Source organism: Sorangium sp. KYC3313, from assembly GCF_052075895.1.
Lineage (GTDB): Bacteria > Myxococcota_A > Polyangia > Polyangiales > Polyangiaceae > Sorangium > Sorangium cellulosum_B.
In genome coordinates, this window is sequence record NZ_CP197255.1 from 8,136,493 (window position 1) to 8,251,835 (window position 115,343).

The 115,343-nt window shown below is 69.8% G+C and carries 82 protein-coding genes and 1 pseudogene (2 of these 83 only partly in view); 49 read left to right on the top strand and 34 right to left on the bottom strand.

Annotation, left to right across the window (positions count from 1 at the left end; all coding sequences use genetic code 11):
* Nucleotides 1-1,232, bottom strand: partial view of a flavin-containing monooxygenase gene (locus ACSRUE_RS31350; protein ID WP_441286796.1) — the 5' portion only. Its footprint begins 283 nt before the window's first position; the window shows 1,232 of its 1,515 coding nt (coding positions 1-1,232); the start codon lies at nucleotides 1,230-1,232; the stop codon falls past the left edge of the window.
* A gap of 198 nt (nucleotides 1,233-1,430) precedes the next feature.
* Nucleotides 1,431-3,749 carry a nitric-oxide reductase large subunit gene (locus ACSRUE_RS31355; RefSeq protein WP_441286797.1) on the bottom strand — a complete coding sequence of 773 codons (2,319 nt, stop codon included), beginning with the start codon at nucleotides 3,747-3,749 and terminating at the stop codon, nucleotides 1,431-1,433.
* A gap of 206 nt (nucleotides 3,750-3,955) precedes the next feature.
* Between ACSRUE_RS31355 and norR the strand changes: the two genes are divergently transcribed.
* The 3 genes from norR to ACSRUE_RS31370 all read left to right on the top strand — a co-directional run bounded on the left by norR (nucleotide 3,956) and on the right by ACSRUE_RS31370 (nucleotide 7,529).
* Nucleotides 3,956-5,506, top strand: a complete 1,551-nt coding sequence (norR, locus tag ACSRUE_RS31360; protein ID WP_441286798.1) for a nitric oxide reductase transcriptional regulator NorR — start codon at nucleotides 3,956-3,958, stop codon at nucleotides 5,504-5,506.
* 108 nt (nucleotides 5,507-5,614) lie between these two features.
* On the top strand, nucleotides 5,615-6,025 hold the full coding sequence (locus ACSRUE_RS31365; RefSeq protein ID WP_437553290.1) for a VOC family protein: 411 nt from the start codon (nucleotides 5,615-5,617) through the stop codon (nucleotides 6,023-6,025).
* 184 nt (nucleotides 6,026-6,209) lie between these two features.
* Entirely contained in the window at nucleotides 6,210-7,529 is a 1,320-nt protein-coding gene (locus tag ACSRUE_RS31370; RefSeq protein ID WP_441293151.1) for a PQQ-dependent sugar dehydrogenase, read from the top strand.
* A gap of 38 nt (nucleotides 7,530-7,567) precedes the next feature.
* Here ACSRUE_RS31370 and ACSRUE_RS31375 read toward each other — a convergent pair whose 3' ends face one another.
* The 5 genes from ACSRUE_RS31375 to ACSRUE_RS31395 form a co-directional block, all read right to left on the bottom strand.
* Nucleotides 7,568-8,920: an extracellular catalytic domain type 1 short-chain-length polyhydroxyalkanoate depolymerase gene (locus ACSRUE_RS31375; RefSeq protein WP_441286799.1), complete on the bottom strand. Its 1,353-nt coding sequence runs from the start codon at nucleotides 8,918-8,920 to the stop codon at nucleotides 7,568-7,570.
* Nucleotides 8,921-9,147: 227 nt separating this feature from the next.
* Entirely contained in the window at nucleotides 9,148-10,206 is a 1,059-nt protein-coding gene (locus ACSRUE_RS31380; RefSeq protein ID WP_441286800.1) for an alpha/beta hydrolase family esterase, read from the bottom strand.
* Nucleotides 10,207-10,243: 37 nt separating this feature from the next.
* The gene (locus tag ACSRUE_RS31385) at nucleotides 10,244-10,600 is read right to left on the bottom strand and encodes a hypothetical protein (RefSeq protein ID WP_441286801.1); all 357 of its coding nucleotides are present in this window, start codon (nucleotides 10,598-10,600) and stop codon (nucleotides 10,244-10,246) included.
* A 156-nt stretch (nucleotides 10,601-10,756) separates the two neighbouring features.
* Nucleotides 10,757-11,812, bottom strand: coding sequence for a glycoside hydrolase family protein (locus ACSRUE_RS31390; RefSeq protein WP_441286802.1), 1,056 nt, complete (start codon nucleotides 11,810-11,812; stop codon nucleotides 10,757-10,759).
* A 23-nt stretch (nucleotides 11,813-11,835) separates the two neighbouring features.
* Nucleotides 11,836-13,164, bottom strand: a complete 1,329-nt coding sequence (locus tag ACSRUE_RS31395; RefSeq protein WP_441286803.1) for a DUF2403 domain-containing lipoprotein — start codon at nucleotides 13,162-13,164, stop codon at nucleotides 11,836-11,838.
* An 851-nt stretch (nucleotides 13,165-14,015) separates the two neighbouring features.
* On the opposite strand from ACSRUE_RS31395, the gene ACSRUE_RS31400 reads away from it, so the two are divergent.
* Nucleotides 14,016-14,522, top strand: a complete 507-nt coding sequence (locus ACSRUE_RS31400) for a hypothetical protein (RefSeq protein ID WP_441286804.1) — start codon at nucleotides 14,016-14,018, stop codon at nucleotides 14,520-14,522.
* A gap of 202 nt (nucleotides 14,523-14,724) precedes the next feature.
* Entirely contained in the window at nucleotides 14,725-16,134 is a 1,410-nt protein-coding gene (gene nhaA, locus ACSRUE_RS31405) for a Na+/H+ antiporter NhaA (protein ID WP_441286805.1), read from the top strand.
* A 58-nt stretch (nucleotides 16,135-16,192) separates the two neighbouring features.
* Here the strand turns inward: nhaA and ACSRUE_RS31410 are convergent, their stop codons facing one another.
* Nucleotides 16,193-18,382, bottom strand: a complete 2,190-nt coding sequence (locus ACSRUE_RS31410) for a bifunctional alpha,alpha-trehalose-phosphate synthase (UDP-forming)/trehalose-phosphatase (protein ID WP_441286806.1) — start codon at nucleotides 18,380-18,382, stop codon at nucleotides 16,193-16,195.
* A 476-nt stretch (nucleotides 18,383-18,858) separates the two neighbouring features.
* Here ACSRUE_RS31410 and ACSRUE_RS31415 point away from each other — a divergent pair, with 476 nt between their 5' ends.
* Entirely contained in the window at nucleotides 18,859-19,317 is a 459-nt protein-coding gene (locus tag ACSRUE_RS31415) for a hypothetical protein (protein ID WP_441286807.1), read from the top strand.
* A gap of 18 nt (nucleotides 19,318-19,335) precedes the next feature.
* Here ACSRUE_RS31415 and ACSRUE_RS31420 read toward each other — a convergent pair whose 3' ends face one another.
* Nucleotides 19,336-20,619: a monooxygenase gene (locus tag ACSRUE_RS31420; RefSeq protein ID WP_441286808.1), complete on the bottom strand. Its 1,284-nt coding sequence runs from the start codon at nucleotides 20,617-20,619 to the stop codon at nucleotides 19,336-19,338.
* A 248-nt stretch (nucleotides 20,620-20,867) separates the two neighbouring features.
* On the opposite strand from ACSRUE_RS31420, the gene ACSRUE_RS31425 reads away from it, so the two are divergent.
* The 10 genes from ACSRUE_RS31425 to ACSRUE_RS31470 all read left to right on the top strand — a co-directional run bounded on the left by ACSRUE_RS31425 (nucleotide 20,868) and on the right by ACSRUE_RS31470 (nucleotide 34,706).
* Nucleotides 20,868-22,478 carry a CotH kinase family protein gene (locus tag ACSRUE_RS31425; protein ID WP_441286809.1) on the top strand — a complete coding sequence of 537 codons (1,611 nt, stop codon included), beginning with the start codon at nucleotides 20,868-20,870 and terminating at the stop codon, nucleotides 22,476-22,478.
* 85 nt (nucleotides 22,479-22,563) lie between these two features.
* Complete coding sequence (locus ACSRUE_RS31430; protein WP_441286810.1) at nucleotides 22,564-24,522, top strand: TrkH family potassium uptake protein; 1,959 nt, start codon at nucleotides 22,564-22,566, stop codon at nucleotides 24,520-24,522.
* 117 nt (nucleotides 24,523-24,639) lie between these two features.
* Nucleotides 24,640-25,323 (top strand): potassium channel family protein, encoded by a 684-nt coding sequence (locus ACSRUE_RS31435; RefSeq protein WP_441286811.1) that lies wholly within the window; start codon nucleotides 24,640-24,642, stop codon nucleotides 25,321-25,323.
* Between the two features lie 136 nt (nucleotides 25,324-25,459).
* The gene (locus ACSRUE_RS31440) at nucleotides 25,460-28,189 is read left to right on the top strand and encodes a TonB-dependent receptor domain-containing protein (RefSeq protein ID WP_441286812.1); all 2,730 of its coding nucleotides are present in this window, start codon (nucleotides 25,460-25,462) and stop codon (nucleotides 28,187-28,189) included.
* Nucleotides 28,189-29,523: a hypothetical protein gene (locus ACSRUE_RS31445; protein ID WP_441286813.1), complete on the top strand. Its 1,335-nt coding sequence runs from the start codon at nucleotides 28,189-28,191 to the stop codon at nucleotides 29,521-29,523. The genes ACSRUE_RS31440 and ACSRUE_RS31445 overlap by 1 nt, the downstream gene beginning before the upstream one ends.
* Before the next feature lie 2 nt (nucleotides 29,524-29,525).
* A complete protein-coding gene (locus ACSRUE_RS31450) occupies nucleotides 29,526-30,614 on the top strand; it encodes a hypothetical protein (protein WP_437746697.1) in 1,089 nt (362 codons plus the stop codon).
* A 7-nt stretch (nucleotides 30,615-30,621) separates the two neighbouring features.
* The gene (locus tag ACSRUE_RS31455) at nucleotides 30,622-31,344 is read left to right on the top strand and encodes a hypothetical protein (protein ID WP_441286814.1); all 723 of its coding nucleotides are present in this window, start codon (nucleotides 30,622-30,624) and stop codon (nucleotides 31,342-31,344) included.
* A 116-nt stretch (nucleotides 31,345-31,460) separates the two neighbouring features.
* Nucleotides 31,461-32,321: an SDR family NAD(P)-dependent oxidoreductase gene (locus ACSRUE_RS31460; protein WP_441286815.1), complete on the top strand. Its 861-nt coding sequence runs from the start codon at nucleotides 31,461-31,463 to the stop codon at nucleotides 32,319-32,321.
* A gap of 267 nt (nucleotides 32,322-32,588) precedes the next feature.
* The gene (locus tag ACSRUE_RS31465; RefSeq protein WP_441286816.1) at nucleotides 32,589-33,017 is read left to right on the top strand and encodes a hypothetical protein; all 429 of its coding nucleotides are present in this window, start codon (nucleotides 32,589-32,591) and stop codon (nucleotides 33,015-33,017) included.
* A gap of 354 nt (nucleotides 33,018-33,371) precedes the next feature.
* Nucleotides 33,372-34,706 (top strand): hypothetical protein, encoded by a 1,335-nt coding sequence (locus tag ACSRUE_RS31470; protein WP_441286817.1) that lies wholly within the window; start codon nucleotides 33,372-33,374, stop codon nucleotides 34,704-34,706.
* Between the two features lie 28 nt (nucleotides 34,707-34,734).
* On the opposite strand, the gene ACSRUE_RS31475 is transcribed toward ACSRUE_RS31470, so the two are convergent.
* Nucleotides 34,735-35,658 (bottom strand): LysR family transcriptional regulator, encoded by a 924-nt coding sequence (locus ACSRUE_RS31475; RefSeq protein ID WP_441286818.1) that lies wholly within the window; start codon nucleotides 35,656-35,658, stop codon nucleotides 34,735-34,737.
* A gap of 104 nt (nucleotides 35,659-35,762) precedes the next feature.
* On the opposite strand from ACSRUE_RS31475, the gene ACSRUE_RS31480 reads away from it, so the two are divergent.
* The gene (locus ACSRUE_RS31480) at nucleotides 35,763-36,785 is read left to right on the top strand and encodes a zinc-dependent alcohol dehydrogenase family protein (RefSeq protein ID WP_441286819.1); all 1,023 of its coding nucleotides are present in this window, start codon (nucleotides 35,763-35,765) and stop codon (nucleotides 36,783-36,785) included.
* A 280-nt stretch (nucleotides 36,786-37,065) separates the two neighbouring features.
* Nucleotides 37,066-37,266 (top strand): hypothetical protein, encoded by a 201-nt coding sequence (locus ACSRUE_RS31485; RefSeq protein ID WP_441286820.1) that lies wholly within the window; start codon nucleotides 37,066-37,068, stop codon nucleotides 37,264-37,266.
* Nucleotides 37,267-37,304: 38 nt separating this feature from the next.
* On the opposite strand, the gene ACSRUE_RS31490 is transcribed toward ACSRUE_RS31485, so the two are convergent.
* Genes ACSRUE_RS31490 through ACSRUE_RS31505 form a run of 4 tightly spaced genes read right to left on the bottom strand, consistent with a single transcriptional unit; the run spans nucleotide 37,305 to nucleotide 44,494 of the window.
* Nucleotides 37,305-37,679, bottom strand: coding sequence for a YbjN domain-containing protein (locus tag ACSRUE_RS31490; RefSeq protein WP_441286821.1), 375 nt, complete (start codon nucleotides 37,677-37,679; stop codon nucleotides 37,305-37,307).
* Entirely contained in the window at nucleotides 37,669-41,157 is a 3,489-nt protein-coding gene (locus ACSRUE_RS31495) for a helicase-related protein (RefSeq protein ID WP_441286822.1), read from the bottom strand. Before ACSRUE_RS31495 ends, ACSRUE_RS31490 begins: the two co-directional genes overlap by 11 nt.
* Nucleotides 41,154-43,187 (bottom strand): hypothetical protein, encoded by a 2,034-nt coding sequence (locus tag ACSRUE_RS31500; RefSeq protein WP_441286823.1) that lies wholly within the window; start codon nucleotides 43,185-43,187, stop codon nucleotides 41,154-41,156. The genes ACSRUE_RS31495 and ACSRUE_RS31500 overlap by 4 nt, the downstream gene beginning before the upstream one ends.
* 2 nt (nucleotides 43,188-43,189) lie before the next feature.
* Nucleotides 43,190-44,494: a hypothetical protein gene (locus ACSRUE_RS31505; RefSeq protein WP_441286824.1), complete on the bottom strand. Its 1,305-nt coding sequence runs from the start codon at nucleotides 44,492-44,494 to the stop codon at nucleotides 43,190-43,192.
* 297 nt (nucleotides 44,495-44,791) lie between these two features.
* On the opposite strand from ACSRUE_RS31505, the gene ACSRUE_RS31510 reads away from it, so the two are divergent.
* From ACSRUE_RS31510 to ACSRUE_RS31565, 12 genes are all read left to right on the top strand, one after another.
* On the top strand, nucleotides 44,792-45,520 hold the full coding sequence (locus ACSRUE_RS31510) for a hypothetical protein (RefSeq protein ID WP_441286825.1): 729 nt from the start codon (nucleotides 44,792-44,794) through the stop codon (nucleotides 45,518-45,520).
* Nucleotides 45,521-45,531: 11 nt separating this feature from the next.
* Nucleotides 45,532-49,953: a protein kinase domain-containing protein gene (locus ACSRUE_RS31515; protein WP_441286826.1), complete on the top strand. Its 4,422-nt coding sequence runs from the start codon at nucleotides 45,532-45,534 to the stop codon at nucleotides 49,951-49,953.
* A gap of 13 nt (nucleotides 49,954-49,966) precedes the next feature.
* On the top strand, nucleotides 49,967-53,668 hold the full coding sequence (gene pglX, locus ACSRUE_RS31520) for a BREX-2 system adenine-specific DNA-methyltransferase PglX (protein WP_441286827.1): 3,702 nt from the start codon (nucleotides 49,967-49,969) through the stop codon (nucleotides 53,666-53,668).
* On the top strand, nucleotides 53,661-54,329 hold the full coding sequence (locus ACSRUE_RS31525; RefSeq protein WP_441286828.1) for a hypothetical protein: 669 nt from the start codon (nucleotides 53,661-53,663) through the stop codon (nucleotides 54,327-54,329). The genes pglX (ACSRUE_RS31520) and ACSRUE_RS31525 overlap by 8 nt, the downstream gene beginning before the upstream one ends.
* Nucleotides 54,326-55,354: a hypothetical protein gene (locus ACSRUE_RS31530; protein ID WP_441286829.1), complete on the top strand. Its 1,029-nt coding sequence runs from the start codon at nucleotides 54,326-54,328 to the stop codon at nucleotides 55,352-55,354. Before ACSRUE_RS31525 ends, ACSRUE_RS31530 begins: the two co-directional genes overlap by 4 nt.
* A gap of 166 nt (nucleotides 55,355-55,520) precedes the next feature.
* On the top strand, nucleotides 55,521-59,027 hold the full coding sequence (pglX, locus tag ACSRUE_RS31535) for a BREX-2 system adenine-specific DNA-methyltransferase PglX (RefSeq protein ID WP_441286830.1): 3,507 nt from the start codon (nucleotides 55,521-55,523) through the stop codon (nucleotides 59,025-59,027).
* A complete protein-coding gene (locus ACSRUE_RS31540) occupies nucleotides 59,024-60,076 on the top strand; it encodes an AAA family ATPase (RefSeq protein ID WP_441286831.1) in 1,053 nt (350 codons plus the stop codon). The genes pglX (ACSRUE_RS31535) and ACSRUE_RS31540 overlap by 4 nt, the downstream gene beginning before the upstream one ends.
* Nucleotides 60,073-60,666 carry a hypothetical protein gene (locus ACSRUE_RS31545; RefSeq protein WP_441286832.1) on the top strand — a complete coding sequence of 198 codons (594 nt, stop codon included), beginning with the start codon at nucleotides 60,073-60,075 and terminating at the stop codon, nucleotides 60,664-60,666. The genes ACSRUE_RS31540 and ACSRUE_RS31545 overlap by 4 nt, the downstream gene beginning before the upstream one ends.
* Entirely contained in the window at nucleotides 60,663-64,367 is a 3,705-nt protein-coding gene (locus ACSRUE_RS31550; protein WP_441286833.1) for a hypothetical protein, read from the top strand. Before ACSRUE_RS31545 ends, ACSRUE_RS31550 begins: the two co-directional genes overlap by 4 nt.
* Nucleotides 64,364-67,156 (top strand): BREX-2 system phosphatase PglZ, encoded by a 2,793-nt coding sequence (pglZ, locus tag ACSRUE_RS31555; protein WP_441286834.1) that lies wholly within the window; start codon nucleotides 64,364-64,366, stop codon nucleotides 67,154-67,156. The genes ACSRUE_RS31550 and pglZ overlap by 4 nt, the downstream gene beginning before the upstream one ends.
* Nucleotides 67,153-68,511, top strand: a complete 1,359-nt coding sequence (gene brxD / locus ACSRUE_RS31560) for a BREX system ATP-binding protein BrxD (RefSeq protein WP_441286835.1) — start codon at nucleotides 67,153-67,155, stop codon at nucleotides 68,509-68,511. Before pglZ ends, brxD begins: the two co-directional genes overlap by 4 nt.
* On the top strand, nucleotides 68,508-70,655 hold the full coding sequence (locus ACSRUE_RS31565; RefSeq protein WP_441286836.1) for a DEAD/DEAH box helicase: 2,148 nt from the start codon (nucleotides 68,508-68,510) through the stop codon (nucleotides 70,653-70,655). The genes brxD and ACSRUE_RS31565 overlap by 4 nt, the downstream gene beginning before the upstream one ends.
* Nucleotides 70,656-71,918: 1,263 nt before the next feature.
* Here ACSRUE_RS31565 and ACSRUE_RS31570 read toward each other — a convergent pair.
* The 7 genes from ACSRUE_RS31570 to ACSRUE_RS31600 form a co-directional block, all read right to left on the bottom strand.
* Nucleotides 71,919-72,551 (bottom strand): FMN-binding negative transcriptional regulator, encoded by a 633-nt coding sequence (locus ACSRUE_RS31570; protein ID WP_437944268.1) that lies wholly within the window; start codon nucleotides 72,549-72,551, stop codon nucleotides 71,919-71,921.
* Between the two features lie 62 nt (nucleotides 72,552-72,613).
* A complete protein-coding gene (locus tag ACSRUE_RS31575) occupies nucleotides 72,614-73,864 on the bottom strand; it encodes a GNAT family N-acetyltransferase (protein ID WP_437767964.1) in 1,251 nt (416 codons plus the stop codon).
* A gap of 3 nt (nucleotides 73,865-73,867) precedes the next feature.
* Nucleotides 73,868-74,821 (bottom strand): hypothetical protein, encoded by a 954-nt coding sequence (locus ACSRUE_RS31580; RefSeq protein ID WP_441286837.1) that lies wholly within the window; start codon nucleotides 74,819-74,821, stop codon nucleotides 73,868-73,870.
* Nucleotides 74,791-75,891 (bottom strand): DUF3419 family protein, encoded by a 1,101-nt coding sequence (locus ACSRUE_RS31585; RefSeq protein ID WP_441286838.1) that lies wholly within the window; start codon nucleotides 75,889-75,891, stop codon nucleotides 74,791-74,793. Before ACSRUE_RS31585 ends, ACSRUE_RS31580 begins: the two co-directional genes overlap by 31 nt.
* Nucleotides 75,888-76,622, bottom strand: a complete 735-nt coding sequence (locus ACSRUE_RS31590; RefSeq protein ID WP_437767967.1) for an iron-containing redox enzyme family protein — start codon at nucleotides 76,620-76,622, stop codon at nucleotides 75,888-75,890. Before ACSRUE_RS31590 ends, ACSRUE_RS31585 begins: the two co-directional genes overlap by 4 nt.
* A 74-nt stretch (nucleotides 76,623-76,696) precedes the next feature.
* Nucleotides 76,697-77,635: an aspartyl/asparaginyl beta-hydroxylase domain-containing protein gene (locus ACSRUE_RS31595; RefSeq protein ID WP_441286839.1), complete on the bottom strand. Its 939-nt coding sequence runs from the start codon at nucleotides 77,633-77,635 to the stop codon at nucleotides 76,697-76,699.
* 21 nt (nucleotides 77,636-77,656) lie between these two features.
* A complete protein-coding gene (locus ACSRUE_RS31600) occupies nucleotides 77,657-78,508 on the bottom strand; it encodes an FkbM family methyltransferase (protein WP_441286840.1) in 852 nt (283 codons plus the stop codon).
* 317 nt (nucleotides 78,509-78,825) lie between these two features.
* Here ACSRUE_RS31600 and ACSRUE_RS31605 point away from each other — a divergent pair, with 317 nt between their 5' ends.
* Nucleotides 78,826-80,643, top strand: coding sequence for a DHHA1 domain-containing protein (locus tag ACSRUE_RS31605; RefSeq protein WP_441286841.1), 1,818 nt, complete (start codon nucleotides 78,826-78,828; stop codon nucleotides 80,641-80,643).
* 208 nt (nucleotides 80,644-80,851) lie between these two features.
* Nucleotides 80,852-81,160, top strand: a complete 309-nt coding sequence (locus ACSRUE_RS31610) for a hypothetical protein (RefSeq protein WP_441286842.1) — start codon at nucleotides 80,852-80,854, stop codon at nucleotides 81,158-81,160.
* 647 nt (nucleotides 81,161-81,807) lie between these two features.
* Here ACSRUE_RS31610 and ACSRUE_RS31615 read toward each other — a convergent pair.
* The 3 genes from ACSRUE_RS31615 to ACSRUE_RS31625 form a co-directional block, all read right to left on the bottom strand.
* Entirely contained in the window at nucleotides 81,808-83,622 is a 1,815-nt protein-coding gene (locus ACSRUE_RS31615; protein ID WP_441286843.1) for a hypothetical protein, read from the bottom strand.
* A gap of 99 nt (nucleotides 83,623-83,721) precedes the next feature.
* A complete protein-coding gene (locus ACSRUE_RS31620; RefSeq protein WP_437767978.1) occupies nucleotides 83,722-83,859 on the bottom strand; it encodes a hypothetical protein in 138 nt (45 codons plus the stop codon).
* Between the two features lie 23 nt (nucleotides 83,860-83,882).
* Nucleotides 83,883-84,137, bottom strand: a complete 255-nt coding sequence (locus ACSRUE_RS31625; protein ID WP_441286844.1) for a hypothetical protein — start codon at nucleotides 84,135-84,137, stop codon at nucleotides 83,883-83,885.
* A 430-nt stretch (nucleotides 84,138-84,567) separates the two neighbouring features.
* Between ACSRUE_RS31625 and ACSRUE_RS31630 the strand changes: the two genes are divergently transcribed.
* On the top strand, nucleotides 84,568-85,839 hold the full coding sequence (locus ACSRUE_RS31630; RefSeq protein WP_441286845.1) for an AAA family ATPase: 1,272 nt from the start codon (nucleotides 84,568-84,570) through the stop codon (nucleotides 85,837-85,839).
* On the top strand, nucleotides 85,836-86,510 hold the full coding sequence (locus ACSRUE_RS31635; protein WP_437767980.1) for a hypothetical protein: 675 nt from the start codon (nucleotides 85,836-85,838) through the stop codon (nucleotides 86,508-86,510). Before ACSRUE_RS31630 ends, ACSRUE_RS31635 begins: the two co-directional genes overlap by 4 nt.
* Before the next feature lie 19 nt (nucleotides 86,511-86,529).
* Here the strand turns inward: ACSRUE_RS31635 and ACSRUE_RS31640 are convergent, their stop codons facing one another.
* A complete protein-coding gene (locus tag ACSRUE_RS31640; protein ID WP_441293203.1) occupies nucleotides 86,530-86,958 on the bottom strand; it encodes a hypothetical protein in 429 nt (142 codons plus the stop codon).
* Nucleotides 86,959-87,069: 111 nt separating this feature from the next.
* On the opposite strand from ACSRUE_RS31640, the gene ACSRUE_RS31645 reads away from it, so the two are divergent.
* Entirely contained in the window at nucleotides 87,070-87,273 is a 204-nt protein-coding gene (locus tag ACSRUE_RS31645) for a phospholipase D-like domain-containing protein (RefSeq protein ID WP_441293152.1), read from the top strand.
* Between the two features lie 262 nt (nucleotides 87,274-87,535).
* Here the strand turns inward: ACSRUE_RS31645 and ACSRUE_RS31650 are convergent, their stop codons facing one another.
* The 3 genes from ACSRUE_RS31650 to ACSRUE_RS31660 form a co-directional block, all read right to left on the bottom strand.
* Nucleotides 87,536-88,393 (bottom strand): hypothetical protein, encoded by an 858-nt coding sequence (locus tag ACSRUE_RS31650; protein WP_441286846.1) that lies wholly within the window; start codon nucleotides 88,391-88,393, stop codon nucleotides 87,536-87,538.
* 383 nt (nucleotides 88,394-88,776) lie between these two features.
* Nucleotides 88,777-89,499 carry a hypothetical protein gene (locus ACSRUE_RS31655; RefSeq protein ID WP_441286847.1) on the bottom strand — a complete coding sequence of 241 codons (723 nt, stop codon included), beginning with the start codon at nucleotides 89,497-89,499 and terminating at the stop codon, nucleotides 88,777-88,779.
* A 281-nt stretch (nucleotides 89,500-89,780) separates the two neighbouring features.
* Nucleotides 89,781-91,928 (bottom strand): hypothetical protein, encoded by a 2,148-nt coding sequence (locus ACSRUE_RS31660; RefSeq protein ID WP_441286848.1) that lies wholly within the window; start codon nucleotides 91,926-91,928, stop codon nucleotides 89,781-89,783.
* A 244-nt stretch (nucleotides 91,929-92,172) separates the two neighbouring features.
* Here ACSRUE_RS31660 and ACSRUE_RS31665 point away from each other — a divergent pair, with 244 nt between their 5' ends.
* Genes ACSRUE_RS31665 through hxsC form a run of 4 tightly spaced genes read left to right on the top strand, consistent with a single transcriptional unit; the run spans nucleotide 92,173 to nucleotide 95,655 of the window.
* On the top strand, nucleotides 92,173-92,688 hold the full coding sequence (locus tag ACSRUE_RS31665) for a hypothetical protein (protein WP_441286849.1): 516 nt from the start codon (nucleotides 92,173-92,175) through the stop codon (nucleotides 92,686-92,688).
* 4 nt (nucleotides 92,689-92,692) lie between these two features.
* On the top strand, nucleotides 92,693-93,043 hold the full coding sequence (gene hxsD / locus ACSRUE_RS31670) for a His-Xaa-Ser system protein HxsD (RefSeq protein ID WP_441286850.1): 351 nt from the start codon (nucleotides 92,693-92,695) through the stop codon (nucleotides 93,041-93,043).
* Between the two features lies 1 nt (nucleotide 93,044).
* Entirely contained in the window at nucleotides 93,045-94,496 is a 1,452-nt protein-coding gene (gene hxsB / locus ACSRUE_RS31675; protein ID WP_441286851.1) for a His-Xaa-Ser system radical SAM maturase HxsB, read from the top strand.
* Nucleotides 94,497-94,500: 4 nt separating this feature from the next.
* Complete coding sequence (hxsC, locus tag ACSRUE_RS31680) at nucleotides 94,501-95,655, top strand: His-Xaa-Ser system radical SAM maturase HxsC (protein ID WP_441286852.1); 1,155 nt, start codon at nucleotides 94,501-94,503, stop codon at nucleotides 95,653-95,655.
* A gap of 162 nt (nucleotides 95,656-95,817) precedes the next feature.
* Here hxsC and ACSRUE_RS31685 read toward each other — a convergent pair whose 3' ends face one another.
* Nucleotides 95,818-96,015, bottom strand: coding sequence for a hypothetical protein (locus ACSRUE_RS31685; protein ID WP_441286853.1), 198 nt, complete (start codon nucleotides 96,013-96,015; stop codon nucleotides 95,818-95,820).
* A 351-nt stretch (nucleotides 96,016-96,366) separates the two neighbouring features.
* Between ACSRUE_RS31685 and ACSRUE_RS31690 the strand changes: the two genes are divergently transcribed.
* The gene (locus tag ACSRUE_RS31690; protein WP_441286854.1) at nucleotides 96,367-97,260 is read left to right on the top strand and encodes a hypothetical protein; all 894 of its coding nucleotides are present in this window, start codon (nucleotides 96,367-96,369) and stop codon (nucleotides 97,258-97,260) included.
* A 22-nt stretch (nucleotides 97,261-97,282) separates the two neighbouring features.
* On the opposite strand, the gene ACSRUE_RS31695 is transcribed toward ACSRUE_RS31690, so the two are convergent.
* Together ACSRUE_RS31695 and ACSRUE_RS31700 are read right to left on the bottom strand one after the other, a co-directional pair.
* Complete coding sequence (locus ACSRUE_RS31695; protein WP_441286855.1) at nucleotides 97,283-100,651, bottom strand: protein kinase domain-containing protein; 3,369 nt, start codon at nucleotides 100,649-100,651, stop codon at nucleotides 97,283-97,285.
* Between the two features lie 8 nt (nucleotides 100,652-100,659).
* Entirely contained in the window at nucleotides 100,660-102,093 is a 1,434-nt protein-coding gene (locus tag ACSRUE_RS31700) for a sigma 54-interacting transcriptional regulator (protein ID WP_441286856.1), read from the bottom strand.
* 280 nt (nucleotides 102,094-102,373) lie between these two features.
* On the opposite strand from ACSRUE_RS31700, the gene ACSRUE_RS31705 reads away from it, so the two are divergent.
* The 3 genes from ACSRUE_RS31705 (at nucleotide 102,374) to ACSRUE_RS31715 (ending at nucleotide 106,879) form a co-directional block, all read left to right on the top strand.
* Entirely contained in the window at nucleotides 102,374-104,281 is a 1,908-nt protein-coding gene (locus ACSRUE_RS31705) for a M6 family metalloprotease domain-containing protein (RefSeq protein WP_441286857.1), read from the top strand.
* 431 nt (nucleotides 104,282-104,712) lie between these two features.
* Complete coding sequence (locus tag ACSRUE_RS31710) at nucleotides 104,713-106,125, top strand: AAA family ATPase (RefSeq protein ID WP_441286858.1); 1,413 nt, start codon at nucleotides 104,713-104,715, stop codon at nucleotides 106,123-106,125.
* Nucleotides 106,094-106,879: an HNH endonuclease gene (locus ACSRUE_RS31715; RefSeq protein WP_441286859.1), complete on the top strand. Its 786-nt coding sequence runs from the start codon at nucleotides 106,094-106,096 to the stop codon at nucleotides 106,877-106,879. The genes ACSRUE_RS31710 and ACSRUE_RS31715 overlap by 32 nt, the downstream gene beginning before the upstream one ends.
* Nucleotides 106,880-106,969: 90 nt before the next feature.
* Here the strand turns inward: ACSRUE_RS31715 and ACSRUE_RS31720 are convergent, their stop codons facing one another.
* The gene (locus tag ACSRUE_RS31720) at nucleotides 106,970-107,518 is read right to left on the bottom strand and encodes a hypothetical protein (RefSeq protein WP_441286860.1); all 549 of its coding nucleotides are present in this window, start codon (nucleotides 107,516-107,518) and stop codon (nucleotides 106,970-106,972) included.
* Nucleotides 107,519-107,778: 260 nt separating this feature from the next.
* Here ACSRUE_RS31720 and ACSRUE_RS31725 point away from each other — a divergent pair, with 260 nt between their 5' ends.
* The 6 genes and pseudogenes from ACSRUE_RS31725 (at nucleotide 107,779) to ACSRUE_RS31750 (ending at nucleotide 113,362) form a co-directional block, all read left to right on the top strand.
* Complete coding sequence (locus ACSRUE_RS31725; protein ID WP_441286861.1) at nucleotides 107,779-108,366, top strand: LysE family translocator; 588 nt, start codon at nucleotides 107,779-107,781, stop codon at nucleotides 108,364-108,366.
* A gap of 3 nt (nucleotides 108,367-108,369) precedes the next feature.
* Nucleotides 108,370-109,809, top strand: a complete 1,440-nt coding sequence (locus ACSRUE_RS31730) for a PLP-dependent aminotransferase family protein (RefSeq protein WP_441286862.1) — start codon at nucleotides 108,370-108,372, stop codon at nucleotides 109,807-109,809.
* A gap of 150 nt (nucleotides 109,810-109,959) precedes the next feature.
* Entirely contained in the window at nucleotides 109,960-111,219 is a 1,260-nt protein-coding gene (locus tag ACSRUE_RS31735; protein ID WP_441286863.1) for a Kelch repeat-containing protein, read from the top strand.
* A gap of 206 nt (nucleotides 111,220-111,425) precedes the next feature.
* Nucleotides 111,426-111,500, top strand: a pseudogene (locus tag ACSRUE_RS31740) (hypothetical protein); the annotation flags it as partial.
* Nucleotides 111,501-111,508: 8 nt separating this feature from the next.
* A complete protein-coding gene (locus tag ACSRUE_RS31745) occupies nucleotides 111,509-111,646 on the top strand; it encodes a hypothetical protein (protein ID WP_437767988.1) in 138 nt (45 codons plus the stop codon).
* 231 nt (nucleotides 111,647-111,877) lie between these two features.
* Nucleotides 111,878-113,362 carry a glycosyl hydrolase family 8 gene (locus ACSRUE_RS31750; protein WP_441286864.1) on the top strand — a complete coding sequence of 495 codons (1,485 nt, stop codon included), beginning with the start codon at nucleotides 111,878-111,880 and terminating at the stop codon, nucleotides 113,360-113,362.
* 286 nt (nucleotides 113,363-113,648) lie between these two features.
* Here the strand turns inward: ACSRUE_RS31750 and ACSRUE_RS31755 are convergent, their stop codons facing one another.
* Both ACSRUE_RS31755 and ACSRUE_RS31760 read right to left on the bottom strand, forming a co-directional pair.
* On the bottom strand, nucleotides 113,649-114,761 hold the full coding sequence (locus ACSRUE_RS31755) for a hypothetical protein (protein ID WP_441286865.1): 1,113 nt from the start codon (nucleotides 114,759-114,761) through the stop codon (nucleotides 113,649-113,651).
* A 268-nt stretch (nucleotides 114,762-115,029) separates the two neighbouring features.
* Nucleotides 115,030-115,343, bottom strand: the 3' end of a protein-coding gene (locus ACSRUE_RS31760; RefSeq protein ID WP_441286866.1) for a sigma 54-interacting transcriptional regulator. Its footprint extends 4,411 nt past the window's final position; only the last 314 of its 4,725 coding nucleotides appear in the window; the start codon falls outside the window, past its right edge; its stop codon occupies nucleotides 115,030-115,032.

Consider the following 115,343-nt stretch of genomic DNA (forward strand, 5'->3'; position numbering starts at 1 on the left):
ATGTAGTTGAGCAGCCGACAGACGTACGTCGAGGCCAGCTCGGCGCGGAGCGTCCACGAGGCGTTCGTGTAACCGAGGCAGAACGCGAAGTTCGGGACGCCGCCCAGCATCAACCCCTTGTAGATGAACGACCGGCCGGGATCGAGGACGTCACCGTCGACGGAGATGCGGATGCCGCCGCAAAACAGGAGCTCCAGGCCCGTCGCCGTCACGAGGATGTCCGCCTGGAGCTCCTTGCCCGACTCGAGCAGGACGCCGTTCTTCGTGAAGGTCCGGATGCTGTCGGTGACCACCGAGGCGCGCCCCTCCCTCACCGCACGGAAGAGATCGGCGTCCGGCACGAGGCAGAGGCGCTGATCCCATGGATCGTAGCGCGGGTTGAAGTGTGTATCGATGTCGAAGTCGGCGGGCAGATGCCGGGCGACGCCTTTGCGGAGCATCCGCCTGGCCAGCCGCGGCGCGCGCTGGCAGATCTGGTAGATGAGCAGGCTGAGCGCGACGTTCTTCCAGCGGGCGACGCGGTGGGCGATCCGCTCCGGCAGGTGCTCGCGGATCGCGTTCGCTATCGGGTCCTCCGAAGGCAGCGAGGCGATGTAGCTCGGTGAGCGCTGGAGCATCGTCACATGCGCTGCGTCGGCGGCCATCGCGGGCACAAGCGTCACGGCCGTGGCGCCGCTGCCAATGACGACGACGCGCTTGCCCCGGTAGTCGAGATCCTCCGGCCACCGCTGGGGGTGCACGAGCTGTCCCTGGAAGTCGTCGCGGCCAGGGAAGCTCGGCGTATACCCGCTCTCGTAGCGGTAGTAGCCGCTGCAGATATACAGGAAGCTGCAGGAGGTGCGGACGCGCTCCTCGCCTGGACCGACGTCCACCTCGACGGTCCAGCGCGCCTGCTCCGAGGACCACGACGCGGCTCGAACCCGGTGATTGAACCGGATGTGCCGGTCGATGCCGAGCTCCCGGGCCGTGTCGCGCACGTAGTCGCGGATCGACGGCCCGTCCGCGATCGCCTTGGCCTCCTTCCAGGGGCGGAAGGAATAGCCGAGCGTGAACATGTCCGAGTCCGAGCGGACGCCAGGGTAGCGGAACAGGTCCCAGGTACCGCCGATCGCGCTGCGCCCCTCGAGGATCGCGTACCGCTTGCCGGGGCAGCGCGTCTGGAGGTGGTAGGCGGCCCCGATGCCGGAGAGGCCGGCGCCTATGATCAGGACGTCGAAGTGTTCGGTGGACATGCTGGGTTCCCGGGGGCGAGCGCCGCGGCGCTCCAGGACCCGAGCATAGCGTGGCGGATCACGGCTGAGCTCGGCGCCACGCGCACATTTCGGGGCGCCGCGCGGCGCGACAGGGAGGAGGCGCGCCAGCCGGGGCGCCGCGCGGCGCGACAGGGAGGAGGCGCGCCAGCGGACTGCCGTGCGCTGGCGCGCGGGGGATCAGGCCGCAGGCGCGCCGCTCGCCGCCGGCGCGGGCATCCCTGCCGCCTCACCTTCGAGCGCGGGCTTCGCCGAGGCAGCGCCCGCCGGCCGGCGGGTGAAGAGCCCCGCGACGAACCCCACGAAGGCCAGGACGCCGACGATGAACAGGGTGTCTCCGACGAGCCGCATCCAGCGCAGCGCCTCGAGGACCGGCTGCTGCAGGAACTCCGCGCTCCGCGCGTACCACAGCCCGCGCTCGACGCTGGCCCACGCCTGCGCCAGCCCGATCGGCAGCAGGCTCAGGAGGATCATGAGGCCGAGGCCGCCGTTCATCCCCCAGAACGCCACCCGGAGCCGCGCCTCGTTCCACACCGCGTCGGGGCGCAGGCGGCGGAGCATCACCAGCACGAGGCCGAGCGACAGGAGCCCGTAGACGCCGAAGAGGGCGGCGTGCGCGTGCACGGGGGTCGTGTTGAGGCCCTGCATGTAATAGAGGGCGATCGGCGGGTTGATGAGGAAGCCGAACACCCCCGCGCCCACGAAGTTCCAGAACGCGACGGCGACGAAGAACTGGATGGGCCAGCGATAGGCCTGCATCCACCCGCTCCGGTGCTGCATCTGCCAGGTCTCGTGCGCCTCCATCCCCACGAGGACGAGCGGAACGACCTCCAGCGCGCTGAAGCTCGCGCCGACCGCCATCACCGAGACCGGCGTGCCGCTGAAGTAGAGGTGGTGGAACGTGCCGGGGATGCCCGAGATGAGGAAGATGCAGGTGGACAGGATCGCGGCCCGCGCCGCGCTGTCGGGCCGCACGAGCCCGAACCGGGTGAACAGGAACGCGATGGCCGCGGTGGCGAACACCTCCATGAACCCCTCGACCCACAGGTGGACGACCCACCAGCGCCAGTACTCCATGACCGACAGGTGCGTCTTCGCGCCGTAGAACAGCCCCACGCCGTAGAACATCCCGATCGCCACCGTCGCGCCGGTGAAGAGCAGCACGATGTGCCGGCTCATGTCGCGCCGCGAGAGCGCGGGCCAGAGCGCGCGCAGCATCAGGAAGAGCCAGAGCACGAGCCCGCCGAAGAGCGCTATCTGGAAGGCGCGGCCGAGGTCGACGTACTCGTACCCCTGGTGCCCGAACCAGAACGAGTGCTCGAGCGCGAAGAGCTGCTTCACCGCCAGCCACTCTCCGGCGAGCGAGCCGAAGACCACGAAAACGAGCGCCCCGAAGAGGACGTTCACGCCGAGCCGCTGCCCCCTCGGCTCGCGCCCGCCCACCGCCGGCGCGAGGAACAGCCCCGCCGCGAGGAACGCGGTCGCGATCCAGAAGACGCCGAGCTGGACGTGCCAGGTGCGCGTCACCGCGTACGGCAGGTAGTCCGCGACCGGCAGGCCGAAGACCTCGTGTCCTTCCACCGTGTAGTGCGCGGTCAGGGCCCCGAGCGCGACCTGGAGCACGAGAAGCGCGACCACGACGAGGCAGTACTTCCCGACGGCCCGCATCGACGGGGTGAGCACCCACCCCGAGAGCGGGTCGCGCTCCGGCGCAGCGACGGGCGGCTCCTCGGCGCGGCGGAACGCGTGGTACCAGACGAGCGCGCCGATCCCGGCGAGCAGCAGCACGACGCTCACGATCGACCAGACCACGTTGGCGGCCGTGGGGACGTTTCCGACGAGCGGCTCATGGGGCCAGTTGTTGGTGTAGCTGGCGCCGGTGCCAGGGCGCTCCGCGGCCGCGGCCCACGAGGTCCAGAAGAAGAACGCCGTCAGCTTGTCGCGCCGCCCGGCGTCGGGGACAGCGCCCGTGTGCAGCGCGTAGCTCTCGCGCAGGTCGGTGAGGCTCGGCTCGTCGCCGAAGAGCGCGCGGTAGTGCGCCGCGGTCTGCTCGATCGCCAGCGCGCGATCCTCGGAGACCGTGAGCGCGCCGGTCGCGGCGTCGTAGCCGTTGTGGCGCATCGTCTTCTGGAGCCGCGCCTTGAGCGCGGCCTGCGCCTCGTCCGGGAGCGCCGCGAACGCCGCGCCGTGCTCTCGCTGGCTCCAGAGCGCGAGCTGCGCCTCGGCCTCGCGATGGAGCCAGTCGGCCGACCAGTCCGGCGCCTGGTAGGCGCCGTGCCCCCAGACGCTGCCGACCTGCTGTCCGCCGATGCTCTGATAGACCAGCTGCCCGTCCAGGATGTCGTCCTTCGTGAGCAGCACCCGGCCGGACGGCGTCTCGACCCGCTCCGGGATCGGCGGGGCCTTGCGGTACACCTCCCGCCCCATGAAGCCGAGTATCAAGAAGCCAGCGGTGATGACGGCGGCGAGCGCCAGCCAGAGTCGTCGCAGGTTATGCATAGCAACCTCGTTGTTCGCGTGAGCCCCGGCGCGCCCGCGCCTCCGCGGCGCGACCTCGGGAGCTCCGATCGTGACGCCCGGCCATGAAGCAGGCGGCGTGCCGCTGCCGCGCGCCCCTTCGTCTCGTGCCTCCTGGCGGGTGATGTTGCGATTTCCGCAACATCCGTGCGTTGTCAAATCAACAACTACGTTGTACAATCGACAACATGGTGAAGCCGAACCTGGAGGCGCTTCTGTCGGTCGCGCTCGATCTCACGACGTCGCTGGGCGCCGAGGATCGGTACCGGCGCCTGCTCGAGGCGGTGCGGCACGTGGTGCCGTGTGATGCGGCGTGCCTGATGCGGTACCAGGACGGCGTGCTGGTGCCGCTCGCGGCGCACGGGCTCGCGCCGGAGGCGCTGGGGCGCACGTTTTGCACGAAGGCGCACCCTCGGCTCGACATCCTCTGCCACGCCGAGGCGCCGGTGCGCTTCGCGCCGGACACCGAGCTGCCGGATCCGTTCGACGGGCTGCTCGCGTCGGACGCGACCGCGCTGGCGCACGTGCACGCGTGCCTCGGCTGGCCGCTGCGGGTCGAGGGCACGCTCATCGGGCTGCTGACGGCCGACGCGCGCGACCCGCGCGCCTTCGAGGGGGTCGACGCGGCGACGCTCTCCTGGCTGGGCGCGCTGGCCGGCGCGGCGGTGCGCACGAGCCAGCTCATCGACGCGCTCGAGCACAGCGCCGAGCGGCTCGGCCTGGTCGCCGACGATCTCCGGCGGGCGGCGGAGCGGGAGCGGGGCGCGAGCCTGCTCGGGACGAGCCCGGCGATGCAGCGGCTGCGCGACGAGATCGCGCTCGTGGGGCCGTCGGATCTCACGGTGTTGATCACGGGCGAGACGGGCGTGGGGAAAGAGCTCGTGGCGCGCGCCGTCCACGCGGCGTCGGGGCGGCGGGGCGAGCCGCTGCTCCACGTGAACTGCGCGGCGCTGCCCGAGTCGGTGGCGGAGAGCGAGCTGTTCGGGCACGTGCGCGGCGCGTTCACCGGGGCGGAGCAGAGCCGGCCGGGGAAGCTCGAGGTGGCGGACAAGGGCACGCTGCTCCTCGACGAGATCGGCGAGCTGCCGCTGTCGATCCAGCCGAAGCTGCTGCGGGCGCTGCAGGAGGGCGAGGTGCAGCGGGTCGGCGCCGATCGGTCGCTGCGCGTCAACGTGCGCGTCGTGGCGGCCACGAACCGCGATATCGAGCGGGAGGTGGCCGAGGGGCGCTTCCGGGCCGATCTGTTCCACCGGCTCAACGTCTACCGCCTCGCGGTGCCGCCGCTGCGCGAGCGGAGGAGCGATATCCCGCTGCTCGCCGGCCACTTCTGCGACGAGGCGCGCGCGCGGCTCGGCGTCGGGCCGGTGCGGCTGACGAAGGCGGCGCGCGAGCTGCTCGCGGGCGGCGCCTGGCCGGGGAACGTGCGTGAGCTGGAGAACACGGTGTTCCGGATGGTGCTGCAGGCGTCGCGGGGCGTGCCCCGCGGGGCGCCCGTGGTCGTCAAGCCGGCCCACCTCGGGGTCGACGTCGCCGCGGTGGCGGAGCCCGCGCCGCGCGAGGACGACGCGGAGAAGGCGCCCGCGGCGGCGCCGCTGAACGAGCAGGTCGACGCGTTCCAGCGCGGGCTCATCGAGCGGGCCGTGGCGCAGCACGACGGCAACTGGGCCGCCGCGGCGCGATCGCTCGGGATGCACCGCAGCAACCTGCACCACCTCGCGAAGCGGCTCGGGCTGCGCTGAGGCGAACGGGGACGGCGAAGGGCCGCCGTCGCGCCAGGGCATCCGGGTGGGGTATCCTCGTCCGCGCGCGCCGCTCCCCTACCCCGGCGCCGTCGCGGAGGCTGTCCCATGTTCAAACGCATCGCGCACGTCTGTCTCAACGTGAGGGATCTGCAGCGCTCGGTCGACTTCTACGGCAAGCTCGGGTTCGCCACCAAGTTCAGCTTCACCCGCGAAGGCGCGCCGTTCGGCGCTTACCTCGAGATCGCCGACGGCAACTATATGGAGATGTTCGAGGACCGGAACCTCGGCGAGGTGGTCAATACCGGGATCGCCCACTTCTGCCTGGAGACCGACGACATGGACGCCGTGATGGCGACGCTGAAGAGCCGCGGCGTCCCGTTCACCGAGAAGAAGCTCGGCTGCGACAACACGTACCAGATCTGGCTGGCGGACCCCGACGGCAACAAGTTCGAGGTGCACCAGTACACGCCGACCAGCACGCAGTACACCGGAGGGGTGATCGAGGCGGACTGGTAGGTAGCCGGCCACCGGGACGGCAACCGGGGTTGGATGGAGGGCCGCTCCCCCGTCTGCTCGTGGCGAGAGGCGAGGAGATCGGCGGGCTCATCGGTCCAGAGGAGCGGTGGACAGAGGAGCAGCCGAATGGCAACCCGAGTCCATGGACAACCGAATCCCAGGTCGCCGGTGGGTCCGGCGTGGGTTGGCTCAGGTGCTCTTGGTGGGCGCCGGCGCGGGCGCGCTGGCCTCCTGCTCGCCCAAGCGCGCCGAGGTCACACCGCAGCCAGCGCCCACCGACAGGATCCTCACCGGCGCCGACGCGCTGGGCGACTGGACGACGGACGCGCCCGGCGTGAAGCGCAAGATCACCGTCGCCGACCTCCCCGCGCCCAACGAGGGCGAGTCGGTGACCAACCGCCCGAGCAAGGCAGATCGTCCAGCCGGTGTGTTCCCCAAAGTCCCGTCGGGATTCACCGTCGCCGAGCTCGCCACGGGGCTGGAGAAGCCGCGCGTCGTGCAGGTGGCGCCGAACGGCGACGTGTTCGTGGCCGAGAGCGCGGCGGACCGGGTGCAGGTGCTCCGGGACACGGACGGCGACGGCAAGGCCGACGTCCGCAGCGTCTACGCCGGGGACCTGAACCGCCCCTTCGGCATCGCCTTCTATCCGAGCGGGACCGAGGCGCCGACGCACGTCTACATCGCGAATACGGACAGCGTGGTGCGGTTCCCTTACAAGGCGGGCGACACCAGGGCCAGCGGCCCGGCCGAGGCGCTGGTCACCAACATCCCCTCGGGCAAGGAGGCCGTGGGCGGCGGCGGCCACTGGACCCGCGATATCGCCTTCAGCAAGGACAACCAGCGAATGTTCGTGTCCGTGGGCTCCCGCTCCAACGTCGATGACGACGACGACGAGATCCGCCGCGCGTGCATCCTGGCCTTCACGCCCGACGGCAAGAGCGAGGCGCTCTATGCGTCAGGCATCCGCAACCCGGTCGGCCTGGCCATCGAGCCGGCGACGGGCGCGCTCTGGACCAGCGTGAACGAGCGCGACGAGCTGGGCGACAACCTGGTCCCCGATTACGTGACGCGCGTGCGAGAGGGCGGCTTCTACGGCTGGCCCTGGTACTACCTCGGCGGGCATCAGGATCCGCGGCACGAGGGCAAGCGCCCCGAGCTCCGGGACAAGGTCGTCGTGCCCGACGTGCTGATCCAGTCGCACTCGGCCTCCCTCGACCTCTGCTTCTACACGGGCCAGCAGTTCCCGGCCGACTACCAGGGACACATCTTCGCGGCGGAGCACGGCTCGTGGAACCGCTCGCGGCGCACCGGATACAAGGTGATTCGCATCCCGGTCAAGGACGGCAAGGCGGCGGGATATTACGAAGACTTCATGACCGGCTTCGTCACGAGCACCGGCGACGTGTGGGGTCGTCCGGTCGGCGTCGCGGTGGCCAAGGACGGCGCGCTGCTGGTGACCGACGACCAGAGCAACACCGTGTGGCGGGTGGCCTACGGCAAGTGAAACCACGATGCGGCGCGGCCGGGGGTCTTCCAGCGCGCTCAGCGCGGGCGGCGCTTCGGGCGACCGAGCAGCAACCCCAGCGCCGCGAGGAGGAAACCCGCCTGGGTGCCAGAGTCGCTCGCGTCGTTGCCCACGGCGCAGCTGCAGCCGGAGCTGGAGCTTTCTCCTCCTGTCGGGTCGCCGGTTCCCGCGCTGGCGTCCTGTCCGTTCGCCCCCCCGGACGCGGTGTCCATCGCGCCGCCGATGCCTGCGCTGCCGCCTGAGCCACTTACCATGACCCCGCCCGCGCCTCCGGCTCCGGCCTCGCCCCCCGCGCCTCCGGCCTCGCCACCTGCGCCTCCGGCTTCGCCCCCCGCGCCTCCGGTTCCGGCCGCGCCGCCTGCGCCTCCGGTGTCGCTGCCGCCGGGGACAGCGCCGGGACAAGCTGCCGTCTCTGGATCCTGACCACCGGCCTTGTCGAGGCCGAAATAGGCGGCGACGGCGGGGCCGTCGAACGGCACAGCGTGCCCGACGCCGTCCATCGAAAAGGCCTCATAGACCGTGTAGCCGCAAGAGCTCTTCCAGAACTGGCGCGTGGTTCCGCGCTTCGGCGTGTCGGTCCCACTCGGGGCTTCGCTCAACCCCAGGAGGTTCGTCCACTCTTTGATGTCTTCAGCCATGTTCTTGTAGCTGAGGATCGTGTCGGCGGTGCCATGCCAGTGCTGCAGGCGCGGGCGATGGCCGGTGTAACCTGGATAGTACGAACGAACGAGATCTCCCCACTGCTGCCCGGTCTTCGTGACGTTGCCGCCCCCGCAGGGCCCGCTCCACTGGGCCGAGCTCCCCGTCCCGGTGACGTCGTTGTAGCCCTCGGCCCAGCAGCCACACGGAACGCCCATGAGCGAGACGCCGGCCATGAACACGTCGGGGTACACACCGAGCAACGCCTCGGTCATGATGCCGCCCGATGACCCGCCGACCGAGTACACGCGGCCCGCATCGCCGCTGTACTTCGCGAGCGTGTATTTCACCATCTGGACGATGGCCCCCGTGTCGCCGCCGCCGCCGTGGGCGAGCGATCTCTTCGATCCCGCGTCCCAGCAGTTCTGCCCGGTGGCCTCCGGGAAGATCATGATGAAGCCACTGGTGTTCGCTATGGAAACCAGGCTCGACATCTCGCTGAACGTCCCCTGGCCATTTCCCTGGCAATGATGGGGAGCGACGACGATGGGCGGCTTGGTCGCCAGCTTGTCAGGCACGTAAATGTACATGTTGACGTAGCTGGGCAGGCCGTCCGCCCCCCATTCGCTCTGGTTGACCTTTTGCAGCGATGCCCCGCGCGCAGGCAGCGCGACGAGCAGCGCCAACGAGAGCGACGCGAGCCCGAGGACGTGACTTTTGAATTGGTCCATCGAACAGAGACTCCATGTCAACGACAACCTGGCATGCTGGCCAGTGCCGCCTTGTTTCGCGCACTCTAGAGCGACAAAACGGGGTGAAACCTCGAGAAACTCAGGAATTTCACAGGGAGGCGAGGAGTCGGGGAGCGAGAGACGGCGAGAAGGAGAGATTCTCTTTTCTTCCTCCCCGACTCCTCGCCTCCCTGTGAAATTCCCCGGGTTTCAACACGATTGGTGTTCTAGAACTGACTCAGGAACGTCCACACTTCCTGGGGCATCCACGACGTCTGCTGCCCTCCGTCGTTCGGCGACGGAGTATGACCGCCGTCGTAGTCACACCAGCGGGTGGGGTGCCCCGCGGAGCAGCCCTTGTAGTCCGAGCAGGCGTGGCCACCTCTGGGCGCCTTGGCCAGGGCCTCCACCATGCATCCATTTTGCTGGGCGAAGAAATCGCTGTTGGAGGTTTGTCCGGCTCCGCCGCTCTCCTGCTGACCGAGCGAAGACATGAAGGCGACCGGCTTGCAGCTCGCCGGCCGGGGAAGGCCGCCGCCGGAGTGGACCACCGCGGCGCGGTAAACGTCCGGACGCGCGCAGGCCAGCGTCCACGCCATGGCGCCCCCCTGGCTGAAGCCTTCGAGCTCGATGCGCGAGGTGTCGATGCAGAGATCGCCCGTGACCTGATCGAGGATGTCGTCGACGAAGGTCACATCGTCGTCGGCTGACCAGAACCCGCCGACAGCGTCGGGCGCGATGAAGATGGTGCTCCCTTCGGAGAGCGACCAGAGCCCGAAATACGAGGGCGCGACTTGGCCGCTGTTCCCCGTGGCCCCGTGGAAGGCGAGAATGAGCCGGTACGGGTGGCCGCTGTCGTAATCGTCGGGGACGTGCAGGGTGTACTTGCGGCTCTTCCCGCCGCTCTGCACGGTGCCGGCGCCGTTCTTAAGGGTGCGCGTCTTGCCGCAGCCTGCGGACTTCACCGCGTCACCTCCACCTCCGCCCCCGCCGGCCTCGCCTGTCCCGGCACCGCCCGCGCCGCCCGTTCCACCCGAGCCCGCTCCGTCGGCGCCGGCGGTCGCTCCGCCGCTACCGGCTGCTTCGCCGCTGCTCGTGCCACCGGAAGCGCTGCTTGACCCGGCGGTTGCGCCGGTCGACGCCCCGCTCGCGGCCGACACGCTCGAGCTGCCCGCGCCCGCAGCTTGTGCGGCGTCGCCGCTCTCTTCGCCGCACGCCAACATCGCGACGCTCGAGAGCAAACAGAAGACATGGAAGCGACCGACGGCCTTCTTTTCGTAGTGCACGATGCCCCTCTGGTTGCGTTAGGTCTGCGCGAAGCGCTCACTCGAGGCCGATGACGGCGGAGATTGGCAGGCAGGTGGTTGCCAGATGTTCCGCACGTGGAATGCGCCCTGATGTCATCCCAGCCGAGCCCAGCTGCTGCTCCTCCTTTCCCCCGGCATGCGCCTCGTCCGGAGCCACGGCGCGACCGTCAAGAGGACGCAGGGCCCGGTGCGCATGGCGGCCCATCCAGGGAAAGGCAAAAGAAGTTTCGGTGCGCCGAATGTGAACGCTCACATTGTCGGCGTCAATCACAATCTGGCGCGGCGAGCGTCGACGATCGTCGGCGAGCGCGAGGCCCCCTCCTGGCGGGGACCGGTGCTGGTGGCGAGGCGTGACCGCGCCTTCGAGCCTCACGCTCGCGTCTCCGACCGCAGCCGCACCGACGCGTTGCGGCGCGGGCCTGCCGGGCCGACGCCGCCCGAGGGGCGAGCGGCGGCGGAGCCAGGGCGCCGCGGCGCGGCGGCCACGGCGGGAGAGCGCGCAGGCGGCCGGCCGCCGGCCGCGTCACACTCACTCGGTCGAGGCTCCGCACGCGTGCTGCGGCGCGCTGACGTAGGCTTGACCGAGCTCGTTGAGCTCGCCGTCGTCGCCGAGCAAGCTCGCGTGCCGGACGTTGTCGGCGCGGCCCGAGAACCACGCGTACCTCGCGATCCGGGGCTCGTTCTCGAGGTACGCCAGCGCGTCGACCAGGAACTCCTTCTGCTCGCCGAGGGAGCCCGCGCTGTCGCACGCGAGCTCCGTGAGCCAGAGGGGCTTGTCGAACCGTGACTTGTACGTCTCGACGTGGTTGATGAGCCACTGGGCCTGGTTGTCGCCTTCTCCCTTGCAGCCGGTGTAGATGTGGATCCCGATGTAATCGACCCGGCACCCGCTGCACGCGGCGAAGAAGTCGTCCAGGTACTTGAATGGATCCGTCTCCTGGCAATCGCCGCCGCAGAAGTTCACGGCCGGCGACACGAGCGCGAGGCCGCGCGCGTCGGCCACCGCCTCGACGTGCGGCCAGAGCGCCGCGGCTTCGGCCGCGGAAAGGTCGGCCTGCGCCCCGAAGTTCGGCTCGTTGAACCCGAGCAGGAACCTCGCCCCCTCGGGGATCTCGGAGGCGATGCGGCCGGCGGCGGCGCCGTCGAGGTCGTTCCCGCCCCACACCATCGGTACGTACTCGACGCCGAGCGTCCTGTAATAATCGGGCCGGACCCCCTCGTCTGGCACATGGGTCCAGTTGTACCACCAGGACACCGCCGGTGAGAGGGCATCCATGTCGGCCTTCGAGTGATAGCCATACGCGAGGCCGCGCTTGCAGCCCATCGGCTGAGAGCCGCCGCTGCCGCTCGAGCTTGCTGCGCCGCTGCCGCTCGAGCTCGCCGCGCCGCTGCTGCTCGCGCTGCCCGCGCCGGCGCCGCTCGAGCTTGCTGCGCCGCTGCTGCTCGAGCTGCCCGCGCCGGCGCCGCTCGACCCCGACGACGCCTGTGCCTCGTCGTCGCTGCTCGAGCACGCCGGCACGCCGGCGAAGGACGCGATCGCGGCGATGAAGACCCACCGCACCGGAAGCTGACGGAGATTGTGCATGGTGTTCCTCGGTTTCATGGGGCTCACTCCGGCAGGCGCATCGAGAGCATGGCGTCGATCGAGCGGCGCGAGAGCCCGCCCGGCAGATCGGGGAGCATCTCGGCCGCGGCGGAGGGGATCCTCTCGGGGTGGATGACCGCGACCTGGATCGTGCGCTGCGCCTCATCGAGCAGGATCATGAAGTAGCGATCGCCGCTGGGCCGGCGCCACGTCGGGCAGCCGTCCGAGGGCCCGCCGGCCTCGATGACGGGCCCCTTGTCGTAGGCCTTTTGCGCGCACGCATCCACCACCTCGACATCCTCGGCGAACGCGTCGCGATCACAGCCGGTCCCGCAGACGCTGCCGCCGATGTGCCCCTCCTGGTACGAGCGGACACCGGTGCTCATGAACTCGCGGTTGCTGTACTCGTTGTTGTCCATCACGACCTCGAACACGTTGATCTCGCCGCAGCCGTCGCCGACGGTGCCCGTCTTCGAGTAGCAGTTGCAGAGCCCATTCCACTTGCGGCCGCCGTCGCGAATGAGCTCGGACGCGACGAACGCGACCCACGGGCCGGGGTGGCCCTGCCCATCGCCGTCGCATTTCTCGACGCCCGCGTCGTCGAACGTCATCGACGCCAGGAAGACGACGAGCTTCGAGCCCGCCCAGCCGAGGTGCATGATGCCCGGATCGTCGGGACAGTAATAATCCTTGCCGTCACCGCACGCGAAGGGCTTGTCCTGCGTGAAGTACGTGACGCAGTCCTTCTTCGTGAGGTCACCCGTGAAGTCGGCGGAGGTGGTCTGCCCTTCCGTGACGAGCAGGTTGGAGCCCGCGCCGACCTTCGCGTCCCACGACGAGACCATCTGCCATGCGGCAGGGTCGCTGCCGGGCTGATAGACGGCGAGCTGCTTCACGCGGATCGCCCTCATGATGAGGGTCATCTCTTCATCGAACGGGGCGAGCGTGTCGCTCGTCGTGTGATGCTCCGTCATGCAGCAGTGCCCGCCCCAGGTGTCGTCGCCATCCTTGTAGTCGCACCCCGGGTCGCCCGGCTCGCGGTCGATGCGGCGGGGCCACCAGCCGGGCGCGCCGATGTTCGTGAACGTCATCGTCCCGCCGCGCGTCGGCGTGCTCGGCTCAGGGACGTGGGGGCCGAGGCCTCCGCCGGCGCCCGTCGTGCTGGCGGACGGGCCTGCGCCGGCGCCCGCCGTGCTGGCGGACGAGCCCGCGCCGGCGCCTGTCGTGCCGGTGGACGGACCTCCGCTCGCCTGGCCCCCCTGGCCGCCCTGGCCGCCGCCATCACCTCCGTCACCGCAGGCGCACGCGAGGAGGACGAGAGCCGCGTGCACGATCAACGAGGAGCGCTTCATGCCCGTGACTGTCTCCGGAGCGCGCGCGTTCCGTGATGGAAAACAGAGGGTCGGAGCCGATAGGTCATCGAGAGGCCCACATGGGCGCCGCTCGGGCCCGACCCGAGCCGATCGAGCGCGGTCGAGCCACGACCGATCCCGGAGCGAGGTCGCTCGAGCAGACGTCCGCAGGGACCTCGACCTCGCGTCCGTGCTCCCCGAGAGCCCGCCTGACGCCACGTAGCGCCCTGGTGCGCCTCGACGCTGGCGCCTTCGACGAGCTCACGCTCCAGCGCCTCGGCGCCGACGGACTCAGACGCTCGTCGAGCTCGACGAACTCGCACGCTCGCACACAGGATTCATGAAAAAGAGATCGGCTCCAATCACCTCTCGCAAACCGGCCCGACGGGCGGCGGAGACGGCAAAGTCGACGCCGAACGTCTCCCGCGAGAGGGGCCATCCGCGCCCCCCTGCCCGGTCCATGCGGCCCGGGCGGCGAGGCCCATCATGCCGGGCTCATCGATCGCGCTGATTCGAGGACGTGCGATCATCGGACTTTTTACCTGCCAGAGTGCGCGCGGGACTATCGGTCTCGCGATCCACCTGGCTCGGACAGCAGGGGGAAGTGAGGACGGAATTCTTGTGCTGTGAATTTTCTTGCTGAGCAGGAGGCCTATGAACCAGCATGTCCGATGCGCCCTTTCGGCGTTGCTTGCGGCGGTGTCGGTGAGCGTGGCAGTGCCGGTCCGGGCGGGCGACCCTGACGAGCCGAACCAACGCCTACATCGGCGACCTGTGGGGCGGCAGGATCGAGATCCGAAAAGGAGCGAGCTTCGTCTCGCACAACGTCTATTTCGGTGCCAACGCCCCGCATGACCCTTTCCGCCCGATCGAGGCGCGGCCCGAGGTGGGCGGTGCGGCTCGCGGACGGCGAGCTCATTGCGGGAGAGATCGGGGTCCAGGCCGGCGACGTCATCGATTTCTACCGGGGGCGCCTCGAGACCAGCAGCTTCACGGGCGATCTCGCGAACCCCGCGCTCGGCACGCTGGTCGTGGGCGAGGTGTACCCCTCGACGAGCGTCGCCGGGAGCTACAGCCAGGGCTGGCTCGCGAGGCTGAGCGTGACCATCGCCGGGCCGAGCGCCGCGCCGCTCCTGTTCGTGGACGGGGACGTGACCCTCGACGGGGCCCTGGAGATCCACGTGGAGGACGGGGCCATGCCCTTCCAGGCCGGCGATACCGTCGCCGTGCTCGGCTGGAGCGGCGCCCTCCAGGGGACGTTCTCCGAGGTGAGGATCGATGTGCCGCTCCCCCCCGGGCTCGCCTGGGACACCTCCGCGCTGTACACGACCGGCGGGATCGCCGTCGTGCCTGGCTGATCGCGGCCTGGTTGATCACGGCCCGCGCCCGCCGGCGCGGCGCGCCTGGCCCAGGGAGCCCGTTCTCACTGGCTTCGTTTGCCCGGATGAGTATTCTCTCGCGCGGGTGTCGCGGCGGCGGAGCGCCGCGACAGGTCTTCATGGGACGGTCGGGCCGCCTTCCCCCCCTCGCGCGACGTCGCTCGCGCCCTCGCGGTCCCCCTTGCCCCGATCCCCCTCTCACGAGCTTGCCCCCGGAACCTGGGCCCCCGCGCGCCGCATCGCCGAGCGCGTCCTCGGCCCGATCGAACGCTTCCTGCACGTCGAGGCCGCCAGCGGGATCGTCCTGCTCATCGCGTCCGTCGCCGCCCTCGCATGGGCGAACTCGCCGTGGGGCGACGCCTACGAGCACCTCTGGCACGTCCCGATCACGATCGGCGCCGGCTCGCTGGTGTTCACGCAGCCCCTGCACTTCTGGATCAACGAGGGGCTCATGACGATCTTCTTCTTCGTCGTCGGCCTGGAGATCCGGCGGGAGATCCACGAAGGGGAGCTCTCGGATCTCAAGCGCGCGGCGCTCCCGGTCGCCGCGGCGTTGGGCGGCATGATCGCGCCTGCGCTCCTTTACCTGTCGCTCAACGCTTCGCCGGCCTCGCGGCACGGCTGGGGCGTCCCCACGGCGACCGACATCGCGTTCGCGGTGGGCGTCCTCGCCTTGCTCGGCAAGCGCGTGCCCCCTGCCCTGCGCGTGCTCCTGCTCGCGCTCGCGATCATCGACGACATCGGCGCCATCATCGTCATCGCGCTCTTCTACTCGTCGGGCGTCGCGTGGAGCGGGCTGCTCATCGCCGGCGGCGGGGCGCTGGGCGTGCTGGTGCTCCAGCGCTTCGGCGTCCGCCGTCCCGCGGCCTACGTGGTCCCCGGCGCCGTCGTCTGGTGGGGCATGCTCCGCGCCGGCATCCACCCCACGATCGCCGGCGTCGCCATCGGCCTCCTGACGCCGGTGCGCTCCTGGTTCGGCAGCCACGGGTTCCTCGCCGCGGCGCGCGACGTGGTGGACAGGGTCGCCGCGCTCACCCAGCGCGACGGCCACCGCGCGGACGACCTGCTGAACCCCCTCGGGCGGATCCGGCAGGCCCAGCGCGAGGCGCTGCCGCCCGTGGTCCGGCTCCAGGCGGCGCTCCACCCGTGGGTCGCGTACGCCATCATGCCGCTGTTCGCCTTCGCCAACGCCGGCGTCCGCATCGATGGCTCCTCGCTCGGCCACACGGCCTCGGGGACGATCCTGCTCGGCGTCATGCTGGGCCTGGTCGCCGGCAAGCCGATCGGCGTCTTCCTCGCGAGCTTCGCGATGGTCCGGCTCGGCGTCTGCGCCCTGCCGCGCGGCGTCGGCTGGCGCGGAATCGCGGTCGTGGGGTGCGTCGCGGGCATCGGCTTCACCATGGCGATCTTCATCGCGGGCCTCGCGTTCGGCGACGGCGCGAAGCTCGCCGCCGCCAAGCTCGGCGTCCTGCTCGCCTCTGCCGTGGCGGCCGTGGTGGGCCTCCTCGTCGGCAGGCTCGCGCTGCCCGGGACCCCCACGCACGGCGCGGCGCTGACGCTCGAGGAAGCCGAGACGTCGACGGAGCGATAGCCGCCGCGCCGCGAGCAGCGGCCGCGTCCGGCTTGCCTCCGGCGTGCCTCCGGCGTGATCAGGCGTCGCCCCCGTGGACCGAGCGCAGGAGGCGCCGCACCGCGCGCGCGTCGGGCAGCCGGTAGGCGGCGCAGCTGCTCTCGTTGCCGACGTGGATGGTGCACGCGGAGGGCGGGAGCGCCGCGAAGATGTCCTCGTCGGTGCGGTCGTCCCCGATGGCGATCACCACCGCCCTCGCGGGGACGTCGTCCAGGATGCGCGGCACGACCCTGCCCTTGTGCACCCCGCGCGGCCGGACCTCGAGCACCTTCGCGCCGGCGAGCAGCTCCAGGGCGTCCGCAGGGATGCGCTCCGCGAGCCGCGCGCGCAGCTCGCGCAGGTGCCCGCCCGCCAGCTCGGGCTCCACGGTGCGGTAGTGCCACGCCAGGGTCACCGTCTTCTCCTCGATGAAGCTGCCCGGGGTGCGCCGGGTGAAGTCCTCCAGGATCGCCCGCACCTCGCCCTTCCAGGCCGCCGCGTCGGACTCGAGCGCGACCCAGCCGTCGCTCGCGTTGGGCCGGGACCAGAAGCCGTGCTCGGCGTGCAGGTGGAGCGGCATCGCGCCGAGCCAGCGCTCGATGTCGGCGCGCGGGCGGCCGCTCACGATGTGGACGCGGTCGCGCTCGGACAGCGCCCTCAGCAGCGCGAGGAGCTCCTCGTCCGGCGCGGCGAGGTCGGGCACCGGCGCGAAGGGGACCAGCGTGCCGTCGTAGTCGAGGATCCACACGCGCTGCGGCGCGACGCGCACGCGCTCGACGACGCTCTCGGGCATCCCTCGGCGCGACGGCGCGGCGGCCCCCGCGGGCTCCGGCGTCGCCGCGCGGTCGAGCTCGTCGAGGAACGTCTGCGCCCAGGCGTGGACGTCGTGCGTCGCCACGCGGCGGCGCAGCGCCGCCATCCGGCGCCGCTGCTCGGCGGGCGGCATGGCGATCGCCTGCTTCACGGCGGCGGCGACCGAGCCGATGTCGTACGGGTTGACGGAGATCGCCTCCGCGAGCTCGGAGGACGCGCCCGCGAACTCGCTCAGGATCAGGGCGCCGTCGTCGTCGACCCGCGCGGCGACGTACTCCTTCGCGACGAGGTTCATGCCGTCGCGCAGCGGGGTCACGAGCATCACGTCGGCGGCGAGGTAGAGGGCGACCACCTGCTCGAACGGCAGCGAGCGGTGCATGTAGTGGATCGGCGTCGCGTACGTCGTACCGTACTGCCCGTTGATGCGGCCGACCATCTCGTGCACGATCCGCCGGAAGTCGGCATACGCGCCGGCCATCTCGCGCGTGGGCACGGCCAGCTGGAGGAAGCGGACCCGATCGCGCAGCTCCGGCTCGCGCTCGAGGAACCGCTGGATCGCGAGCAGCCGGCGCGGGATCCCCTTCGTGTAATCGAGCCGGTCGATCCCGAGCACGACCTTGCGGCCGCACGCCTCGGCGCGGATGCGCGCCGCCTCCTCCCGCACACCGGGGTGGCTCGCGAGCCGCTCGATCTCGGCGGCGTCGATGCTGATGGGGTGGACCCCCAGCGCGACCCTGCGCCCGTCGTGCTCGAGCTCCGCCTCGCCCGGCTCGACGCCGAGCACGTGCGCCGCGGACGCCGCGAAGTTCCTGCGGTAGGCCGCCGTGTGGAAGCCGATCAGGTCCGCGCCGAGCAGGCCCCGGACGATCTGCTCCCGCCACGGGAGGATGCGGAAGACCTCGGCGGCGGGAAACGGGACGTGGAGGAAGAAGCCGATCCGGGCCCCGGGGAGGCGCCGCCGGAGGAGCGCCGGGAGGAGCAGGAGCTGGTAGTCGTGCACCCAGATCGCGTCGCCCGGCGTGTACTGCGCGGCGACGACGTCGGCGAAGTGCTCGTTGACGCGCTGGTAGGCCTCCCAGTCGAGCTCCGCGTCGAGGTTCACCTTGTCGAGCAGGTAGTGGAGCAGGGGCCAGAGGACGCCGTTCGAGAAGCCGTCGTAGAAGCGGTGCTGCTCCGCGGCGCCGAGGTGCACGGGCACGGCGCGCATCCCGGCGAGCGCCACGTCGGCGTCCCTTCGCTGCTCCGGGGAGAGGCTCGTGACGCTGCCCGGCCAGCCTATCCAGACCGCGCAGCGCCGCTCGTGGGGGCCGCGCATGGCGGCGGCGAGGCCGCCCGCGGAGCGCGTGAGGCAGAGCGCGCCGCGGTCCACGCGCACGCTGATCGGGAGACGGTTGGAGACGATGAGCAGTCGGGCCATGGAACTCCCCTCCTTGGCGGCGACGAGGCGCCGCCCCCCGGGCGCGAGGCGCGGCCCCCCCTCATCCGCCGGGCGCGAGGCGCGCCGGCGCAGGGACGAGCCGCGCGCCACGAGCCGTCGGAAACGAACAGGCGCGACGCCCACCGCGGGATCGCCGCGGGCGAGCGGCCGAACGAATTCTTTGAACTCAAACCATGTCGCGCGGCGTCGCGCAAGCTGATCCGACACGCCGGGGGCGTCACGCGTCGATCGATCCCCGGCGTCGCAGCGCCGGAGCGTCGCAACGCGTCGAGCGGCGATGGACGGCAACGCGGGTCGTTCGTTGGGCCGACAGGTACGCGGGCAGGGCGCGGATCTCTGGTGGCAGCGACGCGGCGCGCCGCTGGAGGAAGAGCGCCCTCGGGGCGGCCGGTTCAGGCCGAGCACCCCGCTGAAATATTTTGATCTCAAACGATGAGCGAACTAGAAATTCTGTCATGAGCCTGTCCTTCTCCGGACCGAAGGGGTGGATCGAGCAGCGCTGGATCGTGGTTGCGCTCATGCGCGACAGCATCCAGCACCACCTCGAGGACGGGCGGCCGAGCGAGGAGTTCGCGACGATCCACGGCGCCGCCGGGGCGCTCGGCGGGCAACGCGTGGTGCTCCCTGCGCGAAAGCTCCACGACGAGCTCAGGCGCGCGCGGGCCGAGCTCGCGGGCCGACCGATCGACGACCTGGCGATCAGCGGCAAGACCCGCGCGGTCCTCGGCCTGCGCTGGCCGCCGCCGCCGGAGCTCGAGACGATGCTCGTCACGGAGTGGGGGGACTCGGTGCCGCTGCTCGGCGCGCCATGCGGCGACAGCCTCGACGACGTCTTCGGCCACCTGCTCGATGGCCTCTTGCGCATCACGGAGGGAGCATCCGAGTCGGATCACGTCGAGATCATGGATCTGTAAGCGCCGTCTCGCCGGAGCTCACTCCTTCGACAGATACGCGATCATGAAGCACATCTCCTGATTCGTCCCTTCCCCCCAGGGCACGTCCTGCGGCGGCAGGGAGAACTGCCCCTCGCTGTCCACCGTGTTGTCCCATGTACACTCGGTGACGAAGCGATCGCCCGACCCCCAGCGCATCGGCTCATCGAACATGTAGAGCGCCTGGTGGTGGAACTCGAACTCGCCGCGCGCGGCGCACTCGCGCGCTCCGCCGTCGCGCTCGATCCAGGCCCGGTAGGAGCGGCCGAGCACGTGCATGTGCGGCATGACGCCGTACACGAGCAGCGGCGGGCCCTCGTTCGGCGCGGCGCTCCGCTCGGTGTGCGCCTCGGCGCCCGCGGGGATCGTGAAAGGGACCGGGCCGAACACATCCATGTAGACCTCGGCGCGAGGCGCCTCGCGCGAGAGCTCCAGGCGGTAGCCGGACCGATCGCGCGCGTCCGAGTTTCTGCGCCCGAAATAGTGCATCTGCATCACGAGCTGCTCGCCGGGCTCGACGCGGACCCCGGCGCCCTCCGGCAGCCGCGTCACCCCGACGCCGGGCGCCCAGCTGTGGAGCAGCTGCCAGTCGAGCTCGATGACCGGATCGCGGCACGGGAATGCGCGCGTCCCCGGCGCGACGCCGTAACCGATGCCCGCGTCGCCGCCGAGATCCCGGTACACGGCCATGTGGTGCACCACGGCCGGATTGCCGACCTCCGCCTCGAACGCCGTGATCCAGGCCGGCTCGGAGAAGGGGTTGTCGACGATCGTGCAGAAGTACTCGTTGCCGTCGTCGTCGAGGGAGACGTCGTGCTCCTCGGGCATCTCGAGCGTGGCGTCGGGCGACGCGATCGTGTCCGCCCGGCCCCGCGGCGGCGGCGAATCGACCGGATTGCCGAGCGGAGCGCCGTCGCGCGCCCATGCGTCGAAGAGGAGGCGCTCCTCTTGACCGAGGCTCATCCTCTCCGCGCCTTCGTAGCTGCGGCAGCTCGGGTCCAGCACCGGCGGCGGCATGTCCCCCGCGCTCACCCGCAGCGACATGAGCGCGGCCAGCCGCTGCGCCGTCGCCGCGTCCGTCAGCGCCACCCCGCCGACGCCAGCGCCGTCGTGGCATGAGGCGCACGAGCGCTCCACGAGCGGCTGGATGTCCCGGAACCACGTCACCTCCGGCCCCGGCGGCGCGGGCGCCTCCCCGTCGCCCCCACACCCCACCGTCCCCACCGCCCCGAGCACGAACACCGCCGCGCTCCGTGCCCTGCGCACAGCTTCGCCCCTCGTCATCACACGCCTCCTGTCGTCGCGGTCGGCTCAGGAGCCGCATCCCCGCGAACGCCCCTGTCAATCGACCGTTTGAAACGATTGTTTAATAGCCAGTCAGCGGTGTGTCAAGGGCCGGGCTCGACGAGGACGGCGGCGGTCCTCGAGCGTCGACGACGTGAGAGCGGAGAGGCGCGTGTCGGCGCGCGTGTGTATGTCAGCGCACATCCAGCACGGGGCCGAGCCGCGCGCGCTCGGCTAGGATCGCCCGCATGCGCAACCCCCGCCTTCTCCTGCCGCTGGCGACGGCCCTGGTCCTGGGATCCTTGCAAGGTGCCGGCTGCTCCGGCGAGTCGCCCGCGGGCGCGACCGCTGGCGCGGGCGCGACCGCTGGCGCGGGCGCGACCGCTGGCGGGTCGTCGAGCCCCGAGGGGTCGCGCTGCGAGCCGTCGGGCGGCGGACCGCACTGGCTCCTCGAGGGCGAGACCGTGACGTTCCCCGTGACGTGCGCGACCGGCCTCGCGCTCCCCGACGGCGCGATCGAGGTCGGCCCGCTCCCCGACGGCGCCACCTACGACCCGGTCGCGCGCGAGGTGACGTTCTCACCCGGGCTCGACCAGGCCGCCGTCTACGAGATCGAGATCCGCGTCGCGCCGACGTCCGAGGTCGGGCGCGTGAAGATCGGCGTCGCCGACGACTGGGCCGATCCTTCGAACGTGCCTGTCGTCGATCCGGCCCGCTATCCCGAGGAGTACGGCCTGCCGGTGCTCTTCCTCTCGCCGACCCCCGAGGCGAAGGAGTACGCGCCGGCCACGGTCGTCTACCGCGGCCGCACGTACAACGCCGAGGCGGAGCTCCGCGGCGAGAGCTCGCTCGGGTATCCGAAGAACAGCTTCACCCTCAAGTTCCCGAAGGAAGACAAGTTCAACGAGCCCGACGAGGCCGGCGGGTTCACCGACCGCCGCAAGGTCGTGCTCGTCAGCACGTTCGACGACAACTCCTATGTCCGGCAGCGCCTTGCGTACGACCTCTGGAACCGCCTCGATCCGGAGCACATCCAGATCAAGACGTACAGCGCGGTGGTGTACCTCGACGGGCAGTACACGGGGCTCTACACCGTGGCCGATCACGTCGACGGCTACCTCATGGAGGACCACGGGTACTCGCAGGACGGCAACCTCTACAAGGCGGTCAGCCACGACGCGAACTTCGCGCTGACCGCGCACAACGGCGAGCCGAAGGAGACGCTGCACGACGGCTTCGAGAAGAAAGAGGGGACGCCGCCGGAGGGCGAGCCGGAGGCGTTCGCGGACCTGGAGGACCTCGTGAGCTTCGTCGCCACGTCCGAAGCGGCCGTGTTCGCCGCCGAGATCGGGTCGCGGATCGATCTGCGCGATTACGAGGACTGGTGGATCTTCGCCACGTTCATCATGGCCGACGACTCGGCCGGAAAGAACAGCTACCACTACCGCGATCCGGTCGCAGGCGGCGTGTTCCGCTACGCGCCGTGGGACTTCAACGCGAGCTTCGGCCAGACGTGGGAGACGGAGCGCCAGCCGGCCTCCGATCGCGTCGAGTACCTCGGCGTGAACCTCCTCTTCCAGCGCCTGCTGGAGGAGCCCTCGCTCGGCGATCCGCTGCGCGCCCGCTACGGAGAGGTCCTGCGCGGCGCGCTCGGCGACGCCGAGATCCAGGCGATCGTGGACGGCTACGTGGCGCGCATCGACGCGAGCGCGCGCCGGGACGAGGCGAGGTGGGGCGAGGCGTACCGGAGCTACGAGGGCTGGAGCTGGCGCGGCGACTTCACGACGTACGAGGAGGAGATCGCGTACCTGAAGGCGTGGATCTCGGAGCGGTGGCGGCACCAGGACGCGCTCTACTGAGCGGAGCGCCCGCCCGGCGCGGGGCCGCTGGCCGATCGTCGCGCGGCCGGAGCGGACATTGACATCGCCCGACATGGCGGCGTGAATGCTGCGCGTGGATCCCTCGCCTCCCCCCCCGTCCTGGTCGGGAGCGCCGCGCGCGCACCGGCCCGGCGGCCGCGGCGATCGCGCGGAGCCCGCGCTGACGGTCGCCTCGCCGGGCGCGCCGTCCGTGCCGCCGCCCTCCGCCGCCGCCGCGGCCGCCGCCGCCGCGGCCGCGGTCGCGCCCCGGCCGCGCGCCGCGTGGATGCGACCGGCCTCCCTCCTGGCCGGCAGCGCCGTCCTCCTGGGGGTCGACCTCGCGTTCGCGATCACCCCGCGCGTCTCGATGGCGCTGACCGCGCTGGAGACGCTGCTCGTGCCCGCCTGGGTCGTGGCCGTCGTCTCGCTGGAGCGCGCGCACCGGACGCTCACCGGCGCGCAGGCCGAGGCCAGCCGGCCCCGGCTCGCGCTGTTCCTTCTGGCGCTCGGCCTGCTGCTCGCGTGCATCGGCGAGAAGTGGCTCCTCGTCTGGCAGCCGGCGGGCGACACGGCGCATCGCGGCGTCGTGCTCTACCGCTCGTACACCGTGCTCGCGTTCTCGCTGGCCCTCGGCGGCCTGCTCGGGCGCCGGCCGCTCGAGCGGCTCATGGCCACCGCCGCGGAGCACCCGGCGCGGCTCATGGCCGTGTCGTTCGGGGTCGCCACGCTGATCGGCAGCTTCCTGCTCACGCTGCCGCAGTCGCTCCGGCACATCGAGGACGCCTCGTTCGTCGACGGCCTGTTCATGTCCGCGAGCGCGGTGTGCGTGACCGGGCTCGCCGTCCACGGCATCGCCGAGACGTACACGCCGTTCGGCCAGGCGGTCCTGATCCTGCTGGTCCAGATCGGCGGGCTCGGGATCATGGTGCTGTCGACGTTCTTCGCCATCCTCGCCGGCAGGCGGCTCAGGCTGCGCGACGCCGCCGTGATGGCCGAGCTCATCGACGCCGAGTCGTTCGCCCGCCTCCGCCGCAACGTGGCCGCGATCGTCCTGTTCACGCTCGGCGTCGAGCTCGTGGGGGCGATCGCGCTCCTGTTCAGCTTCCTGCCGTACCCCCAGATCGCCTCCGGGCCCGTGCCCGGCGAGCCCCTGTCCGGCGCCGGCGATCACCTCTGGGCGGCCGTCTTCCACGCCGTCAGCGCGTACTGCAACGCGGGCTTCTCGCTGTTCGGCGGGGGGCTGGTCCCGCTGGTCGGCACCCCCGCGGTCTCCGCCGTGGTGGGGGGGCTCGTGATCTTCGGCAGCCTGGGCTTCCCCGTCCACGACGAGCTCGTGCGCCGGCTCCGGCTGCGGCTCCGCGGCGAGCGGCCGCCGCGGCTGTCGCTGCACAGCCGGGTCGTGCTGCTCACGACCGCGGTGCTGCTCGTGGCCGGCGCGGCGGGCTTCCTGCTGCTCGAGTGGCGCCGGTCGATGGCCGGCCTGTCGTGGCCCGTCAAGGTGATGGCGAGCTTCTTCCAGTCGGCGATGACGCGCTCCGCGGGCCTGAGCACGATCGACTTCGGCCTCATGGGCCCGGCGGCGTTGATGCTCACCTCCATGATGATGTTCATCGGCGGCGCGCCGGGCTCGACCTCGGGCGGGGTCAAGGTCACGACCGTCGCGGCGCTGTTCGCGGCGCTGCGCGCCGAGCTGCGCGGCGACGAGGCGCCGCACCTGCTCGGGCGGACGCTCCCCGCGGCCACCGTGCGCCGCGCCCTCGGGGTCGCGTTCCTCAGCATGGTGCTCGTCTCGGTGTTCGTGCTGATCCTGCTCGCCCTGGAGCCGCACGACCCGATGCGCCTCGCGATGGAGGCGGTCAGCGCGTTCGCCACGGCCGGGCTGTCGGCGAACGTCACGCCGTCGCTGAGCGCGCCGGGCAAGGTGGTCGTCACGCTCGCGATGTTCATCGGCCGCATCGGGCCGCTGACCATGGCCCTGGCGCTCGCCAACCAGGCGAGGGCGCGGAGCTACCGGCTGCCCGAGGAGCGCGTCGGCATCGGCTGAGCGCGCGGCCGGCCGGCGGCCCGGCCCCGGCGCCCCGCCCGGCCCGCGGATCAGTGGCGCTTGCCGCGGATCCGTGAGACGTTCGCGGCGCGCGCCGCCTGGCGGCGCCGCGGGACCATGAGATCGAAGAGCGTCCTTGTCATCGGGCTCGGCCGGTTCGGCACGTCGATCGTCGAAACCCTCTGGAAGAACGGCGCGGAGGTGATCGCGATCGACAACAACCCCGAGGCGGTCGACGCGGTGAAGGACAAGACCTCGGCCGCCTTCGTCGGCGACGCGACGGTGCACAAGGTGCTCGAGGGGATCGGCGCCCAGTACGTGGACACCGCGATCGTGACGTTCGGCGAGCACTTCGAGCCGTCGGTGCTCTGCGTGGCCTCCCTGGTCCGGATGCGGGTGCGCGAGGTGATCGCCCGCGCCGCCACCGATCGCCAGGCCGACATCCTGCGCGCCGTGGGCGCGGCCCGGGTGATCCAGATCGAGACCGAGATGGGCCGCCGCATCGGCGCCGACATCACGATGCCGCTCGCCCAGGATCTGCTCGATCTGGCCAGCCACTACCGCGTGGTCCCCTGGAACGCGCACGGGCCGCTCGTCGGGCAGACGCTCGCCGGCTCGAAGATCCGCCAGCGGTACCGTATCAACGTGCTCGGCGTGCGGCCGCACACGAGCAAGCTGCCCGGCGACAAGCCGCGGCTCGAGGCGCCCACGCCGGACTACGTGATCCGGGATGGAGACACGCTGCTGCTCGTGGGCGACGGCGACGACGTGAGCCGGTTCGTGGCCGAGGTCGGGGGCTGATCGGCCTCCGTGTCCCGCGTCGCGGCGCCCCGAACAGGCCACCCGAGCACATCCCGGCCGCGCGTTCCGGCTTTTCCCCTCGTCCTCGATGTGCGAGAGCGCCAGGCACATGCGTTCTTTCAAAGCGCCCTCTGCGATGCGCCTCGCTGTCTCGGAAGCGCTGCTGCTCGCGGTCGCGATGACCGCCAGCGCGGCGCGCGCGCAGCCCGCCGACGAGCCTCCGCCCGAGGGAGACGTGGGCGGGGCCTCCGTTCCTCGCGGCGGAGCCGGCGCGGTCGTCGTCCCCCAGCCGGGCACGGCCCAGCCGGCGCAGCCCGCCGCCGTCAGCCCGCCGAAGCTGATCACGTACGCCCCGCCCGCGTATCCGGAAGAGGCCCAGCGCGCGGGCGTCGAGGGGAGCGTCATCCTCAAGCTCGACATCGACAAGACCGGGCGCGTCACCAAGGCCGAGGTCCAGACGCCGGGCGGGCACGGCTTCGACGAGGCCGCGCTCGCGGCCGCGCCCGGCCTCGTGTTCGAGCCGGCGCGGCGCCCGGACGGCACGCCGGCGCCGGCGCGCATCCTCTACCGGTACGCGTTCACGCTCACCCCCAAGCCCGCCGACGCGGCGGCGCCGGCCCCGCCCGCCGACGTCGAGACGGTCGTCGGGACCGTCCTGTCCGCGAGCACCGGCGAGGGGCTCCCGGACATCTCGGTCAGCCTCCTCCGGCCCGACGGCAGCCGCGAGGACGTGAAGACCGACCAGCGCGGCAAGTTCCGCTTCAAGAACCTCCCGCCCGGCAAGTACCGCGTCGGGGTCGCCGCCGCGGGGTTCGAGCCGTTCACGGCCGACGAAGACATCGCGGAGGGCGAGACGATCGAGGTGCGCTACCGCATCTCGCTCGCGGCGCCCAAGGACGGCACGGCGCCGGGCATCGAGGTGACCGTGCAGGGCGAGCGCCCGCCGCGCGAGGTGACCCGGAGGACGCTCGAGCGCCGCGAGATCGACCGCATCCCGGGGACCGGCGGCGACGCGCTGCGCTCGCTGCAGAGCCTGCCCGGCGTCGCGCGCAGCGGGTTCGGGCTGCTCATCGTGCGCGGGTCCGCGCCGCAGGACACGCTCACGTTCATCGATCGCACCCCGGTGCCGATCATCTACCACTTCGGCGGCCTCTCCTCGGTCGTGCCGACCGAGATGCTCGAGAAGATCGACTTCTACCCGGGCAATTTCAGCGCCGTGTACGGCCGCGCCATGGGCGGCATCGTCGACGTCGGGCTCCGCTCGCCGAAGCAGGACGGCAAGTACCACGGCGTCGTCCAGCTCGATCTCATCGACGGGCGCGTGCTCCTCGAGGGGCCCGTCCCGTACCTCAAGGACTGGAAGTTCATCGCGGCGGGCCGGCGGAGCTGGGTCGACGCGTGGCTCGGGCCCGTGCTCAAGGAGGCGGGCTCCAGCGTGACGCAGGCGCCCGTCTACTACGACTACCAGTTCGTCCTCGAGGGCCGCCCCTCCGCCAGCGAGCGCGTGCGCGCGAGCTTCTACGGATCGGACGACGCCTTCAAGATCACCCTGGACAAGCCGCCGGAGGACGAGCCGGCGCTGACGGGCGACTTCGGGCTGCACACCGCCTTCCAGCGCTTCCAGCTCAGCTACGAGAACCGCCTGGGGAACCGGGACAGGATCCTCTGGTCGCTGGCCCTCGGCAGGGACGTCCTCGACTTCGGGGTCGCTCCCCTCTCCTTCAACATCACCTCGACCTCGCTCGACCTGCGGCTGGAGTACTCGCACCGGTTCGCCAGGTTCCTCACGATGAACGTCGGGACCGACCTTACGAGCGGCATCGCGACGGTCAACCTCCACGCGCCGACGAGGCAGCCTGCAGGCCACCCCTCGAACCAGCCGTTCTCGACGCTCCCCGCGCAGGACCAGTCGTTCGACGGCCCGTACTCCCGGCCGGCCGCCTACGCCGAGTTCGAGGTGGTCCCCTCGCCGCGCGCGCGGATCGTCCCCGGGGTGCGCGTCGACTACGCGCTCGACACGCGCACGCTCGACGTGAGCCCGAGGGTCAACGCGCGCTACGACATCCGGAGCGGCTTCCCGCGGACGACGGCGAAGGGCGGCGTGGGCCTCTACTACCAGGCGCCCCAGTTCCAGGAGAGCGTCGAGCCGTTCGGAACGGCGGATATCAAGTCGAACCGATCCATCCACTACGGCCTCGGGGTGGAGCAGGAGATCACGCCGCAGATCGACGTGACGGTGGACGGGTTCTACAAGCAGCTCGATCGGCAGGTCGTCTTCTCAGCTGAGAAGGACGGATATGCCAACGACGGCACCGGATACGCGGTGGGCGGCGAGGTGCTCTTGAAGTACAAGCCGGACGATCGCTTCTTCGGCTGGGCGGCGTACACCCTCTCGCGGTCGGTGCGCACGGACGGCCCCGGCGAGGAGGAGCACCCCACGCCGTGGGACCAGACGCACGTGCTGACCGTGCTCGGGAACCTGCAGCTCGGCCGGGGCTGGGAGGTCGGCGCGCGCTTCCGCCTCGTGTCGGGCAACCTGCAGACACCCTATGTCTGCGATCCGGAGCAGAAGGGGTGTAATCCGAACCGGGTGAACGCGATCTACCATGCTTCCTCGGGCAAGTACTCGCCCTTCCCGCTCGGGGGCGACTACAGCGAGAGGATGCCGCTGTTCCATCAGCTCGACATCCGCGCCGACAAGACGTGGCGATTCAAGACGTGGCAGCTCGGGCTCTACCTGGACGTGCAGAACGTCTACAACTACCAGGCTGCGGAGGGCATCAGCTACAACTTCAACTACACGAAGCGGGAGTACGTGACGGGGCTCCCCTTCCTGCCCACGCTCGGGCTGCGAGGAGACTTCTGATGAAACGGACCCGACTGCCCTCTCGCCGCGCGCTGCTCGCCGCGCTCTCGACCCTGGCCCTCGGCATCCCCTGCTGCTCGGGGAGCGACCTGGCTCCGTCGTCCGAGGTGGAGGGGCTCCGTGTCCTGGCCGTGACGGCGGACAGGCCGTACCCGGCGCGGGGCACGCCCGTGACGTTCCAGATGACGTACGCCGACGGGCTGGGCGACGCCGACGGCAACCCGCGGAAGGTCGAGGTCGCGTGGATCGGGGGCTGCGTGAACCCGCCTGTCGGAATAGACGCGCAGATCGGGTGCCTCCCGCAGTGGATCGGCACCTCCATTACGGCCATGGCCCCGCCGCAGGGAGGAGAAGGTGGCGGCGGCAACGGCGGCGCCAACGATGGCGGCGGCGGCGCCAGCGACGGCGGCGGCGGTGTCAGCGATGGCGGCGGCGGTGTCAGCGATGGCGGCGGCGGTGCCAGCGACGGCGGCGGCGGCAGCGCCGGCGGCGATGGCGGCCAGGAGGAGCAGACCGCTCTCTTCAAGCGACAGGAGCTCGAGCCGGGGCTGAGCGGCAAGCCCAACGCAGCGTCGTTCACGTGGACGCTGTCGAGCGACATCCTCAGGGGCAAGGGCGCAGGACACACCGCGACCGGAACGAAGTACTCGTCGGCCTACGTGCTGTTCGCCGTGTGCGCCGGCAAGATGCGACCCACGCCGGCGCTGTCGGCAGCGCTGACGGCGGTTCTGACAGGCGCTGACCCGTCCGCGGCGCTGGCAGGCGTCATGGGGATTCCACTGGAGTGCGTCGATGAAGACGGGAAGGTGCTCGGTCCGGACAGCTTCGTCGTGGGCTACACGCAGGTCTTTGTCTTCCAGGATTCGGATCAACGCGCCAACACGAACCCGCCCATCGACGAATTCACGCTGAAGCTGGACGATAAGGAGGTCGCGCTCGGCGAGAGCGGCCTGCCCCTCGTGGAACCGTGCATCCGGCCGGAAACGAAGGCCCAGGGATGCGGCCCGGCAGAGCCGGACGCCGACGACTGCACGACCTACGACATCGACGTGATCGTGCCGTCCGACGCCGCCGACGTGGACGTGGAGGCCACGGCGCTCGGGGGGCCGCCCGCGCGCGAGGCGCTCTGGGTCGACTACTACACGGACGGGGGCGGATTCGACGGGGCGAGGCGCCTCGTGAGCGACGCGGTGACGGGCCCCGGCGAGCGCCACGGGACCACCTGGACGCCGCCCTCGAAGCCGGGGCGCGTGTCGCTGTGGGCGGTCGTCCACGACACCCGGGGCGGATCGAGCGTGAAACAGCTGGAGGTCGAGGTGCGGGAGAAGGAGTAGTCATGCCGCCGCTCGATCTGCACGTCGCCCTGTTCGGCGCCTCCGGCGCAGGCAAGACGGTCCTCCTGGCGGCCTTCTACCGGGCGCAGACGCAGCCCTCGTTTCAGATCGAGCACGCCTACAAGATCCAGGCGGTCAACAAGGCGCAGGGCAACCAGCTCCTCGGGCGCTTCTACCGCCTCGAAGAGGGCAGGTTCCCTGACGGCAGCACGCGCTTCGACGCGTACGAGTTCGACTTCTTCCCGAGGGACCTGCCGGAGGCGGCGGTCCGCATCCACTGGTACGACTACCCCGGGCGCTGGTGGGAGGACGAGCCGATCGACGCGGAAGAGCGGGAGGCGATGCGCCAGGGCCTGCTCAAGCTCGGCATGAGCCACGTCGGGATCCTCCTTGCGGATGGCGCGAAGTACCGGAGCGAGGGGACCGGCTACATCCGGTGGCTCTTCGAGCACTTCGCCGACGAGTGCGACCGGCTGCGCCGGACCAGCGCCGCCACGGGCGACGAGGTGAGCTTCCCGCGCGAGTGGATCCTCGCCCTCAGCAAGGCCGACCTGTTCCCGCCGGAGTACAGCGCGAGCGACTTCGAGCGCGAGGTGTGCCGCGACGCCGACGATCAGCTCGCGAAGCTCTGCGCCGTGCTCCGCGCCGAGCGCGCGTTCGGGCACCGCTTCATGCTGCTCTCGTCGGTCGCCGCGCCGGTCGACGCCGACGCGCAGGTCGACCCGGGCACCTCGCTCGGCGTGCGCACGCTCGCGCCCGCGGTCCTTGTGAGCACCGTCGAGGGCGCGGTCCGCGAGGCGCAGGCCACGCGGAAGGAGAGATCGGCTGGTGAGACGTTCTTCCAGGGCCTGCGCGATCTGGTCACGTTCGTCGACTCGCTCGACGACTTCCTCCCGAAGCGATACCAGATCGTGAGCAAGATCCTGCGGTTCGTCTCGATCAAGGACTTCGCGACCACGCGGCTCGACAGGCTCCAGAAGACCCGCGAGGGCGCGATCCGGAGGGGCGACGCGTTCACGGCGGTCCTGAGCGCGATGGCCGCGGCCCTGCGCAACGACGAGGGGGCGCGGGCCTACCACCAGAACCAGTAGGACAGCCATGCTCGCGCCCGCGCCAGCGTCCGTCGTCGAGACCTCGCGCCTCCTCTGGAGGACGCGCGGCGAGCACTGGGACTACGAGTTCATCTGCGTGCCCGAGATCCCGGCCCTCCCCGCCTGGCTCACGGCGCTCGAGGCCATGATCGGCGACGCCGACGCGAGCGCCGGAGAGCTCCGTTATGGCCTGCTCGAGATCGACGAGCCCGGGCCGAGAGGCCCTCTCGTGTTTCCCTACGTGGCGACGCGGTTCCTCGATCCGGCGCGGAAGGACTGGACCGGAAGGCGGGTCCAGCACTTCGCCGTGTGGTTCCCGCCGATCCCGGAGGAGGCGATCGAGGCGCTGCCCGGGGCGATCCCCGCCGACTGGCACCTTCGCGTGCTCGAGGGCCTCGCGGGGACGTACGGCTCCGGCGAGGTGTTCGGGCTGCCCGAGGCGGCGGTCCGCGCGTCGAGGCGGGGTGTCCCGGAGAGCCGGGCGGCGCGCGCGATGGCGATCGTGAAGCGCACGCCCCCGGTGGCGCTGCTCGAAGGCGAAGCCGAGCCCGCGCGGTGGAAGCGGGCGCCGACCCTAAAAAAAAAGTGCCTGGATCCTCGGGACGCGGTGAGCCTGCAGGCGGCGGGAGCAGGCGATAGCGGCAAGCGCCCGGGACTCGGCTGCTTCGCGGTCGGTCTGCTGGTGATCCTCGCCGTCGGTCGGCTGATGATCGGATGGGCGGCGGGCTGAGGCGGCCTCGCGGCGCGCGCGCCGTGGGTGGTGGCCAGACCCGCCGGCGCCCACTATGCTCGCCCCGATCGCCGCGCCAGAGGCGGCGCGCCATCAACACATGACGGAGATCTGCTGTGAATGACCATCCCGCATTGACACCTGGCCGCGCCGCCGTGGTGACCGGCGCCGCCAGCGGCATCGGCCTCGCGGCCGCCGAGCGCTTCGCGCGCATGGGCCTGAAGGTCTGTCTCGCCGACCTGGACGGACCGGCGCTGCACGAGGCCGCCGCGCGCGTCGCCGCCGCCGCGCCCGGCGGCCAGGCCGGCGTGCGCGCGGTGCCGACCGACGTCGCCAGGCTCGAGGACGTGCATCGGTTGAAGCAGGCCGCCTACGACGCGTTCGGCGAAGTGGCGGTCCTGATGAACAACGCCGGAGTCGGCGGCGGCGGCAAGCCGTGGAGGGACATCGAGCGCTGGCGGCGGCTCATCGAGGTCAATCTGTGGGGCGTGATCCACGGCGTGCAGGCCTTCACCGAGGCGATGATCGCGCAGGGCACCCCCTGCGCCATCGTGAACACGGGCTCGAAGCAGGGCATCACCACCCCGCCCGGCGACGCTGCCTACAACGTCTCGAAGGCCGGCGTGAAGGTGCTGACAGAGCAGCTCGCCCACGAGCTGCGCAACGTGGCGGGCTGCAAGATCTCCGCCCACCTGCTGATCCCGGGCTACACGTTCACCGGGATGACCGCGCGAGGCCCGGAGAAGCCCGCGGAGGCATGGACCGCCGATCAGGTGGTGGATCGGATGATCGAAGGCATGGCCCGTGGCGACTTCTACCTGCTCTGTCCCGACAACGCGGTGACGCGCGAGATGGACGAGCGCCGGGTGCAGTGGGCGGCCGACGACCTGATCCGGAACCGACCTGCGCTGTCGCGCTGGCATCCAGAGTACGCCGAGGCGTTCGCCGCGTTCATGGCGGGCGCGGCGAAGCCCTGACGGTGCAGGCTGCCCGGAGCGCGGGCCGCGCGCAGGCGAGGCGGGTCGGCCCCGGGCAGCATAAAGATCCGTCGCTGTAACAGGAGAACTGCACAGGTTGTTTTCAGCCGCCCGAATTGAATGTTTCACTTCGCGTGATGGTCGGGCCCCTCACAACACAACAGCGCGGAGATCGTGGCCCGTCGCGCTGCTTCTCACTCGGATGCAGATCTCGCGTCGAGGTCCTCGACGAAGGGTCGCCCGCGGCCCAGTCTACCCGCCAGCCGTATGGTCTCGCTCCCTGCCCGCCCGCTTCAGACCCACTGGTGCAACGAGGGCACGGTAAAGATCTGGTGCCCCGCGCCGGCGCTGATGGTCACGTGTGTCACCGGGGTGCTGGTGGAGGCGGGCGCCGCGGCGATCGAGGAGGTGTTGTTGCGGCGGGTCGCCGCGGAGGGCCGAGTGCTGGTCTTCAATGACTGGGAGGCGATGACCGATTACGAGCACGTGACGCGCACGCGGCTGACCGCGGCGACGATTTCCGTCCTCCATGCGGTCGAGGGAGCTCACTTCCTGCTCCAATCCAGGGTGGTCATCTTCGGGGTTCAGATCGCGAATACCGCCATCCGGAAGCTGACCGTCCATCCGTCGCGCGCGGTGTTCGAGCGCGCGCTGGAGGACGCGTTCCGCCAGCGTGCGCCGGAGGGCGCGGGGTAGCTCTCGGGGCGGTCCGCACGGCTGGAGGGAAGCTACGATCCGGATTGATCTTTATCTGTCGGCGTCTACGCGCTCCGGCTCGCGCCACCGCGCCGAGCGCTCGCCGCGGGGATCCCCGTTGATTTGGGGCATATTTTTTGGCAGCCCGACGGATCGGTAGTAGGGTATCCCGCCATTTCCAGCGCACAGCAAGAATATCGGCGTATTGAAATTGCTTTGCGCGGGCCATGTTCTCGGGAGACCCACGTGAATACCGACATGACAAGTGCGTGGTTGACGGCGGCGCCGATGCGGCCCTCGTGGATGTCGGAACGTGAACCCGCGTGTCCGATTCACCGCCGGAGGAGATTGTTCATGAGCACCTGGAAGACGCCCAGCGCAACCCTTGTCATCTCTCTCTCGCTGGCCGGGGTCGCTGCGCCGGCCACGAGCAACGCGCAGCCGGCGGAGCCGGCTCAGCAGGCTGCGCCGGGCGCGGCCGCGCCGCCGCCCGTGGAGGAGCCCCGCCCTGCGCCTCCTCCGCCGGTCGAGCAGAAGAAGGCAGACGACAAGCCTCTCGTGCGTGTCTACGGGATCGTCAAGCCCACGGTCGTCGTGGGGAACGGCCTCGAGTCCTTCGGCAACCCGAACTACACCGCCCCGACGGCCGCGGTGAACCCGCTGTTCCTCGCCGATCCGGACGCCGTCGGCCTCACCTTTCAGGCGCAGCAGACGCGCCTTGGCGTGGCCGTCGGGGAGGGCACGCCCGTGAAGGGGCAGGTCGAGGTCGACTTCATCGATTTCGGCAAGTCCTCTCCGGCCCAGGGGACGAGCCTTCGCCTGCGTCAGGCGTTCCTGGATTGGACTCCCGCCGAAGGGCACAAGCTCACGCTCGGCCAGACCTGGGATCTGTTCTCGCCGCTGAACACGCACACGTACAACCTCGTGGGCGGGATGTTTCAGTCCGGAAACTCGGGCTTCGTGCGCCACCAGTTCATCTACCTGGCGAACCTCGGCAGCGTCGAGGTGGGCGCCGCGCTCGGTCTGGTCAGCCAGAACGTCACGGCCATCCTCAACAACGTCGAGTACTCGCGCACGCCGACCGTCTCGCTGCGCGCGAGCTATCGTGCCGAGAAGACCGCATGGGTGGGCGCCTCGGTGATCGGCACGCGGCTCGCTTTCGACGCGAACCTGCCGACCGAAGAGGGGCGGCTGGCGCTCGGCGGCAACCTGTTCGCCGAGATCACGGCCGGTTCGCTGAACGTGCGGGCCGAGGCGTACGGCGGGAAGAACCTCGCCAACCTGGGCCTCCTGACGCTCGGGCAAGGCTATCGCACGGACGACGTCGCCGAGGTAGGCGGCTGGGTGTCGGGGAAGGTCACGTTCGACAAGCACTCTTTGCACCTCGTCGCCGGGACCGCGATGGTGCTCAGCACCGACGAGATGCAGCTCGGCTACACGCCCGGAACACCCGCGGCGGGCGGCACGCCGGCCACCGCTCCCGCGCGCGTGGGCGCCAATGGTCCCGGCATCGAGCGCAACGTGACCCTGCGCGCGGGGTATGCCTTCGCGCCCCTGAAGGGGCTCTCGATCGTGCTCGAGCCTTCCCTGTTGCTCACGCGCCACAAGCTCGATCCGGCGGCCGCAGCGCAGCATGACGCCGACCGCACGGGCTGGGGCGTGGAGGCGGGCGGGCTCTACCAGTTCTGACAGCGCTGACGGCCCCCGCGAGGAGCGGTCAACGTCGCCCGCTCCGCCGGCGCTCGGGCGAGGGTGGAGCGAAGATCTCCGCGAGAAAATCGACGAACACGCGCACCTTCGGCAAGAGGTGCCGGTTCTTCGGGTACAGCGCGTGAATCGGCCAGGTCGTCGTCGGGAACTCGTCGAGCACGGTCACGAGCGTCCCCTCGGCCAGCGCGTCCTTCGCGAGGAAGTCGAACATCGCGATGATCCCGCTCCCGGCGATCGCGAGGTGCCTCAGGACATCCACGTCGTTCGCGTGGAACGGCCCGGAGATGGGCACCTCGAGCACGGCGTCGCCGTCTCCGGTCAGGAAGCGGAACCCTGTGGGCCGCCCGTCGCGCAGGTACCCGACGCAGTCGTGGTGCGCGAGATCGGCCGGCGTCGCGGGCGCGCCGCGCCGCGCGACGTAGGACGGCGCCGCGCAGTGGACGAGGCGGCTCGCGCCGAGCCGGCGCGCGACGAGGCTCGAGTCGCCGAGCGGGCCGATGCGCACGAGCAGGTCGAGCCCCTCGGCCACGGGGTCGACGTGCTGATCGCGCAGCGTCAGGTTGATCCGGACGTCGGGGTAGCGCGCCGCGAAGCGCGGCAGACCCGGCGCGATCACGTCCCGTCCGAGCGCCACCGGCGCGTCGACGCGCAGGAGCCCCACCGGCTTCTTGCTCGCGCGCGCGATCGCCTCGGTCGCCTCCCCGAGCTCCTCGACGATGCGGACGCAGCGCGCGTAGAAGGCCTGCCCGTCGTCCGTCAGGCGGAGCGACCGCGTCGTGCGCGCCAGCAGCGCCACGCCGAGCTCCTGCTCGAGGCGCATCACGCGCCGGCTCACCGCGGACGGCGTGACGCCGAGCCGGCGCGCGGCGCCCGAGAAGCTCCCGGTCTCGACGGTGGCGACGAGCAGCTCGATCGCGGCGAGCGAGATCATGATCTGTGCTGAAATAGCACAGGTGACGTTCCCTCGCGCGGACTACTGCGCCCGGAGGAATGGATCTACGGATGGGGTGTCCAGGGAGGATTGGAGGACACGCCATGAAGACCGTCATCATTCGGAAGAACGCTTCGGAGTCGGACGCGTGGACGCTCGCCGAGCGCCCCGCGCCCAGGCCCGGTCCGGGGCAGGTGCTGGTGCGCGTCCGCGCCGCGTCGCTCAACTACCGTGACCTCATGGTCGTGCGCGGCCGGTACGGCGGGGAGCGCAAGGACGGGCTTGTCCCGCTCAGTGACGCGGCGGGCGAGGTGGTTGCGATCGGAGCGGGCGTGCGCCGCTGGAAGGAGGGAGATCGCGTGATCTCGACGTTCTTCCCGACGTGGGCCTCGGGGCCGTTCCGCGGGGAGTACCGCGCCACGGCGCTCGGCGCGGGCGGGAACGACGGGGTGCTCGCGGAGCACGTGGTGTTCGGGGAGGACGCGATCGTCCGCGCGCCGGCGCACCTCGGGTTCAACGAGGCGGCGACGCTGACGTGCGCCGGGGTGACGGCGTGGACGGCGCTGTTCGAGTCGGGGCCGCGGCCGGCGCCTGGGGCGACGGTGCTTGTCCAGGGGACCGGCGGCGTGTCGCTGTTCGCCGCGCAGCTGGCGCGCGCGGCGGGGCTGCGCGTGATCGCCACGTCGTCCAGCGCGGCGAAGATCGAGCGGCTGCGCGCGCTCGGCGTGACCGAGGCGATCGACTACCGGAAGCAGCCGGAGTGGCACGAGGAAGTGCTGCGGCTGACGGGCGGCGAAGGGGTGGACCGGGTGATCGAGGTGGGCGGCGCGGGGACGCTGCCGCGATCGCTGCAGGCGGTGAAGACGGGGGGCGTGGTGAGCTTGATCGGGCTGCTCAGCGGGGTTGGGAGCCAGATCGATCCGATGCCGATCCTGTTCCGGGCGATCCGCGTCGAGGGGGCGGTGGTCGGGTCGAGGCAGTCGACCGTGGAGCTCGGGGCGGCGCTCGAGCTGCACGGGATCCGGCCGGTGGTCGATGAGGTCTTTCCGATCGAGCGGGCGAACGAGGCGCTCGCGAAGCTCGCGGCGGGGAAGCACTTCGGGAAGGTGGTGATCGGGATCGACTGAGGCGAAGCGGCGCCGAGGGGGCGGTGCTCGCGAGCGAGCGCGACGCACGGCCGCCCTCGGTGCGCCATCACCGCCCCAAGAAGAACAGGACGCACAGAGTGCAGCCTGCTGATCATCCGCTCTTCGAGCCAGAGTCGGACTGCAGGCACGCCTCCACCGTGTTGCAGATCCTCGACAGCTCCTCGCCGCCAAAGCTCTCGTCCATCCACACCTCCGGCGCGGGTTTCTACGCAGCGCAGAGGCTCCAAGACAGTATACGGATCGCCGAACGCCTACCCTCATGGCACGGCGGATCTGGAATCGCCTGTCGGATCCCGCTCTGCACGACGAGCTTGTCAAGGCGACGCGAGCGCTCATCGATCACACGCTTCCCTGGGTGTCCGTCGACACCAGGTTCCCCTGTGTTCGCCTCAGCGATGCCGCCGAAGAGCTGCTTTTCCTCATCGGAAAGCAGGTGCCGGGTGCCGAGGAAGTCAAGTAGGGACAAGGGCCGGCGAGGGGCGGGCCCGAAGCGCTGACCTACTCCGTATCTTTCCCCGTCAACAGGTACTCGAACCGGTCACACTCCGCCGCTACCTGCCGCACGTACGCCGCGAACTCCTCTCCCGACAACCCCGCCTTCGGTACCCACGATTCGCCCACGAGCCGCCCCCGGTCGTCGAGCCGGAACCCCACGAGCTGCGTCGACCGATTCCTGCGCCAAGCCCTCAAGGCGAGATTCTCCTGCCGCTGGACCTCGGCCCGCTGGGCGACCACGCCCACGACCCGAAAAGCGTCCCCCTCGTCGTCTACGCGCACCCGGTGGTGCCGCTCGTCGGCAAACCGTACCTCGATCTCGTCGCCGTCGATCGCGAAGCCCGCGCCCTTGCACAAGCGTGTCCACTCACGCGCCATCGGTCAACTCCTTCTCCAGGTCGCTCCGGAACGTTGCCAGCGGCTCGTCATGCCCCGGCAGGTGATGCTGCTCCAACCGATCGGCCTGCGCGGCGACCCGGCCGATGAGCGCAGCGATGCGCTCAGCGTCGTGCTCCTCGGCCGCGAGAAGCACGTCTTCCTCGACGGTCAGATCATACGACCCCTCCTCCTTGTCGATCACTCCGAGCCGGACGGGCAGCGCCGATACCTCTTCGGCGATCGCGTCCTGCCCCTCGTCGGGCGATACGCGGCCCACAGGACTGATACATCGGACCAGCGGCCGTTCGCCGAACGATTGCAGATAGAGCGCGAACGGCTGCTGGCGACGATCGAGCTGCACGGTGCCGAGGAGCACCCCCGTCGGCGCCGTCTCCTCCAGCGCGACGCGCAGCGTCCCGAATGGTCGGCTGCGCAGCCGATCGAAGCGCGCGAGCGCCGCCTGCGTGGCCGCTGGATCTACCGCCAGCCCTCGCCGCCCGCCCGACAGCGCGCTCCGCGGCACGGGGAACGCGCTCCGCAGCCTCGTGCGGATCGGCTCCACGTAACGCCGGCCACCGACGATCTCCTTCGCAACATCGAGCTTTCGCTGCTCCGCCTCGCCCTGTCCCAGCCCCTCGTGCATCAGGCGCAAAAATACGTTCATCCGCTCGAGGACGCGGTGGACCTGGAGTACCTCTACCGTGTCTTCCAGGTGCGGGTAGTACACCTGCAGCATGTCCTCGCCGCCGAGCTCCCCCGCAAGCCCAGACAGGCGACGATCCGTCTGTGAGAGCACGCGATCGATCCGGCCTATGCGCTGCTCCATCGCTGATGGGGTCCATGAGATCCCGTAGTGATGCACCGCCGAACAGAACGTATGCAGATCCTCCCCCTCCTGGAGCAGATCGGTGGTCACGAGCACCAACGGATATCCGGGCATGCGGAACTGTTTGACCAGCGTGCCGTTGACCTGCCCCGACATGCCGCCTACGGGCTGCTGCCGACGAAGCAGGTCCCCGAAGACGCGCGCCGTCTCGGAGGGTGGGCGCGTCCGCGCGTCCGGCGCGTTGACATCAAGGATAAGCTCGAAGTGATCCGCGACCGCGGCGAGCTCGTCGAAAGCCCCCCACGACCTCGTCGTGAGCGGCGCCGCCATCTGCCCCTCCAGCAGATCGAGGTACTCGTCGATGCGCGCCTTGTCGACCACAGTCGCGTCGTCCTCGGCGACCTCGTGCGCTCGCAGATCGAGGCTGCGAATGCGGCCGATCGTCATCACGTAGAGGTCGATGAGCGCGTGACCGAGGCGGGCTGTCGTGGCGAGAAGCTGGGCGCGTTGCTCCCGCTCCCGAAACGCGTCACGGAAGTCCCGGGCACGCGGCTCCGGCCAGAGCCGGGCACGCAGACGGGGCCGCTCGCGGAGCTCGGTCCAGAAGGTGGGGAGCTCGAGCCAGTCGCCTATCGCCGGAGGCTCTTTCGTATAAGGCTTCTTGGCCGCTGCCTCGTAGCGATCGTGCCAGATGACCCGCGCGGCTTCGCAGAGCGGCCCCTCCCGATCCTTGAGCAGCTCGATCGACGCTGCCTGCACCGCCTCGAAGCGGTCGCCGCGAGCGTGCTTCTTCGCCTTGCTGCTCAGGAAGCGCGCCGACCGCCGTCGCAGCTCGGCACGCAGCGCCTCGACCGGCATCCCGAGCGCCTCGGCCAGGACAGTTGTAACACCCTGGGGGCGGGCGCCGAGCAGCGCCATGACGTGGTTGTCCTCGAAGAACGTCGCGTAGGTCGCCCCGCGCTGCACGAAGCGCTGCTGGACGTTGGCGCCGCTGATCACCCCCTTCGGCCCATGGCCCCGGAAGAACCATGCAAAGAAGGTGTCGGTCCCGCCCCGATCCTCGTCGTCGCCCGTTGCGCCGGGCCGTCCTGGCACGCCGCCTCCGGGTGTGGGCGTCTCAGAACCAATATCGCGGGCCTGCACCTTCTCTGCCCGGTACTGCGCGTACATCTGATCTAGCTTCGGTCGAACCTCCGCCGGTAGCCGGCTGCGCAGCGTCTCGATGAGCCACATGTCGTAGCGATCATCGAGCTTCCGCTTCAGCTCCTTCACGGAGGCGACCCGCCGGACGAAGACCAGCGCCTTCCGCCCCCCGGTCCAGGCGCCGGCCAGGCTCTCCACAACCGCGTCCATCTTCGGGTGCGGCAGCTCCTGCCCGTCGAAGCGCTTGCGGTAGTCGCGGGCGAGCCCGTTCACCGAGCCGACGTCGATGCCCTCCCGCTCCTGCTGCTCTTCGGTCTGATCCGGATCGTCGAAGTTGCTCGCCTCCTCGTCGTCGCGCTTCACGCCCGCCGTCTGCAGGAAGCTCTCGAAGGACGCGAGCATGCCGATCTGGAACGACGCGTTGAATCGCTCGTCGCCGAGCACCTCGCTCACCTTCTTCTGCACCAGCGCCACGACGAGGCGTTGGCGGTCGTCCTCGACCCGGATGGGCTGGTCGTGCTGCGCCACGCCGCCGCGCCGCCACTCTCGCCGGTAGAGGTTCTTCGTGTGCTCTGCGCCGTTCACCTGGATGCTGGTGACGCGGCGCACGAGGACCTCGGCGGCGAGCTTCTTCTTCTCGTCCTCGCTCACCTCCGGATCCCGCAACCCCTCGAAGCCCTTGGCGTGCCCGAAGAGGTCGAGCTGGTTCCAGAGATGGGTGTACGTCTCTTCGATGGGTGTCGCCGAGAGGAACAACACCCGCTTTGCCCGGCACCCGTACCCGGGGAAGAGGCGCCGCCGGTCCGTCTTCTCCGACGGGTGGCCGAAGGCGAGGCCGAGGACGCGGTTGCGGGCAGCGGCCTGCTCGCGGAAGCCGTGCTTGAGGTTGTGGGCCTCATCGACGATCACCAGGTCGAAGACCGGCAACGCGCAGCACACGGCGCGGGCAAAGTTGTCCTTGAATGCCTCTTTTTTAACCCGCAGATCAAAGACCTCGGGGTCGACCCAGGACAGGTGCTTTCGGAACGAATCGCGCGCGCGTTGCCAGCTTTCCGTGTCGCCGGAGAGCGGGAGGCTGAAGCTGCTGAAGCGCCCGAAGAAGTCACGGTCGTCGTCGAGCCCGGTCTCGCGCACCAGATCGAGCAGGTTGCTGCAGGAGACGAGGGCGCGGGCCGGGCGCCCGTCGAGCGCCTTCACCCGCATGTCCGCGAAGCGGACGTTGTGGCGAACGAAGTTCCCGAGCTCCTTCATCCATTTCTGCTGGATGTTCTCGCGCGGCGAAAGCACGAGCACACGGAACGTGGGCTCGAAGTGGCGGAACAGGGCGAGCACCCCGAGCGCCACGTAGGTCTTGCCCATCCCGACCTCGTCGGCCAGGTACGCCACGCCGCGGCGACAGAGGATGTCATGCAGCGCCACGGCCCCCTCGAGCTGCTCCTGCGCGCGCTGCCCCCCGCCGATGCGGGCCCCGAAATCCAGAAGCTCAGCCGCCGTACGGAGGTCGATCATGTTCCCGCCTCGTGCGCTTTCTGGCGACGCAGGAACCGTTCGTCGAACCACGCGAGGAACGGGCCCATCTCGTCGGGCGCCTTTGCAATCAGCGCCTCGCGGATGGGACGAGCCCCCTCGAACAACCGCTCCAGCTCCTTGCCGTCGACCTCGTGCTCACGCCAGAAGTCGGGCCATCGCCCCCGCACCCCGGCGCAAAGCTGCCTGGCGCAGAGCACGATGACGTACCTGTCGACGGCATCGGCGTGTCCCTTCCCTTCGAGGACACGCACCAGCAGGCTCCCGAGCGAGTCGTACTTCTTGCCAAAGAGACGGTAGATCGCCTCGCGCTCGTTGCCTCTCTCGAGCGCCTCGTGCACCGCCCGCTCCAGGCAGCCGAAGGCGTGAAAGATGCCGGCGAAGCGGTCGAACAGGGTGTTCGCGTCAGCGACCAGACGGGCGGCCGCCACCAGGTCGGCGCCCTGACCCAGGAGCGCGAGTTCGGGGGCCCGCGCTTCCAGGAAGGCGGCCCGCTGCTCCACGGTGAGGAGCGACCAGTAGCGGAGGATGTCGGCTGCCGAGAGCTCCGTGAGCAGCGAGGGCTTGTGCGACATGCCCTCCTCCTGGACCAGGAGTACACCCGGCGTCACGGCCTCGCCGTGCACGGTCAGGAACGAGGCGCTCTTCAGCAGCACCGCGAGGCGACGCGCGTCGTCCTCGGGCAGCGAGCTCCACGCGCGGCCGGGCAGCGCGGTGAGGCGGAAGAGCTCCTCGCCCTGCGCCTCGACGCGCAGCCCCGGGGAGGGCTTCAGGTCATCCCAGTACACCTCGGCGGCGCCGGTGTCCCAGCGGTAGCGGACGCGCAGCCGCGTTCCGCCGGACGCCGCCGTGCCCTCGTCTTCGCCCGCAAACTGAAAGTGCACGGGGCGGCGCTCCTCGGCGTCGAGCCAGAAGTCGGGACGCCGCGGCGGGACCACCTCGACCAGGAAGCCGGTCTCCACGTTACCACCGGCCCCGTGGGCCGCGTTCGTCAGGTTGGCCGAGCCCACGAAGAGGATCTCCCGCTTCGGTTGCTGCGAGAAGAAGCGGTACACCTTGGCGTGGACCAGGCGGCTGTCCGCGTTCTTGATCTCGCCGCTGCGGAGCAGCTCTTTGGGCAGCCCTGCCCAGGTCACGCCCGGCAGGGCGCTCACCGATTCGTAGAGTTCCTGCCGGCAGAGCGCTTCGCCCCGGCGACCGCGCGGTAGATAGACGCGCACCGCGCGCGGTGAGAAGCGAGCGAGGAGATCTTCGAGAGGCTTCGCCTCGGCGGCATCGTCGAAGTACGGAGAGATCACCTCCAGGCACATGCCCCGGAGAGCGTTGCCCGTCACCTCGGCGAGGAAGTCTGGGACCGGCTGCTTCCCGTCGTAGAAGTGTGTATGGAGCACCCCCTCCTCGGAGCGGACCGCGCGCTGCTCCGTGCGCCGCAGGAAGGCCCTTATCTCCCGGAGCGCGATGTGCTCCTCCTGGGCTGGCACCTTCCGCTCCAGCCAACCGAGGAACCCGACGAGATCGTCGCGAAGCCGCGTCTTGCCCCCTTCGGGGATCTCTTCGAGATGGCACACCTCGACGTTCTCCCACCAGCCGGCGCGGGTCAGGTTGGCCGAGAGGCTCGCCACCAGCAGCGCCCGCGGCCGTTGCCCCTCCGCGTTCTGCTCCTTCTCCTCGACGAGCACGAAGACGTTCTTCGGGTGGAAGATCCCCGTCCGGTGCTGCACCGGGATCCGGCGCACATCGAGCTTTGCCCCGCCGGCGTCGCTCTGCTGCAGGCCGTTGGCGTCGTAGTACACCGCGATGTGCCCGGGCAGGCTGCGGAGCGCGTCCTCGAGCTGCACCAGGCGAACAGCCGTCGCGTGGCTCACCGGAATGTCGAGGAAGACGGGGAGCACCTCCTGTTCGAAGAAGCCCGGGTCGAAACGGAACGTGAGGAAGACGGCGCTCACGAGGCGCCGCCCGTTCATCCGGTCGCCGAAGTGGCGTGAGAGCACGGCGCGCGGGATCTCCGGCACGATCACCCCTCCTTGAGGGCGAGCGTCACCGCCCGCAGCGAATCGAGGAAGTAGGGGAAGCGCCAGAGATGGGGCAGCTCCTCGCGCGGCGGCAGGTTCCCGCCCTCGTCACGGAAGCGCACCACGAGCCGGCCGCCCTGCTCCTCGATCCACGGAATGGCCCCGGCGCGCGACTTCATCACATAGCGGTTCTGCTCGAGCAGGAGCTGGACCGCCGACGCATAATCGCCGGCGCCGAGCCGCTCCCCGAACCGCACCCAGCGCTCTCCCGCTGCAGCCTCACCGGAGGCGACGCCGATCTCGGCCTCCAACGCCTGCACGCCTTCCACGTCGATCGTCGTGACGCGCGGGCCCCAGCGCTCGCGCAGCGCCGCGACCACCTCGGCGGTGGCGGCCTCGCCTCGAGCCAGCAGGAACGAGAAGAGCAGCGAAGCGGGCGCCATCAAGGACTCCGCGTGACGGATCCGATCGAGCTTTTGTGCGAGCACGCTCCCCTCGCCCCGGCGGGTCCGCGCGGTCTTGACGAGCTGCCCGACCGCGGGCGGGCTCCAGGCAAAACCGGACCCGGCGAAGGGCGGATCGAGGAGCAGGCCCGCGAGCTCGCGCTGGCGGCCGTCGGTGCGATCCTCGGGGCCGCCATAGACCAGGCTGTCGCAGTAGAACGCGCGCTCCTTCGCGAGGATTCGGCGCTTGAGGACCCGGGCCACCCCGTCGACCAACCCCGCGTCCTTTCCCCGCAAATCGAGGCGCGTCGCTGGATTGCGGAGGATGTTGACGAGCGCGCGGCCGTCCCGGCCCGCGCCTTCCGCGAGCACGGGGAGGTACATCCGCTCGACGAAGTCCCGCGCTGCGGGCGTGAGCCGGGGAGGATCCGACTCGACCAGGCCCGAGGACCGCGCGGGGACGGTGTAGAGACCCCAGAGGCCGTAGATCTTCTGGTCGCTGAGGATCTGCCAGGACCGGTCGGCCGATAGGGTGATCTTCGGACCTTCGCTCAGGTTCCGGGTGACGCGCTCGACGCCGCGGAAGGAGAAGTCCTCGTTGACCGCGGCGCGGGCGTAGGCGGCGAGCTGCTCCCACTTGAGGAATGTGGCGAGCTCCGTGCCGCTGGCGCCGGCTTCGGCGACGCGCTCGACGAACCAGTAGCCGAGGATCAGCGTCGTGAAGTCGCGGACCGAGCTGCTCACGGTCGTGAGGTTGTGGATGACGTGGCGGCCGAGGCGGGTCCAGATGGCCTGGATACCGAGCGGGTCGCGAGAGCCCTTGACAGCGGCGCGCTCGTCGAGATCGGTGAGGAAAGGTGCCATGGTCCTCATCAGGGGAAGCGCACGGAAGCTCGGCGTCGGTCAGCGCGAAGCCGATGGAACGATCGTTTGGAGGCTGCGCGTCGTCGCGCAGCCTCGACCGGAGGACGAGGGTACCGTCGCCGTCACGAAGATTGCCAGGGCCGGCGCGGCCGCCGGTCGCGTTTTCCAGAAAGCCTTGAAACGACCATCGCCTGGACGCCCTTCACCTCGTCCAGCCGAGCGGCTAGTGTTGCGCCCCTTCGCCGCCATCCCCGGGCCAGCCGGCCGTGATGGTGGCACCACGCAGGGGAGCGCACGATGAGCAGCCTGACGCAAGCTACCACGACGCAGCCTGACGTACCCGACCGCGCCCGGTACTACACGGCCGCGCTCCGGGCGCTCCGCTTCGTCGAACGGCGCGCGCCCACCACCCGCCGCTTCGGCAGCGAGGCCGACGCGCGATGGGGCGCCTTCCGTGGCAGTCTCACCACCGCGGATCGACTCGACCTCCTGCTGCGCGACGCCGACGCGCACTGGCCCGCCGCGTTCGGCGCTCGCAACGTGTTCGCGCTCCGAGCGGCCGCCGAGGACGAGGCGTTCGGCGCCGGGTGGAGTCCGCTCGATCCCCTCGACGCCGAGGAGCTCTGGCGCAAGGTCCTCGCCGAAGCGCCGCCGGAGGGGGTCCGGGAGACCCTGCTCGCCGCCGCGTCGTCGTGGGATCTGCATCTCGACCCGCCCGAGGTCGGCACGATCGCGCCCACCGACAAGCTGCTCGTCGTGGGGCCGAGCGCGGTCGCCGCCGTCGTCACCGCGTTCGCGGCAGGCAAAGACCTCGATTGGGCCGACCAGGTCGTCTGCGTCGCCACGCCGCCTGCCCACCGGCAGCTCGCCGCCCTCGGGGCCGCGCTGCTCAATGAGACCAAGAAGCCCACCGCCCTCGCCTCGCCCGCCGGCAAGACCACGATCAGCGCGGGCCGCCGCCTCGTCCTCTCGAGCGACGCCGCGCCCGGGGACGCCACCTGGGCGCGCGCCGCCGCCGCGCCCTGACGGAGCTCGACATGCTCGCAACCTCACGAATCGAGCTGGTGGGAGAGTCGCCCCACGCCCACGAGGTGGAGGCGATCCAGTTCGCGATAAGCGAGCTGCCGAGCTCCGATCCGTACCGCGTCTGGGGCCTGGTCGAGCTCCTCGAGCCGACCACCGGGCGCCTCTACGAGATTGACCTCCTCGTGCTCGGGTACTCCGCGCTCTACCTCGTCGAGATCAAGAGCGGTCCCGGCAAATACGAGGGCGACGTCGTCGACTGGTACCGCACCCCGCCGGACGGGCTCCGACGCTGGATGGAGCCGCCGCTCCGCCTCGCGAACCTCAAAGCGAAGATCCTCAAGAGCCGCCTGCGCTCGAAGATGAAGAATCCGGACCGGGCTCCCCGGGTCGAGCCGCTGATCTTCCTCAGCAGCCCCGAGGCCGAGGTGCGCCTCGGGAGCGACGGCCGCCTCGCCGTCGTCGGTCGCAAAGAGCTCCTCGCCGCGCTCACCCGGCACGAGTTTCCCGGTGCCCCGCCGGGCTGGCGCGCCGAACGTATCGACCACCCGCTCGCCGCGGACATCGCCCAGGCGCTCGCCGCGATCGGCATCCGCAAGCGCAAGGGCAAGCTCTACGCGGGCGCGTACGAGCTCGGTCCGCTGCTCGACGACGGGATCTTCCAGGCAGGCGGCGCCGACGACGACGCGTCGGCTCCCTCGGGCTACCAGGACCGCCTCGCCACCCACCGCGACACCCCGGGCTTGAATCGCCGGGCGCGCGTCTACCTCGTCCCGCAGCAGACCACCGTCGCGCGCCGCCAGTCGCTTCGACGCGCGGCCGACCGCGAGTCCCAGCTCCTCTACAGCGTCCGCGAGCACCCGAACGTGCTCACCTTCGTCGACTACATCACCGACGCTCCGCTCGGCCCCACGGTCCTCTTCGACGCGTTCGAAGGCGGCGTGCCGCTCGACGCGTTCCTCCGCCAGAACGCCGATCTCCCGTTCCCCGAGCGGGTCACCCTGGTCGAGCAGATCGCCCGCGCGCTCGCCTACTGCCACAAGAAGGACGTCCGCCACGGCGCGCTCGGCCCGCACGCGGTGCTCGTACGCCGCGACTCGGCAGGCCTCCTGCAAACGTGCCTCTTCAACTTTCAGCTCGGGGCCGGCCAGCAGGTCCGCAGCACCGTCCACTGGTCGGCGCTCACCTCGACGCCCTGGGCGGTCTATCAAGCGCCCGAGCTGCGCGAAGAAGCCGGGGGGCCGACGCCCGTATCCGACGTCTTCAGCCTCGGCGCGCTCGCGTACTTCATCTTCACGGGGCGGCCTCCGGCGGCGAGCGTCATCGATCTCGACGCCCGCCTCGCCCGCGAGCACCACCTCGATCCGCGCACCGTCGACGACGACGTCGACACCAGGAACCTGGCCGAGGTGATCATCGCCGCGACCAAGCGCTCGGTCCCCTTGCGCTACGACGACGCCGGCGAGTGGATCGAGCTGCTCCTCGCAGAGATCACCCCCCGGGCACCCGTGCCAGAGGCGATCGAGCTCGACCCGCTCGAGGCCCGCGCACGGGACGTCCTCGCCGGCGGCCTCGTGGTGGAGGCCGTGCTCGGTTATGGCGCGAGCTCCCGCGCGCTCCAGGTCCTCCGCGCTTCGGACAGCCGGATCTATGCGCTCAAGGTCAGCCTCGCGCCCGAGCACGACGAGCGCCTCGTCGAGGAGGCCAGGATACTCCGCGAGCTCGAGCACCCGCGCATCGTCCGCGTCGTCGAGCAGCGCTCGATCGCCGATCGCGCGTGCCTGCTCCTCACGTTCGCGGGCGAGCAGACGCTCCAGCGCTTCCTTGCGCTCGAAGGCACCGTGTCGCTCGATTACGCCAGCCGCTTTGGCGAAGACCTGCTCTCGGCGCTCGAAGAGCTCGAGGACAAGAAGATCATCCACCGCGACATCAAGCCTGCCAACGTCGGTGTCGGCGGGCCGGGCAAGGGCGCGGTGCACCTCACCCTCTTCGACTTCTCGCTCGGCCTCGCGCCGCTCACCGAGCTCGGCGTGGGCACCGCGGCGTACCGCGACCCGTTCCTGCGCCAGCGCGGCGCCTGGGATCCGGCCGCCGATCGCTGGAGCGCAGCGGTCACCCTCCACGAGATGCTCACCGGCGTGCGGCCGACCGTGACCGAGAGCGCGTCGCCCGACGGCGCGGCCGTCCCCAGGACCACGCTGGCCGCGGAGCGGTTCGATCCGGCCGTCCGCGACCGACTCGTGGCCTTCTTCGAGAAGGCGCTCACCCCCGACGCCGAGCTGCGCTTCTCCTCGGCCCGCGAGATGCGGCGCGCCTGGGTGGCGATGGCGGGGTTCGACGCGCCCGCGGCCACGACCGTCGCGCCGGTCGCCGGCCCCTCCGCCGACGCCGCCGCCGGCGCGGCGCGGAGCCCCACCGCCGAGCAGGCCACCGCGGCCCCGGAGCCGGTAGAGCTCACGCCGGAGCAGCTGGCCGCGATCCGCCCCGAGACCCCGGTGGAAGCCCTCCCGCTCTCCGCCCGCGCGCGCAACGCGCTCGATCGGGCCGGGGTCCTGTCCGCCCGCGATCTGCTGGAGCTCCCCGACAACCGGATCTCGTCGGTGCGCGGCGTCGGCCGCCGCGTCGCGGTGGAGATCCTCGGCCTGCGCAACCGCGTGAAGGCGCTCGAGGCGCTCGCGTCCGTGGCGCCGACGCCGTTCTTCGCCGCCGGCTACCGCGGCGAAGACGTCCACCTCGCGACGACGAAGCTCGCGCCGGCGCTGGTGGCCGCGCTCGGCGACGCGGGGCTCCACGGCCTCCTCGCCGTCGCCGCGGCGCCGGCCGCGCAGGTCAACGCCGTCGTCCGGCGGGCCGGGTTCGAGACGGCGGAGCTCACCCAGCTCATCGAGCGGGAGAGCCGGGCCGCCGGCGATCGCACCCGCCCGCCGACGCTCGAGGCATGGATCGCCGCCCTCCTGCCCGCCACGAAGAAGCGGACGGCGTACCTGACGTCGCTCTACGGCCTCGCCGAGCCGTTCACGTCGCGCCTCGACGTCACGGTGCGCGAGGTCTCGGCCCACCACAAGGTCACGACTGCGAACATCTACCTCGCGCTCGGGGCGGCACGCGCGGCCTGGGCGAAGCACGGCGCCTTGGGCGAGCTGCGCGATCTCGGCCACGCCCTCCTCGACGAGACCGGCGGCGCCCTCCCGATCGCGCGCGCGGCCGAGGCGATCCTCGCGCGCCTCCCGCACGATCGGGCGGTCGCGGAGCCTCTTTCCCGCGCCCGTGCGGCGGCGCTCTTCCGGATCATCGATGAGGTCGAGCACGGGCATCCCGGCCGCCTGCAGGTGATGCGCCTTTCGGGTGGCTCGATCTGGGCGCTCGCCGACGAGGCGCTCAAGACCGTGGTGGAGGCGCTGGGGCGCGTCGCCGACGAGCTGGCGGGCCGGGCGATCCTCGCGTCGCCGGGCGAGGCGGCGCGCTGCTTTGCCGAGGTGGTCCGCGACACCCCGCTCGCGGCGCTGGCCGGAGAGCGGCTCGCCGAGATCGCTGCGGCGGCCAGCCGGTACGCGGCGCGCTCGACCCGCCTCGAGATCTACCCGCGGGATCTGCCGCCGGAGCGCGCCCTGGCCCTGAGCGCGGCGGTGCTGGTGAGCGGGCTGCCGCCGGAGGAGATCCAGAAGCGGGTCAGCGCGCGCTATCCGGACGCCGCGGCGTTGCCGGAGAGACCGGAGCTCGACGCGCTGCTGAAGGCGCACGACCTGGTCTGGAACGGGCCGGCGGGCTGCTATCTCCGGGCGGGCGAGGGCCAGCGCACCGGCCATGCGACGACGGGCGTGGCGCTGCCGCGGCTGCCGACGGCGCCGACGGGGCAGCCGCTCGCGATGGATGCGGAGGCGATCCACGCCCGCGCGTTCGACGAGAAGATCGCCCACGCGCTCGACCGCCGGCTGTTCCGGGTGCTGGGCGTGCTCGCGGACTCGGCGAGCCAGGCGGCGCTGATGCTGGCGCGCCGCGCGGGGACGGAGCCGACGTCGTTCGACACCGAGCTCATCGGAGCGATGAAGCGGCAGATGGAGAAGCTCGGGGTGAACCCGGCGGTGGTCCACGACGCTGATCGCCAGGGGCCAGCGGGGGCGACGTGGCCGAACCTGATCCACCTCGCGGAGCTGGCCGCGGCCGAGGTGGCCGATCGGCTGTTGCCGCCACGGAAGCCGCTGGTGCTGGTGTCGCCGGGGCTGCTCGCGCGCTACCGGCTCACGGGCTTCCTGAGCCGGCTGATCGAGGCCTCGAAGGAGCGCGACGCGGCGGCGATCTTCCTGCTCGTGCCGGCGCACGACGCGGGCGGAGTGCCGCTGATCAACCAGGAGCTCCCGATCCGCGGGATCCTGCCTTCGGACGGGCTGTGGGTCTCACCCTACTGGCTCACCAACAAACACAACGCCGCCGCCTGAGAGCGAACCGACCATGGCCGCCCGACGCAAGAGCACACAGAAGAACCCCACGGAGATTGAAGGGCAGAGCGATCCGAAGGCGCCGCTCGACAGTGCCCGATTGCTGACGGCAGCGAGGCCGGTGTTGAAGCAGCTCGCCGAGGATCTGCTCAAAAGGGCGAAAGGGTCGCAGGCCGTCACCGCGGCGCTCGAAGCGCGGCACAAGATCGAGCAAGAGCAGCGTCGGACAGCGGATCCGTTCGTCGTCTGGCAGACGAACCTGGTGGACCAGGTCGCGGCGGCGTGGCTGCTCTCGTGCGTCTTCGTCCGGACGCTGGAGGACCGGGGGCTCCTGGGCGGAGCGCGGCTCGCGGGGCCGGGCGCGGCGGATAGCCAGCGGATCTTCTTCGAACTGGCACCGTCACTCGGGGAGCGGGACTACCTGCTCACGGTCTTTCGCGAGCTCAGCCATTTCCCGGCGGCGCGGGACCTGTTCGATGCGAAGCACAACCCGGTGTGGCTGTTGACGCCTTCGGCGGAGGCGGCGAAGGCGCTGCTCGGGCTGTTCCGGTTGCCGGATCCGGAGGCGCCGACGTTTCGCTTCGGGCAGGAGGACACGCGGTTTCTCGGGGATCTGTACCAGGACCTGAACGAGGTGGTGCAGAAGCGGTATGCGTTGCTCCAGACGCCCAGGTTCGTGGAGTCGTTCATCCTGGATAGGACCCTGGAGCCGGCGATCGAACGGTTCGGGCTCAACGAGACAACGGTGATCGATCCGACCTGCGGGAGCGGGCACTTCCTGCTCGGAGCGTTCGATCGGCTCTACGAGCACCGGCTGCACGCGGAGCCGGGGCTGGGCGAGCGCGAGGCGGCGCGGAAGGCGCTCAATGCCGTGTATGGGGCGGATATCAACCCGTATGCGGTGGCGATCGCGCGGTTCCGGCTAACGCTGGCGTACCTGGAGAAGGCGGGGTTCAAGCGGCTCGCGGGGGCGCCGGCGTTGCCGCTGCATCTGGTGGTCGCGGATTCGTTGCTTCATAACGCGCAGGCGCCCCAGGCGAGCTTTCTGGAACTCGAGGGGCAGTCGGCGGAGCGTTGGGAAGGCCAGGCGTATGCGCTGGAGGACGAGGGGGCGGCGCGGGATGTGTTGCACCGTCGGTTTGCCACGGTGGTGGGGAACCCGCCGTACATCACGGTGAAGGATGCGGTGCTTCGGGAGCGGTACCGCGAGATGTATGAGTCTGCCGCGGGGAAATACTCGCTCGCTGCCCCATTTGCGCAACGCTTTTTCCAGCTGGCACGCGACGGCGGCAGCGTCGGGATGATCACGGCGAATTCGTTCATGAAGCGCGAGTTCGGGAACAAGCTCATCGAGAAGTATCTACCGACGGTGAACCTGGAGCTGATCGTGAACACCTCAGGGGCGTACATTCCCGGACATGGAACGCCAACGGTCCTTCTGTTCGGGACCGGCGAGGCAGCCCAGGGGACTGACGCCTTGACCGTGCTGGCGAAGCGCGGTGAGCCCACGACCCCAGAGGTCCCAGCGCAAGGCCTCGTTTGGCGGAGCATCGCGGATCATTGGAGCGAGATAGGCTTCGAGAACGACTATATTTCGGTAGCCCGAGTGGCGCGTTCAACGCTCGCGAAGCACCCGTGGAGTCTCGGAGGCGGCGGCGCGGCGGAGCTCAAGGAGTTGCTTGAGGAACGAGCCAAGGCGCGCCTGGGCGAAATCACAGACAACATAGGAATCGCGTCATTCACTCTCGAGGACGACGTCTACCTTCGACCAAGGGAAGCGTGGCTAAGGCTTAACGTTCCCGAGACGCGGCTCCGGGCCATGGTTATTGGAGAGGCGATTCGCGATTGGTCCATCGGCAAAGTTGACGACGCCTTCTTTCCCTACGACGATAACCTCTTGCCCATAAGGCCATCAGACCCAACCTTAACTGCTCTATGGCCCCACCGAACAAACCTGTCGAACAACATATTATTCGGCGGCAAGAGAAAAATCCAAAGTGGACTCAAATGGTACGAGTTCGGTCGACTGACTGCAGACAAGCTGCGTACCCCGCAAACAATCACATTCGCCTTCGTCGCCACGCACAACCACTTCGTCCTCGACCGCGGCGGCAAGGTCTTCAAGCAGTCAGCGCCCATCATCAAGCTCCCCGAGACCGCCACCGAGGACGACCACCTCGGGCTGCTGGCGTACCTCAACAGCTCGACGGCGTGCTTTTGGATGAAGCAATCGATGATGAACAAGGGTGGGAGCGGAATAGGCCGGGGTGTCCAGGATGAAGCCTGGGAGGCTCGATTTGAATTCGACGGCACCAAGCTCTCCACTCTCCCGCTCCAGATCGTCGAGCGCGGTTCGGACATCGCGCGCAAGATGGAGGAATACGCTGCGTCCCGCGAAGCCTGCATGCCGGCCCGCCGCATCGCCGAGTACACCCCGGGCGCCGGTCTCTCGCTCGCGGACACCCTTGCGAGCTCCGCCCAGCTCGCCGAGCTCACCCTCGCCGGCATGGTCTCCCTGCAAGAAGAGCTCGACTGGCTCGTCTACGAAGCCTTTGGTCTCCTCACCGAAGAGGATCTCGCGCTGCTCCTACCGGCCCGGGAAATCGGGGTCCCCGGCTTCCCCAGGCTCATCAACATGCGCCCCGAAGAGGTCCACCGCCGCGGCCTCTTCCCCGGTCATCGCCCGTTCGAGGTCGTCCTGGCTCGCGACACGCTGACTTCGGAGACCAAGACTTCCTGGTTCAGCCGCAACGGCTACCGCTCGCCCTCCGAGATCAAGGAGAATTACGCCCCCTCTTATCTGCGTCTCCTCGAAGCCAGGATCCAGATCATCGATCGGAATCCCATGATCCGCCTCCTGGAGCAGCCCGAGTACAAACGCCGCTGGACGGTGCGCGACTTCGAGGCCGAAACACGCGCGTCCGCGCGACTCTCCGTCGTCACCGCGCTGGAGCAGATCATCGCTGGCACGGTCGAGGTGCAACGCGCGACGGCTCTGGTGCAGAGCGCGCTGCGGAACGCCACCGCGCTTCGCGAGGTGGCGGAGCTCCTCGGCAAAGGCGATGGGATGCAGCAGGCGAGCAAGGAGATGCTCTTGCCGACCGCGGCGGTCCCCTTTCTCTCGGCCTACCGCTACACCGATCCTGGTCTCGAAAAGCGCGCTCTCTGGGAGCAAACCTGGAAGCTTCAGCGCGCCGAAGACGCAGGTGAGAAGGTCGGCGAGATTCCCGTCCCGCCCAAGTACGACTCCAAAGACTACCGCGATGCCACGACCTGGAGCCTCCGCGGCAAGCTCGACGTCCCCAAGGAGCGCTTCATCAGCTACCCCGGCTGCGAGAGCGATCAAGACGGCGAGCCAGTCTACGGCTGGGCCGGCTGGAACCACCTCCAGCAAGCCCAGGCGCTCGCCGCCCTCTACCAGAAGCGCAAGCAGGAGGAGGCCTGGGGCAAAGACCGCCTCACCCCGATGCTCGCGGGCTTGCTCGAGCTGCTCCCCTGGATCAAACAGTGGCACAACGAGCCCAGCGAGGAGTTCTCCGGCATGCGCCTCGGCGACTTCTTCGACGGCTTCCTCGACGGCGAGTGCCGCAGCCTCGGCATCACCCGCGACGATCTCCGCGCCTGGCGCCCGGAGGCCAAGCGGCGCGGCAAGGCCGCCGGCAAGCACAAGAAGGCCTCGGACGTGGACACCGAGAAGAGCGCGGCGGATGAGTAAGACGAGAAAGGCCTCGCATCCTCGGGCGCGGAAGACGCCCGTCGCGACGGCCTCGCACGCCTATGCCCTGGAGCAGCTCTACACCGATCAAGATCGCGACTGGGTCATCGACGCGATCCCCGCCGTGCTCGCCTGGGTGCCTGGGACGAGCAAGGCCAGGTCCACGCAGCCATTCGCGTTCTTGGTCGAGCACACCGTGGCAGGCGCCCCGATGCAGCTCGTGGCGATCGAGCTCCGCTGGAACGTCGCCAGCTTGCAGGCCCAGGACGCGACGGTCGCGGATCGGGCGCACAGGCTACGTACCGGAAGGACGGTACAGCGCGAGCATGTCACCGAGCTCGCGGCCTATGGCCTGACGTTCGTAGCGATGTCGGTGCTGATGCCGGGCACGAGGATCAAGCACATGCGCAAGGGCCTCCCGCCCGATATCCTGTTCGACGTCACGCCCGGAGCGGTTCGAGGCGTGGAGACCGCAGGGCGCTCCACAGGCGGGCGATCCAAGCTGATCGAGGTCCGAAACGGCGCTCCGGCCACGACGAACCCGGCCACGTCTCTCGGCAAGCTGTCGCAGCTGAAGGCGCGGAGCGACGTCGCCGAGGCGCACCTTTCGCTCTGGTGCGCCTCGCCGCGGATCGCGATCATGGAGCAGGTGAAACCATGACCCTGGTGACCGACGTGTACGAGCTCAACCTGGCGACGAGCGGCAAGCTCAAGCTGCGAGCGACCGCTCACCTGGCCGAAGGCGGCGCGGCCCCGACCTTCGAAGCCTGCGTGCTGCTCCATGAAGCGGCACGGATCGAGCGGCGCGCGGTCGATGCGCTGCCACGCTGCCCGCCTTCCACGCGCCTCGCCGCCTCGATCGAGGAATGCTGGTGCCTCGTCGAGGGACGCGACCCCCCGCGAGCCGGCGGCGCCTGGGGACACGTGCTCCAGGACCTGGGACGCGTCGACGGGACGACCGCGACAGCCATGCTCGCGCGCCTTCGTCCGCGCCACGAAGAGAGCGAGCGCCAGTTCAGGAAGCTCCTTGCAGGCTGCACCCACCTGGTCCGACTCCGGGGGAGCGGCGCGCTCGTCCCCCCGACGAAGGAGGAACAACGCGCGGTCCACCGCGATGTCGAGCGGGTCCTCGAAGCCTTCCCCGGCGCGATCAGCTTCTGGTGGGCGAGCTACCGGCTCCTCGAGGCGATGGGCGACAGGAAGGGAGCGTGGACGTCGCTCGGAAAAGCGCGGCGCCTCGATCCCGAGAATCGGCGCTTCGAGGCCATGAGCCTGCTGCTGGCGGCTCGATCGCTTCCGGAGGAGGCCGCCGACGAGATCCTCGGTCGCGTTCGCGGCTCGTCCGACGAGCTCGGGGCCGAGACGTATCTCATGTACGCGCTCGCGGAGATCGAGCTCGCGAAGAAGGCGACAGCCCCGAAGGAGCGATGGTTACGCGCCCTGGACGCGGCCAACGCCGGGCTCACCCAGGCGCCCTCCGAGGGGCTGCGAAAGAACCTCAAGGCGACTCAGCTCCTCGTCACCGCGCTCCTGGCCGGCAAGGAGCCGACGCTCGACATCCTGTACCTCGCCGGCCTCGGCGAGTCGGCCACCACGGCGCACTCGACGCGAAACGTGGTCGACCTCGTGACCCTGCTGGCGAGCCGCAACGTCGCGGCCCATGAGTCCGTCGCCCACGCAGCCTGAGTGCAACCGCGGCGAGGCGCAGCCCGGACACCAGAGCGCGCCCCCTGGGCGCGATGGTGGGCGTTCGTCGATGCCGCGCTCCTGGCCGGGACATGGTGCGCCGGCACGACCAGGGCATCGACCAAGGCCACCCGGCGCTGGCCGGGCTCGTGGTAAGGTCGGCCGCATGGCCGGCCGGCGCAAGAAAGGAGCCGAAGAGAGCCTCACCGCCGCGCTCGCACGGCTGCTCGAGATGACGCTGCTGCCCGACCTCCTGGAGCGGGCCAGGGTACCGGCCGTGGCCGCCGGGCTCGCCGAGCAGCACGCCCGCGAGGTGCACGCCCGGCGGACCGCGATCCCCCTGGCCGAGTGGACCACGCGCTGGCTGGAGCAGATCGGTGCCGCCTGGATCCTGTCCTGCGTGTTCCTGCGCACGCTGGAGGACCGCGGTCTCGTGCGGCATCGCCGCATTGCCGGGAAGGAGGCCGAGGACGCCGAGCGCCTGTTCTTCGAGATCGCGCCGTCGCTCACGGCCTGCGACTACCTGTTGACGGCCTTCCGCGAGGTTGCCCGGTACCCGGGCGTCGCGGACCTGCTGGGCCCCACAAGCAATCCAGCATTTCTCCTCTCCCTCTCCAACGACGCGGCCCGGGCCCTGCTCGATCTCTTTCGCGAGCGAGACGAAGGCGGGAACGGCCTGCGATGGCGCTTCGAGGGGACCGACACGCGGTTCCTGGGCGACCTCTATGAGGACCTCTCGGCCAGCGCACGGGCTCGGTACGCGTTGCTCTACACGCCGCAGTTCGTGGAGGAGTTCATCCTCGATTGGACCTTGGAGCCGGCGATCAAGGAGTACGGGCTGGAGGCGACGCACCTCATCGATCCGACGTGCGGCTCGGGCCACTTCGTGCTCGGCGCCTTCGAGCGGATCTGCGAGCACCGGATGCGGAAGCAGCCGGGGACCGCCGTGAAGGAGCATGTCTGGGCGGCGCTCGGGCAGGTCCACGGGGTGGACGTGAATCCGTATGCAGTGGCGATCACAAGGTTCCGCCTGACGCTGGCGTACCTGGAGAAGGCGGGAATCGAGAGCCTGGCGATGGTGCCGGCGAGCCTACCGTTCGAGGTGGTGGTAGCGGACTCGCTGCTCCACTCCTGGGCCAAGGAGACGACGGGGGAATCGCCCGGGATCGAGCCGCCGATGTTCGCGTGGGAGGCTCCAGAGGCGACGGCGCGCGTGTTCGGGCGGAGGTACCAGGCGGTGGTGGGGAATCCGCCGTACAGCACGTGCAATGATCCGGCCTTGCGAGAGGCCTACCGGGAGCGGTACGTGAGCGCGTCCTTGAGGTATGCGCTGTCGGCCCCCTTCACCGAGCGGTTCTTTCAGCTCGCGGTCGAGGGAGGGTATGTGGGGCTGATCAACGCAAACAGCTTCATGAAGCGGGAGTTCGGCAAGAAGCTAATCGAGCAGGTTTTGCCGCGGGTCGAGCTCACGCGCATCATCGACACATCGGGGGCCTACATCCCCGGCCACGGCACACCGACCGTGCTGCTGTTCGGACGCAACCGGGCGCCCGGGCCCGACCCGGTGATGGTGGTCAGCGGTCGGCGCGGCGAGCCGATCATGCCTTCGGATCCAGCGAGCGGGCGCGTCTGGAGCGCGATCGTCGCTCACGCGGACGATGTGGGGTACACCGACGACTACATCGCGGTGTTCCAGATGCGGCGCGACACGCTCTCCCGGCACCCCTGGAGCCTTGGCGCAGGCGCCTGGACCGAGATCCTGCGCGCCCTCGAGCAGGCTGCGACCAAGAAGCTGACAGAGCTCCTGAATCGTGCCAGCTCGGCCCCGAGATCGGGCACGGATGAGGTCTTTCTCCAGCCCCCTGATCTCCCGGCCCGCCTGAGATTGGAGGCTGAGGTCGTGCGCCCAGCAGCCCGCGGCGAGGACATCCGGAGCTGGGGCATCGCGCCATCGCAGGCGGCGATCCTCCCTGAGCTCCCGGGTTCCGGGGTGCGTCGGGCGTTCGATCCGCGCGCGCGCTGGGGGGAGTTCCTGTGGAGGTTTCGGAGCATCCTCGGGGAAAAATCCCGAGGGAGGTCCTCCGGCGCGCATCCCAACAACTGGTGGACGTGGCCATGGCGGCCCCACGCTCCAAGCTCGGAGCACAGGGTCGCGTTCCCCTTCGTTTCCACCCACAACCATTTTGTGCTCGTTCACGATGAGATCGTGATCACCGGCGGCGCGTCGATCCTGGAGCTATCCGAAGAGCTCGGGGAGGAGAAGCGCTTTGCCTTGCTCGGCTATCTCAACAGCTCCACCGCTTGTTACTGGATGAAGCAGGTCCTCCCCTCGAAGGTGCCAGTGGGCACGGTGATCGAGTCGTTCGGCATGCACCCCGAGGACAACCGCTACGAGTTCGCCCTGGGAACCCTCGGGAGCCTCCCCGTGCCTGGCTTTGTTCTGTGCCACGGGCCGGTCAACGAGCAGCTCGCCGATCTGAGCAGGCGCCTGGATCGCGCGGCGCGAGACATGGCGGAGCATGTACCGGCGCGTGTGCTTGCGCGGTGGGACCGCGCTTCGCGGGACGGCTTGATCGACGCGCTGGCCGCGGCGCAGCAGGAGAAGTTGCGTTTGCTCCGGGAGATGGTCCGGGACCAGGAGGATCTCGATTGGCTCGTCTACTCTGCGCTGGAGCTCGGTGGTGCGCAGTTCCAGCGGTCGAGCGGCACGGCGCTGCCGGAGCAACGTCCCTTCGCATGGCTCTCCAAGGAGCCTCCCGCCGCGCTCGATCCCGCGCTGACCGAGCTATGGGTGCGCCGCCGGGTTGCGACTCAAGCGTCCCCGCTCCTGGGGATGATCGAGCAGGCGCTGTACAAGCACCCCTTTCGGCATGGCGCCGGAAGCGGCGCGACAAGCTTCGGCGTCGAGGTCGCGGAGGCGGCAGACGGCTGGCTCGCGGATCGCGTCGAGGACGTCTTGCGCTCTTCTACGGCACCGCGTTCCATCGAGCCCGATGAAATCGCGATGGGGCTCGACCAGGTGGATGTCCGAGCGGTTTGCTCGCTCGGCGACTCGACCGTGGCGGAGCGCCTGGAGGGCGTTTTGTATCGCTACTCCGTGCCTTACCTGCCACCCCTCCGCTACACGGCTTCGGGTATGAAGAAGCGCGCCGCATGGACGCGTGCGTGGGAGGTGCAGCGCCGCGAAGACACGGGCGAGGCCCCCGATGGATCCGCCGGTTCACCCCCGGCCTACACTCCGCACGACTTTCGCGACGCGACGTTCTGGCAGCTCCGCGGCAAGCTGGACGTGCCCCGGGAGCGTTTCATCCTGTATCAAGGTGTGGGAAGGGCCGGCCACGATCGGTTCGGCTGGGCCGGCTGGAGTTGCCACGAGAGGGCGGCGGCGCTCATCGACCAGCACGAAACGTTGAAGGTGGCCCGGGAGGACGCAGCCCGGCTCGTTCCCCTCCTGTCCGGGGTCCTCGAGCTGATTCCCTGGATCGAACGGTGGGAGACGGTCAGAGGCAAGCGCGGTGACCCCTCCGCGCAAGCGTTGCGGCTCTTCGTCGAAACAGAGACGCAACGACTCGATCTCTCGCTGGAGGAAATTCGCGCTTGGCGTCCCACCGGCCCGGGACGTCATCGCAGAGCGCTCAACAAGCATCGTTCGGGAGCGAGCGGACACTCATGACGATCGAGCGCCTGGAAATCCGTGGTTTCACGGTCTTCGACACGGTCGATTTCAATTTTTCGCCTGGCATCAACGTCCTGATCGGGGAGAACGCGACGGGCAAGTCACACGCGCTCAAGCTGATGTACGCCGTCCTGCGGTCCACGCGGAAGAAGGCGCGCATCACCGACGACCTCCAACGGGAGCTCGCCGTCGGCCTCGCCTCGACGTTCAAGACCGCGGACGACAACCTGACGCCGCTGGTCCGGAGCGGCGCGAAGGGCGCTGACGTGATGCTCACGACCGATCAAGGTGAGCTCAAGGTCACGATCAACGAGCAGGGCGACGCGCGCGTGCCCCTCTCCACGATGAAAAAGGCGGCCGACCCCATGTTCATCCCGAGCCGGGAGTTTCTCGCGGCATTCGAGAGCTTCATCGCGGTGTATCAGGACCGGGTCCTGTCCTTTGACGAGACGTATTATGATCTCTGCCTGGCGCTCGCGAACCCGCTGCCGCGCATGAAGGCCAAGGCGGCGGCCGACGCCCTTCGCGCCAGGATGACGTCCCTGCCGACGGGGAAGATCACCCTTGAAAACGGCCGATTCTACGTCGACATGGGGGATGGCAAGCGCGAGGCCCACCTCCTCGCCGAAGGGTGGCGCAAGATCGCGCTCCTCTCTCACCTGGTCTCCAACGCGTCGATCAAGCAGGGCACGGTGCTGTTCTGGGATGAGCCGGAGGGCGGCCTCAACCCGAAGCTCGTGATCGAGCTCGTGCGCGCGCTCCGCGACCTCGCCGCGGCTGGCGTGCAGATCGTCCTGGCCACCCACGATTACCTCCTCGCCCATCAGCTCTCGCTCCGCGCCGAGCAAGGGAACCTGGAGCCGCCTGTCCGCTTCTTCTCCCTGCACCGGCCGTCCGTGAAGGAGCCGGTCACGGTCAAGTGGGCGGCCACGCTGGCGGAGATCGAGCACAACCCGATCCTGGCGGCGTATGCGCGGCACGCCGAGGAAGAGCAGGGCCTCGTGTCCGATCAGCTCCGGCACGAGCGGTCCGGAGGCGCGGGATGACCAAGTCGCTCACGGAAAAGTCTCTTCGCTTCGACTTCGATGACGACTGGAAGCTGTGCGGGACATGGGACGGCACGTCGGCATCCAAGTACGAGATTGTCCAGGGCAAGACCCCGGCGTGCGTCGACCTGGTGGCCATCGACAGCACGGGCAGCGTGTACCTCATCGAGGTGAAGGATCACGCCAAGCATCCTCGCGAGAACGAGAAGCCGCTGCCCGACGTGCTCCGTGACAAGGTGCACGACACCGTGATGGGCGTGATCACGGAAACTCGTCGCGGAGACAAGACGATGCTCAGCACACCGCTCGCGCATGCCCTCGTCAAGGGGGCGCGTGTGCGCGTCGTGCTCCATCTCGAGGAGCCTACTGGGCAGGTGCTCGCCACCAGACGGCAGCGCATGGCGCTGAATGGAAGCTTGCTGATGAAGCAGCACGAGAACGCCTTCAAATGGCTCAAGGCTCGGCTGCTGGTCGTCAATCGCTACAACTGCGAGACGTCTATCCCTGGCCTCGCCGTCCACCGACTCCAGAGCACGGTCGATTCCTCCCCTCCCCCCCGCACGCCCGTGAAAAGGCCGAGAAAGCCATGACCGAACCGACCCGCGTCCGCGATCTCTTCCTGCTGCCGAACCAGGTCCGCAAGGGCGACTTCGTCCTGAAGCTGACCGAGGGCATCGAGCAGCCGAAGGAGACGGCCTCGACCTACGTGGTCACGAAGGCCCTCGTCGCCTCCTTCGATCAAGCCCTGCGCCTCGTCGGCTCCGCGCTGCGCGACGGGCGCAGCCAGGCCGCGTACCTGCACGGGAGCTTCGGCAGCGGCAAATCGCACTTCATGGCCCTCCTGACGCTCCTGCTGCAGGGGCAAGAAGACGCTTGGCGGATCCCCACGCTCCATGCGCTGCGCGAGCCGCACGGCTTCATCGGGAAGAAGAAGCTCCTCCAGCTCCACTTCCACATGGTCGGACAGGACAGCATCGAGGCGGCCGTCTTCGGCCGTTATGTCGACCATGTCCGGCAGCACCACCCCGACGCCACCGTGCCCGGGCTCTTCGCCGACGAGCAGCTCTTTGCCGACGCCCGGCGGATGCTCGAGGAGCTCGGCGACGCGCGGTTCTTCGGCCCGATGAACGACGGCGTCGCACCCGGCGCCGGCTGGGGCGAGCTCAGCAAGGTCACGGTCTGGAGCCGCGAGCGCTTCGAGGAAGCGGCCACCTCCGCCGACCCCAGGGTGCGCGAGCAGCTCTTCAGCGCGCTCGTCAAGACCCGCTTCAAGGCCTACGCGCACGAGAGCCGCGCTTTCGTGGATCTCGACAGCGGCCTCGGCACGATGGCGCGCCACGCGGCCGGGCTCGGATACGAGGGGATCGTGCTCTTCCTCGACGAGCTCATCCTCTGGCTGGCCCACCGGGCCTCCGAGGCCGCCTGGCTGCACAACGAGACGCAGAAGATGGTCAAGCTGGTCGAGGCGCAGGAAGCGCAGCGGCCCATCCCGATCATCAGCTTCATCGCCCGGCAGCGGAACCTGGCCGAGATGGTGGGCGCCCAGTACGCAGGCGCCGAGACGGCGCGCCTGCACCGATCTCTCGAGCACTGGGAGGGCCGCTACGACACCATCGCGCTCGAGGACCGGGACCTGCCCGCGATCCTCGAAAAGCGCGTGCTCAAGCACAAGGACGACGCCGCGCGACGCCTTCTCGACGACGCCTTCGAGAAGCTCAAGCGCGCCTCGGGCGCGTCGTGGCAAACCCTGCTCGGTCGCGATGACGCCACGGCCTTCCGTTTGCTCTACCCGTTCAGCCCGGTCCTCGTCGAGGCGCTCGTCGCGCTCTCGAACTCGCTCCAGCGCGAGCGCACCGCGATCAAGCTCCTGCTCGAAATCCTCGTCGAGCATATCGAAGATCTCCGCCTCGGCGACGTGGTCGGCGTGGGAGATCTCTTCGATGTCCTGTCCGGCGGCGATGATCCGGCCGACGGCGTGATGAAGGCGCGGTTCGAGGCGGCGAAGCAGATCTACCGGTACCAGTTCCTCCCGATGATCCAGGAGGGCAACGGGACGACGACGCCGGATCGCTGCCAGCGGCTCCGGCCGGGGCACCCGGTGCGACTCGGCTGCTCGAACTGCCCGGAGAAGGCCTGTCGCCTCGACAACCGGCTGATCAAGACGCTGATCGTCGCGGCGCTCGTCCCCGAGATCGCGGCCTTCAAAGAGGTCACCGCGAGCAAGCTGGCGCAGCTCAACCACGGGACGCTGCGCGTGCCGATCCCGGGCGCCGAGGCGACCATCGTCGCCCAGAAGCTGCGCACGTGGGGCAGCACCGTGGGCCAGCTCCATGTCGGGACGCAGGCCGATCCGGTGGTGCGCCTGGTGCTCGAAGGCGTCGATCTGACACCGATCCTCCAACAAGCGCGCGAGCACGATACGCCGGGCGCGCGGCAGCGGGTAATTCGCGACCTGCTGTTCGAAGCGATGGGCGTCGACAAGGTCGCCGACTGGGGGAAGGACCGGGTGCAGATGTGGCGCGGGACGAAGCGCCCCGGACACGTGCGCTTCGGAAACGTGCGCAAGCTCGGCGACGAGCAGCTCCTCTGCCCCGCCGACGACGATTGGCGTCTGGTGGTCGACTATCCGTTCGACGAGAAAGACTTTGGCCCCAACGACGATCTCCGGGTCCTCGACGAGCTGGTGGAGAGGACCCACGGGACGTGGACGCTCGCGTGGATCCCGAGCTTCTTCTCGAGGTCGATCAACGACCTCCTGGGCGAGCTCGTGGTGATCGAGCACCTCCTCGAGAACAAGGAGACGGAGCGGCAGGCGGTGGCCCACCTCTCGGTCGAGAACCAGACGCGCGCGCTGCTCGACCTTCGCAACCTGCGCAGCCAGAAGACGTTGCGCCTGCTCGGCGCGCTGGAGCAGGCCTACGGCTTGAGCCGCGCGAAGGAAGGCGATCTCGACCCGAGTCGCAGCGTGGAAAACCACCTGCGCCTGCTCATGCCCGGCGCGACGCTCCAGCCGACCCTGGCGGCCAACCTGACGGACGCGCTCGACGCATACATCCCCGCGGTCCTCGCGGCGCGCTACCCGCGTCACCCGCACTTCGCCCCGTCGCTGACCGGCCCGCGGATCGCCAAGTTGGTGGAAAAGTTCGGCGAGATCATCGACGCCGAGGACAAGCGGATCGCCGCGGACCGGGATCTCCTTAAAGAGATGAGCGGCACGCTCTCGGAGCTCGGCCTCGTGCGCGTCACCGAGACGGCCGTCCATCTCGTCGAGGACCGGACCCTGCAGGAGCTCGAGAAGAAGCGGAGCCAGAAGGCGGTCGACGCACCGACGGTGGGCCAGATCCGGAGCTGGATCGACGAGAGCAACAAGATGGGTTTGCAGGTCGACGCCCTCGACCTCATCGTCCGCTGCTACGCGCGCTGGGCCGCGCGGACCCTGGTGCGCTTCGACAAGCCGTTCGAGCCCAAGGCCGGGCAGGAAATCCCGGATGACGTGGTGCTCGAGAAGCCGCCTCTCCCGGGGCACGCGGACTGGGCCAAGGCGCTCGTCGTCGCGGGGGACACGTTCGGGATCGCGCTGGCCGGCAAGGCGCTCCACGCGGACAACCTCAAGCGCTTCGAGTCGCTGCTCGCCGAGAAGCTCGCGGCGGTGGCCGCGTCGTCCGCGAGGCTGCCGGTCGCCCTCCGCGCGCGCCTGGTCGCGCTGGGAGAGCCGGAGACGGCGGACCGGCTGCGAACGGCGATCACCGCGGATCGGTTCTGCGCGAGCCTGCAGAAGAAGAGCGGCTTGGAGCAGGTGAACCTGCTCGCCGGGGCCACATTCGACACCAGCGCCAAAGCGGTCGGGCGGAGCATGGGCTCGGCCGCCGAGACGGTGAGTGTGCTCGACAACGCGCTGGTGTTCGGTGTTTTCGCGCAGCTTCAGGCCCGACGCGCGGAGCTGGTCGGAGCGCAGACGGTCAACGACAACGTGGCGCAGGCGCTGCGCCAAGACGAGGTCAACGAGGCGCTCGCGCCGCGGCTGCGCGCGCTTGCGGAGGAGGGGCAACGCCTGCTCGCGCCGCCTCTTGCCTTCAACATCAGCGGCGGAGGCGGCGGGCGCGGCGCAGCCAGCGGCGGGGGGGCGGCGGAAGTGATCCTCTTTCAGAAAACCTTGGAGGGGCAGGGCCGAGAGGCCGTTCTCGCGAGCTTGCGAGCCCTGCTCACCGAGGTGGAGGGCGCGCTTGACGCGGCGGGCGATAACGTGCGTGTGCTCGGAACGTTGACCCTCGCCGGGAAGAGGAAGGGATGAGCGACATCCCGAGCCTCACGCAGAGAGACATTGCCGAACAGATCGGCAAGCTCTATCGGTACGAGCGCAAGCGGCACCTGTTCGCGTTCTTCGGGACCGGGATCGAAGAACAGTTGACCTTCCCGAACATGCCGCCGCTCCGGGTCGTGCCGGTGCGGAGTGAGCTCGAGCTGCGCGAGCGCATGCCGGTGCTCGGCGACGAGGAAACGCGCATCGCGTTCCTGGTGCCGTGGGCGACGGAGATCCCGATCGATCTCGCCGGTCGCTTCGCCCAGAGCGGGAAGATCCTCCGGATCGGCACCGAAGCGCGCCTGATGACGCTCTTGGGGGCCAACGAAATCGAAGGGGAGGCCCGGAAGAGCGCTCTATCGACCTACCTGCTCACGACGTCGGCGCCCGCTCCCCTGAAGGTGCCCGCGGGGCGGCTGACCCTGGCGGCGATGTGGAACGCATGGCTCAGCGCGGTCTGGCGGATCGACGTGTCCGGCGGCCTCGGTCTCGACACGCTGCTCAGCTGGGCCGCGCTCGATCATCGAGGGGCGCATTTCGTCGAGGCGATGAGCGGGCCGACAGCGAAGGGCGTGCGGGACGAGCTCCTCGCGTACCTCAAGGCGCAGCTCGGCGAGGCGGGGCCGGTGGTGTGGAAGGCCTGGGAGCGCGGGCGAGGCACAACGCCCCTCGCGTACGCGCTGCTGTTCGAGACGCTGTCGTCGAGCGAGCATGCCGGGGTGAAGATGTGGGTGAACCTGGCGCCCCGGTCTGCGCTCGACGTGGCAAGCGACGGCGCCATGGCCGCGGTGGCCGGAGCGCTCGGGGCCTCGGCGGACGGGGCGCTCCGCCAGGTCGAGCAGAAGGCGGGCGCGACGGCGGCACGCGCGATCGTGCAGGCGGCCGACGCGCTCGTAGAGAACGCCGACGTACGCGAGGCGCTCGCCGGCGATCGCCGGTTGCCTTCGGCGTGGCGCGCTCGGCTTGCCGCGCTCGGCCGCGCGCTCGCAGAGGCGGCGGCGGCGCCATCGGCCGAGAGCGTCGGGCGCGCTGCGGCGGTCTGCAAGGGCCTCGAGGGGCACGCCTTCTACGCCGACACGGATCAGATGGTGATCATCGCGCGGGCCGAGATGGCCGTACGGCTCACGGCATGGCTCGCAGCGCGGCCGGACCGCGATCTCCAGGGACCACCGACGCCGCACGGCGACGCAGAGCTGCTCGCGCGCTGGTACGCCGCCGAGGGGGGCTACGTGGACTGGGCTCGTCGAAGCGCACGCGGGACTGCGGAGGACGGGTTCGGCAAGGGCGCAAACGCGGTCGTCGCGGCGGCCGATGAAGCGCGCCAGGAGCTGGATCGGCGCTTCGCCCGCTCGCTGTCGAGCTGGGTAGCTGCCGGGCGTCCCTCGGCGCAGGTGGTGCCGATCGACCACGCGGTGAAGCGGATCGCTGTCCGCTTCCTCGAAGACGACGCCTCGCGGCAGCTCCTCGTGTTGCTGATGGACGGCATGGCGTGGGCGCAGGCCGTAGAGCTCTTGCAATCGCTCAGCGCCCGCACGGTGCCCTGGGGGCCGTTGGCCTGGCACGGCTCGTCGAAGGGCAAGATCGGCGACGGCATCTATCCGGCCGTGCTGGCAAACCTTCCAACGATGACCGACGTGAGCCGCGCGGCGTTCTTCGGAGGAAAGGCCCTGCCGCCGGGCGCGGCGTGGAACACCTCGAAGGACGTGGAGCGCTGGGCCGAGCACCGCGACGTGAAGAAGCTCTTCGGCGGCACCGAAGTACCGAAGCTCCTCCTGCGTGGCGAAGGGCATACACTCGAGGGCTCAGCCTCACCGGAAGCGCTGAGCCTGGTCGCCGACAGGACCCGGCGGGTCGTGGCGATCGTGATCAACGCCATCGACTCTTCGCTCAAGGGCGATCCGCAGCAGCGTCACGCGTGGACGGTGGAGAGCATCAGGTCGCTGCCGGAGCTGCTCGAGCGCGCGCGCGAGGCGGGTCGCGCGGTGCTCCTGGCGAGCGACCACGGTCATGTGCCCGCGGACCGCCTCGTCTCGAAGGGGTCTTACAAGGACGCGGGGGCGCGCTGGCGCCCGTGGACCTCGGCCGACGAGGTGCTCGCACCGTACGAGGTCGGCTTTCGCGGCGACACGATCTGTAGCCCCAAAGGGGCCCATGGGGCCGTGCTCCTGGCGGACGACGCCTCGCGGTACGGTGGCGCGACGCACGCCGGGGAGCACGGCGGGGCAACGCTCGCCGAGGTGGTGACGCCATGCCTGCTCATCGGCTGCGAGGATCTCGGAGCGCCGACGCATAACGATCGGGCGCTCGATGTGGGCTCGGCGCATGTCCCGCCCTGGTGGTATCTCGAGGTCCGCATGCCGATCGTCGCGCCGGATGCAGCCCCCATCGAGAGCCCGGCCCGACCGAAGAAGCCGGCAAGCCAGGCACAACTCGTCCTCCCGGCGCTCGCCCCGCCGCCTCCGGCGCCGCCGCCCGCTCCGGCGGCCAGGCAGTCTGCCTTCGCGTCTTCGCCCATTCTAGCTTCGCTGCAGAAGGCTGCGAGCGACCGGAAGCAGATCATCGAAGCGGTCGAGTTCCTCCTGGAGCGCCAGGGGGTAGCGTCCGAAGCCGCCCTCGCGGCCGCTACGAACGTGGCCGTGTGGCGCATCGGAGGCGTGGTGTCGAAGCTCGGAGAGGTCCTCAACATCGATGGCTATCAGGTGATCCGACATGACGCGGCGGCGAAGACGATTCACCTCGATCGTGAGAAGCTCGCGCAGCAGTTCGAGGTGAAGCTGTGACCCCGAAGAGTCCCCTCAAACGACGCGAGATCGTCGATTCCCTGCGGCTCGGAGCCGTCCCGCGGCATGGGCTCGAGCTCTTCGCGGTCGGTCTCGACCCCTTCGAAAAGGTGATCGACGAGGAGCTCGAGGCATCGGCATCGGGACGCGGCAAGTTCAAGGCGGTGCGTGGCGAGTATGGGACGGGCAAGACGTTCTTCGCGAGCTGGCTCGAGCACCGGGCGCGGCAGCGCGGTTTCGCGACGACGCTCGTGCAGATCTCGGAGTCCGATACGCCGCTTTATCGGATGGAGACGGTCTATCGCAGGGCCATCGAGGGCCTTCAGACGAAGGAGTGGTCTATTGGCGCCTTTCGCTCGCTCGTCGACCGCTGGTTCTACAACCTCGAAGAAGAGGTGATCGCCCAGCCCGGCACCGACGCGAACGACGCCGAGGCGGTGAGCCAGGCGGTGGGCAAGCTGCTCGAGCAGCGGCTCGCGACGGTGAGCGCGACCCAGCCGCAGTTCGCTGCCGCGCTGCGCCGGTGCCACACGGCGCGGGTCAAGGAGGAGCACGCGATCGCCGAGGGCCTGGTCGCATGGCTGATGGGGCAGCCGAACGTCGCCGCCGACATCAAACGCGCGGCGGGCCTCAAGGGCGACGTGGATCATGACGGCGCCGCGGGCTTCCTCCGGGGCTTGCTCGAGTTGCTCAAGCAGACGGGGCGCGCAGGGCTCGTGCTCGTGCTCGACGAGGTGGAGACGATCCAGCGCGTGCGCGCCGACAGCCGCGAGAAGAGCCTGAACGCCTTACGACAGCTCATCGACGACCTGAGCGCCGGGCGCTTTCCGGGGCTCTACGTGCTCATCACCGGCACGCCTCAGTTCTTCGACGGGATGCAAGGGGTTCAGCGCTTGCCCCCACTCGCGCAGCGGCTCCAGACGGAGTTCGCAAAGGACCCGAAATTCGATAGCGCTCGCGCCGTGCAGATCCGGCTTCAGCCGTTCTCGTTCGAACGTCTTGTCGAGGTCGGTCGGCGGGTTCGCGATCTCTACCCATCGGACCACCCGGCGCGCATCGCCAAGCACGTGAATGACGCGCTTCTCGTAAGCCTTGCGCGCGGGGTCGCTGGCAAGCTCGGCGGCAAGGTGGGTATAGCTCCGCGCCTCTATTTGAAGCGCCTCGTGGGGCTGCTCGATCAGGTGGACGAGCACGCGGAGTTCGACCCGCTCGTTCACTACGAACTCGTCGTGGCCACGAACGAGATGAACGATGAAGAGCGTGACGCTGCCGAGGTCGTCCGGACGGTCGCCGACATCGCGCTCGATTTGGGAGGTGAAGACCGGAAGGGAGACCGCGGAGACGAGCTGGAATGAGCGCCTTCGATCGCCTCTCGAGCGCGCTTCAGTACCAGATCGCCAACACGCTGAGCTATCGCGCGCTGCGCCCCGTGCAGGAGGCCGCGATCGGCCCGGTGCTTGACGGGAAGAACGCAGTCGTCCTGGCGCCGACGGCAGGCGGAAAAACGGAGGCCGCGTTTTTTCCGCTCCTCGCCTCGATGGATACCGAGGACTGGCGCCCTGTGTCGGTTCTCTACCTCTCGCCGATCCGCGCGCTCCTCAACAACCAGGAGGAACGCGTGGCGAAGCTCGCTGGCCTCGTCGGGCGCCGCTCCTTCAAGTGGCACGGCGACACGACGCCGAGCGCGCGCAAAGCGTTCCTCCGCGACCCCGCCGACATCCTGTTGATCACGCCGGAGTCGCTGGAGGCGATGCTGATCAGCCCGCGCGTGCCGACCCGCGAGCTGTTCGCCGGTCTTCGTACGGTCGTCATCGACGAGGTCCACTCGTTCGCGGCCGATGACCGTGGGGCGCACCTCTCGTCGCTCATGGAGCGACTGACGCGCTACTGTGGTCGCGACGTGCAGAGGGTCGGCCTTTCGGCCACGGTTGGGAACCCCGGGGAGATCCTGCGCTGGATCCAGGGAAGCTCGCAGCGCGTGGCAGAGGTGGTCGACCCGAAGGGATCCAGGATCCCCCCTGATCTGGCGCTCGACTACGTGGCGACGCTCGAGAACGCGGCGATGGTGGTGAAGGCGCTGCACCCGGGCAAGAAGAGGCTGGTCTTCGTCGACTCGCGGCGCACTGCGGAGGGGCTCGGCCACATCCTGAAGCAGCTTGGGGTAACGGCGTTCGTCAGCCACGGATCGCTGTCGTTTCCGGAGCGCCGCGACGCGGAGCGAGCTTTTCAGGAGGGAAGGGACTGCGTCATCGTCGCGACGAGCGCGCTGGAGCTCGGTATCGACGTGGGCGATCTCGACCATGTGCTCCAGATTGACAGCCCTCCGAGCGTTGCAAGCTTCTTGCAGCGCATGGGCCGCACCGGACGGCGCGACGGAGTCGTACCTAACTGCACCTTTCTGGTGACGAAGGAGATGGCTGTCCTGCAGGCGGCAGCGATCATCCGGCTGTACCGGGAAGGCTTCGTCGAAGATGTCCGACCAAGCCGCCGTGCGACGCACATCCTCGCGCACCAGCTCATGGGTCTGAGCATCCAGGCAAGCGGCATCGGCCGGGGTGATTGGTGGGCATGGCTCGAAGGAGCCACTGCGTTCGACGGGATCAGGGCGGAGGAGCGGTCGGAGCTCGTCCAGCATATGCTGGATACGACGATCCTATCGGAGCAAGGTGGAAAGCTCTGGCTCGGAGTCGAGGGTGAGAAGCGCTACGGGCGCGCCAACTTCCGCGAGCTGTACGCGGTGTTCGATGTGCCGCGGCTCGTGACGGTCCGTTCGAATACAGAAGAGATCGGGACGGTGGACGCGCTGTTCCTGATGACGCTCGACTCGGACCGGGAGCCGGCGAGCTTCACGCTTGCGGGGCGCGCCTGGGAGATCCTGTCGATCGACTGGAAGCGTGGAATTTGCGCGGTGAGGCCGGCGTCTGCTGGTCGGCCTCCTCGATGGGCGGGAGGGCCGCAGCACCTTCGGTACGAGCTGTGCCAGGCGATGCGGCGCGTCCTTTTGGAGGACGCAGAGGACACCAGCTGGTCTCCTCGTGCTCGGAACGTGCTTTCGATGATGCGAACGGAGCACACGTTTCTGCGGGCCGAAGCGGCGCCGGTGCTGGAGAGCCAGGAGGGGATCACATGGTGGACGTTCGCGGGCGGGGGAGCGAACCTGTTGCTGGCGCGGATGCTGGAAGCCGAGCTCGGCGGACAGTGCGTGAGTCGGAACCACTCGATCACGCTCAAGGGCGAGGCGGGCAAGAGCATCGTGCGAGTGCAGCAGGTGCTCGCGGCCATGCGGGCAGCGGGGCAACCGACCGAGGAGGATGCGCTGCGGCATGCGGAGGGGGCGGGGCGGAGCAGGGTTTCGAAGTTTCAACCGTGCTTACCAGATAGACTGATGCGCGAGCTTCTGGTGGCTGGGGTGCTGGACGTGAAGGGGGCACGGCGGAGTGTGGGGGGATCGGGAACGGAAACGACCGCGCCGTGTGTCAGCGAGTTGACATCTGTGTAGGCTCTATGCCTTAGAGCGGCTTGAGCTGCGCAAGAACCGCTCGCTGTATCCCAGTTCGAGCGGCGTCTCTCGATCGGTGCGAGATGATACCGGCGAGTACGTGCGGCTACGAATGAGCCGCGCCGGTGACGACGCGCTGACGGCCACGCGCCCGGAGCTGCACGATGTCGCCCGTGCGCCAGCGTCACCCGCGAGCGCGGCCCGCCCGACCGCCCTATCCACGTTAGGACCTGACCATAGCCGACAGATAGTGAGCATGCTGCTCGGCCCTCAGGGCGGCTGCTTTGAAAAATCACGGATATCGGCTTCCCCCGCGACGGGCAACTCCTGCCTCCGCTCAAGAACACCTCACCCATGCCGGCCGCTGGGCCGGCGCTCTCCCCGGCGCAGCGGAGGAAGCGCTCGTACCTTGGAGGCATCTCCACCGCGGCGACGGGTGCCACCCATCTTTTCTTGGAGCCACGTCCACCGGGAGACGAGTGCCACTCGTCTTTTGCTGGAGCCACGTCCACCGGAAGACGAGTCCCACTCGTCTTTTCTTGAAGCCACGTCCACCGGGAGACGAGTGCACCTCGTCTCCCGCGTGGAGGAGCCGGCTCACCCGGATGGGTTCACGGCGTCCCGCCCGCCCCGAGCGGTGGCGTCGAGACGGCTTCGGGCTTTGTCGCGGATGCTCTTCGACGGGGCTTCGCGAGGTCGTCGACCATCTCGACGTAGGGCGCCAGCAGGAACGCGGCCAGCGCCTCGCTCCCCGGGATCTCCGGGTCGGCGTGGCTCTCGATCTTCTGGATCAGGCTCCGCAGCGCATCCCGGGCGGCGCTCCACTGCGGCCGGCCATCGGTCGGCCCGCGCCCGCCCTCCTTGGCGGGTGGTGGCCTAATTTGAACATGAAGGCGGGAAGGCGGGAAGAAAAGATCAATGATCTTCCCGCCTTCCCGCCTTCATGTGAATCACTCCGGGGCAAATTAGGCCACCACCACACGCCGTGGTTTCGTTGCGGCGTGGCGGCCTGGCAACCCACGTTCCGGCGCGAGATGCGGGCATATCTCGGCGAAACGTCTCAGACAGCGAGGAGCTGAGCGCAATGCCCTGTCATGGTCCGCAACGGATTGCGCTGTTGCGCAACGCTTCCGCCGGCGCATCACCACCGCTTCATGGTCAGCTGGGCGAGAGCTCCTGCTCAACTGGTTCCGCGCACGGAGCGCCTTCGCCCATGGCGCCACCGAGGGATTCAACAATAAAGCGAGGATTACGACCAGACCTCTACGCGTCGTCTCCCTTCGGCCTGCGCGCGCCCATCAGCTCCACGAGCCCCTCGCCGCCGCGTGGACGGCCGAGCTCCAGGAACCGCATGACGGCATCGTAATCCTGCGGGTCGCGGTTCTGGCTCAGCTTGAACTTGCCTTCCAGCCGGGTCACGGAGATCTCGAACGCGACGATGCCGCCCAAGAGCTGGCGCACGACCGCCTCGGCGTCATCGGGGCTCCAGGGGTTGTCCCTCCCGGCCTCGTACTTGCTGGCCAGCCGCCGCAGCGAGCTCAGGACCTTCGCGGGCTCCTCGACGATGCTGGGTGTGCCATAGACATGGACAACCGCATAGTTCCAGGTCGGGACGCCGGGCCGCCTGTAAACGGAGGGGGATATGTACGCGTGCGGCCCCGTGAAGATGGCGAGCACCTCCCCCTGCTGCGCGAACGCCCGCCACTGCGGATTCGCCCGCGCCACATGGCCCTGGAGGAGCAGTCGTCCCTCGGGGTCCCGCTCGGCGAGGAGCGGCAGGTGCGTCGCACAGGGGACGTCGTTCTCCACAGTGACCAGCGTCGCGAAGCCGTGCTCGCCGATGAGCGCCAGCAGCTCCGACTCGTCCTGCTCGTGGAACGACCTGGGGATGTACATTCGGCGCACCTTAGCGTTCCAGTCTCGGCCGGACCAGGGGGCCCCGCCCATGCGAGCGTTGATCAGGGGGCCCCGCCCATGTGAGCGCTCCGGGGGTCGCCCTGCACCTGGGCCCGGCTCAGGCGGGAGAAGAGGGACAGGTAGGGTCGCAAGACCGTGCGCGACCAGCGCCGCGGGATCCAGAGAAACCCGGAGACCGCATGCCGCCGCGCCCCCCTCCGCCGCTTGGTCTCGTACCCGCCAGGCCCCAGCCAGAGCCTCCGGGCCCCGAGCTGATAGGCCCGGCGCACCGGCTCGTAGAAGGCGAGGTTGAAATACAGGGCCGACGCCGAGGCGCCGGTCTCCGCGCGCCCGACCCGGTAGAACCACAGATCCTCTTGCTTGTGCAGGAGCAGGGAGAACCCGACCGGCTCGGCGCCCTTCATGGCCACCACCGCCTCCGCCTCCGGGGAGACGTGCCGCTCGAGCGCAGCCCAGAACCAGGCCGGATTGCGGAAGTGCTCCTTGCCGTACTGGGAATACGTCACCTCGTAGAAGCGCTCGAAGTGGCCCCCCATCTCGCTGAGCCGGGAAACGCGCTCGAAGCGCACGCCCTCTCTCCGCGCCTGGGCCATCTCCTTCTTCAGCAGCCGCCGGGCGTCGCTCTTGAACTTGCCCAGGTAATCTTCGAGGCCTTCACCGGGGACGTCGACGAGGTTGTCGTGGAAGAGGAAGAGCTCCTGGAAGGACGCCCCCGTGAGCGCCTCGCGCAGCGCGACGTCCTCCTCGGGCACACCGTAGAAGTAGAGCGGACACTGCTCGCTCGCCGCGAGCTCCCGGAGCCCCTCGACGACCATTTTCCGGGCCCGCTCCGCGACAGGGGCCGGCTGCGGCGCGCAGAGGACGCCGCCCCGCAGGCTGAGCGGGCTCGCCACGACCACCGCGCCGTCGGCCCCGGCCCCCGAGAGCCACGCCAGCCGGCGGTAGGCATCCGCCACGGCGATCGCCAGCCCGCTCCAGCGGGCGCTGCCGGGGTTGAGGCGCTCGAGATCCGCCTTCCAGCTTGTGAAGAAGAACTTCTCCAGCGAGTAGTGGGGGTGGATCGTCTTGCTCCGCGTGATGAAGAACGGGCACAGCGCGATCGGGACCCCCTGCTGGCTGACGATGGCATACCGCAGGGACAGCTCCCCCCGGACCAGGAAGGCGAGATCCACGGCGTCCAGCATCCGGAGCCAGCGCCGGCCGAAGAACACGCCCGCTCCGGCCGTGAGCGCATCCAGCTCCGCGTCGCTCAGGTGGCTCACGGAGCCATGGAACGTCAGCGCGAGGGACATGGCCTAGAGGATCTCATCGTCGCTGCTCCACGGCCGGCCTGCGGAGTCGGGCTCGGGTCCGGACTCGGGTCCGGGCGAGCCGCCCGAGCTCCCCCGCAGCCGCACTGCGTAGTCCTGGAACGTCGCCATGCTGACGTAGAGCGGGATGAGCAGCTTTCGCCCGCTGGCATCCCACGTCACATCCCCGAGCATCTGGGCGCCCTGCCTGAGGTACAGGTGGAGCAGGGCCGGGAGCGGATGGTCCGGATCGGCCTTTCTCTGCTGCTGGACGAGGAGGCGAAAGGCCCTGCGCTGCGGCGGCAGCGACGGAGCGAGCGGCGGAGGCGCGCTCGCGTCGGGTCCGAGCGGGCGGCGGGGTCGCACCCTGCGGACGTCGGAGAGGTGATAACGGCGCAGGTAATCCACGACGAGCCGGCACGACTCCGGCGCGTGGTCCAGCAAGGCCACGGTCCCGAAGACGTTCTGGTACCTCGGGTGGGCGCTGCCGAACGCGCTGATCGACGCCAGCAGCGCGTCGATGATACCCCGGGTCCGCGGGTGCCCCCGGACGACCCAGAACCGCCCGTATTCCACGGCCGTATCGAAGAACGCCTCGGCCCCCAGCTCGAGCTCCCAGCCCGAGCTCACGTAGAGGCCCTCGACGCCGTGCCGAGCGAGCAGCTCGTCGCCCGGGCACAGCCGCAGCGCTCCCACCGGCCCGGTCGCGTCGAACGCGACCATCTGGATGGCCTGTCGGTCCTGGAGATCCAGGCCGTAGTTCCACGACTCGCCCTCGCCGAACGCCATGGCCCGGAGCTGGACGATGTGCTCGACGAACTCGGGATCGTCTTCGAGCCGGGCCGCGTGGACCGAGATCCCCCCGAGCTCGCAGAGCGGCGAGCCGCCCCGCCGCGAGGGAGACGCCGCCGGCGCTGGCGCGGTCGGCGTCAGGATGCGCGATAGATCTGTACTTGCCACAGCTGCGTCCGCTCCCGGTCGATGGTCTCCTGGTACTGGGAGGCCAGAGACTGGAATCCAGAGGTTTCGGGCCGCACGACGCGGAGGTGCCCCCGCGTGACGACGAGGGCGTCGCGGTCAAGGCCAGGCCGTACCTGCTGAAGGAACTGGTGCTCGAGGGGGCCCTTGAAGAACGTCGGCACATCCGACAGCGAGAGGAAATCGACCGCGTCGCCGGCGCCGCGGACCACCTCGAGGACATCGCCCTTCACGTAAGACACCTCGGTCTCGGCCAGGGCGCGGCGTGCCTGCGCGTAGATCGCTGGGTCGCACTCGATCGGGTTTCCCTCGGCGTACCGCAGCTCGCCAAAGAAGACGAGCTGCAGGAAATAGCTCTCGCGCGCCAGGAGCTGGGTGAAGAGCCTGTCGAAGATGCCCCGGTAGATGCCGTACGCGCTCCCCGGGAGGTTCTTCTTGGGGAACTCGCCCTTGTAGAGCAGCGAGTTGAGCACGGCGGCGTTGCCCAGCAGCAGCAGGACCGCGCGGAAGCGAGCGCGCGGAAACGAGGAGGCCAGGTAGGCCCGCTGCGCCTCGAGGTCCGTCGCCTCGAAGAGTCGCTGCCCCGCCCGGCCCGTCAGCAGGCGGTTGACCCTGGAGAGCTGCGCCATGGTCTTCTCGAAGCGACCGAGGTAGACGATGCGCGCCCAGCCGCTCGCCTCGAAGATCCGCTCCAGGGTGCTCCGCGCCCCGGCGGACAGCTCCAGCCGCTGGAAGCGCTCCCGCCGCTCGGCGGGCGTCATCGGCCGCGGCGGGTAGCCGAGGAAGCTGACGTACTCCTCGTGCTCCAGCGCGCGGAGGGCGGCGAGCCGCATCTCCGTCAAGGCGAGCTGCGGGCTGGAGATATCGACGCAGGTCAGCTTCCTCGGGGACCGGGCGAGCAGGGGGAGCACCCGCCCGCCCGAGCCCGCGATGGCGACGACGTGCCGGGCCCGCGCGGGCAGGACCGCGAGCTCGACCGAGGAGTCTTCATCGCCCAGCGAGTAGTTGAGCTGCTCGTCGAAGTAGGCCGCTGCCCTGGCGTCCGAGCTCATTTCATGAGACCGAGGAAGGCATAGCCCGGCGACTGCTCCTTCTGCAGCCGCTCGTACTCCGCATAGACCTCTTCCATCATGTTGCCCATCAGGCGCAGGCTGGTGGTCATGACGCGCTCGATGTCCTGCCAGTCCTGGTCGGTCGTACAGTTCTGGGCGATCATCCTGCGCACCTGCGCGGCGTGATCCTCGTCGATCTTCGAGTGCGCGACGAAGAACGTCATCTGCGCGGGCTTGAGATCGAGGCTCTCCTTCACCTTGTTGACGAGGGGCATGACGAAGTCGTACGAGCTCTCCGCCCAGTAGCTGTACCCGAGCCGGCGGACCGGGTTGCCGGTGGCGGAGACCCAGTAGAGGTAGGCGATCATCGCTTCGGTCATCGGCAGGGGCGGCGGGATCTTGAGCGCCTCCTTCGGCAGGCCGAGCGCGAGCAGGTCGTGCAGGGCCATGTGTTCGTGCCCCGTCTCCTCGGTCGCGTGCTCGAAGCAGAACTTCAGGTAGGGGATGCCGATGTCCAGCGCGCGGACCCCCACGAGGGCCTGGTTGCGCGCGTTGTGCAGCGTGTAGTGGTAGGTCTCCATCAGGTAGATGGCGTACAGCTGCTTGTCGATGCGCCCCTCCTGGATGGTCTTGATCAGCCGGGAGCGCGCGAACAGGTCCTCCCAGGCGGCCTTCAGCTTCCTGTCGAGCGCCGCGAACCTGGCCGTGGTGACGTCTTCATCCGTGTTCATGTGTTCTCCACTCCACGAAGAGAAGGGGCATTGCGAATCGAGGTGACATGAAGGGCCGCGCGCCGACCCGAGGGTCAGGGGGCTTGTACGTGGAGGTGGAACCGGGAACCATCCACGCCGGAGATCAGGGTGGCGCCGACGACGCGCCCGCCGTCGAAATCGCACTCCATGACGGTGCCGGGCGCCAGCCCGTGGACCGCGAGCGTCCCGCCCGACGCCGGCTCCAGCCGCAAGAGCGGCTGCTCGTTGACCATCACGATCAGCGTGCCGTCCTGCACCTGGACGCGGCCGTCGACGGGCGCGGGCAGCGGCTCGTAGGACGTGCCCGGCGGCACGAAGCCCGCCGGCAGACGGAAGCTGAAGGCGAAGCGCTGGAGGAGCGCGTCGTCACGGCGCGCCTCGCCGGCCATCCTGATCCCGCGGGCGCGCTGCGCCTCGACGAAATCGCGCGGGAACAGGCCGAGCACGAACTCGTTGACGAGGAGGTCGATGACCAGGTGTACGCGGGTGATCGGGCTGCGGTTGTGCGCGCTGTGGAACCGGGAGAAGTCGCCGTACCAGAGCTCTCCCTCCTTCCAGTCGCACCGCTCTCCATCGATGAAGAAGTCGACGTCCGGGTGGGTCACCACCGGGACGTGGAGCCTCAACATGCCCTCCTCGAACGAGACGAAATTGTCTCGGTGCCGGGCGATGATCCCGCCCGGCCCCAGGGACAGCAGGCGAACCAGCCGCTTCGGGCAGGCCAGGCCGTCGAGGATCTCGGCCAGGTAGGGCGCGCGCCGGAGCGCCTCGGTCGGCGCGTAGTCGTCGCTCGCCTGCTCGGCGAGCCGCTGGTGTCCGTCGCCGGCCCGGGCGCGCCCCCCGGGAGCGATGAGGCTGATGCTCTCCCAGGCGCGGTTCCCTTCGCCGGCGTACCCGGCGGAGACGCGCTCCAGGTCCTCCAGGAGCCGCAGCTCGGACTGCATCCGCGCGGCGTCGTAGCCGCGGGGCAAACGGATGATGGCGTCGCTCATCGGGTTCTCCATGCGTGCGGCTCAGGCCTGCGCCACCCCTCGGGTGCGCGCGTACACGAGGTTGCCGAGGCCGCCGATGCGGTACGCGAAGACGCACGAGAAGCCGTGGCCGGACAGCAGTCGATCGAAGTCCTGCCGGGCCGGCGCGTCCTCGTACCTCCTGCTGATGTTGGTCTCGAGATCGATGAGCCTGACGTGCTCCAGCGTCTGCGCGCCGCCCTGGAGCGCCCGCAGCTCGGCCCCCTGGATGTTCATGCGCAGGTAGCTGAAGTCCGACGCTCGCCAGCCGTACGGGAGCCCTCCGACGAGCCCGTCCAGGGTCGTGCAGGGCACCTTGATCTCCTGGTATCTCAGCGCGGTCGCGGTCTGCAGCGCGGTCGTCAGCCACCCGACCGGACGCTTGTACCAGGGCAGGGACCGCGCTTCCTCCCACTGCTCGGCGAAGTTCTCCGGCACCGGCCTGGAGAGCGACGACAGCGAGGTCATGTGCGTGCGGCAGAAGCTGACCTCGCCCGAGCGGTCCGCGACCGCGCAGCGCACCGCGTACGCGCGGGGGCGAACCGGGTCATCGATGAAGTCCGCGATCGGGCCGCACGTCGCGTTGAACGCGTCGACCCGGCGCTGGAGCTGCGCGAACTCGCGCTCGAGCGGCTCCACCATCACCACGCGGCGGAACCCGAGCGCCGCGTACATCGGCAGCTCCTGTCCGATGTGGCCGCCCAGGTGGAGCACGCCCGTGCGCGGGACCGCGAGGCGCTCGAAGAGGTACTGGTAAGCGCACAGCAGCGGATCGAAGGGCGCATGAGCCCCACGCTTGAGCGCCTCGGCCAGGAGTTGCTTTGGGACCCGCTTGTACTCAGTGTCGCCGAGCATCCGACGGCCATATACTCGAGACGGACTTTGAAGTCCATACGCAGAGACGCGTCCTTCTCAATCGAAGTCCTGTCGAAGTTCGGGCACAGTGTTCACATAAACTTACGAGCATCGTCGCCATGTCATGAAAAATCCGGTCACCCCGGACGTCGCGGCGATCGTCGTAGAGCGTCGATTGGGCCGCGGGTCCGCGCCTTGACACCACCGACCGAGCATGGTCTTCTCGCGCCGGCTCATCCCGCCGGAGCTCGCCGCGGCGGCCGTCCGCGCGATGCAGTACGCACCGGAGCGCGCGCTGGACGAGGCCTCGGCGGACCATGAAGCTCTACGATGCGAGTACCATCGACGCGGCCCCCTGGCCGGACACGGAGGAGGGGCGCAAGGCGCGCGGCTTCCTCGTCCCGCTCTTCCAGCGAGGCCCCCAGGCGTTCTTCGGTGATCGGAGCACGCTGCGGCTGCTCAGCGTCGATGATCTGCTGATCCCGCTGTCCATCAACGACGCCGACCAGGGCAACTCCTACTTCTTTTCGTTGTTCGCGCGCTACATCACCAGCCAGCGCGCCGCCATCGCCACGCTGGACTGGAGCCCGGCCCTGGCGTCCGGCGCGAGCAGCGCGCTCTTCGGCCTGGGCGCGCTGCTCAAGGCCACGCAGATCGACATGTGCATCCAGGTCGACAACTGGCCCTCGCTGCGCAACATGGCGCCGCCGCTCGGCGCGGGCCAGATCCGGCGGATCACGGACTTCCTCGCGGCGCGCTATCCGGAGCACGCGATCGTCTTTCCGGCGCTCAGCCCGGCCACGCACGCGCCGCTGCTCAACCGCCTCAAGGAGGAGGGCTATGCGTTCACGTACATGTCGTACACGCGCATGCTCCTGCCCTACGGGGTGGAGCTGAGCCGCAAGGTGCGCGAGAACCGCCGCCGGGACGCGCGGCTGCTGGCGGCCTCCGGCTACGAGGTGGTGGACGGCCGGGACATGCCCGGCTGCGCCCCGCGGCTGGCCGAGCTGTACCAGATGCTGAACCGCGAGAAGTACAGGACCAATCCGCCCATGTCGCCCGCGTTCTTCGAGGTGTGCCTGCGCGGGGAGATGGTCCGGCTCCGGCTGCTCGTGAAGGACGGCCGTATCGACACGTTCTACGGCTTCATGGTGAAGGGCGATGTCCTCTACTCTCCCGCGGCGGGGTACGATCTGGCCAGACCTCAAGAGGTGGGGCTGTACAGGATCCTCAACAGCCTGCTGATGCAGGAGGCGCTGGAGCGGGGCATCGCGATCGAGACGGGGGGCGGCGCCGACGGCTTCAAGGCGCTGCGAGGGGACCGGCCGGTCCCCCGCTACAACGCTTTCTACGTCCGTCACCTGCCCTCCCGGCGCCGCCTCGGCTGGCGTCTGCTGCAGCGGCTCGCGAACGACGTGCTGCTCAAGGTCACCCGCGGGATCCTGCGAGGGATCGACGAGGCCGTCGTCGGCTTCGATGGCATTCCCGAGACGTTCGCCCCGCCGTTCATGTCGCCCGGCGAGTCGGCGGAGCGGCTGCGCCGGGATCTCGACGCGCTGGAGCGCGAGGTGGACGCGGCGTCGGCGCTGGAGGGGAGCGCGCTGGCCGACCGCGTCTCGGCGCTCGCGAGGTCGCTGGAAGAATGGGCGTGCCCCCCGCGGCGGGCGGTGGCGCTGCGGCAGCGGCTGGAGGGGCTCTCGCGGCGCCGGGACGAGGAGAAGCGCTCGCGGCGGGCGTCCACGCGGGCCCAGCGGGCGACGGTGGCGCGCCAGCTGCTCGAGGGCGCGACAAGGCTGGGCGATGCGACCGTGGTGGTCCATCACCTGGGCGAGATCTCCCGGCAGCAGCTGCGCGCGCTCGCGGAGCAGCTGTGCAAGGCCGGCGCGTGCACCGCGGTGGCGCTCGCGGGCACGGAGGGTGGGACCGCGACGCTCGTCGCGGCGGCCACGCGAGGGCTCGTCGAGCGCGGCGTGGAGGCGAATCAGGTGCTGGCGCAGGCCGCGCCGGCCGTGGAGGGCAGCGCCGAGGGCGGACCGGAGGTGGCGTGGGCCGGCGGCTCGCGGCCCGAAGGTGCCGCCGCGGCGCTCGAGGCGGCGCGACGGTACCTCGAGGCGCGCCTCGGCGGCGCGGCGTAGCGGCGAGGCCGCCGGGCAGCGCCTCGTCGGCGTGGCGCGGGCTCTCCGGGTCGAAGCGCTGGCCGCCCGGCAGCGCGTTCCACGCGCGCGGGCCGTCCGGCGTCATCTCGACGACGAGGCGCTGCATGTCGGTGATCATCACGTCCCGCGTCCGATCGGTGAAGACCGCGGAGGGACTGCGACAGCTCCTGGGTCCCCCCGGTACGAGATGGCCACGTCCAAAGCGCTCGATCTGCTGGCTCGGACCCGGCAGCACTTCGAGACCCCCATCGAGATCACGGTGAACCATCTGGTCAGTCGCGAGTACATCGTCCACTTCCAGCAAGAAGCCGTGATCGAGCAGGCCAGGCGTACGAGCGGTGGCTCGGCGGCAGCCGTCCCACTGTGGGATCCATCCAGGCACGATGTCCTCACCCGGCGCGTGCTCGAAGCGCTCGATCGCGATCTGATCTCCGCCGGGCGCGCGCGGGAGTTGCTGCAGCTGACCGCCTGGGATGATTTGCCCACGAGCGCGTGAGCCAGAGCGTTCCCATGGTTCGGTACCTCCGTGAGCTCCCAGGCGACGTTGGCAGGATCATCGGGCTACACGCCCTCTTGCGGGTGCTGGTCGAGCGCGGCGCGCTCTCCGCGGCGCTCGCCTGGGCGGTTGCGGCTTCCCGTGACCTCGATCCTCCGCTCTGGTGGACGGGGTGGACCGCCTCGCTCCCACCGGCGAAGCCGTAGCACCGCACTCCGTCTTCCGGGCCCCGGAGGTCCAGACGCTGGAGAGGCTCGCTAGACGTCGAGCTTTTCCTGTCTGCCATCGTCATCCCGCCTCGAGGTCCAAATCGCGGGCTCGCGTTCTATTGCTGCGAACGCTGATAGGTATTCCCGAAGTCGTCCTGCACCACGACGGCGAGCCCGTCCACCGCCTCCACCTCGAGCCCTACTCCCGCAAAAGGTCCCGCGGACCCGACACGGCCTCGGTCGATTTCCCCCCGCCCCCTCCCGTTCAATTGGCATGGATCTCCAGGGAGCGAGGAGAACATCCCCTCTCCGCGGCCCGGCGACGCCCCCTCTCGCCGCCCCCTCGCTCCGGCAGCTCCGGCAGCTCCGACGGGCGCCTGGTCATGGCGCCGCAACAGCGGCTGTCCGCGCGGCGTCCGGGGACGAGAACCTCGGACATCATTTGCCGCGCCCGGGGTCGCCGATCCAGAGGCTGGGGGCGCCGGGTCGGCCGTAGACACGGAGCTCACGCCGCGAGAGCCGTCGCGCGTCGTCGTGGAGCGGGGCGCAGAGAGCGGGCGGTTCACTCGGCAAGGGGCGGTCCTCGATAGGCCTGGGAGTCCGAAGGGAGAACGTCGCGCTGGGCGCCGCATCAAGGACACCGCGGAGCGCTTGCACGAGATCGGTGAGCTGCGCCGTGACGACGACCGTGCGCGGCCGCCCTGCCGCATGGAAGATGTCGCTCACCTGCTCGTAGATCTCGAACTCCTCGCGTAGCCAGACGGAGGCATAACGGTCCGTACCGGACCCGAGCACGGGCACATGGAACGCATCCGCCAAGGCTCCGCCGACACGCTCGAACGTCTCGAGGGAGAACGGGCGGGACGGAGAGACCCGCCCAGCGGTGAAGACTCGTTCGAAGTATCTGGACCAGGATGCAGCGACGGGCGAGGGCGACAGCCCGATCTCTCTCGCGTCCACGTACAACGTGCCTTCTCGATCCAGGTAATAGTTGCTGTCGGTGTCCGTCGCATGGCCGACGTGCACGAGCCGCGCAGCCATCGGCCCCTCGATGGCTCGCAAGGCGAAACCGCGCTTGACGTGGGAATAGATCCCCCAGGAGAGCCCAGCGAAGGTCAATCCACCGCACGTCTTCTCGAACGCGGCGATCGGCTCGGACAGCTCCATCCCCGCCGCATGGAACAGCGCGGCGAGCTCTCCGGGCGAGCAGGTGTCGCCCGCGTCCCACCGGAGATCGATGGTCGCGTAATAGGCCAGCGTGCGGTCGGAGAGGTACGGGCGCAGCGCCTCGAGCGGGTTGGCATAGTCGAGCACCATGCGGCCGTCGTGGTAGAGCTGCTCCGCCTTGAGGACGCTCCCTGCGTGCTCCCGTGACACCTCGATCTCGAGGTCACGGCCCGATCGCTTGGCGTAGACGTATCCGGCCTGCCCCGGCTCCTCCGACAGGGTCCGAATGGCACCGCGCGCGCGCCGCTCCTCGGGAGAGAGCGGCCTCGGGGCCTCCTCCGGCGGGCGAGCATCCTCCAGCATTTCGAGCCCCGCCACGTCGACGCCGGCCTCCTCGGAGGCGGCGCCGCGAGCCGTCTCGATGCAACGGGCCACGTCCGCGAGCGAGCTCGTCCAGACGAAGGTCTCGCCTGCAAGATCGTCACGGAGAGGGTGACCATCGGCGATCACGCCCCCCGGATAGACCCAGAAGGTGTGCGACGTGTCGCTTGCTTCCACCACCGGCAGCGCGGCCAGCGCCTCCGCGAGCCGTGCGCCGAGGCGCGGGCGAAAGGCGGCACGGATGCGGTGCGCCTCGACCGGCTCACGATCGGCGAGCAACGCGAGCACCTCGATCAGCCCGCGAGCTGACGTGGCCGCAGGCGCGCCGCTCGCGTGCACCAGGGCGCCTCGCTCATCGGCGAGCAACGGGAAGGTCCGGCCCCCAAGGCTCGCCTGGCCGACGGGGACGGCGAGGATCGCGCCGGATCGGGCACGAAGCGGCGGGGCGCGCATCGCCGGATGGTCGACCCCGGGGAAGAGCCACAGATCCGCCTGTCCGGGCGCGCGCCGGGAACCGATGCCAGCGAGCTGCGCGTGGAGCTCGAAGAGAGCATCCCAGGCCGGCAGCCGCGCTCCAGCGAGATGGCGGCGGAGTTCGTCCAAGCTCATCGACGCGGGCGCGTCGCGGGGACCGAGATCGAGCGTGGCGAGCGCGCGCGCTGACAGGCTCTTCAGGAGCTCGTGCTGTTTGGGCTGGACGATCATGCGGTATCGTAGCCGGTCTTCAACGTGTAGCCCTCGGGAGGCTTGTAGTTCGCGCCGGGTCTGCCGCGGCCTCGACGAACGCCTCACGCCGCCGTGCGCTCACCCCTCCATCTCGCCCCGCTCGTTGATCTCCGGTGTGCGGGAGACCTTGTCCCCCCAGCTCGTATACCGCTTCGCGAGCTTGCCTTCCTTGGTGAGGATGCCGGCGCGCTTCAGCAGAGCGATGTCCTCCTCCACCGATGTCGCGGTGAGAGCCCGGGTCAGGGCGCCGTCCCGAGGAGCCGGGCGTTGACCGGATCAAGCAGGTCGAGGCACCTCCCGAGGTGGATCATGGCGCCCACGACGGCCGCGTCATCCTCCCCGTAGCGGCGGCGCGCCCACCACCATGCCTGCTGTGGTGCGTACTCCCAGAAATAGATCCCGTGCCCCGGCCAGTCGTCGTCGTTGGTGCTGGCAGTGCATTGAGGTTTGCCGGGGCCCCAGCCGTGCGGGATCAGAATGTAGGCTCCAGCCACAAGGTCATCGTCCTCCACGTCGTCGTCCGTCTCGCTGTCCTCGTCGGGGTGAGCCGGCGGCGGGTGCTCCGCGGACGTTCTCGATCTCGTTCCCCATCGGACGGGCGGAGGAGGATCGTGCATGCCGGCACCAGCGCAGCGACGATGCCCCCGTCAACACGAGCGCCCCACGGGATCCACCCACGCCTGCATGGTGCCCTCCTTGACGCGATGCGCCGTACGCACGCTCGCGAGCGGCGTCCACGCGGCCCTCTCAGGGTGTGAACGTAGGGGCATGCCGGACCCTTTCCCTTCGCGAGGTCGACCAATCCGTGACCGCGCACCGAGAGCTCTCCTGAGCAGAGCCTGCGCGCGTGCTTGGGGACCTCGACCGCGCCCTCCGGGCTCGCCACGCGTTCGTTCTCCGGTATAGGGTCACGCCGTCCGCACCATGAAGATCACCCGCCTCTCCCTCCGCGACTTCCGGGGCTTCAGGAGCCTCGACCTCGATTTTTCGCCGGACGTCACCGCGCTCGTCGGCGTCAACGGCGCCGGCAAGACGTCGATCCTCGACGCGCTCGCGCTCCTGCTCTCGTGCCTCGTGGAGAGCATCCGCTCGGAAGAGCCCGAAACCATCGCGCCAAGTGCGAGCGACGTCCGGATTGGAGCATCGACGGCGCAGCTCTCGCTGACCGCGGAGATCAGTGTGCAGCCTACCCAGTGGAGCATCGCGAAGACGTTGCCGGGGCACCCGCCTGGAGCGCCGAGCGCGCTCGACGCGCTGCATGAGCCCGTCGCGGCCGCGCAGGCCACGATCGCGCTCGGCTCCCCTTTCCTCCCGCTCGTCGTCTACTTCCCCACGAACCGGAGCGCGCTCGACATCCCGGAGCGGATCCGCACGCCCCACGCCTTCGATGCGGTGAGCGCCTACGACGGCGCACTCGAGGGCGGGGCGAGCAACTTCCGGGGCTTCTTCGAATGGTTTCGCCAGGAAGAAGACATCCTCAACGAGCAGCAGGTCCTCGAGATCTTGCACGAGGAGCAAGGCCTCGACGGTTCCTCCACGCCGTCGCCATTGCCGGTCGTCCGCAGGGCGATCGAGGCGCTCCTGCCCGGCGCGCGTAGGGTCCGTATCGAGCGGCGACCGCAGCGCATGACTGTCGAGCTGAACGGCACGCGCCTCGACGTCGCCCAGCTCTCGGACGGCGAGAAGTGCCTCCTCGCCATGGCGGGGGACCTCGCGCGGCGCATGGCGCTCGCGGCGCCGAAGATAGAGAACCCGCTCGAGCACCCCGCGGTCGTCCTGATCGACGAGATCGAGCTCCACCTCCATCCCGGGCTCCAGCGGGTGATCCTGCCGCGGCTCCAGAAGGTGTTCCCGCGGGCCCAGTTCATCATCACCACCCACTCTCCCCAGGTGCTCTCCTCGCTGCACGCGGCAAACGTCCGCGTCCTGGAGCGCTTCGAGCTCCGGACGCTCGACCGCGGCACATGGCGGCGCGACACCAACCGCATCCTGGAGGCGGCCTTCGGCGATCCAGGGCGGCCTCCCGAGGTGGCGGCCAAGCTGAACCTGTTGCGCGACGCCATCGATGCCGACCGCTTCGACGAGGCGCGCCAGCTCATCCGTGAGCTGTCCACCATGATCGAGGGGGACGACCCCGACGTCTTCTTCTACCAGCAGCTCCTGCCGCCTGAAGACACCACCGAGGCCGCTTCGTGAGGCACATCGTGAAGGGGGCCGAGCCGGCGACGGTCACGGAGACACGCACCGCATCGACGACCGACCTCTCCACGGTGGCTCGAGCTCGCACCGCGTTCGATCAGATCGACAAGGGTCGCGTACGCGCCGACCTCGCGCACGAGCAGGGCTGGCTCTGCGCCTTCTGCATGCGCCGTATCGCCCCTGACGCCGCCGACGCTCGCGGCGAGCGCACGATGAAGATCGCCCACCGCACGCCAATAGACGTCGATCCAGCGCAGGCCCTCTCGTGGAGGAACCTCCTGGGCTCGTGCGACGGCGGGCAGCGCTCGGGATGGCGGACGAGGAGCTGCGACGCCGCGCAGGGATCGACGGCGTTGACCGTCGACCCGACCGTGCAAGCCTCGTGCATTCAGCTTCGGTACGAGCGCCGCGACATCCACGAGGGGCTCTTCATCACATCGGATCACCCCGCTCTCAGCGCCGATGTCGACCAGACGCTCGGCCTGAACTCTGGAGACCTCCCCCTGCTGCGGGAGCAGGCGTGGAAGGCCTTTTGCGCTCTCCAGCAGAAGCACGCGCCGAAGCAGTACGGCCGCCCCGCGCGGGCCGCGTTCTTCCAGACGTGGATGAAGCAGCAGCCCGCGCGCCTCCCCGAGATGCTCGGCGTCATCGAGGAGCGGCTCCGGTGAGCACGCCAAAGGGTTGCCTTCACGCCAGCATGGACGCGATCCTGCTGCGGTGACCCCTGCCGACGTTTGCAAGCACCTCGTCGAGGCCCTCGAAGCCGATCTCGTCGGCCCCTTCGTGCCCGACAGCCGGCGAGCTGCTCGTCCGCACGGCGTCGCATGCGTACTTCGGGCAGGTCGTTAGCGCGCTGCGCCTGCCGGATCCGGAGCCCGACCCGCTGCGGCTGCGGCTGCGGCTGCGGCTGCGGGAGAAGGATGTGTGGAAGGCCGTCCAGAAGATCACGACGGCGGAGCAGCTCTCGATGATCGCCGGGCTCATGGAGCACGTCGCGAGCGCGATCCGCGGGGCTCCGGCGGAGAAGGTGCTCGCGGCGATCCGCGCCGAGAACGAGGCCACCACCACGACGTCGGAGCGCCCCTTGCGCAGCGCGGAGTACGACCGGATGCGCACCTCACGCGGTACTTCAGCAAGTTCCTCGCCGAGAGCTGGCCGTTCGGCGAGCCCCGTTCGCGCCTCTACTACGACAAGCGTGCGCTCGCCCCCGGGCCGCCGTACTGCAGCCTGCACGCGAAGTGCGTCGTCGTCGACAGCGCGAAGGCCTTATCCAGCGCGAACTTCACGCAGCGAGGCCAGGAGAGGAACATCGAGGTCGGCGTCCTGATCGAGGACCCGAGCTTCGCGAGCTACCTGGCTGGGCAGTGGCTCGGCTTGATCGACGCGCGAATTGTCGGCGAATTCACCAAGCTTAGCCTCGACCAGCTCTAGCGCAGCGCTGTCCCGGTCAGATGGAGACCTGCTAGCTGGCCGACGGGGTCGCAGGGCCGGAGGGGGGCCTCTCCACCGCGGAGACGAGTACCACTCGTCTTTTCTTGGAGCCACGTCCACCGGGAGACGAGTGCACTCGTCTTTTGCTGGAGCCACCGTCCACCGGGAGACGAGTGCCACCCGTCTTTTCTTGGAGCCACGTCCACCGGGAGACGAGTGCACCTCGTCTCCCGCGTGGAGGAGCCGGCTCACCCGGATGGGTTCACGGCGTCCCGCCCGCCCCGAGCGGTGGCGTCGAGACGGCTTCGGGCTTTGTCGCGGATGCTCTTCGACGGGGCTTCGCGAGGTCGTCGACCATCTCGACGTAGGGCGCCAGCAGGAACGCGGCGAGCGCCTCGCTCCCCGGGATGTCCGGGTCGGCGTGGCTCTCGATCTTCTGGATCAGGCTCCGCAGCGCATCCCGGGCGGCGCTCCACTGCGGCCGGCCATCGGTCGGCCCGCCGTCCTTGGCGAGCACCACGGTCGTGAAGCCGTAGGCCTCGCCGAAGCGCGCGTGGGCAGCGACGAGCTGCCGGTAGTGCCGGGTCCCGCCGAGCTGCTCGATCACCGCCTGGGCGCGCTCCTCCTCCAGCGTCTTCATCCGCTGCACCATCGCGGCCCACTGGACCCGCGGCCGGCGCGTGATGAAGCGAAGCCCCTCGGGCGCCGGAAAGAGCTGCCCGTACAGCCAGCGCGCGTCGGACGGCGACGGCGTCTGCCCATCCTCCGCGAGCCCGGCGGCTCCCGCGTTCCACTGCTCGAGCGCGCGCCATCGGTCGTCGCTGTCGGTGTTCGCCGCGCTCCGCTCGGCCTCGCTCGCCCCGGAATGGCGCTGGTCGGCCTGCGCGCTCGCCCGCAGGCCGCGGAACCCCTGGAGCTCCGTCGCGGCCGCCTCGAACCGCTTCCACGGTCTGTCGATGTGCGGCGGCAGCGCCGCGACGGGCTCGACCCCCTTGGGCAGCGGCGCGTCACCCTCTTTGCGCTTACCGCCCTTCGGCCGGAGCACCGCCGCGATCCGCGCGCTCATCTGATCTCGGAGACCGATCACGTCGTCCGCGACGAGCTCCTGGGGGAGAACCATGGTCGAAAACATCGGTGATTCACTCACGGGGGAAACCTCCTGTGATGTCTGATGGGTTCTGGCCTGCCGCCGCGGCGACACGCCGTGGTTTCGTTGCAGCGGGGCGGCATGGCAACCCACGTGCCGGCGCGAGATGCGTGAATGTCTCGGCGAAACGTCTCAGACAGCGAGGAGCTGAGCGCAATGCCCCGTCATGACCCGCAACGGATTGCGCTGTTGCGCAATGCTCCCGTCGGCACGTCGCGACCGCCTATCGAGCGCGATCCTATCACCGCGCACGCCTGTCGATGCCGCGGCCCCTCGCATCGAGCACGCCGCGTGATGGCGAGGAGTGCTACCCGACGAAGCGCGGGCCGTGCTGGCCGTCGAGAAGCTGCCGCTCGCTATTGCTGCGAGCGCTGATAGGTATTCCCGAGCTCGTCCTGCACCACGACGGCGAGCCCGTCCACCGCCTCCACCTCGAGCTCTTCGTCGAGCACCCGCGTTCGAAAGGCCCAGCCGTCGGGGAGCGTCAATGTCTCGCCGAGCTCCGCGAGCGACGCCTCGTCCTGCTGCACCTCCTGCACGCTGTACGACTGCATGTCGTAGACCGCGCCCTCCGGATCGACGAGCTCGTAGACCGTCTTGCCCGCGTCGTAGCCCCACGTCGTGTCGCGCCGCACGGTGCGTGTCTCGTAGGGCTTCGCCTTGCCCGCGGCCTCGGCGAGCGCGAGCGCGAGCGTGCCCGTCTTGCGCATCTCGATGCCGCCGAGCGTGCGCACCTCCGGGTCGAGCACCTTCGAGCCCTCGAAGCTGTCGATCATCCAGTGGCGCGGGCCGTTCAGGACCACCACGTCCGCCATCGTCTCGGCCTTCACCTCGGCCTCGTCGACCGCGGCCCACGCCGCCTGGGGGCATTCGTTCAGGCCCTGCGTGTTGTACACGTCGATCGTCACCGATCCCGCGACGAGATCCGCGTCGCCGAGCAGGATCTCGCAGTAGCGGCTCCCCCGCAGGGCCTCCGGCGCGGGCGCGGGCGTCTCGGCTTCGACGGGCTCGTCCTTTCCGCAGCCGGCCGCGGCGAGAAGGAGCGACAGGAAAAGGGCGAGCGACGACGGCGTGTTCATGGCGTGTACCTCGGGCAGAAGGCGATCGTGGAGCGCGCGGATCGCGCCCTCTTTCCCCTACTCCCGCAAAAGGTCCCGCGGACCCGACACGGCCTCGGTCGATTTCCCCCGCCCCCTCCCGTTGACAACGCCGGCCCGTGCACTCCACGTGGGCCGTTCAGTTGGACAAGAAAGCGCTTCGGTTCGCCAGAGCATAGGGTCCTGGCGCCGGCTCTCTCCCGCGAGCGCGAGGCAAACAGCCCGCTACTCCGCGAGCTGAGCGCGCAAAAGCGTGCAGCTGCTCACGGACTCGCCCTCCCGATGCGCAACTCCATCAACGTGGTGTCGCTCCACCGCGCCATCACCGGTGTGCTGCCCTCAGCCCATGTTGAGACCGAATGCGCCTTCGCAGACGCCGCACGCGCGCGCAACGTCGCTCCGGGTCGGCCCGTCGCCTGCGCGAGCAGCCGCCGGAGCCCCTCTTCGTTGCCGTAGAGAGACCGCAAGCCCGGCGATGCCCCGACCACGAAAAGGCCGGAGCAGACGCTTCCAACCTTCGCAGCATACACGGACACGCCCTTCAGCTCGGGCCACCCCGTGCTCGCGGAGCCCGCATCCCGCTCGAGGAGCTCGTCCACGACAGGCACCGGCGCGCCGATCAGGGCCACCTTGCCGAGCTCGGTGCGCGCCCAGGCAGACGCGGCGTTCGCCTTCTCCTGCACCTCGCCATCGCCACTGGCGCTCCTTTCCGCCATCACAGCAAGCTTCGATAAGGCTCGAAGCCAGCGTACCCGGGAGAGGAGATCGCCCGCAGGGACGGTTCGGTCGTCGAGCCCTTCGATCACCTTGCGCCGCGCCGAGTCGAGCGCGGCCTCGCGCTCCGGAGAGCTGCGGGCCGCCTTGGCCCCCCTCACCGCGCCGAACCGGCAGACGTCGTCGGGACAGGCGGCTCCCTGCACCTCGAACGCACGCGCCTTCAGCTCGCCGACATCCGGGGCATCGGAGAGCTCCGACGACCAGCGTTTGAGCAGCCCGACGGCATCCGCAGCGCGGTTCGCGTTGAGCGCCGCCTCGATCGCCTCGACGCGCGCTCGTTGCGCGCTTGCCCTGGCACGGCCAGCATGACTGCCGTCCCGCGCCGCGATCGCGTCCAGTTTCTCGAGACGCGCATCACCGGAGAGCCGCTCCGCCTCTGCGAAATGGAGCTCGTCGATGGCGCCCGCCACCTTCTCGGAAGGCTCCGTAGCTTCAAGAGCCTCCGCGACGAGCCGCGCACGGTCGAGATCTCCCGCGGCGACGGCTTGCTGCAGCTCCTCCGTGCTCGGTTTACCCCAATAACCGACCACGGGACAGAGCAGAAGCGCCGCAGCGCTGAGCCCCATCGCAAGCTTCGCGACGACGCCAAGCGGCCAGAAGCGGACGCCGGGGCGAAGCGCGCGAAGCAAACCTCCAACGGCTACGATCGCCACGGCCATGCCGGCCAACGAGGAAAATGCGATGATCCGGTTGACGGAGCGAAAATAACTGGTCGGGCCGAGCAGGGCCGACATGTACCAGCTGCCGCCGATGAGCAGCACGAACGACGCGAGCCCCCAGAGCATCAGACGGCGCTGGACAGGGCTCACGGCTGCCGGCGTCGAGGCCCCGGCGAGGCTCGCGCCGGACAGCACGACGGTCCCCTCGGTGCCACACATCTCGTAGTGCACGTCGCGCCGGATGACCCCGATGCGGAGAAGCTGCTGCGCCCGGATCCGCTCAATCCGAAGATCGAGCGCGGGCGTCTGCCTTCGCACCGCAACGTCGTCCTCCGGCGAGACTCTTCCTCCGGCGATGCTCCCCTCGCCCTCCACGGAGGCGAGCAGCACGAACGCCTCCAGGTCCGATGGCCCAAGAAACCGCTCCTCCAGCAGCTGCGGGTGTGCGTCAACAATGGGGCTGTCGGTGGAAATTTGTACGACAACGCGCACACTCTCTCGGTACGTCCACCAGACGAGCTGCTGGCCGCTCCCCGAGCAGCCCGCGCAGGTGATCGTCCCCTTCGACAAGCATCCGCCGCAGCTGACGGCGCCGCCGCCGCGACACACCGAGCAGTTGATGTACTTGCTTGATTTTTTGTAGTGCTTCAGGACCTTCCCGCTCCCGGAGCAGTTCCCGCAGGGTTGCTTGCCGCTACCCCTGCATGCTGGGCACGGGCCGATACCGCTGCCGCTGCATGATGCGCAGCGATCGACATGCTCCGTACGGGTACGCAGCTCCTCCATCGTACCGCTGAAAGGATCGAGCGACGCGGGATCCGCAGGGCTCGCGCTGCGCCTCCTGCGGTCGTGGGTGGGGATGCGCTGCGGAACGAGGTCGCGGCGGCTCACCGTCGTCGCGACGCGCGTGATCACCTCGTCGCGCTCGCTCACGGAGGTGACCAGTTCGTCGAGCCGTCGGGGAGCACCAAACACGGTGCGAGCCCACGCTCGCACCGCGGTCCGCACGTCGATGCTCGCGGCTGCGTTGCCCTGCTCCTCGTCCCGGTACGGCGTTGAAGCCATCCCGCGGAAGCGTACCTTGATTCAGGCGACCGGTGTAGAGCTCACGAGACCCCTACCACTCGCCGCCGCCTCCTCCACATCTGTACAGGCTACACGCTCGTCTCGCCAGCTACGTGGCCTTGACGCCGCGGCCTAGCCCCGACGATACTACGGTGTGGCTCCGCGGTCCCCCCTCGTCGCCCTCGGAACGGCCGTCATGGCGATCATCCAGAGCGCGATGTCCTCGAACACGCTCGTACCGAGCGCGCTCGCGCAGGCGCCTCGAAGGCCCGACGACGACGTCGACGGCGACGACCCGCTGCTGCTCGCCGCGCCCAGCATCGAACAGCCGATGTATCTCGCCCACAGATCCCATCGCTCACATCAGTCGCACCGATCACACAGCAGCCACTACTCCGGCGGCTACAAGTCGGGATGGAGGGGCTCGTACGAGGAGCCTGCGCCGGAGCCCCCGCCCCCGCCCCCGAAGCCGGCCGCGGTGTCGCTCGTGGCCTACCCTGGTGGGAGGATCTTCGTGGACGGGAAGCTCGTGGGCACAGACTCCACGGCGACGCTCATCCTGACGCCGGGCACGCACGACATCCGCGTAGAAAATCAGTTTGTAGGCGATACGAACACCAGCATCTCCCTGTCGGAGGGGCAAACCGGCATGGTCGTGATCCAGTGGTAGTCGTATGAAGACCATCGGTGCCGATGCTCGTGCTCCGTTCGCCTTCCGAGATGGACACATCGTAGTCGCCGTCGATCTCCGTGCCTACCGACTCGCGGCCGTCCAGAAGGCCGCCTACCGGATGGCCGCGAAGTGCACCGCCGTGATTGGCGAGATCCGTGATAACTCGCTCGACGTTACGCTCGCCTTCCCGCCTGCGACCGGCGAGCAGGCAGCGCTCGAAGCAGCGAGGCTCTTCTTTCAGGAGCTGCTTGATCAGGAGCTCCGGGAGAAGGTTGGAGAAGAGACGGCATCGCTCCGCACGCTCATCCTCGCGCATGCCTTCTCTCGCGCGCGCGTTCCTCCTCGGGGATGATATGCCGCACCCGACGTTCCAGCCGAGGCTGGCCTACGCACCACGGGCAGAATATCATCTCCTACCTCTCCGGCTCGGCTACCTTGACGGGAATACCTACATCGTAACCAACGACGTCGGGGAATACGTTCGCCTCGAGCGCGACGAGCTCGTCGCGCTCGTCGAGCGGAGGCTCGCACCGGACACGAATGCCTATAAGACCCTGAAATCACGCCACTTTCTCTACGAGGACGACTCCTCCGTCGCCTTTGATCTGCTGGCGCTGAAGTACAGGAGCCGCGCGGAACGCATCGCCGAGTTTACGGGGCTCCACATCTTCGTCGTCACGCTGCGGTGCGATCACTCATGTCAGTATTGCCAGGTTTCGAGGCAATCGGAGGACAGCGCCCAGTACGACATGACGGTAGCGCACGCCAACAAGGCGCTCGACCTTGTCTTTTGCAGCCCGAACGAGCGCATCAAGATCGAGCTCCAGGGGGGCGAGCCGCTCCTCAACTTCCCCCTCATCCGCCACATTGTGGAGCGCGCAAATGAGCTCAACCAACACCATCGGCGCGATCTCCAGTTCGTGATCACCTCCAACCTATCGCGCCTGTCCGACGACATATTATTGTTTTGCAACGAGCACGGCGTGTACCTGTCGACCTCGCTGGACGGGCCGGCCGACTTGCACGATTCCCAGCGGCCAACGCGCGGAGGCGGCAGCCACCAGAAGACGATCCAGGGGATTCTCAGGGCTCGTGAAGTCCTCGGACCGCACCGGGTCTCGGCGCTCATGACGACAACGCCGAGGAGCTTGCACCGCGCTCACGAGATTATCGATGAGTATGTGCGCCTCGGCTTCCATGGCATCTTTCTCCGGAGCTTGAGCCCGTACGGCTTCGCGACGCGGAGCCTCGTCAAGCGATACAGCGTTGAAGACTGGCTCGATTTTTATAAGCGCGGTCTCTCGCACATTCTACGAATCAATGCTGGAGGGCAGCTCTTGCGCGAGGACTACACGACCATCCTGCTTCAAAAGATGTTCTCTCCGCTCGGCTCGCCATACGTCGATCTACAGTCCCCTGCTGGCATCGGGATCGGGGCGCTCGTGTACAACTACGACGGGGCGGTGTACGCCTCGGATGAAGGTCGTATGCTGGCCGAGATGGGGGACCAGACCTTCCGCTTGGGGCATCTCGATCAGGATGACTACGAGGCCCTGATAACATCCGAAGCGCTCCTCTCGCCGCTGAGCGAGACCATGCTCGAGGGCATTCCCATGTGTACCGACTGTCCTTTCTTGCCCTACTGTGGCGCGGATCCCGTGTTCCACCGGGCGACGCAGGGCGACGCCGTCGGGCACAAGGCATTCAGCGCATTCTGTGCGAAGCAGATGGGCGTGCTACGGCACCTCATCGGGCTCCTCGAGACCGATGTCGAAGCGCGGGACATCCTGCTGCGATGGGTATGAGTTCATGCTCGTGAAGCTATCGGCGCCAGGCCTGCGGGCGTTGTCAGCGACGTCCCGCACGCCGCTCGTCGCGCGGATCTCGGAAGATTCTGCGCTTCCGGAGTCGGAGCGAGCGAGCAGTCTGCTTCTGCTCTCCGAGCAAGGATCCGAGCTACCGCAGGGGTTTCGAGGATACCTCCTGCGCCGGGCGATGCGGATTTCCGATCGTGAGGATGTTTATCTCCTCGGCTCGGAGCACCATTACCTGCGGAGCGGGGACGTCGTGCGGATTGACCCCACGCGGGGCTCGGTCTCGGCGCTCTACAGAGCGGCCTCCCGGTCGAACACGTTCCTCGTCACCGAGCGATGCGACAACTTTTGCGTGATGTGCTCTCAGCCGCCTAAAAGCCACGACGACAGCTGGCTCGTGGACGATCTCGAGCAGGCTATCCCATTGATCTCCTCGGAGGCCACGGAGATCGGGATCACGGGAGGCGAACCTGCTCTTCTCGGCGAGCGCCTCGTCCGGCTTCTCGTGCTTCTCCGCCAGTGCCTGCCCCGCACGAGCGTACATGTGCTTTCCAACGGACGGAGGTTCGCCGATGGCAGCTTTGCGCGTTGCATAGGTGACGTGAAGCATCCGGACCTGATGTTCGGGATCCCGCTCTACTCGGACCTACCCGAGGAGCACGATTATGTCGTCCAGGCCAAAGGAGCCTTCGACGAGACGGTGCGGGGGATCTTGAACCTGAAGCGGCGGCGTGTTCGCGTGGAGCTACGGTTCGTGATCCATCGCGAGACGGTCGTGCGGATGCCCGAGTTCGCGCGGTTCGTCGCGAGAAACCTGACTTTCGTGGATCACGTTGCGCTCATGGGCCTCGAGCCCGTGGGGTTCGCGAAGGCCAACATCGAGGCGCTGTGGATTGATCCGGTCGATTACCAGGGCGCGCTCGGCGAGGCCGTCATGACGCTGGAGCGGGCTGGGCTGTTGACGTCGATCTACAATCATCAGCTATGCGCTCTAGATCCGAGGCTTCATCGGTTTGCGCGAAAGAGCATTTCGGACTGGAAGAACGTCTATGTCGAGGCGTGTGACGCATGCCGTCGGAAGGACGACTGCGGCGGCTTCTTTGCGTCTGCAACGTTCAAGCGCAGCAGGGGCATCGTTGCGTACACTTGATGCGCGGGCTGACCTCGCTCAGGTGAGCAAGCAGCCCGCGCCGGGCATTCAGATGCGCGGCGCAGACGGGCACTCAGTCCATGGTAGCGAGCAGGAGCGAGCAGGAAATGTGCCCCGCGCGCAGCAGGGAATGTGCCCACGGGGCGAGCATCGTCGATGCGGTCAGCACGCGCGTGGGCGGAGCGCGTGGGCGACAGGCGCCCCGCTCTCGTCGACCGCGTGCTCCCTCGATCGGCTCCGCCTGGCCAGCGCGTCGTCATCGTAGATCGGGACCTTGAACGTGCGTAGCGTGCGCACGTCGCCGGCCCTCCCAGGCACGAGCTCGTTGGGGAGGTCGAGGACCTGTCGACCCGCGAACACGCGCCGATCGGCCTCCTTCTCTCCGCGACCCGACGACGCTCCCTCTCGCCCCTCGCCCCTCGCCCCTCGCCCCTCGCCCCTCGCCCCTCGCTCCGCCAGCTCCGACGGGCGCCTGTCATCGCGCCGCAACACCGGCTGTCCCGCGCGGCGGTCACCTGTAACGCCGCCGTACCACCTCGCCGGGAGACGCGCCGGCGATCCGCCGCCGCCGCGCCGCTCCCAACCATGGCACGGCGCATGCTCCTTGTCCCCGGCACGCAGCGCGGCGATCATGGCCGCTTGTGTCCACGCTCGGCGAGCTCGCCGTTGCCGTGAACGAAGGCTCGAAACTCTCTGGACGAGGAGATCACGATGAAGCGCTCTGCTGGTGCGCACGGGATGGTGATGGGCGTCGGGCTCCTCATGGCGGCTTGCGGGCCGGCGTCGGAGTCGGACATCGAAGTCGAGCTCGCCGGGCCGGGGCTCGAGGCGACGGCGATGAAGCCCGGTATCCCGGACACCAACGGGACCCCGAAGCTCGCGTGGCACACATGGAAGTACGCGGTGGTCACGGCGCTGCGGAGCCCGCTGCTCAAGGGCGACCAGATCCACCCGGACATCCTCGCCACCAAGATCCTCGACGCGGCGGCCCCCGGGGGCGTGGACGGCAAGGAGGTCTTCGCTCACACCGTCCGCTGCGCCGCCGCCGCCGGCACCGTCGTGCACCACGGCGAGGAGGTCTACCTGGGACGGGGGATGGTGAGCAGCGCGTCGGCCTGGACGGAGGAGGGGCTCTCCGATGCCGTGATCGGCAACGTGCTGGAGTGCGTGATCGCCTACGTCAACGACGTGACCGACGGCCTCAGCGTCCTGCTCACGGGCACCCACGTGACCGACGACGGGGATCCTCACGACGAGTACATTCACCGCGAGGCGCTCTGGTGCGCGGTCCCCTCGACCGCGGTCGGCGCCATGGTGTTCGTCTATGCGACGGCCCCGTTCATCGCCCAGTGCGATGTCGACCCTGAGTCGGCGCTGAAGCAGCGGTACTGCTACAAGGAGGGGGCCTGCGGCCTCAACTACATGGGGCCCCTGGCGGACAGCATCGATAACGGCACCTGCCAGCTCGTCGGGCCCCCGGAGCACGGCCAGTTCAGCTGCAACGGAAAGCCATGCACGATGACGTGGCTGAAGGACATCGAGCCCGACTGGTGCCGTGAGCCCGAGCGCGAGCGCACGATCGATCGCGCGCTGTTCCCCCGGTGAGCGCTGTGGGCCGCGGGGGCGGTCAGGGCGCGGCGGGGTCGGGCGCCTGGCCCGCGAGCCGCCGCGCCTCCGCGAGGCGGGCGCCCTCGGTCCGGGCGCGCAGCGGGTTCGCCCGGAGGGCCGCCTCCAGGGCCTCGGCCCCGCGCCGGGCGGCCTCCCGCCGGGCCGCCGCGCCGGGCGCGGCCGCGGCGCGCAGCAGCCAGAGCCCGCCCTGGGCCACGAGCGCCCGGTCGAACCGCGGGTGGAGCCCGAGCGCCGCGTCCGCATGCCGGAGCCCCTCCGCGATGTCGGCGGCGGCGTCCCCCCCGCGGTCCGCCCGGTGGGCGGCGCGGGCCTCGTGGATCTCGGCCAGCAGCGCGGGGAGCCGAGGATCGGCGCGCTGCCCGCCGAGCAGGGGGTCGAGCACGGCGAGCGCCGCGTCGAGCCGCGCCGCGTCCGGCCGGCCGCGCTGCGCGCTCCACCGGTAGGCGAGCAGCTCCACCTCGGCGCGCTGCAGACGGTCCGACACGTCCCAGGGCGCCACCGCGATCTGGCGATCGAGCGCCTCGCGCGCGATCCGGATCGAGGGCGACGGGTCCTCACCCCGCGCGACCCCGGCGCGCGCCTCGAGCACCGCCAGCATCGCCCGCAGCGACTCCGGGAAGGCGGTCGCGCCCGGCGCCACCTCCAGCGCGCTCGCCCGGACGCGCGCGAGCGCCGGGCCGGGATCCGCGCCCGCGTCGAGCGCATGCAGCGCGAGCGCGTGATCCAGCCAGACCCGCCAGTAGGGCGCCCAGCCCCAGGAAGGGTCCTTTTGATGCATCGCATCAATCACCCGGTGCGTCCGCTGGACCGCCTCCTCGGGGGAGCGGCCGGCGCGGACGAGGTGCTCTGCCTCGTAGACGCCGGTGACGAGCCGCGAGGTGCGCGCGCCGTCGAGGCCCGGGTCGAGCGCGAGGACCTGGTCGCAGCGGGCCCCCGCGCGCTCGAAGGAGCGGCTCGGGTCGCGGCCGTGCAGGGAGTCGTGGCGGCCGAGCTCGGCGTGGACGGAGCAGAGCTCGGCGAGGGCCCAGGCGAAGTCGGGCTCGCGCTGGAGCGCGGCCTCGTAGCCCTGGATGGCGCGCTCCAGGTCCGCGCGCTGGTCGCGGCCGAGCATGTCGGCGCGGTACGCCCGCGCGCGGGCGACCGCGGCGGCGACGTACCGGGCGAAGGCGTCGTCCGGGCTCCTGTCGAGCGCCGCCTCGGCGCGCGCGGTCGCGGCGCGCAGGGCGGCCTCGGCGTCCTCGCCCGGCTGCATGCCGCTCGCGGCCCACCAGGCGAAGCAGTTGTGGACCCAGGCGAGCTTGACCAGCGCCTCGGGGCTCCGCGGGCTCGCCTCGAGCGCCCGCTCGCAGGCCGCCCGCGCGCGCTCGAAGCTCGGGCCCATCGAGTCGCCGCGCTTGCCGGCGGCGTTCATGGTCTGGGTCCAGAGCTCGCACGCGGCGGCGTGGACCGAGGGGTCGGACCGGCCATGCTCGGCGGCGATCCGGTACGCCTCGGCGGCGCGGTCGAAGTAGCCCTTCATCCGGTCGAAGTCGAAGGCGGCGGCGTCGTGGCGGTGGCGGCTCCCGAGGGCGAAGAGCACGTCGCCCTCCAGCTTCTTCGCCTCGTGGAGCCACGGCGCCGCCGCGAACGCCTCCCTGGCCCTCTCCAGCGCCTCGTCGTGCCTGCCCTCGGCGAACGCGAGCAGCCCTTCCACGTAGGCGGGCGCCTCGATGGCGCCGCGCGCCGGCGCCTCGCCGGCGCCGCCCAGCGCCGCGCGGAGGTGCCGGACCGCCGGGGCCTTGTACTCGGCCTCGATCGCCGCGATCCGGGCCTCGCGCTGCGCCGGGTCGCGGATGCGGCGGGTCTCCTCCAGGGCGCGGCGGTAGAGCTCGGAGAGCGCCACGCCGGCGGCGTGGTCGAGCCCCGGCGATCGGTACCCGGCCCGCTCGGCCGCGCGGAGGTGGTCGAGCGCGGCGCGCGGCTCCTGGAGCGCGAGCAGGCCGCGGCCGAGCGCGTACTCGCCGGGGCCGCGGCCGACCTCGCCCGCGGTCGCCATCCGGGCCTCGACGGCCCCGAGCCGGGCGCGGACCACGTCGCGCTCGCGCTCGACGTCGTGGAGCGGCATCGCGTGGGCGGCGCGCAGGAAAAGCTCCATCTCCTTCACGGTCTCGCCGAGCTCGCGGGCGAGGTTGGCCTGCTCCGCGGCGGCGCGCCGGCCGCGGACGAGGAGGCCGGCGACGACCAGCGCCGCGAGCAGCAGCGCGGTCACGCCCGCGATCGCCGCCCGGTGCCGCCGCGCGTGCCGGGCCAGGCGGCGGCCGAGGGAGGCGCGGCGCGCGAGCACGGGATCGCCGTCCAGGAAGCGCTGCAGATCCTCGCCGAGCGCGCGCGCCGACTCGTAGCGGGCGCCGGGCTGCTTCTCGAGGCAGCGCATCACCACCGCCTCGAGATCCTGGGGGATGTCGCGGTCCAGGGTCCGGAGCGGCGGCGCGTCGGCCTCCAGCACCTGGCGGAGCACGTCCATCACGGTGCCCCCGGTGAACGGCGGGCGGCCGGCGAGCAGCGCGTAGAGCGTCGCGCCGAGGCCGTAGACGTCGGTCCGCCGATCGAGGGCGTGCACCCGCCCCGCGGCCTGCTCGGGCGCCATGTACGCGGGGGTTCCGAGCAGGGCGCCGGTCAGGGTGGGCCCGCTCTCCCCCGCCTCGCGCGCGATGCCGAAGTCCATGAGGTAGGGGCGGTAGGCGCCGTCCGTGCCCCGCTCCAGCATGACGTTGCTCGGCTTGACGTCGCGGTGCACGAGGCCGAGCCGGTGCGCCTCGTGGAGCGCGGCGGCGACGGCCCGGGCCACGCGGACCTTCTCCTCGAGGGTCAGGTCGCCGCGGGCGTCCTGGAGGGAGGGGCCGTCGATGCAGCGCATCACGAGGAACGGCACGTGATCGGCGACGCCTGCCTCGTGGACCTCGCAGACGTTCTCGTGGCGGAGCCGCGCCTGGGAGCGCGCCTCGCGCAGGAAGCTCCCGTCGAGCTGCGCGCCCGCCGAGAGGAGCTTGATGGCGACGCGCCGGCCGAGCCGGAGATCCCGGGCCCGGTAGACGACGCCCATGCCGCCGCGGCCGAGGAGGTGGAAGTCCTCGAAGCGGGCGTGGAGCGAGGGCGGGATCGGCGAGGGTGGGATCGACGAGGGCGCGGCGGGCATGGACCCGCGCGCGGCGGCGGAGCGCCGGCTCTCCTCGCCGAGGCCAAGATCGGAGGTGGCCTCGGGCGCGGCAGGCGAAGCCCCGGGCGCGGCGGGCGGCGCCCCGGGCGCGGCCGGGCCGGTGACGGTCGCGTCGTCGCGGCCGCGCCGCGGCCACGGCGGGGCGTCGACGCGGGGATCGTCGGCGTCCACGGGCGGGATCACCGGGCGCGGAGGCCGTGGCGCTGGAGCAGCCGGTGGACGAGCTGGCGGGAGACGCCCATCGCGTCGGCCGCGTGCGAGATGTTGCCCCCGTGCTGCCGGAGCTTCTCGGTGACGTAGGCGCGCTCCAGCTCCTCCAGCACGACCTCCCGCGCTTCGGGCAGCGGCAGCTCGAGGAGCCTGCGGAGGCGGGCGTCCCCGGGCCCTGCTGGCGACGCGCCGTCGGGCGCAGCGCCCGACGGAGCCGCTCCGGAGGGCGCCGCGCCCGAGGGATCGGGCCGCGTTGCTTCCGCGCTCAGGCTCCCCTGCGGCGCGGCGCCGATGACCTCGTGGAGCAGCTCGGGGAAGAGGACGAGCCGCGCGACGGTGTTCCGGAGCTCGCGCACGTTCCCCGGCCAGTCGTACGCCTCCAGCAGCGGGAGCGCGCCCGGCGGCAGGTCCGCGAGCGCGCGCGGCGGATCCCGCGCGACGAGGAAGCGCTCGACCAGGAGCGGGATGTCGTCCTTGCGCTCCCGGAGCGCGGGGACATGGACCTCCACCACCGAGAGCCGGAAGTAGAGATCGGCCCGGAACGAGCCGTCCTGGGCCTTCGCGCGCAGGTTCCGGTGCGTGGCCGCCACGATCCGCGCGTCGAAGGGGAGCCACTCGTTCGATCCGAGCCGCCGGATCTGCCGCCCCTCGATGGCGCGGAGGAGCTTCGGCTGGAGCTCGAGCGGGAGCTCGCCGATCTCGTCGATGAAGAGCGTGCCGCGGCCCGCCTGCTCGAGCAGGCCCGGCCGCGCCGCCGCGGCGCCCGTGAACGCGCCCCGGGCGTGGCCGAAGAGCTCGCTCTCCACGAGGTTCGGGGCGATGGCACCGCAGTCCACGACCACGAACGGGCCGTCCTTGCGGCGGCTTTGCGCGTGGATCGCCCGCGCCAGCACCTCCTTGCCGGTGCCGGACTCGCCCAGCAGGAGCAACGTCTCATCGGTCGGCGCCGCGCGCTCCAGCCGGGCGAACAGCGCGCGCATGGGGAGGCTCCGCCCCGCCGCCTCGCCGAACGCGTCCGCGGCGGAGAGCGGCAGGACAGCCGCGGGCCCCGCGGGGCCGACGACGATCTCGGAGCCGCCGACCGAGGCGGGGACGCCCGGCGGGAGGAAGGCCTCGCGGATCCGCACGTCGCGGATCAGCGTGCCGTTCTTGCTGCCCAGGTCGCGCAGGAGCACGCCCTGCTCGGTCAACCGGATCTCGCAGTGCCGGCGCGAGGCGCGTGGATCGGCGAGGACGAGATCGCAGTCGGCGCCCGCGCCCACGAGGAGGGGGCGCAGATCGAGCGGCGCGGTGAGCGTGCGCCGATCCGGGAGGGTGACGGTCACCGAGACGGCCGGGAGCCGGAGAGAGCGCCCCTCATCGAAGCTCGTGAGCGTGCAGGCCGCCCCGGGATCGTCGCCCATGATCGCCATGGTGCCCCTGGAGGGGGCCGCGTCAACCAGGAACCGGCGCGTCCGCGGGCCGCGCCCGCACCTGCAGGACCGCTGTCACGCCGCCGCGACAGCGCCCGTCGCGCGCGCGTGACAGCTGTCCCGGCGGCGTGTCGGCGCGGGGCGAAGCGCTCGCCGGAGACGCGCGGATCAGCCTGGAAACGCGGCGCTTCGCGCTGCTGACCGGTTCCGGCACATGCGTTGCGATGCGCCCCTCGAACGCGGCGAAACGCGGATTGAGGAGGATGCGGACATGACGTCTCGAAACAGCGGCGCGGGCAACGTGGATCACCAGGGGATCGCCGGCGCGCGCCGATCGGCGCGGCTCGGGCTCGTCGCGCTCGCCGTGCTGGCGAGCGCCGTCTCGGCGAGCCGCCCCGCGGCCGCGGTGAGCGCCGAGCCCGGGCTGCGCGAGATCCCGCTCGACACGACCGGCGCGACCTTCCGCGCCGAGGTGATCGGCGACGAGCACTTCGACTACCTCCGGATGGCGGACGGCACCGCCGTCGTGCTCAACGACCTCTCCGGCGACTACGAGGTCGCCGAGCTCGGCTCGGACGCGCGCGGCGCCCTCAGGCTCGTCCCCTCCGGGGTGCTGGTCCGCGATCTCCGCGGGCAGGGCGGCCCCGTGGATCCGGCGCTGCTCCAGCGCATCGACGACGAGGCGCTCGATACCCTCTGGGAGGCGGAGATCGCACATTCCCGGGGCGCGCTCTCGTTCGCGGCGCGTCCGACGGTGATCTCCGGGATCCGGCGCCCCCTGCTGACCATCCTGCTGGAGTTCACCCAGAGGGGCGGGCTCGCCACGCCAGGCGCGTTCACCGGCAACTTCGCCACCGACCTCGCGTACTGGAATCAGACGATGTACGGGAGCCTCCCGGGCTCGGTGAACCATTATTACGCCGACATGTCGCGCGGGAAGTTCTCCTTCACCCGCGCGAAGGAGACCCAGGGCACCGCCAACGACGGCATCGTCCGGATCAAGCTCCCGTTCGCGCACCCCAACAGCAAGAAGGATTTCTCCCTCCTCCAGCTGTACCTGAAGGAGGCGCTGGTGCTGGCGGATCCCTACGTCAACTTCGCCTCCTACGACACCAACGCGGACGGCAAGGTCCGCGGCGACGAGCTCAACGTGGTCTTCATCGTGGCCGGCTACGAGACCGCGAACACGAGCAAGACGCCCTCCATCTGGGCCCATGCGAAGGGCTTCGAGGACCCGATCACCCTCGACGGGAAGGTCCTCACCGGCTACGCCGCGCTCGGCGAACGGCAGGTCCACGCCGTCCGCGGCGTGCCCACCACGATGCCGGCCACGGTGGGTGTCATCGTCCACGAGCTCGGGCACGCGGCGGTCGGCCTCCCGGATCTCTACAAGGGCCCTACCCCGCTCGGGTCATGGTGCGTGATGGCGAGCGGGAGCTGGGGGAGCACGAGCGGCTCGCCCGCCGGCTCTGTGCCCGTGGCGATGGGCGCCTGGAGCCGGATCAAGGCCGGATTCCTGGCGCCGACGGTGATCGAGCCCGGGTCCCCGCCGCAGGACATTGCCATCGTCCGGACGGCCGGCGCGGAGTTCCTCGGGCAGGGCGTCGCGCCGACGATCTACAAGATCGAGACCTCGGATCCGGACCAGTACTTCCTGATCGACAACCGCCAGAACGAGGGATACGACCGCGGCCTTCAGCGCTGGTTCGACTTCGATGACGTCTCCGGCGGCGTGGCGATCTACCGCGTCGACGAGGCCAGGAAGGCGGGCGACGGGAAGATCGCGGTCATGGCGAGCAACCCGAGCTCGCCGAGCTCCCTCGCCAATCTCTACAACGAGGAGGGGGGCCGGACCTTCACGCCGCTCACCGACCCGAGCAGCGACGACGCGGACGGGCAGTTCACCGGGCTCTCGGTCACGGACTTCAACGTCTCCGGGCCGATCATGCTCGCGCACGTGAGCTATGTCCCCTTCGCCTGCAACGCGATCACCGCGTCCGTGGCGGAGCACGAGATCCACGGCCGCGCCCACAAGCAGATCGTCGACCTCGGGGACGACCAGATCTTCCTTGGATACCGCACCACGGGCGTACAGCAGGCGCTCGGGTTCGACGAGGACGAGATCGTCACGCTCCACGTGGAGGCGCCCGGGATGTGGAGCGCCGGGGAGTGCGACTGAGCGGAGCGACGACGTCCTTGTGCTGCCCGACGGTTTGTTAGCCGTACAAAGTGCCGCCTGCGGGTGCTGAAACACCCCTAACGGCCTGGCCGAACCCCGCTCGCATGAGGTCCGACATGCTGACCGTAAGCCGCCCGCCGTCCGCGGCCAAGAAAGCAGTGCGCCCGCGCGCCGTAGTCTCTAGGGTGTGATGTCGTGCTCGTCCGGCGGCGCTCGCCTGGGCAGGCCGGCGCCATCGGCATCGATCTCGTTCCGGCGGGTCCGAACGTACATCCTCATGCGTCCGCTGGTGCGATCACCCCTGCCGAAGGAGCAGCACACGATCCCCCGCCCGGGCAGCGAACCGGGCTGCACACTCCATCCCCTTTAAGCGCTGCGGTTGCCTGCCCGCGACCGTTCGGCGTATACTGCAGCATCATGCGGAGGTCACCGTGTACCTGAGGTCGTTCACGGCTCGAAGCATCAAGTGCTTCGCGGACGTGAGATTCGATTTTCCGGCCAGCAGCGAAGAGAGCTACGCGGGCTGGAATGTGATTTTGGGTGCCAATGCAACTGGAAAAACGACGCTGCTCCAGGCAATAGCCGTTGCGCTCGTGGGCCCGTCGCCGGCCATGCGCCTCGTATCACCGACGGCCTGGGTTCGACGGGACGAGCCCTACGGAGCACTCGAGGCGAGCTTTCTCCGCGGTGAGAACGATGTGGCCGACGGCGCTCCGCGCAAGGATCCTTATCGCGCGTCGTTCGCAGTAGTCGGCGATCAACCTACGACGCTCGATGGGCTAGAGTTTTCCGCGCCGCAGATCGTGCTCCGGGGGAATCCTAAGGACAAGGAACACCGCGGCCTACTCAGGGGTCCTTATGCGGCGAACAAGACTGGATGGCTGGTTTGCGCCTATGGCGCATTTCGACGCTTCACCGGCGGCGCAGAGGACGATCTAACCTACGAACCTGGGCGCGCTGGGCGCGTTGCATCGCTGTTCCGCGAGTCGGTAGCGCTGAAGCGCGACCTTGACTGGCTGCCCAGGCTTTATGCGAGATCACTCGATACACATGCCCCGGACGCGCCGCGTGCGCAGCAAGAGTATCAGATCGTGCGCAAGCTGCTCGATCAGCTCCTTCCGTCGCCCGTTCAAATTTCGGACGTAGACACCCAGAAGGTGTACTTCTCTGCCCCTGGCGCCACGCGCGTGGATCTCTTGGAACTCTCCGACGGCTATCGAAGCTTCCTCGCGCTCGTGATGGACCTGCTGCGCCAGATGACCGACGTCTTCGAGGGGGTGGCCGGCCTCGTCGAGCAGGGGGAGGGCGGCGCGCTCTCTGTACGCGCAGACGGTGTGGTGCTTGTCGACGAGGTGGATCTACACCTGCACCCAACCTGGCAGCGCGAGATTGGTCCACGGTTGCAACAGGTGTTTCCGCGCCTTCAGTTCATTGTATCCAGTCACAGCCCGTTCATCGCCCAGGCAGCCACGCGGGACGGGTTATTCGTGCTCCACGCCGGCTCCACGAACGCGCCAGTTCATGTAATCCGGCCGGCTCCTGCAGTTTCCGGGTGGACAGCGGATCAGATCCTTCTAAGCCCCCTCTTTGGTCTTACCGACACGCGCGACCCAGCAACCGAAGTCCTATTGAAAGAGCACGCGGTGCTGCGAGGGAAAGCCAAGTTCGAGAAGCTTGATGCTGCAGATCATAAGCGGCTGATTGAGATCGAGCAAGCGCTTGCGGAGCGGCTGACCGCACCCGGTGAACTGCGGAAAGAGGACGTGGACGCGGCGGTCAAACTCGCGGCCGACAAAGTGCGGAGAATGCTGGATGCTAAAGCTGGTCCGACGTCCAGTCGCTGAATTTCTTGACACTGAACACCAGCAGTCGCTCAAAAATCGTGTCGAATCGGCACAGAAGCTCGCCGCAGACGTCACGCTAACGAGCGTGCAGAAGAGCAGTCGTATCGGCAGCCAATGGGACAACTTTCGCGCGGGGAGAACCAGCAAAGGCACATTTGCAGAGCTGTGGCGTGAGCTCCGCAACATGAGCTTCGAGAAGTGCACATTCTGCGAGACGCCGTCACCAGGCACGGCGGAGCATCTTGAAGAGAAATCCAAGGCACCGGGTAGAGCGTTCGACTGGAACAATCTTCTCGCAGCGTGTGACACTTGCAATCGTACCCGCGAAAACAGCGGCATCTCAACGGCACCCATCGATCCTAGCGATGTCGAGCCCCTGGACTACTTCGGGTGGGACGAATACGGGGATCTCGCACCAGCGCCCGCGCACACAAAAATGGTCGAAGATCTCCGAACCATGTACGGGCTTCACCGTTTCGGCAATGAGAGACGTGATCGAATCTTGGTGCTTCGCACAATCCTGAGTGCCATTGTGGACGACGATGCGAAGAATGCCGAGACCGTGAACACGCTCCGCGTGCTCCTGAACGGATCCCGCGCATGGCTTGGGCCCGTTCGAGAGTACTTACTGAAGCCGCCAACGGATGAAGATGCGTTGCTCGTGCGCGGCATGCTGGAACTCCTGCCGGAAATTCGGACGCTAGTTGAACCATGGCTGCGTCCACCTCCGTGGGCTCCTTCGTGGTGGCGCTGATAACGCCGTGCGCGCGTCACTGCCGATGCGCCGTAATCTCACCACGCAAGCACGTCCATTGTGCTCGCGGTCCCGCGGAGCAGCAAGGGGTTAGCGCCGGCACGCTGTACTCCTGGAGCCGATTGGGCATGAAGTTCTGTGGCGCACCGACGACGACGGTAACGGAGGACGTCGGGCAAGGCTATACGAAAGAAACCGTCGGCCCGCACTCATCGCTTCTGTCCTTCCTCCCGGGCCTTGCGCCTCGCCTGCTCCTCCTCCGAGGTCCACTCGCTCCAGGACGAGCTTCAGGCCATCGCGCCGGAACGTCAGGATCGCGACGATCGGCGCCTCGGCCTCGTCGCCTCCGGCCGCGCCGTCGGGCGCCGACCGGTAGCAGACGATCGTTCCGCCGCCGCCGACCTTCGGCGGGCGCCGATCGGCGTCGATCGTCACGGGCGCCTCGATCTCGGGCCACCCGGATATCGGGTCCGCGAAGTCGAAGAAGCGCAGCTCGTACGGACACGCCCAGATGCACCCTTCGACGACGAGCATCGCGGCCGACGGCTCGAAGCGCATGTCCACCCAGCAGAAGCCGACCCCTTCCCTCGCCTCCTCCGGTAGGTGGTCGCGGCGCTTTCCGGTGTCGAGCTCCACCACGGTCTGGCCCTGGTAGTCCTCGCCGCACACCAGGTAGTCTCGCAGCGCGAGCCCTCTTCCTCGTTCTCCGGTCGGAAGACCGCCGCCTTCTCGGCCGCGCGGGCCGCTGATTCGTCCGTCATGGAACCTCCAGCTTACGCCTCCGGCCTGTACCTGTCGCGCGACTGACACAGTGCTTTCGTGCGGCGCGTCCCCTGTGCCTTCACCGGCGAACACCGCCTCCTTACGCTCCGGTCCATCCCCGACCGGAGCGATCTGCGATGACCGAGCTGCTGCCCCTCCTGACCTATTGCTTCGTGATGTCGAGCACCCCTGGGCCGAACAACATGATGCTCACCGCCTCGGGCGCCAACTTCGGCTACCGCGGATCGCTGCCGCATCTCCTGGGCATCGGCGTGGGCGGCGCGGTCCAGACCTTCGTCGCCTGCCTGGGCCTGGGCGCGCTCTTCGCCGCCTGCCCGGCGCTGCACGCCATGCTGCGTGTGACCGGCGCGCTGTACCTGCTGGTGCTGGCGTGGAAGCTGACCGGCGGCGCCGCGGTCAAGGGCGCCGAGGTGCCGCGGCCGCTGTCGTTCGCGCAGGGGGCGCTGTTCCAGGCCGTCAACCCGAAGAGCTGGGTCAAGGCGATCACGGTGGCCTCGGTGTTCATGCCGGCGGGCATGGGCGTGGCGAGCGGCGCCCTGCTCCTGTCCGTCGTCAGCCTCGCCATCACCTTTCCATGCACCTCGGCGTGGGCGCTGTTCGGCGTGGCGATCCGGCGATTCCTGACCGATCCGCGACGGCACCGGCTGTTCAATGGCATCATGGCCGGCGCGCTGGCGGTGCTGGCCCTCCTGTTCCTGCGTTGACCCATGTTCTCGCTCGACCGCGACTCCGCCGTTCCCCTGGCCGACCAGATCGAGGCGCGGCTGCGCGCGCTGATCGAGGGCGCGCAGCTACCGCCCGGCGCGCGGCTGACGTCGATCCGCCAGCTGGCCGGTCAGCTCGGCGTGAGCCCCAACACCGTGGTGACGGCCTACGATCGGCTGGTGGCGGCCGGGCTGGTCGAGTCGCGCGGCACGGCCGGGTTCTTCGTGTGCGAGGCGGCGTCGGCCATGCCGAGCGAGGCGTGGCTCGAGGCCGGCGAGGAGCAGGAGCCGGTGTGGCTGGCGCAGCAGTCGAACGACCAGCGCGCCGGCGTGCTGCTGGCGAGCAGCGGCGCCCTGCCGGCGAGCTGGCTGAGCGACGCCATCCCGGCGACCGTGCTCCAGCGGGCGCTCGCCCGGAGCGACGCCGGCATGGCGGCGCGCTGCCCGCCGCAGGGGCTGCCCGAGCTGCGCGAGCGCATCGCGACGCTGCTGCGCGCGCAGGGCATCGCGGCCGACGCGGGACGCGTGCTCACCACCTGGGGCGGCACGCACGCGATCGACCTGATCTGCCGGAGCACCCTCCAGCCGGGCGACGCGGTGCTGGTGGAAAACCCGGGCTATTTCCTGTTGTTTGGCCGCCTGCGGCAGGCGGGCTACCGCCTCGTCCCGGTGGCGCGAAGGCCGGACGGCGTGGATCTGGGGGCGCTGGAGGCTGCGTGCCGCGAGCACCGGCCCAGGCTGATGTTCCTGCAGAGCGTGCTGCACAACCCGACCGGCTGGGGCTCGAGCGCCGCCAACCTGCACCGCGTGCTGACGATCGCGCACCAGCACGGTGTCCTCATCGCCGAGGACGACGTGCACGGTCACTTCCACCCCGGGCACCCGACGCGGCTGGCGCAGCTCTCCGGGCTGGACGGGGTCGTCTATTATTCGAGCTTCTGCAAGGCGCTGAGCCCGGCGCTGCGCCTCGGCTACATCGCGGCCGAGCCAGGGCGGCTGAAGCCGCTCTTGCGCGAGAAGATCTACTCGGTGCTGACGACCGGCGCGCTGAACGAGCTCGTGCTCCTGGAGGTGCTGTCGGCCGGCAGGTGGCGCAAGCACATCGACCGGCTGCAGCAGAAGCTCGGCGCGGCGCGGAACGCGGCGGCGCGCCGGCTGCGCGACGCCGGCGTGCTGCTGGACCACCCGGGTGAAGGCGGGCTGTTCCTCTGGGGCGCGGCGCCGCGCGGGGTGGACATCGACGAGCTGGTGCAGGACGCGTACCTCAACAAGATCCTGCTGGCCCGCGGGGCGACGTTCATGGCGGATGGTGCGGGCGATCCGCATATCCGGTTCAATGTGGTGTTCAGCCAGAATGTGCAGGTGGCGGAGTATCTGGGGCAGCGGTTTGCGGCCGTGGCGAGCGCGCAGGGGGCGATGGCGAGGGCGGTAGTGGGGGTGTAGCGGGCAGAGGTGTTAATCAAGCTCGTTCGGTCGCCGAAGCCCGCCCCGTTCCAGCTTACACGACCATCTGATATGGTCTTCTGTTGCGCTCCATGGCGCCTCCCCGGCAGGGGACGGCTGCCCCGCCCCCAGCTCCTGACGAGGTCCTACATGTCTACCATCGGTCGTCGCCATCGTCGTTGTCTTGTCCCCTTCCTCTCCCTCGCCGCGGTCGCCGTCGCCGGCTGCGGTGCAGGGGCGGAGCCTGAACCCCCCGCCGCGGATGCGCTCGAGGAGGCGGCGATCGAGGTGAGCTCGGCGCCGCTGGGCAACCGCCACGCGAAGAAGAAGTGCCGCCGCCACGTCGGCGTCCACGCGGAGTGGTCGTCCGCGGCGCCGCTGCCAGAGGCGCGAGAGCGGCACATCGCCCTGCTCATGCCGGACGGCCAGGTGATGGTCGCCGGCGGCAGCGGCGATTACCCCTACCCCACGACGGTCGACTTCTACAATCCCGCCGCTGACACGTGGACGACCGGTGACACGCTGCCCTACCCCATGTCCCCCGTGGGCGCGGCGCTCCTTCAGGACGGCAGGGTGCTCTTCAGCCCGGGCGGGCTTGTCTACGATCCGGTCACGGGCACGACGGCGAGCGTCCCGCTCACGCCCGGCGAGGCGGCCCGTGGTTGGGAGTTCGCCTATACCGCGCTCACGCTCCTGCCGGACGGGCGGGTATTGCGCACCGGCGGCAGCGACGACGACAGCACCCTCAAGGAGGCCGTGCTCTACGATCCTGCCACGAACACGTGGTCCAGCGCAGGGTCGATGTCGGTGACCCGCTACCTGCATACGGCGACGCTGCTCCAGGACGGGCGCGTGCTCGTCGTCGGCGGCTACACGTTGAACGGCAACGAGATGCCCCAGGGCCGCACCAGCGTGGAGATCTACGATCCGGCCACGGGCGCCTGGACGGCGGCGGCGCCGACGAACCTGCCCCGCATGCAGCACAAGGCCACGCTCCTGCCGAGCGGGCGCGTGCTGGTGGTGGGCGGCGGCGGCAGGATCTACGGCGGCACCGAGGAGGAGTTAGAGGTCCTCGTCGATGCCGGCGAGACCGCCGAGATCTACGATCCCGCGAACGACACGTGGACGTTGACCGCGCCGCCGAGCTTCCTCCACACGTGGGCGTCCGCCGTCACGCCCCTGTCCCACGGCCGCGTGATGGCCGTCGGCAGCGACGGCGCGGAGATCTACAAGGAGGCGAACGGCAGCTGGACCGCGATCGACGAGCCGATCCAGAGGGGCTTCCACACCGCGACGACGCTGCAAGACGGCTCGGTCCTCATCGCGGGCGGGTATGACGCGACGTACTTCAGCAATCCGCCGACCCTCGCGAGCGTGGAACGCTACGGGGGCTGCAAGAAGAAGCATTGATGCGCACGCGCCGCCGCGCGCGGCTCGCCCTCGCGCGAGGAACGAGGCGGCCTACCTCACGCCTCGCGCTCGCGCCCGTCGCGGCCGTGCCAGCAGGAGACCTCCAGCCTGTCCCCCAGCGGGATCTCCACCGACCCGTAGCCGCTGTCCGCGCCGCGCACATGCTCCAGGTACGGCCGCAGGTCATCCGGCGCGATGTCGAGCTCGTCCGCGAGGCCGTGGGCGACCCGATCCTCGTGCGCGCCGGCCGGCGGCTCGTGCCCACGCCGCGCGCCGCGGATTCGTCGGCGTGGTGCGCCGCGGCAGCCCGCTCGCGTCCGGCAAGGTGACGCTGGCGCGGTTCGTCGAGCACGCCCACCTCGGCGTCTCCAGGCTGGGCAAGACCTGGGGCCCCACCGACAAGGCCCTCAAGAAGATCGACACATGAAAGATGCTGGGATCACGCAACTTTTCCAGAAGAGCCGGATCGCGGTTGTCTACGGTGTCCTCTCACCCCGGGGCAAGCCCGGCAGTTGGGGCTTGACGCCTCGGAGCGGTTGGATTTCCTTCTCCCCCCTCCCCCAGCAGCGTCATCACGTGGACGTCGCCAGCGATGTTCACGCCGAGCGCGTCCTCAGAGGATGCGAGCTCGAACACGAGGACAGCGATGAACTTGCGAATGCTAACGTCTCCCGTCGCATCGGCATGGTTTGCGGTCACGGTGATCGCCTGCGCGCCCACCAACCAAGGCACCCAGGTCGGCTCGCCCGATCCGGCGAGCTCCACGAACCCGGCCGGCAGCGCCGCTCCGGCCAGCAGCGCGAGCCCGAGCGGCGCGGCCCAGACGCCCGCCCCGGCGGAGCCCGCGCCCCTCGGTCCGCCGCTCAAGCCCGCTGCCAACGGAGCGTTCGCCACGGGGGAGTATCGCAACCTGTTCGCCGAGCTCGGACACAAGCCCGCCGAGATCGACGCCAAGATCGCGAAGGCTTACGAGCAGCTGTTCCACGGCGATCCCAAGGAGCAGGCCGTCCTGTTCCCGGCGGGAAAGAACGCGAACGGCCCCAAGGCGTACATCATGGACATCGGCAACGACGACGTCCGCTCCGAGGGGATGTCGTACGGCATGATGATCGCCGTGCAGGTCGATCGCAAAGACGACTTCGACGCCCTGTGGAACTGGGCCAAGTCCCACATGTACCGCGCGGATCCGAAGCACCCCGGCTTCGGCTATTTCTCGTGGCAGATGCGCCCGGACGGCACGGCCATGGATGAGAATCCGGCCCCGGACGCGGAGGAGTATTTCGCCACCGCGCTGCTGTTCGCGTCCAACCGCTGGGGGAACGGCAAGGGGATCTACGATTACAAGAAGGAAGCCTTCGCCATCCTCGACGCGATGAAGAACCGGAAGCCGATCACCGGGCCGGTCAACAAGGACAAGCGCAAGACGACGCTGCACTCGCTCTTCAACACCGAGCACAAGATGGTGCGGTTCACGCCCGACGCGGACAACTTCGCGAAGAACGGCGATCACACCGATCCGTCGTATCACCTGCCGGCGTTCTACGACCTCTGGGCGGCCTGGGGCCCCGAGGCGGATCGCGCGTTCTGGGCCGAGGCGGCCAAGGTGAGCCGCGATTACTTCGTCAAGGTGACCCATCCGAAGACCGGGCTCGCTCCGGATTACGCCAACTTCGATGGCACCCCCAAGGCTGCCTCCTGGGACGCGGGGACCGCCAACTTCCGTCAGGACGCGTTCCGCACCGCGATGAACTGGTCGATGGACGCGGCGTGGTGGGCGAAGGATCCGCGGCAGACCGAGCTGAGCGATCGCCTCCTCGCGTTCTTCGAGGCGCAGGGCCCCAAGTACAAGGGCAACTTCACCCTCGAGGGCAAGCCCATCGTCGACTACGACTCGCTCGGGCTCGTGGCGGCGAACGCCGTCGCGGCGCTGGCCGCCACCCATCCGCGGGCCTGGCGCTTCGTCGAGGAGCTGTATCAGCGCGAGGCGCCCACCGGCAAGTGGCGGTACTACGACGGCATGCTGTACACGATGTCGCTGCTGCACCTGAGCGGGAAATTCCGAATCATCACGCCGCAGGCCGCGGCGCCCGCGGCGGCAGCGAAGGCGCCGGCCGCGGCGCCGGCTGCCGCTGCGAAGAAGTAGCTCGGCAGGCGTGGGGCGCTCGGGATCACTTCGGTGATCGCGGGCGCCCGACACCGCCCCCCTCGCAAGGCCTGTCCCGCCGGGAGGTAGCGTTCCAGGACCTGCACCGCGTCGCAGCGGGCCTTGAATTGCGAGCACGTCGTTCAAGCGAGAGATGAACCGCCAAGACACCAAGGACGCCAAGATAAGATTCTCTTCTTGGCGCTCTTGGTGTCTTGGCGGTTCGAAATTCCGCGCTTTTCAGGCAGTTTCAGCCCGCTTGTCGCACTAGCCTGCGCCCCCCGGATCACCGGGCGACGCCGCGGAGCTCCAGCTCGCCTCCCGGCGAGCGCGCCGCGACCACGGTGATCGTCGCGGAAGCCGACGGCCCGAGCAGCTCGAGCGCCGAGAGCCCGGGGACCTCGGCCGCGGGCGCCGAGAGATCGGCCGGCCTCCGCCGCAAGGACGCATTGCCGTTCGCAGGCCGCTCCACCCACTCGATGAGCTCGCCGCGGACCGCGGGAAGCACGTACGGCCGGCCCCATTGCTCGATGCTCGCGGCCAGGGCGTCGTCGTCCGCAGGCGCGGTGATGTCCCCGATCCGCAGCTCGAACTGCTCGAACTTGGGCTCCGGATGAGACGGCGCCCATTCGAGATAAGCCACCACCCGCTCTCCGGCGCCGAGCATCGGGAAGGACTGCTTGCCTTCCCGGGAGCGCGGGACAGCGCGCCTCGTGCGCCGGTCATAGACCACGATGTCCGCGAGATCGCGCGCGTCCTCGTCGAAGCGGCCGTCGGGATCCTCGGAGAAATCAGCGAAGGCGACGTGCGTCGCCGAGATGTCCGGGAAACGCTGCTGCCCCGGGCCGGACGCGATCGGGACCGCCTCCGCCTGGCCGATCTCGTACAGGAAGATGTCCGTGTCGCCGCTCTCGTCCGCGGTCAGCCAGCCCGTCAGCACCACGGCGTCTCCCTCCACGCGCGGCTCGCCCGCGTGATCGAACGGGCCGCGGATCGTCTCCGTCTGGCCACCCCGGCGCACGCGCACCACGCGTGCACCATGGTCCGTGGCCTCCCAGACCACGACGTCGCCGGCGAGCGCAGGCCGGCGGGGCGCCTCGGCGGCCGGCGCGAGGAGGAGCTCCTCGCCCGTACCGAGATCACGCAGCCTCAAGGCGCCGCTCGCGTCGCCAGCCTCGCGCGGCGCGACGTAGGCCAGCAGGCAGCCGTCGATCGCGTAGGGGGGAGCTCCGGGCGCCTGCGGGGCACCTGTATCGACGTCCGAGGCGAAGACGGCGACGCCGTCGGCCGCGGAGGCGTCGCACGCGGCGGGCGAGGGCGGCGCGGCGGGGGCGCCGCCTCCGCCGTCCGGCGGGAGCGCCGGCGATTCGTCGACGACCGCAGGCGGTTCTCCGACCACCGCCCGCGATTCGTCGACGACCGCGGGCGAGCAGCCCGCGACGAGCAGCGCGAGCGCGAGCCGCCCGCTCCATCCACGGCGAGAGCTCGGTCCTCGATGGCAGGGGCGCGGGGAGATCGGAAAGACCGTTTCTCCTGCCGCGCGGCCCTGTCGGTGCTCCTTCTCGAGCCTCGATGTGTTCAGTGCTCCGGAACCGCTGCCCTTCATAAAGAGTCCTCCGATACTGCGTTTGCTTGCCTCTCTGTCAGCGGCGCCTTCGCGAGGGGGTTCACTCCGCTTTCCTCTGCGATCCGGAGGGGGCGCGCATGCCGAGGCGCGCCATGCGCTTCTTCAGACCGTGGCGCGTGATGCCGAGGCGCTCGGCCGCGCGGCTGATGTTCCCGCCGGTCTCCGCGAGCGCGCGCCGGATCGGCTCGCGCTCGTCGTCCTCGGCCAGCGCGTGGCGTGCCTCGCCCGAGCTCCCCCGCCCCGCGGCCGGCGGCGGGGCGGGTCCGGCCATCGGCGCTCGGACCGGCGGCGCGGGGCGCTCGGCGGCGTCGGGCGTCCGGCGCGCGCTCGCCCGCAGCGCGCTCGCCCGCATCC

Bases quoted from the DNA above. Each gene is read 5' to 3' on its own strand.
- ACSRUE_RS31355 (WP_441286797.1), bottom strand. From the start codon at position 3,749: ATGCATAACCTGCGACGACTCTGGCTGGCGCTCGCCGCCGTCATCACC.
- norR (WP_441286798.1), top strand. From the start codon at position 3,956: ATGGTGAAGCCGAACCTGGAGGCGCTTCTGTCGGTCGCGCTCGATCTC.
- ACSRUE_RS31365 (WP_437553290.1), top strand. From the start codon at position 5,615: ATGTTCAAACGCATCGCGCACGTCTGTCTCAACGTGAGGGATCTGCAG.
- ACSRUE_RS31375 (WP_441286799.1), bottom strand. From the start codon at position 8,920: ATGGACCAATTCAAAAGTCACGTCCTCGGGCTCGCGTCGCTCTCGTTG.
- ACSRUE_RS31390 (WP_441286802.1), bottom strand. From the start codon at position 11,812: ATGCACAATCTCCGTCAGCTTCCGGTGCGGTGGGTCTTCATCGCCGCG.
- ACSRUE_RS31395 (WP_441286803.1), bottom strand. From the start codon at position 13,164: ATGAAGCGCTCCTCGTTGATCGTGCACGCGGCTCTCGTCCTCCTCGCG.
- ACSRUE_RS31400 (WP_441286804.1), top strand. From the start codon at position 14,016: ATGACCCTTTCCGCCCGATCGAGGCGCGGCCCGAGGTGGGCGGTGCGG.
- ACSRUE_RS31410 (WP_441286806.1), bottom strand. From the start codon at position 18,382: ATGGCCCGACTGCTCATCGTCTCCAACCGTCTCCCGATCAGCGTGCGC.
- ACSRUE_RS31415 (WP_441286807.1), top strand. From the start codon at position 18,859: ATGAGCCTGTCCTTCTCCGGACCGAAGGGGTGGATCGAGCAGCGCTGG.
- ACSRUE_RS31420 (WP_441286808.1), bottom strand. From the start codon at position 20,619: ATGACGAGGGGCGAAGCTGTGCGCAGGGCACGGAGCGCGGCGGTGTTC.
- ACSRUE_RS31425 (WP_441286809.1), top strand. From the start codon at position 20,868: ATGCGCAACCCCCGCCTTCTCCTGCCGCTGGCGACGGCCCTGGTCCTG.
- ACSRUE_RS31430 (WP_441286810.1), top strand. From the start codon at position 22,564: ATGCTGCGCGTGGATCCCTCGCCTCCCCCCCCGTCCTGGTCGGGAGCG.
- ACSRUE_RS31435 (WP_441286811.1), top strand. From the start codon at position 24,640: ATGAGATCGAAGAGCGTCCTTGTCATCGGGCTCGGCCGGTTCGGCACG.
- ACSRUE_RS31440 (WP_441286812.1), top strand. From the start codon at position 25,460: ATGCGCCTCGCTGTCTCGGAAGCGCTGCTGCTCGCGGTCGCGATGACC.
- ACSRUE_RS31445 (WP_441286813.1), top strand. From the start codon at position 28,189: ATGAAACGGACCCGACTGCCCTCTCGCCGCGCGCTGCTCGCCGCGCTC.
- ACSRUE_RS31450 (WP_437746697.1), top strand. From the start codon at position 29,526: ATGCCGCCGCTCGATCTGCACGTCGCCCTGTTCGGCGCCTCCGGCGCA.
- ACSRUE_RS31455 (WP_441286814.1), top strand. From the start codon at position 30,622: ATGCTCGCGCCCGCGCCAGCGTCCGTCGTCGAGACCTCGCGCCTCCTC.
- ACSRUE_RS31465 (WP_441286816.1), top strand. From the start codon at position 32,589: ATGGTCTCGCTCCCTGCCCGCCCGCTTCAGACCCACTGGTGCAACGAG.
- ACSRUE_RS31470 (WP_441286817.1), top strand. From the start codon at position 33,372: ATGAGCACCTGGAAGACGCCCAGCGCAACCCTTGTCATCTCTCTCTCG.
- ACSRUE_RS31475 (WP_441286818.1), bottom strand. From the start codon at position 35,658: ATGATCTCGCTCGCCGCGATCGAGCTGCTCGTCGCCACCGTCGAGACC.
- ACSRUE_RS31480 (WP_441286819.1), top strand. From the start codon at position 35,763: ATGAAGACCGTCATCATTCGGAAGAACGCTTCGGAGTCGGACGCGTGG.
- ACSRUE_RS31485 (WP_441286820.1), top strand. From the start codon at position 37,066: ATGGCACGGCGGATCTGGAATCGCCTGTCGGATCCCGCTCTGCACGAC.
- ACSRUE_RS31490 (WP_441286821.1), bottom strand. From the start codon at position 37,679: ATGGCGCGTGAGTGGACACGCTTGTGCAAGGGCGCGGGCTTCGCGATC.
- ACSRUE_RS31495 (WP_441286822.1), bottom strand. From the start codon at position 41,157: ATGATCGACCTCCGTACGGCGGCTGAGCTTCTGGATTTCGGGGCCCGC.
- ACSRUE_RS31505 (WP_441286824.1), bottom strand. From the start codon at position 44,494: ATGGCACCTTTCCTCACCGATCTCGACGAGCGCGCCGCTGTCAAGGGC.
- ACSRUE_RS31510 (WP_441286825.1), top strand. From the start codon at position 44,792: ATGAGCAGCCTGACGCAAGCTACCACGACGCAGCCTGACGTACCCGAC.
- ACSRUE_RS31515 (WP_441286826.1), top strand. From the start codon at position 45,532: ATGCTCGCAACCTCACGAATCGAGCTGGTGGGAGAGTCGCCCCACGCC.
- pglX (WP_441286827.1), top strand. From the start codon at position 49,967: ATGGCCGCCCGACGCAAGAGCACACAGAAGAACCCCACGGAGATTGAA.
- ACSRUE_RS31525 (WP_441286828.1), top strand. From the start codon at position 53,661: ATGAGTAAGACGAGAAAGGCCTCGCATCCTCGGGCGCGGAAGACGCCC.
- ACSRUE_RS31530 (WP_441286829.1), top strand. From the start codon at position 54,326: ATGACCCTGGTGACCGACGTGTACGAGCTCAACCTGGCGACGAGCGGC.
- pglX (WP_441286830.1), top strand. From the start codon at position 55,521: ATGGCCGGCCGGCGCAAGAAAGGAGCCGAAGAGAGCCTCACCGCCGCG.
- ACSRUE_RS31540 (WP_441286831.1), top strand. From the start codon at position 59,024: ATGACGATCGAGCGCCTGGAAATCCGTGGTTTCACGGTCTTCGACACG.
- ACSRUE_RS31545 (WP_441286832.1), top strand. From the start codon at position 60,073: ATGACCAAGTCGCTCACGGAAAAGTCTCTTCGCTTCGACTTCGATGAC.
- ACSRUE_RS31550 (WP_441286833.1), top strand. From the start codon at position 60,663: ATGACCGAACCGACCCGCGTCCGCGATCTCTTCCTGCTGCCGAACCAG.
- pglZ (WP_441286834.1), top strand. From the start codon at position 64,364: ATGAGCGACATCCCGAGCCTCACGCAGAGAGACATTGCCGAACAGATC.
- ACSRUE_RS31565 (WP_441286836.1), top strand. From the start codon at position 68,508: ATGAGCGCCTTCGATCGCCTCTCGAGCGCGCTTCAGTACCAGATCGCC.
- ACSRUE_RS31570 (WP_437944268.1), bottom strand. From the start codon at position 72,551: ATGTACATCCCCAGGTCGTTCCACGAGCAGGACGAGTCGGAGCTGCTG.
- ACSRUE_RS31575 (WP_437767964.1), bottom strand. From the start codon at position 73,864: ATGTCCCTCGCGCTGACGTTCCATGGCTCCGTGAGCCACCTGAGCGAC.
- ACSRUE_RS31585 (WP_441286838.1), bottom strand. From the start codon at position 75,891: ATGAGCTCGGACGCCAGGGCAGCGGCCTACTTCGACGAGCAGCTCAAC.
- ACSRUE_RS31590 (WP_437767967.1), bottom strand. From the start codon at position 76,622: ATGAACACGGATGAAGACGTCACCACGGCCAGGTTCGCGGCGCTCGAC.
- ACSRUE_RS31595 (WP_441286839.1), bottom strand. From the start codon at position 77,635: ATGAGCGACGCCATCATCCGTTTGCCCCGCGGCTACGACGCCGCGCGG.
- ACSRUE_RS31600 (WP_441286840.1), bottom strand. From the start codon at position 78,508: ATGCTCGGCGACACTGAGTACAAGCGGGTCCCAAAGCAACTCCTGGCC.
- ACSRUE_RS31605 (WP_441286841.1), top strand. From the start codon at position 78,826: ATGAAGCTCTACGATGCGAGTACCATCGACGCGGCCCCCTGGCCGGAC.
- ACSRUE_RS31610 (WP_441286842.1), top strand. From the start codon at position 80,852: ATGGCCACGTCCAAAGCGCTCGATCTGCTGGCTCGGACCCGGCAGCAC.
- ACSRUE_RS31615 (WP_441286843.1), bottom strand. From the start codon at position 83,622: ATGATCGTCCAGCCCAAACAGCACGAGCTCCTGAAGAGCCTGTCAGCG.
- ACSRUE_RS31630 (WP_441286845.1), top strand. From the start codon at position 84,568: ATGAAGATCACCCGCCTCTCCCTCCGCGACTTCCGGGGCTTCAGGAGC.
- ACSRUE_RS31650 (WP_441286846.1), bottom strand. From the start codon at position 88,393: ATGGTTCTCCCCCAGGAGCTCGTCGCGGACGACGTGATCGGTCTCCGA.
- ACSRUE_RS31655 (WP_441286847.1), bottom strand. From the start codon at position 89,499: ATGAACACGCCGTCGTCGCTCGCCCTTTTCCTGTCGCTCCTTCTCGCC.
- hxsD (WP_441286850.1), top strand. From the start codon at position 92,693: ATGAAGACCATCGGTGCCGATGCTCGTGCTCCGTTCGCCTTCCGAGAT.
- hxsB (WP_441286851.1), top strand. From the start codon at position 93,045: ATGCCGCACCCGACGTTCCAGCCGAGGCTGGCCTACGCACCACGGGCA.
- hxsC (WP_441286852.1), top strand. From the start codon at position 94,501: ATGCTCGTGAAGCTATCGGCGCCAGGCCTGCGGGCGTTGTCAGCGACG.
- ACSRUE_RS31690 (WP_441286854.1), top strand. From the start codon at position 96,367: ATGAAGCGCTCTGCTGGTGCGCACGGGATGGTGATGGGCGTCGGGCTC.
- ACSRUE_RS31700 (WP_441286856.1), bottom strand. From the start codon at position 102,093: ATGGGCGACGATCCCGGGGCGGCCTGCACGCTCACGAGCTTCGATGAG.
- ACSRUE_RS31705 (WP_441286857.1), top strand. From the start codon at position 102,374: ATGACGTCTCGAAACAGCGGCGCGGGCAACGTGGATCACCAGGGGATC.
- ACSRUE_RS31715 (WP_441286859.1), top strand. From the start codon at position 106,094: ATGCTAAAGCTGGTCCGACGTCCAGTCGCTGAATTTCTTGACACTGAA.
- ACSRUE_RS31725 (WP_441286861.1), top strand. From the start codon at position 107,779: ATGACCGAGCTGCTGCCCCTCCTGACCTATTGCTTCGTGATGTCGAGC.
- ACSRUE_RS31730 (WP_441286862.1), top strand. From the start codon at position 108,370: ATGTTCTCGCTCGACCGCGACTCCGCCGTTCCCCTGGCCGACCAGATC.
- ACSRUE_RS31735 (WP_441286863.1), top strand. From the start codon at position 109,960: ATGTCTACCATCGGTCGTCGCCATCGTCGTTGTCTTGTCCCCTTCCTC.
- ACSRUE_RS31750 (WP_441286864.1), top strand. From the start codon at position 111,878: ATGCTAACGTCTCCCGTCGCATCGGCATGGTTTGCGGTCACGGTGATC.